Annotated in this window: 125 protein-coding genes, 3 other RNA genes and 3 riboswitches (2 of these 131 only partly in view); of the genes, 18 read left to right on the top strand and 110 right to left on the bottom strand. The window is 35.7% G+C overall.

Annotated features, from left to right (window positions below):
• Window positions 1-918, top strand: partial view of a DUF7507 domain-containing protein gene (locus MKY70_RS08375; protein WP_341074488.1) — the end only. 14,115 nt of this gene lie to the left of the window's left edge; only the last 918 of its 15,033 coding nucleotides appear in the window; its start codon lies beyond the left edge, outside the window; the stop codon is at window positions 916-918.
• A gap of 67 nt (window positions 919-985) precedes the next feature.
• Here the strand turns inward: MKY70_RS08375 and MKY70_RS08370 are convergent, their stop codons facing one another.
• The 6 genes from MKY70_RS08370 to MKY70_RS08345 all read right to left on the bottom strand — a co-directional run bounded on the left by MKY70_RS08370 (window position 986) and on the right by MKY70_RS08345 (window position 5,845).
• Window positions 986-1,126, bottom strand: coding sequence for an FbpB family small basic protein (locus MKY70_RS08370; protein ID WP_001228051.1), 141 nt, complete (start codon window positions 1,124-1,126; stop codon window positions 986-988).
• A 337-nt stretch (window positions 1,127-1,463) separates the two neighbouring features.
• Entirely contained in the window at window positions 1,464-2,330 is an 867-nt protein-coding gene (locus MKY70_RS08365; RefSeq protein ID WP_002135339.1) for a 5'-3' exonuclease, read from the bottom strand.
• Window positions 2,331-2,462: 132 nt separating this feature from the next.
• A complete protein-coding gene (locus MKY70_RS08360; RefSeq protein WP_002189031.1) occupies window positions 2,463-3,188 on the bottom strand; it encodes a P-type ATPase in 726 nt (241 codons plus the stop codon).
• A 354-nt stretch (window positions 3,189-3,542) separates the two neighbouring features.
• Window positions 3,543-3,708: riboswitch (M-box (ykoK) riboswitch) on the bottom strand.
• A 203-nt stretch (window positions 3,709-3,911) separates the two neighbouring features.
• A complete protein-coding gene (locus MKY70_RS08355) occupies window positions 3,912-4,298 on the bottom strand; it encodes a DUF350 domain-containing protein (RefSeq protein ID WP_002086561.1) in 387 nt (128 codons plus the stop codon).
• Window positions 4,295-5,530, bottom strand: a complete 1,236-nt coding sequence (locus tag MKY70_RS08350; RefSeq protein ID WP_088030905.1) for a glutathionylspermidine synthase family protein — start codon at window positions 5,528-5,530, stop codon at window positions 4,295-4,297. The genes MKY70_RS08355 and MKY70_RS08350 overlap by 4 nt, the downstream gene beginning before the upstream one ends.
• A gap of 3 nt (window positions 5,531-5,533) precedes the next feature.
• Window positions 5,534-5,845, bottom strand: coding sequence for a hypothetical protein (locus MKY70_RS08345; protein WP_002126505.1), 312 nt, complete (start codon window positions 5,843-5,845; stop codon window positions 5,534-5,536).
• Between the two features lie 83 nt (window positions 5,846-5,928).
• On the opposite strand from MKY70_RS08345, the gene MKY70_RS08340 reads away from it, so the two are divergent.
• On the top strand, window positions 5,929-6,378 hold the full coding sequence (locus MKY70_RS08340; protein WP_088030904.1) for a hypothetical protein: 450 nt from the start codon (window positions 5,929-5,931) through the stop codon (window positions 6,376-6,378).
• 55 nt (window positions 6,379-6,433) lie between these two features.
• Here MKY70_RS08340 and ssrS (MKY70_RS08335) read toward each other — a convergent pair.
• The 5 genes from ssrS (MKY70_RS08335) to MKY70_RS08315 form a co-directional block, all read right to left on the bottom strand.
• Window positions 6,434-6,617, bottom strand: a non-coding RNA gene (gene ssrS / locus MKY70_RS08335) — 6S RNA.
• 21 nt (window positions 6,618-6,638) lie between these two features.
• A non-coding RNA gene (gene ssrS / locus MKY70_RS08330) (6S RNA) lies at window positions 6,639-6,821 on the bottom strand.
• 116 nt (window positions 6,822-6,937) lie between these two features.
• Window positions 6,938-7,771 carry a sulfurtransferase gene (locus MKY70_RS08325; RefSeq protein ID WP_088030903.1) on the bottom strand — a complete coding sequence of 278 codons (834 nt, stop codon included), beginning with the start codon at window positions 7,769-7,771 and terminating at the stop codon, window positions 6,938-6,940.
• 2 nt (window positions 7,772-7,773) lie between these two features.
• On the bottom strand, window positions 7,774-8,046 hold the full coding sequence (locus tag MKY70_RS08320; RefSeq protein WP_002030845.1) for a YpbS family protein: 273 nt from the start codon (window positions 8,044-8,046) through the stop codon (window positions 7,774-7,776).
• Window positions 8,047-8,067: 21 nt separating this feature from the next.
• Entirely contained in the window at window positions 8,068-8,535 is a 468-nt protein-coding gene (locus MKY70_RS08315) for a GNAT family N-acetyltransferase (RefSeq protein WP_002189027.1), read from the bottom strand.
• Window positions 8,536-8,606: 71 nt separating this feature from the next.
• Between MKY70_RS08315 and MKY70_RS08310 the strand changes: the two genes are divergently transcribed.
• A complete protein-coding gene (locus MKY70_RS08310; protein WP_000369740.1) occupies window positions 8,607-8,861 on the top strand; it encodes a DUF3931 domain-containing protein in 255 nt (84 codons plus the stop codon).
• Between the two features lie 3 nt (window positions 8,862-8,864).
• Here the strand turns inward: MKY70_RS08310 and MKY70_RS08305 are convergent, their stop codons facing one another.
• A complete protein-coding gene (locus MKY70_RS08305) occupies window positions 8,865-12,524 on the bottom strand; it encodes a dynamin family protein (protein WP_341023916.1) in 3,660 nt (1,219 codons plus the stop codon).
• Window positions 12,525-12,742: 218 nt separating this feature from the next.
• The gene (locus tag MKY70_RS08300) at window positions 12,743-12,898 is read right to left on the bottom strand and encodes a hypothetical protein (protein WP_002011935.1); all 156 of its coding nucleotides are present in this window, start codon (window positions 12,896-12,898) and stop codon (window positions 12,743-12,745) included.
• A gap of 354 nt (window positions 12,899-13,252) precedes the next feature.
• On the opposite strand from MKY70_RS08300, the gene MKY70_RS08295 reads away from it, so the two are divergent.
• The gene (locus MKY70_RS08295; protein WP_341023914.1) at window positions 13,253-14,416 is read left to right on the top strand and encodes a DUF418 domain-containing protein; all 1,164 of its coding nucleotides are present in this window, start codon (window positions 13,253-13,255) and stop codon (window positions 14,414-14,416) included.
• Window positions 14,417-14,431: 15 nt separating this feature from the next.
• Here the strand turns inward: MKY70_RS08295 and pbuX are convergent, their stop codons facing one another.
• The 13 genes from pbuX to MKY70_RS08230 all read right to left on the bottom strand — a co-directional run bounded on the left by pbuX (window position 14,432) and on the right by MKY70_RS08230 (window position 26,068).
• Window positions 14,432-15,748 (bottom strand): xanthine permease PbuX, encoded by a 1,317-nt coding sequence (gene pbuX, locus MKY70_RS08290; RefSeq protein WP_002168774.1) that lies wholly within the window; start codon window positions 15,746-15,748, stop codon window positions 14,432-14,434.
• A gap of 2 nt (window positions 15,749-15,750) precedes the next feature.
• Window positions 15,751-16,344: a xanthine phosphoribosyltransferase gene (locus tag MKY70_RS08285; RefSeq protein WP_063217943.1), complete on the bottom strand. Its 594-nt coding sequence runs from the start codon at window positions 16,342-16,344 to the stop codon at window positions 15,751-15,753.
• Between the two features lie 106 nt (window positions 16,345-16,450).
• Window positions 16,451-16,552: riboswitch (purine riboswitch) on the bottom strand.
• 104 nt (window positions 16,553-16,656) lie between these two features.
• Window positions 16,657-17,415: a type I methionyl aminopeptidase gene (locus MKY70_RS08280; RefSeq protein ID WP_341023912.1), complete on the bottom strand. Its 759-nt coding sequence runs from the start codon at window positions 17,413-17,415 to the stop codon at window positions 16,657-16,659.
• Window positions 17,416-17,575: 160 nt separating this feature from the next.
• The gene (locus MKY70_RS08275) at window positions 17,576-18,049 is read right to left on the bottom strand and encodes a GNAT family N-acetyltransferase (RefSeq protein ID WP_002166059.1); all 474 of its coding nucleotides are present in this window, start codon (window positions 18,047-18,049) and stop codon (window positions 17,576-17,578) included.
• 48 nt (window positions 18,050-18,097) lie between these two features.
• The gene (ypwA, locus tag MKY70_RS08270) at window positions 18,098-19,615 is read right to left on the bottom strand and encodes a carboxypeptidase (RefSeq protein WP_341023911.1); all 1,518 of its coding nucleotides are present in this window, start codon (window positions 19,613-19,615) and stop codon (window positions 18,098-18,100) included.
• Window positions 19,616-19,732: 117 nt separating this feature from the next.
• Entirely contained in the window at window positions 19,733-21,670 is a 1,938-nt protein-coding gene (locus MKY70_RS08265; protein ID WP_002011942.1) for an ATP-dependent DNA helicase, read from the bottom strand.
• Window positions 21,671-21,808: 138 nt separating this feature from the next.
• Window positions 21,809-21,991, bottom strand: a complete 183-nt coding sequence (locus MKY70_RS08260) for a DUF3921 domain-containing protein (RefSeq protein ID WP_002126488.1) — start codon at window positions 21,989-21,991, stop codon at window positions 21,809-21,811.
• A gap of 61 nt (window positions 21,992-22,052) precedes the next feature.
• On the bottom strand, window positions 22,053-23,192 hold the full coding sequence (locus MKY70_RS08255) for a THUMP domain-containing class I SAM-dependent RNA methyltransferase (RefSeq protein ID WP_002011868.1): 1,140 nt from the start codon (window positions 23,190-23,192) through the stop codon (window positions 22,053-22,055).
• Between the two features lie 180 nt (window positions 23,193-23,372).
• An RNA gene (gene rnpB, locus MKY70_RS08250) (RNase P RNA component class B) lies at window positions 23,373-23,764 on the bottom strand.
• An 87-nt stretch (window positions 23,765-23,851) separates the two neighbouring features.
• Complete coding sequence (gpsB, locus tag MKY70_RS08245; protein ID WP_000622426.1) at window positions 23,852-24,187, bottom strand: cell division regulator GpsB; 336 nt, start codon at window positions 24,185-24,187, stop codon at window positions 23,852-23,854.
• 97 nt (window positions 24,188-24,284) lie between these two features.
• A complete protein-coding gene (locus MKY70_RS08240) occupies window positions 24,285-24,839 on the bottom strand; it encodes a DUF1273 domain-containing protein (RefSeq protein WP_002030808.1) in 555 nt (184 codons plus the stop codon).
• A gap of 56 nt (window positions 24,840-24,895) precedes the next feature.
• Window positions 24,896-25,321 carry a CotD family spore coat protein gene (locus tag MKY70_RS08235; protein ID WP_341023907.1) on the bottom strand — a complete coding sequence of 142 codons (426 nt, stop codon included), beginning with the start codon at window positions 25,319-25,321 and terminating at the stop codon, window positions 24,896-24,898.
• Between the two features lie 156 nt (window positions 25,322-25,477).
• A complete protein-coding gene (locus tag MKY70_RS08230) occupies window positions 25,478-26,068 on the bottom strand; it encodes a YppG family protein (protein ID WP_088030895.1) in 591 nt (196 codons plus the stop codon).
• Window positions 26,069-26,245: 177 nt separating this feature from the next.
• Between MKY70_RS08230 and MKY70_RS08225 the strand changes: the two genes are divergently transcribed.
• Window positions 26,246-26,437: a YppF family protein gene (locus MKY70_RS08225; protein WP_002030817.1), complete on the top strand. Its 192-nt coding sequence runs from the start codon at window positions 26,246-26,248 to the stop codon at window positions 26,435-26,437.
• Window positions 26,438-26,615: 178 nt separating this feature from the next.
• Here MKY70_RS08225 and MKY70_RS08220 read toward each other — a convergent pair whose 3' ends face one another.
• Both MKY70_RS08220 and MKY70_RS08215 read right to left on the bottom strand, forming a co-directional pair.
• A complete protein-coding gene (locus MKY70_RS08220; protein WP_002011864.1) occupies window positions 26,616-26,960 on the bottom strand; it encodes a YppE family protein in 345 nt (114 codons plus the stop codon).
• A 15-nt stretch (window positions 26,961-26,975) separates the two neighbouring features.
• Window positions 26,976-27,218 (bottom strand): hypothetical protein, encoded by a 243-nt coding sequence (locus MKY70_RS08215; RefSeq protein ID WP_002011865.1) that lies wholly within the window; start codon window positions 27,216-27,218, stop codon window positions 26,976-26,978.
• A gap of 118 nt (window positions 27,219-27,336) precedes the next feature.
• Between MKY70_RS08215 and MKY70_RS08210 the strand changes: the two genes are divergently transcribed.
• A complete protein-coding gene (locus MKY70_RS08210; protein WP_307838389.1) occupies window positions 27,337-27,483 on the top strand; it encodes a phage portal protein in 147 nt (48 codons plus the stop codon).
• 343 nt (window positions 27,484-27,826) lie between these two features.
• On the opposite strand, the gene MKY70_RS08205 is transcribed toward MKY70_RS08210, so the two are convergent.
• On the bottom strand, window positions 27,827-28,852 hold the full coding sequence (locus tag MKY70_RS08205; protein ID WP_088030894.1) for a DUF2515 domain-containing protein: 1,026 nt from the start codon (window positions 28,850-28,852) through the stop codon (window positions 27,827-27,829).
• A 103-nt stretch (window positions 28,853-28,955) separates the two neighbouring features.
• On the opposite strand from MKY70_RS08205, the gene recU reads away from it, so the two are divergent.
• Together recU and MKY70_RS08195 are read left to right on the top strand one after the other, a co-directional pair.
• The gene (gene recU, locus MKY70_RS08200) at window positions 28,956-29,558 is read left to right on the top strand and encodes a Holliday junction resolvase RecU (protein WP_000155584.1); all 603 of its coding nucleotides are present in this window, start codon (window positions 28,956-28,958) and stop codon (window positions 29,556-29,558) included.
• Between the two features lie 66 nt (window positions 29,559-29,624).
• Window positions 29,625-32,369, top strand: coding sequence for a PBP1A family penicillin-binding protein (locus tag MKY70_RS08195; protein WP_341074486.1), 2,745 nt, complete (start codon window positions 29,625-29,627; stop codon window positions 32,367-32,369).
• A 23-nt stretch (window positions 32,370-32,392) separates the two neighbouring features.
• Here the strand turns inward: MKY70_RS08195 and MKY70_RS08190 are convergent, their stop codons facing one another.
• The 17 genes from MKY70_RS08190 to MKY70_RS08110 form a co-directional block, all read right to left on the bottom strand.
• Complete coding sequence (locus tag MKY70_RS08190) at window positions 32,393-32,911, bottom strand: YpoC family protein (RefSeq protein ID WP_341023900.1); 519 nt, start codon at window positions 32,909-32,911, stop codon at window positions 32,393-32,395.
• A gap of 3 nt (window positions 32,912-32,914) precedes the next feature.
• Window positions 32,915-33,562: an endonuclease III gene (nth, locus tag MKY70_RS08185; RefSeq protein WP_088030891.1), complete on the bottom strand. Its 648-nt coding sequence runs from the start codon at window positions 33,560-33,562 to the stop codon at window positions 32,915-32,917.
• A gap of 15 nt (window positions 33,563-33,577) precedes the next feature.
• Complete coding sequence (dnaD, locus tag MKY70_RS08180) at window positions 33,578-34,285, bottom strand: DNA replication protein DnaD (RefSeq protein WP_000728546.1); 708 nt, start codon at window positions 34,283-34,285, stop codon at window positions 33,578-33,580.
• A 121-nt stretch (window positions 34,286-34,406) separates the two neighbouring features.
• Window positions 34,407-35,594, bottom strand: a complete 1,188-nt coding sequence (aspB, locus tag MKY70_RS08175; RefSeq protein ID WP_002011860.1) for an aspartate transaminase AspB — start codon at window positions 35,592-35,594, stop codon at window positions 34,407-34,409.
• An 18-nt stretch (window positions 35,595-35,612) separates the two neighbouring features.
• Window positions 35,613-36,116, bottom strand: coding sequence for a cell wall elongation regulator TseB-like domain-containing protein (locus MKY70_RS08170; RefSeq protein WP_002086588.1), 504 nt, complete (start codon window positions 36,114-36,116; stop codon window positions 35,613-35,615).
• Window positions 36,117-36,123: 7 nt separating this feature from the next.
• Window positions 36,124-36,294 carry a YpmA family protein gene (locus MKY70_RS08165; RefSeq protein WP_002086589.1) on the bottom strand — a complete coding sequence of 57 codons (171 nt, stop codon included), beginning with the start codon at window positions 36,292-36,294 and terminating at the stop codon, window positions 36,124-36,126.
• Between the two features lie 250 nt (window positions 36,295-36,544).
• Window positions 36,545-39,349, bottom strand: coding sequence for an ATP-dependent DNA helicase DinG (gene dinG / locus MKY70_RS08160; RefSeq protein ID WP_341023894.1), 2,805 nt, complete (start codon window positions 39,347-39,349; stop codon window positions 36,545-36,547).
• A 130-nt stretch (window positions 39,350-39,479) separates the two neighbouring features.
• Window positions 39,480-39,863 (bottom strand): aspartate 1-decarboxylase, encoded by a 384-nt coding sequence (gene panD / locus MKY70_RS08155; RefSeq protein WP_000490176.1) that lies wholly within the window; start codon window positions 39,861-39,863, stop codon window positions 39,480-39,482.
• A gap of 12 nt (window positions 39,864-39,875) precedes the next feature.
• Window positions 39,876-40,724 carry a pantoate--beta-alanine ligase gene (gene panC, locus MKY70_RS08150; protein WP_002086591.1) on the bottom strand — a complete coding sequence of 283 codons (849 nt, stop codon included), beginning with the start codon at window positions 40,722-40,724 and terminating at the stop codon, window positions 39,876-39,878.
• Entirely contained in the window at window positions 40,724-41,560 is an 837-nt protein-coding gene (gene panB, locus MKY70_RS08145; RefSeq protein ID WP_002011854.1) for a 3-methyl-2-oxobutanoate hydroxymethyltransferase, read from the bottom strand. Before panB ends, panC begins: the two co-directional genes overlap by 1 nt.
• Window positions 41,561-41,902: 342 nt before the next feature.
• On the bottom strand, window positions 41,903-42,883 hold the full coding sequence (locus tag MKY70_RS08140; RefSeq protein ID WP_002086594.1) for a biotin--[acetyl-CoA-carboxylase] ligase: 981 nt from the start codon (window positions 42,881-42,883) through the stop codon (window positions 41,903-41,905).
• Window positions 42,868-44,061 carry a CCA tRNA nucleotidyltransferase gene (locus MKY70_RS08135; RefSeq protein ID WP_002086595.1) on the bottom strand — a complete coding sequence of 398 codons (1,194 nt, stop codon included), beginning with the start codon at window positions 44,059-44,061 and terminating at the stop codon, window positions 42,868-42,870. The genes MKY70_RS08140 and MKY70_RS08135 overlap by 16 nt, the downstream gene beginning before the upstream one ends.
• Window positions 44,048-45,193, bottom strand: a complete 1,146-nt coding sequence (bshA, locus tag MKY70_RS08130; RefSeq protein WP_002086596.1) for an N-acetyl-alpha-D-glucosaminyl L-malate synthase BshA — start codon at window positions 45,191-45,193, stop codon at window positions 44,048-44,050. The genes MKY70_RS08135 and bshA overlap by 14 nt, the downstream gene beginning before the upstream one ends.
• Window positions 45,190-45,894, bottom strand: coding sequence for a bacillithiol biosynthesis deacetylase BshB1 (bshB1, locus tag MKY70_RS08125; protein ID WP_002011848.1), 705 nt, complete (start codon window positions 45,892-45,894; stop codon window positions 45,190-45,192). The genes bshA and bshB1 overlap by 4 nt, the downstream gene beginning before the upstream one ends.
• 11 nt (window positions 45,895-45,905) lie before the next feature.
• Entirely contained in the window at window positions 45,906-46,301 is a 396-nt protein-coding gene (gene mgsA / locus MKY70_RS08120) for a methylglyoxal synthase (protein WP_000684753.1), read from the bottom strand.
• A gap of 15 nt (window positions 46,302-46,316) precedes the next feature.
• Entirely contained in the window at window positions 46,317-47,117 is an 801-nt protein-coding gene (gene dapB / locus MKY70_RS08115; RefSeq protein WP_002126457.1) for a dihydrodipicolinate reductase, read from the bottom strand.
• Window positions 47,114-47,458, bottom strand: coding sequence for a nucleotide pyrophosphohydrolase (locus tag MKY70_RS08110; protein WP_341023889.1), 345 nt, complete (start codon window positions 47,456-47,458; stop codon window positions 47,114-47,116). The genes dapB and MKY70_RS08110 overlap by 4 nt, the downstream gene beginning before the upstream one ends.
• Before the next feature lie 391 nt (window positions 47,459-47,849).
• On the opposite strand from MKY70_RS08110, the gene MKY70_RS08105 reads away from it, so the two are divergent.
• Complete coding sequence (locus MKY70_RS08105; protein WP_002011845.1) at window positions 47,850-48,731, top strand: YitT family protein; 882 nt, start codon at window positions 47,850-47,852, stop codon at window positions 48,729-48,731.
• Window positions 48,732-48,759: 28 nt separating this feature from the next.
• Here MKY70_RS08105 and MKY70_RS08100 read toward each other — a convergent pair whose 3' ends face one another.
• The 30 genes from MKY70_RS08100 to MKY70_RS07955 form a co-directional block, all read right to left on the bottom strand.
• Window positions 48,760-49,410 carry a uracil-DNA glycosylase gene (locus MKY70_RS08100; protein WP_341023886.1) on the bottom strand — a complete coding sequence of 217 codons (651 nt, stop codon included), beginning with the start codon at window positions 49,408-49,410 and terminating at the stop codon, window positions 48,760-48,762.
• A gap of 133 nt (window positions 49,411-49,543) precedes the next feature.
• Window positions 49,544-50,224, bottom strand: a complete 681-nt coding sequence (locus MKY70_RS08095; protein ID WP_002086606.1) for a zinc metallopeptidase — start codon at window positions 50,222-50,224, stop codon at window positions 49,544-49,546.
• 105 nt (window positions 50,225-50,329) lie between these two features.
• Window positions 50,330-51,115 (bottom strand): sporulation protein YpjB, encoded by a 786-nt coding sequence (gene ypjB / locus MKY70_RS08090; RefSeq protein ID WP_341023883.1) that lies wholly within the window; start codon window positions 51,113-51,115, stop codon window positions 50,330-50,332.
• 107 nt (window positions 51,116-51,222) lie between these two features.
• A complete protein-coding gene (gene lit, locus MKY70_RS08085; RefSeq protein WP_002064533.1) occupies window positions 51,223-51,909 on the bottom strand; it encodes a lipoprotein intramolecular transacylase Lit in 687 nt (228 codons plus the stop codon).
• 25 nt (window positions 51,910-51,934) lie between these two features.
• Complete coding sequence (locus MKY70_RS08080) at window positions 51,935-52,525, bottom strand: DUF1405 domain-containing protein (protein WP_002086612.1); 591 nt, start codon at window positions 52,523-52,525, stop codon at window positions 51,935-51,937.
• Between the two features lie 510 nt (window positions 52,526-53,035).
• Entirely contained in the window at window positions 53,036-53,803 is a 768-nt protein-coding gene (gene qcrC, locus MKY70_RS08075) for a menaquinol-cytochrome c reductase cytochrome b/c subunit (protein ID WP_002011836.1), read from the bottom strand.
• Window positions 53,804-53,846: 43 nt separating this feature from the next.
• Window positions 53,847-54,521 (bottom strand): menaquinol-cytochrome c reductase cytochrome b subunit, encoded by a 675-nt coding sequence (gene qcrB, locus MKY70_RS08070; RefSeq protein WP_000932700.1) that lies wholly within the window; start codon window positions 54,519-54,521, stop codon window positions 53,847-53,849.
• Entirely contained in the window at window positions 54,522-55,034 is a 513-nt protein-coding gene (gene qcrA, locus MKY70_RS08065; protein ID WP_002011835.1) for a menaquinol-cytochrome c reductase iron-sulfur subunit, read from the bottom strand. It abuts the gene before it with no gap.
• Between the two features lie 144 nt (window positions 55,035-55,178).
• Window positions 55,179-55,634: a YpiF family protein gene (locus tag MKY70_RS08060; RefSeq protein ID WP_060751479.1), complete on the bottom strand. Its 456-nt coding sequence runs from the start codon at window positions 55,632-55,634 to the stop codon at window positions 55,179-55,181.
• Window positions 55,635-55,787: 153 nt separating this feature from the next.
• Window positions 55,788-56,324 (bottom strand): ReoY family proteolytic degradation factor, encoded by a 537-nt coding sequence (locus MKY70_RS08055; protein WP_002086615.1) that lies wholly within the window; start codon window positions 56,322-56,324, stop codon window positions 55,788-55,790.
• Window positions 56,325-56,397: 73 nt separating this feature from the next.
• Window positions 56,398-57,660, bottom strand: coding sequence for a tetratricopeptide repeat protein (locus tag MKY70_RS08050; protein WP_002086616.1), 1,263 nt, complete (start codon window positions 57,658-57,660; stop codon window positions 56,398-56,400).
• Window positions 57,661-57,767: 107 nt separating this feature from the next.
• Window positions 57,768-59,042, bottom strand: coding sequence for a 3-phosphoshikimate 1-carboxyvinyltransferase (gene aroA / locus MKY70_RS08045; protein WP_002086617.1), 1,275 nt, complete (start codon window positions 59,040-59,042; stop codon window positions 57,768-57,770).
• Window positions 59,043-59,199: 157 nt separating this feature from the next.
• Window positions 59,200-60,312 carry a histidinol-phosphate transaminase gene (hisC, locus tag MKY70_RS08040; RefSeq protein ID WP_002086618.1) on the bottom strand — a complete coding sequence of 371 codons (1,113 nt, stop codon included), beginning with the start codon at window positions 60,310-60,312 and terminating at the stop codon, window positions 59,200-59,202.
• Between the two features lie 117 nt (window positions 60,313-60,429).
• Window positions 60,430-61,515: a 3-dehydroquinate synthase gene (aroB, locus tag MKY70_RS08035; protein ID WP_002011826.1), complete on the bottom strand. Its 1,086-nt coding sequence runs from the start codon at window positions 61,513-61,515 to the stop codon at window positions 60,430-60,432.
• Window positions 61,515-62,687 (bottom strand): chorismate synthase, encoded by a 1,173-nt coding sequence (gene aroC, locus MKY70_RS08030; RefSeq protein WP_341023878.1) that lies wholly within the window; start codon window positions 62,685-62,687, stop codon window positions 61,515-61,517. Before aroC ends, aroB begins: the two co-directional genes overlap by 1 nt.
• A gap of 300 nt (window positions 62,688-62,987) precedes the next feature.
• Window positions 62,988-63,434 (bottom strand): nucleoside-diphosphate kinase, encoded by a 447-nt coding sequence (gene ndk, locus MKY70_RS08025; protein ID WP_000415879.1) that lies wholly within the window; start codon window positions 63,432-63,434, stop codon window positions 62,988-62,990.
• Window positions 63,435-63,558: 124 nt separating this feature from the next.
• Window positions 63,559-64,521, bottom strand: coding sequence for a heptaprenyl diphosphate synthase component II (gene hepT, locus MKY70_RS08020; protein ID WP_002011823.1), 963 nt, complete (start codon window positions 64,519-64,521; stop codon window positions 63,559-63,561).
• Between the two features lie 38 nt (window positions 64,522-64,559).
• Window positions 64,560-65,273: a 2-heptaprenyl-1,4-naphthoquinone methyltransferase gene (gene menG, locus MKY70_RS08015; protein ID WP_002086620.1), complete on the bottom strand. Its 714-nt coding sequence runs from the start codon at window positions 65,271-65,273 to the stop codon at window positions 64,560-64,562.
• A gap of 29 nt (window positions 65,274-65,302) precedes the next feature.
• Complete coding sequence (locus MKY70_RS08010; RefSeq protein WP_060751482.1) at window positions 65,303-66,055, bottom strand: heptaprenyl diphosphate synthase component 1; 753 nt, start codon at window positions 66,053-66,055, stop codon at window positions 65,303-65,305.
• A 271-nt stretch (window positions 66,056-66,326) separates the two neighbouring features.
• Window positions 66,327-66,896, bottom strand: a complete 570-nt coding sequence (gene folE, locus MKY70_RS08005; RefSeq protein WP_002011819.1) for a GTP cyclohydrolase I FolE — start codon at window positions 66,894-66,896, stop codon at window positions 66,327-66,329.
• 121 nt (window positions 66,897-67,017) lie between these two features.
• The gene (locus MKY70_RS08000; RefSeq protein ID WP_001043860.1) at window positions 67,018-67,290 is read right to left on the bottom strand and encodes an HU family DNA-binding protein; all 273 of its coding nucleotides are present in this window, start codon (window positions 67,288-67,290) and stop codon (window positions 67,018-67,020) included.
• 298 nt (window positions 67,291-67,588) lie between these two features.
• Window positions 67,589-69,067 (bottom strand): stage IV sporulation protein A, encoded by a 1,479-nt coding sequence (spoIVA, locus tag MKY70_RS07995; protein ID WP_000416521.1) that lies wholly within the window; start codon window positions 69,065-69,067, stop codon window positions 67,589-67,591.
• 242 nt (window positions 69,068-69,309) lie between these two features.
• Window positions 69,310-70,023 carry a hypothetical protein gene (locus MKY70_RS07990; protein WP_002126422.1) on the bottom strand — a complete coding sequence of 238 codons (714 nt, stop codon included), beginning with the start codon at window positions 70,021-70,023 and terminating at the stop codon, window positions 69,310-69,312.
• 65 nt (window positions 70,024-70,088) lie between these two features.
• Window positions 70,089-70,292 carry a DUF2768 domain-containing protein gene (locus MKY70_RS07985; RefSeq protein WP_002011815.1) on the bottom strand — a complete coding sequence of 68 codons (204 nt, stop codon included), beginning with the start codon at window positions 70,290-70,292 and terminating at the stop codon, window positions 70,089-70,091.
• 227 nt (window positions 70,293-70,519) lie between these two features.
• Window positions 70,520-70,771: a stage VI sporulation protein F gene (locus MKY70_RS07980; protein WP_000369753.1), complete on the bottom strand. Its 252-nt coding sequence runs from the start codon at window positions 70,769-70,771 to the stop codon at window positions 70,520-70,522.
• A gap of 116 nt (window positions 70,772-70,887) precedes the next feature.
• On the bottom strand, window positions 70,888-71,910 hold the full coding sequence (locus MKY70_RS07975) for an NAD(P)H-dependent glycerol-3-phosphate dehydrogenase (protein WP_002011813.1): 1,023 nt from the start codon (window positions 71,908-71,910) through the stop codon (window positions 70,888-70,890).
• Window positions 71,911-71,928: 18 nt separating this feature from the next.
• On the bottom strand, window positions 71,929-73,239 hold the full coding sequence (gene der, locus MKY70_RS07970) for a ribosome biogenesis GTPase Der (RefSeq protein WP_002011811.1): 1,311 nt from the start codon (window positions 73,237-73,239) through the stop codon (window positions 71,929-71,931).
• 124 nt (window positions 73,240-73,363) lie between these two features.
• The gene (locus MKY70_RS07965) at window positions 73,364-73,549 is read right to left on the bottom strand and encodes a capping complex subunit for YIEGIA (protein ID WP_002086624.1); all 186 of its coding nucleotides are present in this window, start codon (window positions 73,547-73,549) and stop codon (window positions 73,364-73,366) included.
• Window positions 73,546-74,439 (bottom strand): YIEGIA family protein, encoded by an 894-nt coding sequence (locus tag MKY70_RS07960; protein WP_341023873.1) that lies wholly within the window; start codon window positions 74,437-74,439, stop codon window positions 73,546-73,548. Before MKY70_RS07960 ends, MKY70_RS07965 begins: the two co-directional genes overlap by 4 nt.
• On the bottom strand, window positions 74,432-75,043 hold the full coding sequence (locus MKY70_RS07955; protein ID WP_002086626.1) for a YphA family membrane protein: 612 nt from the start codon (window positions 75,041-75,043) through the stop codon (window positions 74,432-74,434). Before MKY70_RS07955 ends, MKY70_RS07960 begins: the two co-directional genes overlap by 8 nt.
• Before the next feature lie 117 nt (window positions 75,044-75,160).
• On the opposite strand from MKY70_RS07955, the gene MKY70_RS07950 reads away from it, so the two are divergent.
• Complete coding sequence (locus MKY70_RS07950; protein WP_000513901.1) at window positions 75,161-75,295, top strand: YpzI family protein; 135 nt, start codon at window positions 75,161-75,163, stop codon at window positions 75,293-75,295.
• 143 nt (window positions 75,296-75,438) lie between these two features.
• Here the strand turns inward: MKY70_RS07950 and MKY70_RS07945 are convergent, their stop codons facing one another.
• The 5 genes from MKY70_RS07945 to MKY70_RS07925 form a co-directional block, all read right to left on the bottom strand.
• Entirely contained in the window at window positions 75,439-76,227 is a 789-nt protein-coding gene (locus MKY70_RS07945; RefSeq protein ID WP_088030915.1) for a hypothetical protein, read from the bottom strand.
• Between the two features lie 151 nt (window positions 76,228-76,378).
• A complete protein-coding gene (fni, locus tag MKY70_RS07940; protein ID WP_002030759.1) occupies window positions 76,379-77,428 on the bottom strand; it encodes a type 2 isopentenyl-diphosphate Delta-isomerase in 1,050 nt (349 codons plus the stop codon).
• Between the two features lie 12 nt (window positions 77,429-77,440).
• Window positions 77,441-78,589: a 30S ribosomal protein S1 gene (rpsA, locus tag MKY70_RS07935; RefSeq protein ID WP_002030757.1), complete on the bottom strand. Its 1,149-nt coding sequence runs from the start codon at window positions 78,587-78,589 to the stop codon at window positions 77,441-77,443.
• 328 nt (window positions 78,590-78,917) lie between these two features.
• Entirely contained in the window at window positions 78,918-79,595 is a 678-nt protein-coding gene (cmk, locus tag MKY70_RS07930) for a (d)CMP kinase (protein WP_002011798.1), read from the bottom strand.
• Window positions 79,596-79,725: 130 nt separating this feature from the next.
• Window positions 79,726-79,899, bottom strand: a complete 174-nt coding sequence (locus MKY70_RS07925) for a DUF5359 family protein (RefSeq protein WP_002135263.1) — start codon at window positions 79,897-79,899, stop codon at window positions 79,726-79,728.
• A gap of 213 nt (window positions 79,900-80,112) precedes the next feature.
• Between MKY70_RS07925 and ansA the strand changes: the two genes are divergently transcribed.
• Window positions 80,113-81,087, top strand: a complete 975-nt coding sequence (gene ansA / locus MKY70_RS07920; protein ID WP_088030883.1) for an asparaginase — start codon at window positions 80,113-80,115, stop codon at window positions 81,085-81,087.
• Window positions 81,088-81,121: 34 nt separating this feature from the next.
• On the opposite strand, the gene MKY70_RS07915 is transcribed toward ansA, so the two are convergent.
• From MKY70_RS07915 to MKY70_RS07860, 12 genes are all read right to left on the bottom strand, one after another.
• Window positions 81,122-82,102: a YpdA family putative bacillithiol disulfide reductase gene (locus tag MKY70_RS07915; protein WP_088030882.1), complete on the bottom strand. Its 981-nt coding sequence runs from the start codon at window positions 82,100-82,102 to the stop codon at window positions 81,122-81,124.
• 109 nt (window positions 82,103-82,211) lie between these two features.
• Entirely contained in the window at window positions 82,212-82,742 is a 531-nt protein-coding gene (locus MKY70_RS07910; RefSeq protein WP_002011791.1) for a peptidoglycan recognition protein family protein, read from the bottom strand.
• 79 nt (window positions 82,743-82,821) lie between these two features.
• Window positions 82,822-83,058 (bottom strand): DUF3961 domain-containing protein, encoded by a 237-nt coding sequence (locus MKY70_RS07905; RefSeq protein ID WP_002011789.1) that lies wholly within the window; start codon window positions 83,056-83,058, stop codon window positions 82,822-82,824.
• Between the two features lie 94 nt (window positions 83,059-83,152).
• Complete coding sequence (locus tag MKY70_RS07900) at window positions 83,153-83,362, bottom strand: hypothetical protein (protein WP_002126403.1); 210 nt, start codon at window positions 83,360-83,362, stop codon at window positions 83,153-83,155.
• An 80-nt stretch (window positions 83,363-83,442) separates the two neighbouring features.
• The gene (gudB, locus tag MKY70_RS07895; protein WP_000225168.1) at window positions 83,443-84,729 is read right to left on the bottom strand and encodes an NAD-specific glutamate dehydrogenase; all 1,287 of its coding nucleotides are present in this window, start codon (window positions 84,727-84,729) and stop codon (window positions 83,443-83,445) included.
• 348 nt (window positions 84,730-85,077) lie between these two features.
• Window positions 85,078-85,686 (bottom strand): genetic competence negative regulator, encoded by a 609-nt coding sequence (locus MKY70_RS07890; RefSeq protein WP_002011786.1) that lies wholly within the window; start codon window positions 85,684-85,686, stop codon window positions 85,078-85,080.
• Between the two features lie 77 nt (window positions 85,687-85,763).
• Window positions 85,764-86,639: a MerR family transcriptional regulator gene (locus MKY70_RS07885; protein ID WP_002011784.1), complete on the bottom strand. Its 876-nt coding sequence runs from the start codon at window positions 86,637-86,639 to the stop codon at window positions 85,764-85,766.
• Window positions 86,639-87,415, bottom strand: coding sequence for a metallophosphoesterase (locus MKY70_RS07880; RefSeq protein WP_088030881.1), 777 nt, complete (start codon window positions 87,413-87,415; stop codon window positions 86,639-86,641). Before MKY70_RS07880 ends, MKY70_RS07885 begins: the two co-directional genes overlap by 1 nt.
• Window positions 87,416-87,486: 71 nt before the next feature.
• The gene (locus MKY70_RS07875) at window positions 87,487-87,966 is read right to left on the bottom strand and encodes a LysM peptidoglycan-binding domain-containing protein (protein ID WP_002030746.1); all 480 of its coding nucleotides are present in this window, start codon (window positions 87,964-87,966) and stop codon (window positions 87,487-87,489) included.
• A gap of 22 nt (window positions 87,967-87,988) precedes the next feature.
• The gene (locus MKY70_RS07870; protein ID WP_002064506.1) at window positions 87,989-88,552 is read right to left on the bottom strand and encodes a CPBP family intramembrane glutamic endopeptidase; all 564 of its coding nucleotides are present in this window, start codon (window positions 88,550-88,552) and stop codon (window positions 87,989-87,991) included.
• Entirely contained in the window at window positions 88,552-90,081 is a 1,530-nt protein-coding gene (locus MKY70_RS07865) for a RecQ family ATP-dependent DNA helicase (RefSeq protein ID WP_341023865.1), read from the bottom strand. Before MKY70_RS07865 ends, MKY70_RS07870 begins: the two co-directional genes overlap by 1 nt.
• On the bottom strand, window positions 90,071-91,132 hold the full coding sequence (locus MKY70_RS07860) for a helix-turn-helix domain-containing protein (protein WP_002086645.1): 1,062 nt from the start codon (window positions 91,130-91,132) through the stop codon (window positions 90,071-90,073). The genes MKY70_RS07865 and MKY70_RS07860 overlap by 11 nt, the downstream gene beginning before the upstream one ends.
• A gap of 297 nt (window positions 91,133-91,429) precedes the next feature.
• Here MKY70_RS07860 and MKY70_RS07855 point away from each other — a divergent pair, with 297 nt between their 5' ends.
• A complete protein-coding gene (locus MKY70_RS07855) occupies window positions 91,430-91,678 on the top strand; it encodes a ferredoxin (RefSeq protein WP_001151994.1) in 249 nt (82 codons plus the stop codon).
• A gap of 117 nt (window positions 91,679-91,795) precedes the next feature.
• Here the strand turns inward: MKY70_RS07855 and MKY70_RS07850 are convergent, their stop codons facing one another.
• Window positions 91,796-92,374 carry an ECF transporter S component gene (locus tag MKY70_RS07850; protein WP_002011769.1) on the bottom strand — a complete coding sequence of 193 codons (579 nt, stop codon included), beginning with the start codon at window positions 92,372-92,374 and terminating at the stop codon, window positions 91,796-91,798.
• A 163-nt stretch (window positions 92,375-92,537) separates the two neighbouring features.
• A riboswitch (FMN riboswitch) is annotated at window positions 92,538-92,677 on the bottom strand.
• Between the two features lie 248 nt (window positions 92,678-92,925).
• Between MKY70_RS07850 and MKY70_RS07845 the strand changes: the two genes are divergently transcribed.
• Complete coding sequence (locus tag MKY70_RS07845) at window positions 92,926-93,612, top strand: hypothetical protein (protein ID WP_002030740.1); 687 nt, start codon at window positions 92,926-92,928, stop codon at window positions 93,610-93,612.
• Between the two features lie 205 nt (window positions 93,613-93,817).
• Here the strand turns inward: MKY70_RS07845 and MKY70_RS07840 are convergent, their stop codons facing one another.
• The 14 genes from MKY70_RS07840 to MKY70_RS07775 form a co-directional block, all read right to left on the bottom strand.
• Entirely contained in the window at window positions 93,818-94,432 is a 615-nt protein-coding gene (locus MKY70_RS07840) for a peptidoglycan DD-metalloendopeptidase family protein (protein WP_002141020.1), read from the bottom strand.
• An 85-nt stretch (window positions 94,433-94,517) separates the two neighbouring features.
• Window positions 94,518-95,099 carry a cob(I)yrinic acid a,c-diamide adenosyltransferase gene (locus tag MKY70_RS07835; protein ID WP_002011763.1) on the bottom strand — a complete coding sequence of 194 codons (582 nt, stop codon included), beginning with the start codon at window positions 95,097-95,099 and terminating at the stop codon, window positions 94,518-94,520.
• A 142-nt stretch (window positions 95,100-95,241) separates the two neighbouring features.
• Window positions 95,242-97,017 (bottom strand): sensor histidine kinase ResE, encoded by a 1,776-nt coding sequence (resE, locus tag MKY70_RS07830; protein WP_002011760.1) that lies wholly within the window; start codon window positions 97,015-97,017, stop codon window positions 95,242-95,244.
• A complete protein-coding gene (resD, locus tag MKY70_RS07825) occupies window positions 97,017-97,733 on the bottom strand; it encodes a DNA-binding response regulator ResD (RefSeq protein WP_002011758.1) in 717 nt (238 codons plus the stop codon). The genes resE and resD overlap by 1 nt, the downstream gene beginning before the upstream one ends.
• 301 nt (window positions 97,734-98,034) lie before the next feature.
• A complete protein-coding gene (gene resC, locus MKY70_RS07820) occupies window positions 98,035-99,192 on the bottom strand; it encodes a cytochrome c biogenesis protein ResC (RefSeq protein ID WP_088030880.1) in 1,158 nt (385 codons plus the stop codon).
• Window positions 99,193-99,206: 14 nt separating this feature from the next.
• On the bottom strand, window positions 99,207-100,829 hold the full coding sequence (gene resB, locus MKY70_RS07815; RefSeq protein ID WP_341023864.1) for a cytochrome c biogenesis protein ResB: 1,623 nt from the start codon (window positions 100,827-100,829) through the stop codon (window positions 99,207-99,209).
• Between the two features lie 124 nt (window positions 100,830-100,953).
• Window positions 100,954-101,475: a thiol-disulfide oxidoreductase ResA gene (gene resA / locus MKY70_RS07810; protein WP_341023863.1), complete on the bottom strand. Its 522-nt coding sequence runs from the start codon at window positions 101,473-101,475 to the stop codon at window positions 100,954-100,956.
• A gap of 94 nt (window positions 101,476-101,569) precedes the next feature.
• The gene (gene rluB, locus MKY70_RS07805; protein ID WP_044438007.1) at window positions 101,570-102,298 is read right to left on the bottom strand and encodes a 23S rRNA pseudouridine(2605) synthase RluB; all 729 of its coding nucleotides are present in this window, start codon (window positions 102,296-102,298) and stop codon (window positions 101,570-101,572) included.
• Between the two features lie 288 nt (window positions 102,299-102,586).
• On the bottom strand, window positions 102,587-103,117 hold the full coding sequence (gene spmB, locus MKY70_RS07800) for a spore maturation protein SpmB (protein WP_002086660.1): 531 nt from the start codon (window positions 103,115-103,117) through the stop codon (window positions 102,587-102,589).
• A complete protein-coding gene (gene spmA, locus MKY70_RS07795; RefSeq protein ID WP_002086662.1) occupies window positions 103,114-103,710 on the bottom strand; it encodes a spore maturation protein SpmA in 597 nt (198 codons plus the stop codon). The genes spmB and spmA overlap by 4 nt, the downstream gene beginning before the upstream one ends.
• A complete protein-coding gene (locus MKY70_RS07790; RefSeq protein WP_088030877.1) occupies window positions 103,703-104,827 on the bottom strand; it encodes a D-alanyl-D-alanine carboxypeptidase family protein in 1,125 nt (374 codons plus the stop codon). Before MKY70_RS07790 ends, spmA begins: the two co-directional genes overlap by 8 nt.
• A gap of 113 nt (window positions 104,828-104,940) precedes the next feature.
• Window positions 104,941-105,855 (bottom strand): superoxide dismutase, encoded by a 915-nt coding sequence (locus tag MKY70_RS07785; protein ID WP_002030730.1) that lies wholly within the window; start codon window positions 105,853-105,855, stop codon window positions 104,941-104,943.
• Window positions 105,856-105,961: 106 nt separating this feature from the next.
• On the bottom strand, window positions 105,962-106,453 hold the full coding sequence (locus tag MKY70_RS07780; RefSeq protein WP_002086668.1) for a YpuI family protein: 492 nt from the start codon (window positions 106,451-106,453) through the stop codon (window positions 105,962-105,964).
• A gap of 22 nt (window positions 106,454-106,475) precedes the next feature.
• Window positions 106,476-106,865, bottom strand: a complete 390-nt coding sequence (locus MKY70_RS07775) for a hypothetical protein (RefSeq protein WP_002030727.1) — start codon at window positions 106,863-106,865, stop codon at window positions 106,476-106,478.
• A 186-nt stretch (window positions 106,866-107,051) separates the two neighbouring features.
• On the opposite strand from MKY70_RS07775, the gene mprF reads away from it, so the two are divergent.
• Entirely contained in the window at window positions 107,052-109,637 is a 2,586-nt protein-coding gene (gene mprF / locus MKY70_RS07770; RefSeq protein ID WP_002030726.1) for a bifunctional lysylphosphatidylglycerol flippase/synthetase MprF, read from the top strand.
• Between the two features lie 4 nt (window positions 109,638-109,641).
• Here the strand turns inward: mprF and MKY70_RS07765 are convergent, their stop codons facing one another.
• Window positions 109,642-110,436 (bottom strand): hypothetical protein, encoded by a 795-nt coding sequence (locus MKY70_RS07765; RefSeq protein ID WP_088030876.1) that lies wholly within the window; start codon window positions 110,434-110,436, stop codon window positions 109,642-109,644.
• A gap of 173 nt (window positions 110,437-110,609) precedes the next feature.
• On the opposite strand from MKY70_RS07765, the gene deoD reads away from it, so the two are divergent.
• The 4 genes from deoD to MKY70_RS07745 all read left to right on the top strand — a co-directional run bounded on the left by deoD (window position 110,610) and on the right by MKY70_RS07745 (window position 114,319).
• Complete coding sequence (deoD, locus tag MKY70_RS07760) at window positions 110,610-111,317, top strand: purine-nucleoside phosphorylase (RefSeq protein WP_000110704.1); 708 nt, start codon at window positions 110,610-110,612, stop codon at window positions 111,315-111,317.
• Window positions 111,318-111,518: 201 nt separating this feature from the next.
• Window positions 111,519-113,330, top strand: coding sequence for a sensor histidine kinase (locus MKY70_RS07755; RefSeq protein WP_088030875.1), 1,812 nt, complete (start codon window positions 111,519-111,521; stop codon window positions 113,328-113,330).
• A 107-nt stretch (window positions 113,331-113,437) separates the two neighbouring features.
• On the top strand, window positions 113,438-113,968 hold the full coding sequence (locus tag MKY70_RS07750; RefSeq protein ID WP_000806230.1) for a tyrosine-type recombinase/integrase: 531 nt from the start codon (window positions 113,438-113,440) through the stop codon (window positions 113,966-113,968).
• Window positions 113,969-114,103: 135 nt separating this feature from the next.
• Complete coding sequence (locus MKY70_RS07745; protein WP_088030874.1) at window positions 114,104-114,319, top strand: DUF3924 family protein; 216 nt, start codon at window positions 114,104-114,106, stop codon at window positions 114,317-114,319.
• 14 nt (window positions 114,320-114,333) lie between these two features.
• Here the strand turns inward: MKY70_RS07745 and MKY70_RS07740 are convergent.
• Window positions 114,334-115,343 (bottom strand): IS3 family transposase gene (locus tag MKY70_RS07740; RefSeq protein ID WP_341074485.1). Its coding sequence is split into 2 segments (ribosomal slippage): window positions 114,334-115,235 and window positions 115,235-115,343, totalling 1,356 coding nucleotides (it continues 345 nt past the right edge of the window); the frame shifts between segments, so codons are not numbered across the junction.

Here is a 115,343-nt window from a genome sequence, read left to right as displayed (position 1 = left end):
GTGGATCCAATGGTTGGTATTGCAAAAATCGCTAACAAATCTATTACTATTACAGGAGATATCATTACATTCACACTAGACGTATTTAATCATTCTCCGATTCCGACTATAAGTACTTCCATTTTAGATACGATTCCAGCGGGTACAACATTTATTGAAAATAGTGTAACAATTAATGGAATACTATTTCCAAATATTCGACCAGACACTGGTATTAACATTGGTTCCTTATCGGCAGATGGAGTAGCAACTATAACATTTAAAGTTCTCGTAACTTCTATCCCTTCAAACAGTACAATTATCAATTCCGCAACAGTTACAGCTGCTTTCCAATTGACACCACAGGATCCGATTATTACTTTCATCGTTAATTCGAATATTGTTCGTATACCAGTTCAATTTATAACTGCAACTGTGCTTAAAAACGCTTCCGTTAGCTCAGCTTATTTAAACCAATATTTTGATTATACGGTGCATATTACGAATACTTCGGAATTTTCAATTACAAATATTTCATTACAAGACACCATTCCAGCAGGTTTACAATTTATGAACGGTACGGTCTTCATTAATGGGGAACGCTCTCCACTAGCGAATCCGAATATCGGTTTCCTAGTCGCTACTAATTTGGAACCGAACGAAACAATTATCGTGTTATTCACAGTACAAGTGATAAGTCCACCTATTAATAATGAATTTAAAAACACGGCAAACGTTTCTTTACAACTTCAAGTCTCTCCTACCGATCCACCAATCACAGTAACCATTACAAGTAACGAAAACATCGTCACCTTTATTCCAGAAAATCCAGATGAAACACTTCCAAATTTAAATTGTTTCTTTGACGGTGAACATTTCATACGCATTACTCCTCGAAATATACGAAATTACTTTTGGACTTGGATTTGGTGGCGTTAATCAAAAAAGAAAAAGCTTGTAGTTCGGATAATATCCAAACTACAAGCTTTTTTCATAAACAAAATTATCAATTGCTAGCAGCACTATATGCTACATGTCGTTTCTCAATCCGTTCTTCAATTTCTTTCATATTCTCTTTATTAGTTAGTAGGGATTGTTTATTTTCTATTAATAATTGTTTAAAGGATTTTCTCACTTTTTTTCGCATGTTTATTTTCCTCCTTGGGGGATGGTTTATATAAAAGATAACTTGAAACTTTAATCAATGAGAGGATTTACCCTCACTAATTATTAGCCTACATCAATCGGGCTTTTACAGGGAGTTACTCTTCCATCATCACTCTTTATTCAGCTATAATACTGAGATAGAAGTCCTATCTCCCGTTAATGCGGGATAAGGATTTATCTGTGTGTCCTTATAATAATTGATTGTTGTGAATTCCATTTGAACTTCAGATGAAAATTCCGTTTATTTTCTGACAACTTTGTGAACAAAAAAAAGAAAGGTTAATCAAAAATATATTTGATCAACCTTTCCATGCTCTTTAAAGCATATTAATTAATATTTCAGGTCTTCCCCAATTCATTTCGTTACAAACAAAGCGTAGTTTTTCTTCGTCCATTGTGTGTAATCCTTCTTCTAATAAGCATGAAATTGGAACTTCACAATGAATTTGCGCTAATTGTAAAGAGATATTTAAATTCTCTAAATCACTTTCAATTTTTGTGCGCTGCGCTTTCGTTAATGATGCTATATTTTCTAGCACTGCCGATACTGTCCCGTATTCTTGAATCAGCTTATACGCTGTTTTTTCACCAATACCTTTTACACCCGGATAATTATCACTTGTATCTCCCATGAAAGCTTTCGCATGAACAATTTGCCAAGGTTCTACACCTTTCTCTTCCATGATTTTTTCCGGTGTGTAATACTCGTAATTTCCAATTCCTTTACGAAGAAGCATAACTGTAACATTCGTATCAACAAGTTGAAGTAAATCTGTATCACCTGTCAAAATATAAACTTCCGCTTCATTGCAATATTGTTTTGCAAGCGTACCGATACAATCATCCGCTTCATAACCTTTCATACCGATTACAGGCATAGATAATTTCGCAGTCATTTCTTGCACTAAATCAAATTGCGGAATTAATTCTTCCGGCGGTGCTGCACGATTTGCTTTATAATTCGAGAAAGATTCCGTTCTAAATGTCGTACTTCCCATATCCCAGCACGTTACAATGTGCGTTGGTTCGATTGCTTGTGTTGCTGTTAATAAATGCTTCATATAACCATGAATCCCATTCGTCGGGGTACCATCTTGTCGTTTCATAAATTGTCCATATACACTTGTTGCGTAAAAAGCACGAAATAATAGTGCCATACCATCAACTAATAATACTTTTTTCATAATTCCTCTCCTACTAACAAAAAATAATAACCTCACGTTATCACGTAAGGTTATATATAGATTACCATTCTACGTTTTTGTTCAACTTTGTCTATTATACATTGTTTTTGTATATTTAGCATCATTAACACATTAAGACATTCTACCGTAGCAAGTATGAAGTATTCCTGAATACGTATTTTTACCTGTCGAAACAACTACAGCCTTTGCATTTCCGTCAACAATATACGTACCTTTGAAACATACATTTTCAAGTTCAAGTGGATTATAGTCTTTCATCCGTTTTAATGGAATAAATCGTTTACGTTCAAGATGATAGCAACTTTCAAATTTCTCAATACTAGCATCGTTTCCTGTCAGCATAGATTCATTTACTAATAAATCATTTGCATAAATAATACGTACATCTGCTGGCACTGTATCGCCCTCTGCAAGAAAAATCATATCTCCAGGTACAAGCTCTTGTACTGGTAATTTCATCATTTTTAGTTCACTGTTTAGCCCTGTTACGCTACAGCCAGCTACTCTAGAAACAGTAACTGTTTCACATTGTAATTCATCACCCATATTTTGTTTTGAAAGACCTGGGATCATTCCACTTAGCTTCATCATTACTTCCGCAATACGCGCTCTTTTTGAAGTTAATTCATTTCGTCCGTATACTTGAATACGCTTTTGTGCCTCTTTCATAGATAGTCCGTCTCTTGTTGTTTTAAAATACGCAAATACAGATTTTACATCTCTTGTTGCGATTTCAATTAATAAATCTTTATTTTTTTGAAGCATTGTTTGTTCTTTCATTGCTTTTTTACTTAATTTATACGAAGTGTTACCCACACTTTTATTTACATATAACATATTATCGTCTCCTCCTTTACAACATAGGAAGAAACGCTTTGTTTCTCAATTTATCCACTTTACTGTGAAAGTGTCTAGCGCTTAAATACTCGAATAAACGCTACATTATGATAAATATAGAGGGAGGAACAAGTCGTTTCCTGCCTACATCATATATTTTTGATTTGAAGTATATGGGTAACGGAACCGAGTCAGAATTTGACATGCTCCTCACCTCCTCTTTAATTTTTTAGTTATAATCTATACTATGAAATTACTCATAGCTTGCTAACAAAAAAGACCCTTACTCATAAGAGAGCAAAGGTCATTGCATACACAAATAAGCGATTCCTAATATAATACAATTAGAAATCTATGGACCTCTCCCTCGCCGAGTTTTAGCACTGTATAGCATAGGTTCATTACCAGCTACGTTAAGAAAAACCTTAATTCGATCATTCCTGTTGACCCATTGGCGTCTCTCGACATTTTTGGGCAGTAGCATTTCTCTATACAGGAGCCTCACCTAACAGAGACTTATTATAATTACATAGAAAATGTTACTCTTATTTAAAATAGATGTCAACACTTTGTATGGAAACTTTTCCTTATTACAATAACTATCTCGAGTTTAGTACACTAATACGCATCCTGCTCAGCGTTCGGCTACATAAATTAATTGAACACATATTGCAAAAAATTAGCAAATGAAAAATAAAACCCTTACGTTAAAATGTAAGGGTTTTAATACGTTACACAACCAGCAATTACAATTCCGATGGAAAGTGATAAAAACATAAGGAAAAGACCAACTGCTTGATTATCTTCTTCAAGACTTTTATTAATATTAAAACGTGGTGTAAGCCATTCCGCTAAATAAAAGACAATAATTTGAGCTAAGATCCCAACAGCTCCCCATGAAACCATATCAAGAATTGAAATAGAATTAGCAGCCGTTGAATATAAAACGATAGCAAGACCAAGTAGTCTTCCTCCAAGTACATAGCTTACCGCTTTATTCCCTTGAGCCATTAACTTAAATTCCTTAACTTTCGTTGTCACTTCCATAAGAAAAAGACCGATACACAAAAGTACAAGTGATACTGCTAAATATAGTAAAAAATTAATCATTTATTTTCCTCCTTCTTAATACCTACCGGTAAATAATACGATTCATTTCCCGTAATTTTTTCTCCGGCACGTATACCGATGCTGCTCGCTTTTCCAGCAATTAAAAAAGCCCCAAACACGTACGACAGCTTCTCAATTCCTTTTTCAGTTTCCAAAAATACAACTGGAAGCTCTGTATATTTCTGAAATATAGGCAGTGACGATTTATACGTTTCATGTGCATTTCGAATCATAATATTTGTATCCTTATCACGAATCGTAATCGTGTCACCTTCCCTACCGAAAGAAGGTTTTTGAACGAACGGACTTTTCCCAAAAAATAAATCTGGCTCTAAATATGTAGGAAGCATATATTCTTTAATCCACTTTTGTTCCTCACTTGTGTAAAAAGCACCTTCTTCTGCTAATCCCCAAATAAGACATTGAATTGATTTCGGCTGAAGTAAAAAGGCCGACAAAGGATTTATAATAAAAAGCTTTCCTTCTTTTACAAGTTGCAAAAGTTCTACTCCCACCAAATCCCCCGTTTCGGGATCTTGATCTTCAATTAAGTCTTCAATTGGATATGTTTGGCGATACAAAACATCAATTGGTACACCATCTCTATCTACTAAAGCATCATCTGTAATTCTAAGTTCTGTCATTGGCATTACTTTATTTTCAACATGACATAGCCTACTCAAATACATAGTCGTATTCCAATCTTCTATATGTTCAGGATGAGCTGTGAAAACAACATTTGGATCTTCCATTCCTTTTGTAAACTCCATTACGGCTTTTGTAATACCAGAAGAAAGTAAGCGCTCTTGATTTGCATTTGGATCATCATAGTCAAGTTCTTCACAAACTTTTCCATTCATTTGAAAGCATTCCACAATAAAAGTTGGAGTATCACTATTAAACTCAAGCATTTTAATACAATTATCCTCTGTTAAAGCAAAATCAAATCGTGAAATAACAGATTCAGGATACATCCCTTTCAGTCTAATAAAAGGCAAGCTTGCAGTTGGAAAACCGAGTTCAAGAAGCTGTTCATTAGATAAATTCCGAAGAATTCTAGCAGTCTTAAAAAATATTTTCCCCATTCGTTCAGTTGCTACTTGTAATTGTTTCATCGTTTGCTCTGTTATCGGGAAAACATGAAACAAACTATACTCACATTCATATAAATCCGACCAAAAATTCGGATATTTCGAATAAAACTCTTTTCGATCCCTTATATATTGCGACATATGTTAGCCCCCAAATCCTCCCTTTGAACCGCTTCCAATTCCACCCTTAAATTCGGCCGAAGATTGATAAGTTTTAAACTCTGATGAATTTTTGAAGGTGGATTTATTTTGATAGTATGTACCACCATAAAAGTAATGTCCACGATAACCTGAACTACTATCATCACACTGCCAAACACCAAGCTCATCATCCCAATCCCAATCAGAACAACTATTATCATTCGGTTCGGGGGGAATATCTTGCGCGCAGCCAAATAAAGTGCCCGTCATTAAAGATGTTAGGACACCACCTACTAGCCATTTCGTTTTTGTCACCTTTGCACTCCCCTTTTTAAATTATATTTCTATTATATAAGATGTCATGATAAAGTAGAAGAAAAAGGAAGAAGAGGGATAAAATGCGATTGGAATATCGGCTCAATGATGAAACAAACGGGTATCCAGCTTTATGGAACTACGCAAATATTTCTAATTCTGAAATTGTCGCGCGCATGACTTGTGAATATTTTACAAAAGATGGAAATACATATATCGTTACTGCAACTTCAGTAGATCCAGACGGAACAGCAGTGTTATATATACAAAAAGAAGTTTTTTCCAACGACCCTTCAGATCCTACATACTCGCACATAGGTTTTGAAATTAGAGAACTAAAGGAAACCTGCTCAATTATGATAGAAAGTAAAGATATTTGGAATTACGAGGATATATTACCCTCTCTCCATTCAGATATTATATATATTCAACGGGATGGAATACATTTGGAATTCACCCTCGATTCAAGAGAAATTGATGAAGACCGTAAGTGCTATATTTATTATGGGAACTTTACAGGTAAATCGAGATAACATGAGTATATTTATTCAACAAAAAAACCTTACGTATAAAACGTAAGGTTTTTTATATAGTCCCACATATGCCGTTATCTATAGATGTCCATAAACCTGCTCTCACAGGTGGATGTTCTCACAAATGTTTGTAACTTCCTTCTTAAAAAGATGGCCTGCTATCTACATTTAAATATTGAACTTCCGCATTATACTTATTGGTTTAAGACATACACAAGCTACGTACACCGTAGGAATTTTATATACTATTAGTTGAAATAAGACCCCCGCAAGTGCCGTCTCTCGTAAATGTCCAAAAACCCGCTACTCGCAGGTGGATGCCCTCACAGTTACCGTATATCTTCCTCCACAAGGAAGGCTTGATAATGGTCACTAAATATTGAGCTTCCGTAAAACTAACATCGGTTTTAGACATAAATAAGTTACGCACACCGCAGGATGTATTATTTACTTGTCGTTATATTATCACATTGTTTCCAATGTGTAAAATATAATTTTTTTGAAGCAATCTCTTGCTTGTGACCTTATTTTAATACAAATTATTTTTGCATGCAAGTGATTAATCTTCTTCTTTTACAATTTGATTTTCTGGATAAGAAATCCAATCACTCCAGCTACCTGTATACAATTTAACATTTTGAAAACCAGCTAATTTTAATGCAACTATGTTCGGACACGCTGTAACACCAGAACCACAATATACGATTGTTTCCTTCTCTTTATCAAGATTTTGGAAACGCCCTTGCTGTTCCTCTTCGTTTTTAAAGTGTCCCGATTCTAAAATCCCATCTTTCCAAAAATAGTTTACTGCCGTCGGAATATGCCCTGCCTTCGAATCAACGAGCTCTTCCGCACCAGCATAACGTTTTGATTCCCTAGAATCAATTAATGTCATATTTGCACCTGCACGAATTTTCCCTCTCACATCTTCCATCGTTACAAGCATATTTTCTTGTATTTCCGGTATAAAAGGTTTTCGTGCAATAACTGGGATATTCGGCGTTGTGTGTAATCCATTCTCTTTCCAAGCTGGAAATCCACCATCTAATATATACACTTTCTCATGTCCTACATAGTTTAATAACCACCATAAACGAGAAGCCATTGCACCAGCTTGACTGTCATACGCAATCACTGTCGTATGTTCATCAATCCCGGCCTGTGAAAGCTTGTCTGCAAACTCCTCAATATTCGGCAATGGATGGCGGCCACCATGTTCTGCTACAGGACTTGATAAATCTAAATTTAAATCAAAATATAACGCATGAGGAATATGTTCTTCCTCATACTTCTCTCTACCCCAATTAGGATTCGCTAAATCAAATCGACAATCGATTATACGGACATTCTCATCTTCTATATGCTCACGTAACCATTCGACTGTAACAACCATCTTTAACGACCTTCTTTCTCTTGCAAACGACCTACATACTCCATAACCATATCTTTTGTAACAAGTTTACGCTGCAGTGTAACACCATTTTTTGCAAGATCATTAATTTGCTTTGTTACAACATTAATGATATCAACCGAAAATTCTTTCCCCTTTGACGCAAGAGATACGGCTGCTTCAATAGCTGCTTCACGCTGCGCATCTAATTGTAAACATGCTTTTACACTTTCATTTTGTTTACGAGAATGTGCTGTAATTGCTTTATGTACTTCCATCTTCTCTTCCCCCTAAATAAGTTATACGTTCTTATTCAATTCCATTGCAAGCCGAATCATATCACGACATACAATCCCATTTTCAATAATCTCTTCTTCATAATGCTTTGAAAAGTAATCAAAATCAATAGAAAAAATACGAAATCCACATTTTTGATATAAAGCAAGTTGTGAAACACTAGAATTGCCTGTACCAACTTCAAGTTTTGACATACCATATCCTTTAGCAGTTTCTACGGCATGACTTAATAGCTGCTTTCCAATCCCTTTTCCTTGCAAATGCTCTACAACCGCAATATTCATAATTTCCATTGTCCTTGGTCTTGTTTCCAAAAGCACATATACACCGATGATTCTTTCTTCTTGTTTAGCTATATACGTAAACCCACTCTGTACATATGCATCAATTTGGCTTTCACTTGGATCAGCAAGGAGTAATAAAGATTTCGGTATAGCTTCTTTCGAAATACGCTCTATGACAACGGACATAAAAATTCGCCCTCCTCTATTGTTCTAAACCCCCCTTGTCTACCATAGATAATAGAAAGGAGGGATTCACCATGGACAACAATGAGAAAAAATGCAACGTCATCTCTATTGATGGAAAGAAAAAGAAGAGCGACACATATTCCTATCCAAAATTAGTAGTAGAAAACAAAACGTATGAGTTTTCTTCATTCGTCTTATGCGGTGAAACACCAGACGGCAGACGCTTAGTTCTTACCCATATGATTTCTACTGATGAGTTTGCAGGGTTTGTAAAATCTTTAGATACTGTACTACAAAAGAAAATTGAACGAATCTTTTTTTCATAACAGCTATTTAATATAAATTTCTTTTTCAATTTCTACTAACTGCTTTTGTAGCTCTTCTTTACTTTGTTCGTATAGTGATACATCAATTGTTTCAGCTAAAGCGAATAATATACTTTCATAATAATTCTCAACATCTTGCTGCATCACCTTTTGGAATAGGTTCCATTTTGCATCCCACTCTTGCTTATAATGATGAACGAATAAATCTTCTTCATCAACTACATAGTTTGATACGAAAGGTTCTAACACTCCTTTAGCGTCTTCTTGCATAAAAGCTTTATCATTTTTTTCAAAAAAGCTTTTCTCATTTTTAAAATGTGCTAGTGCCTTTTTAAAATCTTTTATTTCTATTGAAGGAAACGGCTCTTTATGTGTAATAATTTTATATTCATAATCCACTGTTCCACCCATAGAAATCGATTCATTTTCCACTTTGCAATTCACAACAATTTCATCCTTTGCACGCTTCATCGCTTCATCTATCCATTTTTCAAGACGTAATGATGTCGCACGCATTTCTTGTAATAAATCATGTTGAATAAATGAAACTAATTCCATTACACATTGCTGCAACTGCATTTTCACATTCCCATCTGTTCGTAACGACGCCGGATTAATAAATTCAGTAAACACATCGTTATAGCGTAAAAATAGACGTTGGTGTACATAATAAAGCAATTCTTTCACTTCATTTTGCATTGCTTGCTCTTCAGCAAGTACACTATATGATGAAATAATATGAAGTAGCTGATTACGCTCTGCTTCATATTTTTTTGTTTGCCTCTCTTTCTCATCATTTCCCTGCTTTGCGCCATTTATCATATTTACAAGAAGCTGATTCGCTCCTTGTAATGCACCATATAAAGCATGCACAGATACAAGCATTAAATCCCTCATCATAAAGGACGTAAATGATTCTTCAAACTTAGTAATCCCGGAGTTTTGTAAAATACCATACTTTTCTTTATCAATACTTTTCCCTTGCTTTTCTTCAAGCGCACATAAACTTGAAATTGCAAATAAACGTGGATTTCTAATACCGTATTGCAGGAGCTGATCCGCAATATAACCTTTTACCATTTCAAGTTCTTCTTCAGATTGCGCTAAATCGGCAGCATTTATTAAGAAGAACATTTTATCAAGTGCAAATGTATCCTTTACACGACCGAGCTGAATTAAAAACTCACGATCTGCACGAGAGAAAACATGATTATAGTATGTTACGAATAAAATAGCATCTGCGTTTTTAATATACTGGAATGCAACATCCGTATGACGCGCGTTAATAGAATCCGCCCCTGGTGTATCTACAAGAGCTACTCCTTGCCTTGTTAAAGCACAATCATAATAAAGCTCCATATACTCAACAAAGCATGATTTTTCTTCATTAGCTACATAATCAGAGAACTCCTCTAACGTAACTTGTAATTGTTCCCCTAAATGATTAGCAACTGCGTCATATCCTTTTTGTACCGCTCGCAAAAAGCTAAATGTTGTTTTTTGCTTCCCGCTTGGTGAAGGGTATTTCATAATTTGATCAATTTTCGTTAACGCTTCTTCCAATGTAGCAATTTCATAGTGAAACATTTTATAAACAGCTTTCATATCTTCTAACAGCGCTTGCTCTGACTTAAACTGGACAATTACCGTTCCATGTTGTTTATCTTCTGTAACTGGCAAAATTTGATTTATTGTTGCTGTCGTTGGGTTTGGCGATACAGGAAGTACCTTTTCACCGAGCAATGCGTTAGCAAATGATGATTTCCCAGCACTAAAAGCTCCAAATAACGCTACTGTAAATTGCTTCGTTTCTACACGCTGTCTTTTTCCAACTACTTCTTGCTGTAGATGTTTCAGTGTAGGCAATGGATCTAATATCGTTTCAGCTTTCTTCACTTTTTCTAATATACGCTGAATATTTAAAGCTTTCGTTCCTTTAATCTCTTCTTCACTAGCCGCTACGTTATCATTTACAATTTCTTGCTCTTGTAGTTTAAACTTCTCACTAACAACTTGTTTTTTACTTTGTAATATTTCGTCTATTTGCAATCCATCTGGTATAGAAACATTTTCATTCCAAATATCTCCTAAATAGCTCTCATATTCCTCATACGTCTTAATGTATTGTAATTTTGTTTCTTTTGCTGTTTGTAACATCGTGTATTTTTCAATTTCTTCTTCAATACGAGCAATCTCTATCTTCACTTTCTTCTGCAATATACCCGTACTTTTTCCAAAGATTTGCTGAGATTTCATAAAGTATCTTTTCTTTAACTCATTTGCAACGTCAGCAGTATAAAGAAGTAAGTAATCACCGGTAAATCCAGCCCCCTGTTTAATTGTTTCAGCCAACACTTCCGGTCCGAAAGCAATTTCTAACGCATATATGTCTTTCCCTATTTCCTCTGTAAATAACCCTTCTTCTTTTAAGAAGGCTACAATAAATTCTTTCACATGAAAATCAAGTTGCGTTTCAACAGTCTTTTGAAGAGCAGAATAAAAAGCATCTACACGTCTCTGTTTTTCTTGCTCCGTCTTTCCTTTCGCAAATAACAAGCCAACTTTAAACTTCGTTAATTTCGTTTCTAAATATTTATTTGCCAATTCTCTCATTTCAAATGGCATTAAATACGCGTTATCTAATATGGCTTGTAAACCTTTTATAAATTCATTTCTCACATCAGATTCTTTACTAGCCACCCGATTTTTATTTTCAGTTAACTCTTCCTTTTTTTCAACTATCTCTGAAAGTGACAGTGGTGATGTTAATTCTTCTTCATATTTCATGAGATGTTTTTCATTTTCAGAAAGAATAAACGAACAATGTTCTTGCAGTAAATATTCTGTTTCTCGCTCCATTCCCTTTCTTACATACTGCTCTTTTTCTTTCATAATAGAAAAGATTAATGCTTCTAAACTTTGAATTTCATTGTATGGATGATTCATCATTCGCAATGATGTATAGAAAATACCGTCCACTTCAATATCCCAGTTAGAAAAAGACTGTTTTACACTATCTCTATACGCTTCAAACGATAACTCATTTGCTTTATGTTTATCTATTTGGTTTACAACGAGATAAACCGTTTTATTACGTTGTTTCAATTCTTTAACAAACTGTAAGTTAACCTCTGATTGGACATGGTTATAATCCATCATATAGAAAATAACATCTGCTAGATGCAGTGTTGATTCCGTCGCTAATTGGTGGGCATCATCCGTAGAATCAATTCCGGGCGTATCAACTAACATAACCCCATCAGGAATTGGCGCATCATTTCGATAAATATGAACACCAATTACTTCATCACCGTCTTTACATATTTGTTTTAATTCTTCTGCTGAATATGCGCCGTCATATTCATACTGTTCTCCAGACTTAATCGTTACAACAACACGATCAGATCCTCTTTCAATTTTAACAACGTTAGCACTCGTTGGAATCGGACTTGTCGGTAATAATTGCGCTTTATATAGGTGATTCATCATTGTCGATTTCCCCGCAGAAAAATGACCACAAAAAGCTAGCATAAGCTGCTCTTGTTTATACTTTTGAATCACTTCAAACAACTTCAAACTATTCTCTACATCGCCGTTTTTTTGCCACTCTTCATAAAAACAAACAAGTTTTTTCATACCGTTTGTCTGTACTATGTTTGTCATCCCCTTGTTCCCCTTTATCCAAGATGTATATACTTTATCCCGCTATTTGTGGGCAGTAAAAACCCGTTTCGTGCGGGCTAGTAATCAGTGAGGGATAGACCTCCCCGCTGATTAAAGTTTCACTTTATTATCATACTAAATTTTCAGCATATTCACATCAAAAATAAAAAATCCCTTTCATTCTTTTTACAAATGAAAGGGATTTTATGTAGTAGTATTCATTTTGTTGTTCCTACTCCATTTAAAACATACTTTGTAACACCAACATATATAGCAATCGTTCCTGCAACAAGTGCATACACCATATTAACACACCAACCTTTTTTGATAATGATTATCACTTTTGAATACATTTTATCATTAAAGAGAATCATTATCAACAAATTTCTAAAAAAAGAAAGCTCCTTCGGGAAAAGGAGCTTTACTGCCTGTTTTAAAGAAGTTTAAAACTTGCTGTGCACTCTTATTATATCTCATAATGCACATCTTAGCAGTTTTAAAAATTGGAAATTACCTATATACCCTCCTCCTTACATTTTGTATAATAGAGTGAAACTGTAATTAGTGGGGATATTTCCCATCCCCACTAATTATTAGTTGAACCAATCGGGCTTTTACAAGCAGTTGATCTCCCACCTAACTTCCTCGTATTCACTGAATTTTGAGGTGGGAGTCTTACTGCTTGTTAATGCGGGATAAAAGGGAATTACTTAACAAGGAGGAAAATAATGACACAAAATATTTCACAAGGCGAGAGGATACATTCCATCGATATTATTAGAGGAATAGCTGTACTAGGTATTTTTCTTGTTAACTGGCCAGTTATCGCTGGTGTTGATTCTCGAGACATTTCCGGCGTTTATGATGGATTAGACAGCTATATTCGCTTATTTTATGACATGTTTATTCAAACGAAGTTTTATACTATTTTTTCATTTTTATTCGGATTAGGTTTTTATATCTTTATGAATCGTGCTGAGGCGAAAACAGATCGTCCGAAAACTTTATTTGTTCGCCGCTTGCTTATTTTATTATTATTTGGGTTCTTGCATTACGTTCTTTTATGGGACGGGGACATCTTACATAGTTATGCAATCGCTGGATTTTTCTTATTGTTATTTTATAAGAGAGAACCTCGTACTATTTTGATTTGGGCATTAGTTTTACTAAGCATTTTTCAATTTTTAATGCTAATTACTAGCATTGGAATTGCCTTAATGCCAAGAGATGAGCTAGGACTCTCCTTACCAATCATGCCATTAGAAGACTGGATGTTACAAATACAAAATCGTTTCCATGCGTTTTATTCTGAAACAATTGGGCTAAGTGCATTCATGCTTCCAGAAACAGTTGGATTATTTTTGCTTGGTTTATATGCTGGTAAAAAAGATATTTTCCGCCGCTCAAAAGAATTAGATCCAAAACTAAAAAAATGGCAAATCATTATGTTCGTTTTAACATTACCAATGTGGTTCTTTATGGTTCGTTATTTCTTGTCAAAACAACCTTATGATCCGATTTATATGAGTGCCTTTACAATGTTTAGTGGAAAAACATTATTCATATTCTACATTTTCACGCTCATGCGTTTATTGCAAAAAGAAAGATGGCAAACATTATTACGTCCGTTCCAATATGTCGGACGAATGGCGTTAACAAATTACATCACGCATACGATTATTACGTTACTTGTATTCGGCCTATTTTTCAAAAATTATTATCCCGCTCCATTATGGGTAGGACCACTATTTTGCATCGGTTTCTACACGTTGCAAATCTTTATTAGCCGCTGGTGGCTGTCACGTTATCAATATGGGCCACTTGAGTACATTTGGCGTCTTGGTACGTACGGGAAAATGATGCCACTTAAAAAGAAAAGCAAGGTCTCATAATGAGACCTTGCTTTTTTACGCTTCTCTTACTGCACTTTGCATAGACACTGGCTCTTCTTTTACTTTACGCTGTGGCACCATATTAAATACGATATTTAATAGTACTGCTGACGCACTTCCAAGTACAATTCCGTTATCTGTTAAAATACGGATGTTTTCCGGAAGCTGTGAGAATAACGTTGGAACGACTGTAACTCCAAGTCCGATTCCGACAGAACATGCAACAATTAATAAATTTTCTTGTTTTCCAAAATCAACACTGCTTAACATTTTAATGCCATACGCCATTACCATGCCGAACATTGCTAGCATTGCACCGCCAAGTACTGATTTCGGAATAATTGTTGTAATGGCTGCGATTTTAGGAATAAACCCAAGAGCAATTAACATACCACCACAAGTATAGATAATGACGCGATTTCTTACTCCAGTTAATTGAACAAGTCCTACGTTTTGAGAATATGTTGTGTATGGAAATGCGTTAAAAATACCACCTAGAACCATCGCTAATCCTTCTGCGCGATAGCCTTTTGTTAATTCTTTTTCACCGATCTTTTTATTGCAAATATCAGATAATGCGAAATATACACCTGTTGCTTCTACAATCCCTACGCAAGCAACTAAAATCATCGTAATAATTGGCGTTAATTCAAATGTTGGTGTACCGAAGTAAAATGGCTGAATACCGTGGAACCAATCCGCTTCTCCAACCGCTTGCAAACTTACTTTCCCCATAAATGCTGCAACGATTGTACCGAACAATAGACCTAGTAATATAGAGATTGAACGGATAAATCCATCAAAGAAACGATACATAATAATGATAAATAATAAAACACCAAATGCTAACGCTAAATTTTCTAGACTTCCGAAATCTTTACTTCCAACTCCTCCAGCCATATCATTAATAGCTGCTGGAACAAGTGTAACCCCAATAACTGTAACGACAGATCCTGTTACAACAGGAGGAAACAGTTTTACAAGCTTCCCAAATAATTTCGCGAAAATAACAACAAATAATCCCGCAGCAATAATTGCTCCATATATAGAAGACACCCCGTATTGTTTTCCGATTGCAATCATCGGTCCAACCGCTGTAAATGTACAACCAAGTACAACCGGAAGCCCAATACCGAAAAAGCGATTTGATAATGCTTGTAAAATCGTTGCTACGCCGCACATTAATAAGTCAATCGATACTAAATACGTTAATTCTTGTTGATTTAAACCAAGTCCCCCGCCGACAATAAGAGGAACAATAATTGCGCCAGCGTACATGGCAAGCATGTGCTGAATACCAAGCGATGCGATTTTAAATGGGTGCTGCTTCATCGTTAGTTCACCTCCGCAGTTTCTTGCTGTACAAATGTAACTGTGCCGTTATCAAGTGATGCAATTTCTGCTAGTGATTCAACACGAACACCCTGTTCACGCAGCTTCTTTCCTCCATCTTGAAATGCTTTTTCAATAACAATACCAATTCCGGCAATACTTGCTCCAGATTGCTCTACTAAACTCATTAAACCTAAAGCAGCCTGACCGTTTGCTAAAAAGTCATCGATAATTAAAACGCGATCATTTTCATCAATATGATTTCGAGATAATGAAATCTCGTTCGTTTCTTGTTTTGTAAATGAATATACGTTTGCAACGTACATATTATCTTGTAACGTTAACGATTTACGCTTTCTTGCAAAGATTACTTTTACACCAAGCTCTAATGCAGCCATAACTGCTGGTGCAATGCCTGAAGATTCAATCGTCACGATTTTTGTAATGTTCTCTTCTTTAAAACGTTTAGCAAATTCTTTTCCGATCTCTTGCATAAGTACTGGGTCAATTTGATGATTTAAAAATGCATCTACCTTTAATACGTCACCAGATAAAACCTTTCCTTCGTTCAAAATCTTTTCTTGTAATACTTTCATGTTTGTTCCCCCTCTTATGCAATAAAAAACTCCAAAAGCCGCCACCACTCGTTACAAGTGAGAGACGCGCTTTTGGAGTTTCGCAAAAAAGAATGCTAAACAAGCAAATATATTCGTCCTCACTCATAGTCAAAGTATTTACGGTACTTCGGTAGAAACTTGCAGGCCATATCCCCGCGATTATATGAGTGTAGCTAACTATTTATTTTATAGAAGGATTATAACGCACTTTTTAAATTTTGGAAAGCATTTATTAAAAAAACACGTACGAATTTTATGAAAACACTATTTTCGTTCGAGTTTTGCAAACTCTTACATTTCATATTTAAGCGTCGTTAAAATGATTGGACCATCTTTTGTAATCGCAATTGTATGCTCATATTGAGCTGATAATTTGCCGTCCATCGTTCTTGCAGTCCACCCATTTAAATCTACTTTAGAATATCGCATACCTACATTTACTATGGGCTCAATTGTAATTACCATTCCTTCTTGTAACTTAGGCCCTTGTCCTTGTTTACCAAAATGAAAAATCGCTGGTTCTTCATGAATCTCTTTACCGATCCCGTGTCCCGTAAAGTCTCTTGCGACAGAAAAACCTTCATTTGCTACATAACTTTCAATTGCATAGCCAATGTCTCCTACATGATTACCGATTACCGCCTGATCAATCCCTTTATACAAAGCATTCTCAGCTACTAACAATAACCTTTTTGCTTCATCAGAAATATCTCCAACTATATACGTCCATGCAGAATCCGAGAGCGCATCATTTAAGTTTACTACCATGTCAATTGTCACAATATCTCCTTTCTGTAAAGGTACATCACTAGGGAAACCGTGACACATTTCATCGTTTACAGATGCACATATCGCATATGGATACCCGTTGTAACCTTTCTGTTCAGATATTGCACCATGCTTTTCTAAATATGCTTCAACAAACGTATCAATTTCTTGTGTAGTGATACCTGGTTTCATCATTTTTGCAATTTCTCTATGACAAAAAGCTAGTAACTTCCCCGATTCATGCATCAAATCTATTTCATTTTTCGTTTTAATTGTAATCATACTACCTCTACCTCTCCTTACTAAACTTGCTATTTGCTACTAAACTTCAATCATACACATCCTCTTCCAAAATTTCAAAACTTCTAATTACAACAAGTACAAAAACAAACATCATTTATTTCTACATCAAAATAAAAAAACAGAAGTTCTCCTCTGTTTTTTAATCATTTTTACATATATAATTCATTTTCAAAAACTCAAAACAACTACCATTTGTTTTCTGTATAAACGTTCCAACAGCTTCGAATCCTGCTCTTTTATACACTTTAATCGCTCTTTCATTAAATGTCGCTACTGATAGTGTTATATAATTGCATCCGTATTTTTCTTTACTAAAAGCTAGTCCAGCTTTTACGAACTGTAGACCAAATCCATTCCCAGTTATATCAGGTCTCATTCCAAGACCTATATCAACCGTTTGATTATTTATGTTACTAAAACTAAAGAAACCAATGAGAGTACCATTTTCCTTCACAGAAAATGTATGATTCCCTCTACTCTCATCCTCTAAAAACTCAGCTAAATCTTCTTCATCTGCCTCTATATCATAAAAGGAATACTCCCCTTCATAATGCCAGTTATATGCAATTTCTTCTGCTTCCGCTTGCGACATTACTGTAAACATATAGCCCATTTCTCTCACTCCCTCATAAAAAAAAGCTGCAATTAAGCAGCTCCTGTTTTATAACTCATAAATCTCTTTATATTTAGCTTCTAAATAATCAGCTAAGTAGTTTGCATTTAAACCTTCACCTGTCACATCTTTTAAAATTTCAAGTGGTTTTTTCGTTTTGCCATATTGGTGAATATTCTCTGTTAACCATTCACGAATTGGTGTCACGTTTCCTTCTTCTAATAATGCATCAAAGTTTGGAATATCCTTTAGCATCCTATGTTTAAATTGCGCTGCATACATATAACCAAGCGCATAAGATGGGAAGTATCCAAATGAACCACCAGCCCAGTGAACATCTTGCAATACACCTTGTGCATCGTTTTCCGGACGAATTCCTAAATATGCTTCCATCTTATCATTCCAAGCCGCTGGCAAATCCTTCACTTGTAATGTACCATCAAATAATTCTTTCTCAAGTTCATAACGAACCATGACGTGAAGCGGATATGTAAGCTCATCTGCTTCTATACGAATAAACGATGGCTTCGATTCGTTAATCGCATCATAAAACTCATCTACTGATATATCATTGAATTGACCATCGCTATACTCTTTTAATAAATCATAATTTTTCTTCCAGAATGATTTATTACGACCGATAAAGTTCTCAAAGAATAATGATTGTGACTCATGAATACCCATAGAAGTTCCACTACATAGCGGTGTACCTTCAAATTCCTCTGCAATATTTTGTTCATATACAGCATGACCACATTCATGAATCGTGCCGAAAACAGCCATACGGAAGTCTTTCTCATCGTAACGAGTCGTAATACGAACATCCCCTCTATTTAATGTAATTTCAAAAGGATGTACCGTTTCATCAAGACGACCCGCTTCAAAGTTATAGTTCAATTGTTTTAATAACTCTAAAGTAAAATTCTTTTGTTTTTCTCTTGAAAAATGTTCAGCTAAAGCATTTGTTTTTAATTCTTTTTTAGACTCAGAAATTTCTTTCACAAGCGGAACGATACGTTCACGTAGTTGACCAAATACATGATCTAACACTTCTACTGTGATTCCCGGCTCATACATGTCTAATAGCGTGTTATATTTGTACGTTTCGTAACCCCAATATGTAATAAACTTCTTTTTGAATTCAACAATTTTTTCTAAATACGGGCGGAACATTTCGAAGTCAGATTTTTCGCGAGCTTCTTCCCATACACTTTCCGCTTTCGCTTCTAATTTCACATACGCTTCATATTCCGCTTGTGGAATTTTCTTATTTCTATCATATTCTTTACGACACTCTTCAACCATTTTCTTTGTCGTTTCAGAAAGTTTATTTTCAACAATTAAAGATTCTAGTTCAGTTAAATAGTTCCCCATCTCATCTGAAGTCGACATCACAAACACTTCGGATGAAAGCATTCCAATTACTTCTGAACGCTGGTCTACTCCTTGCTTTGGTGCACCTGTTCTTAAATCCCAAAACATTAAGCTTAATGCCTCTCCGTAATTCTCTATCTTCTTCACATATGTTAAAAATTGTTTTTCCACTTCATATGTAGCAACTGTCATAGTATAAAAAACCTCCTTTTTCTACCTCAAACTTATTTCGACACTGAAACATAAATTCCTTTTCTAATAGAAAAAAGCTTGGCAAATGCCAAACTTTTCCCTACAACATTTTTTCGCTTAAAGTACTTTTCCTTCTACCGGAAGTACTTTCTTCACTGCTTCTATCACTTTTTCATCTTCATTATCTGATAAGAATAATGATATAGCACCTTTATCTTCACTTGTACGAATTAAACGTCCAATTCCTTGGCGAAGACGTAAAATCATATAAGGCACATCTACATCCCAGAATGGATCATTCACATGTTTACGCTTCGCCTCAAACACAGGATCGTTTGGAGGGAATGGTAATGACCAAATAATAACATGTGATAATGATGAACCTGGAATGTCTAAACCTTCCCATAAATGAACGGCACAAAGTACAGTCTCTTCTTCATTTTGGAAACGAGAAACGAGCTGACTAATTTCTTGATCTCCTTCATATAGGAACGGAACTGACATTTGCTCTTTACTTACATATTCTTTAAACGCTGCAAGTTCTTGCGTTGTACGGAATAATACAAGTGTACGTCCATTTGTTTTTTGTATATTTTCAAGTGTATATTGACACTTTCTTTCCCATTCATTTTCTTTCGTATACGGAAGTAAGTTTACTGTCATTTGCTCTTCATAATCAAACGGCGAAGCAACTGAGAATGATAAGTAATCTTTTACCCCTAGACTATTTGCAGTAAATGCGAACGAATCATTGTCAGATAATGTCGCAGAAGAGAAAATATATGGAATCTTCTTCGAGAATACTTTTTCTTGTAACACTTCTTCAACTGCACGCGGCATAATAACTAACGTGAAAGCACCATCGCCTTCTTCACCCCACGTAATTACATTTTTCTCGTGCATGAAAAGACGAAGTGAATGCTCTAACACATCTAAATGCTCATCAACAATATTTAAATCGTATGTGTTTACTGTATGCATTTCACTTTCAAATACTAATGCATCACCGACTTCACCGATTTTCGCATAAAGTCTTTTCGCTTCTGCAGTTACCTTTTCTGTCACAGTAATTTCTAAACGATCAGAACCTTCAATTTCCTTTTTATTCTCTTGTAGTACCCCAAAGAATTGTTCAGTTTGCCAAATTGTTTCTTCTACTAAATGTGCGAACTCTTCACGAATATCATTTTGTAATAATCTCGTTAAAAGTTGTTCCATCATCGTTTGTTTTAAACGGTACGTTAAAGCTTTTTGAGCTGCATATTCTACAAGATGCCCTTCATCGAATACAACGCAGCTACTTTCTGGTAATAACGGAATTTGTCCTTCACGTTTGCGAGCTTCGTACGTCCAAATATGATCCATATAGAAATCTTGAGAACAAATGATTAAATCTGCCGCTTTACGATAATGCTCGCGCGAAAGAGTTTGACCACAACGATGACGAGAATCACAAGTGAAGCAATCTTGGAAGTAATCCCAGTTTACCTTTGACCATTCCTCGTCATTTAACAGCGGAAATTCTTTTCGATCACCATAGTGAGTAAAGTTCTGCATCGTACCATGATCGAATACGAACTGAGGTAATTCGTAATATACATCTTCAATTACTTCTGGAGCTCGTCCACTCATAACATCTTCAAGTTTACGTAAACATAAATAATTATCCATTGACTTCGCAAGTCTAACATCAACAGATAGCCCTAATGCTTCAGATAACTTAGCAATGTCTCCTTCTTCTTTCACAAGCTGCTCAATTAACGTTTCATCTGCACAAGCGATAATAGCCGGCTTCCCTGTATAACGTGCATAACAAATTGCATATAGAAGATATACAATTGTTTTCCCTGTTCCTACACCCGCTTCTGCAAACATAACTTTCTTCTCTTGGAAAGCGCGCTCTAACTGAAACGCCATAAAAATCTGTTCATCACGCTCTTCAAAGCCCTTTTCCGGAAGAATGTCGTAAAACACATCTCCAATCCACTCATTCAACTTATCATAAAAATTATCTTGTTTTCCTACTTCAAATGGTAACCTATTCTCAGTAAACATCCTTAGCCTCCAACCAAACAGTTTTTCTATAAAAAGATATAGCAACTGCTACTCACATGTGCGCAGCCACTTTCCCCTGTTACAATACATAGAAATACACGAAAAAAAATTTTCCTTTCGAAAAAGGAAAATTTTTTTCTATATTAATGACCTTAAATAACGTTTATCAATCGCTGTTTCATGTGAAAGAGCTGACAAATATTCTTCCTGCGCTTTTTGTATTCCATCTACAATTGCACCTTGACTATCCACTTCTTTTCCGAGCTCATCATACGTACGGTGAATAGCTTTTTGAATCATCGATAATTGGAAACTATCCATATCACTTCCTCCTTTACGCATTACATAATAGCCAGTATATGCGTGCTGGAGGAGTTTTATACTATGAATTACGCGGTGGACGCTTTCCAAAGTATTGATAGTAATCTGTACGGATAAATCCGTTAAACAGTTTACGCTTTTTCGATGCATCTTTCCCATAACATTTCTCAAATGCTTCATAACTTGTTAATAAATACATTGACCACGTATCTAATGGGCGGAATACCTCTCCCATTTCTTTATATAATTTTTCAACAAGCGCTCTTTCACTTAAACGTTCTCCGTATGGAGGATTCGTTACAACATAGCCATATTCCTCTTTTGTCGTGAAATCTTTTACTTGCATTTGTTTAAATGATATAAGATCCCCTAATCCAACTTCTTCTGCGTTATCTTGGGCAACTCTTATCATACGGTGATCGATATCTGATCCAATGATTTGCAATGGTTGATTATAATTAGCTAAATCTTCAGCTTCTTGACGAGCTTCGCGCCAATTTTGTTTACCAACCCAGCCCCATTCATCCGATGCAAAGCCTCGGTTAAATCCTGGTGCGATATTTTGTCCAATTAATGCAGCTTCAATTGGAATTGTACCAGATCCACAGAAAGGATCAACGAAAGGACGATCCGCCTTCCAGTTTGTTAACTTAATTAAAGACGCAGCTAATGTTTCTTTTAAAGGCGCTTCACCTTGCTCAAGACGGTATCCACGTTTATGAAGACCTACACCACTCGCATCGATTGTTAACGTCGCAATATCCTTGAGCATTGCAATTTCAATACGGAATAACGGTCCATCTTCTTCAAACCAAGTTGTGCGTCTATACGTTGTTTTTAATTTCTCAACAACAGCCTTTTTAACGATACGTTGGCAGTCTGAAACGCTAAATAATGTTGATTTCAAAGATTTCCCAATAACAGGGAATTCTCCATTCTCTGGAATATAATCTCCCCAGTTTAACGCTTTGGTTTTTTCAAATAACTCATCGAATGTTGTTGCTTTAAATTCGCCGACTTTAATTTTCACACGGTCTGCAGTACGTAACCATAAATTCGTACGACAAATCGCTTTTTCATCCGCTTCAAACGTTACCTTTCCGTTTTCCACTTCACATTCATAACCAAGATCGCGAACTTCTCGGGCAACTAACGCTTCAATACCCATTGCCGCTGTTGCAATTAAAGTAACTTTTCCCATTTGCATTCACCTCTTATGTATAATCAAACAATAATTAATAACATGTTGTCCTATTAATTATCACATATTACGAAGAATATTCTCACTTACCATTTTAACTCACAACTTATAACTTCATACAAATAAAAAGCCCTCCTCTAACAAAGGAGAGCTGAGTTATTTCATAGTTGGTTCATAACGTTCTGTAAGCCATGTTCTGTTCCTTTGTACTGCAAACGGCCCACGCCTCGTACTCCGGTGGTAATCATCTATCTACAGGTTACGAAAACCTGTCCTTTTCCGTCGTTCATTTCCTTGGAAAAGATTCCCCTACCATTATTTGGGTTTCTCGCTCGTGGGGTTTACCTCGTTCCACTCCTATCATTTCTTCAAGGACTTCGTCACTGTGGCACTTTAAAGGTAGTCAAACCATATCCGAAAGGACTTAGGTTTTTTCCCTGCCGTTAAACCAGCCTTGCAGCCAGAATACCCTAGCTTATGACTTGGCTAGGCACGAACACTACAGCCATCTCAGGCCGTGCGAGCATGGACTTTCCTCTACAACGTTGGCGTTGCAGCGATTACCCAAACGTTATGACAAACATTAGTATAGTGGAAACAAAAAGATTTTGCAATGTTTTTTTCTATGTAAAATGCTTTAACCTTTTTGTTACCTTAATTTATTCGTATAACTTACTTCCAAATACAGCTTTTTCTAAATTAGATAGACGTTTTAAAATATCCGTATTCGTATTGTTATACACTGGTTGTGCAACTGGTGTTTGTACCGGTTGTTGCGGAACTTGTGTTGCCGCTACTTTTTGTTCTTCTAATTCACGTTTCAAACGAGCATTTTGTTGTTTTAATTGATCAAATTCCTTATGAAAAGCTTCATAATCTTTAATAATCATATCAAGAAACTTATCTACTTCTTCTTGTTGATAACCTCTCATACCTGTTTTAAATTCTTTTTCTAAAATATCTTTCGCTGTTAATTTAATTTTATCCGAAATCATTTTCTTCACCTCAAATTTTTGCCAAAGCTTTCATTAACTAAATTTTTTCAGAAACAACGCCTTTTGTCAATCAAATATACGAGTACTATATTACATATTACTCTGCATTATTCCACTGTTCCTCTTCCATTATATCTTGTAAATCAGAAAAAAGAATGAAATAACTGTGATAATTTTCTATTTCTCCTTTTTTCTTAGCTGCTTCTACAATATATTTAGGGCTCCCAGACTTTTCTTCATCATATACAGCTAAAAGTGCATCGCTTTTTTCAATAAAAAATTGATTCTTTAATTTAAATTGCTCTGGGCTTTCGTACTTCCGTTTCGTAATACTATCAATATGATCTGCTTGTGAAAGAATAAATTCGTAATATTCACGGTTATCTTCCTTCCAATTTTCCTCTTGTTCTAAAAAAGGAGTAAATACAGCTAATTTTAAATTTGGATATTCTACTTGAATTTCAAAAACAACTTCAGCAGCCCATAGCTCTACTCCTAACTGACCACTTATAATAACCCACTCCAAACCTTCTTCTACAAAAACAGTTAATTTACGACGCAGCGCCTTTTTTATACACTCTACTCCTGGATGATCATTTTTAAATATTCCAAGTTCAAACGGCTTATATCCTGTTACAGCAACAACCTTCATATCAACACTCCAATTACAAAAAAAGAACTAGCATTTCGCTAGTTCTAACATATCATTTACTTTTTAAACATTCCACCAACGTTTGGTCCGATATTTGGTCCAAATGGTGATACATTCGGTCCTGGTCCATATGGTGATACGTTCGGTCCTGGTCCAAATGGTGATACATTCGGTCCTGGTCCATATGGTGATATTTGATGCCCATGGTGATGATGGCCATGACCGCATGGTCCACATCCTCCGCCGAATCCTGGATCACCAGGATCTACAACGTTTACGTTCGAGTTTGTTTGTGGGAAGAAGTTTTGATTTTTAATTTGTTGATGATGAACATGCGTTGTATGAGTTGGAAAAATGTGTGGCACCACCGTTGTTGAAAAAGAATGTGTTACACATTGTTTTGCCGGATGAATGACAGGAGCTGTCGTACAAATAGGTCCTACAGGCTTATGCCCTCCAAAGCAAGGATGACAATGATGCATAGTTTTTTCTCTCCTCTCTCATTAAAAAAATCTGACTACACTTTACAATATGAGCGAGGGGCTAAAGCCGCTTGTTATATATACCCATTTATTTCATGGAAATTTGTCTAGTATCCAATTTCATACGTAATACCTATTATAGACAACCCCCTACTATTATTTACCAAAAAAGCCCCCGACTTGCTTAACGATCCCTGTTACTTGATTCATCGCGTTCATCATTTGTCCAGCCGTGTTCATCATTTTATTTACATCGTAGTTACCATCTGATGATTTAAATTGTGAAACAAAACTAGAAAACTGACTTGGTTGCTGTTGCTGTTGCTTTTGTTTATTCATCGTTGGATATGGTTGTTTTGGTGGATAAAACATAGCTTGTTGATTTACATATTGAGCTGGCGACATGTAGTTTTGTGAATTCATATACGCTTGCTGTGGTTGATTCGTATACATTTGCTGCGGCTGACTCATATGCGGTTGTTGTGGTTGATTCATTTGTGGTTGTTGCGACTGATCCATGTGCGGTTGCTGTGGTTGATTCGTATACGCTTGTTGCGACTGATTCGTATACGCTTGTTGCGGTTGATTCCCAAACGACACTTCAAATGGTTGATAATAATTTTGGTTTCCATAATGAGGCTCGAAAGGATACATATTATATCGTAAATATGTATCCTCATTATATTGGTACATATTTTGCTGTGCATATGGATTTGCTTGCTGATATACATTAGGTTGTTGAAACATGCATTCTCTCCTCCTTCGCATAAGTTTCTACATATAGAATATGTACCTATAAAATAAAATGTGTAACGGAGTACCTGTCTTTTTTTGTCGGAAGTTTAAATTTTTAAAAAAATTAGAAAGTAAACCCTTCCATGCTATGATAATAAGGAAGAAGATTCTCATGGGGGAGGAATCAACATGGTATTAGGGGATTTAAAACAAGCGTTTTCTCAAAAAAAGGGGTATTACACAGAAAATTCGAATGAACTGTTAGACTTTGCAAGACATTGTTATCTTGAAGGAAAAGTATGCATATCAGATTACCGAACATTAATACGAGAGTTAGAAATAAACGGTGCAACAAAACCTACAACAGTGACAGAGGCATAAAGTGAAACTTTAATCAGTGGGGGTTTTGTTCATCCCCCACTGATTATTAGCCTTCACCAATCGGGCTTTTACGGGCAGTTGATCTCCCACCTAACTTCATTGTTTCAGCCGAGTTTTGAGGTGGGAGTCTTACTGCCCGTTAACGCGGGATAAAAAAACAAGAGGGTTTTCCCTCTTGTTATTTACATTGATCTACGATATTTTGCAAAGTATACGAAATAGCTTGATGAGTTTCAAAGAAACGTTTGCCTTTTCCCTTATTAACAAAACATTGTAGCACATTAGTTTGTAAATTATCATACACTTGATCAATTTGTTGTACATGTATATACTTAGGTCGCTCTTCCTTTATCCACCTATAAGCTAATTCTTTCCACATCTCTAACTCCGCATCTACAATATCAACAAATGGCTTCATATCCTTATAAAAATCGTATTCAGCCATCTCTCTTTTTTTCACATTCGCTTCATCATTATACTGCATTAACTTCTCCGAAGACTGGATTAATGCTTCATGTCCCATTTTGTTCCCACCTTATTATGCACTCACTACGACGTTTTGAAATGTCTTTACCCAGCTCCCTTTTTCTTCGTGATGCACTAATTTATTTTCCATATGTTCTATATGCATTTCTGTTATTTCTATCTTATTGCATATTTTTTCACCTTTATCCTTCAATGCATGATTCATTCTAATCCCAATCTTCATTTCCAGCAAATCGAGAGAACTTAACATTTGATCCATTTTTTTCATAACATCTTCCTTCTGAACCATCGCCATATTTAAAACGCCCCCTTCTTTGCCTTTCCTTTGTCATGTAATTTCGCCGATTGATTACTTACTCCTTCTCACATGACAAAACTAGTTGATATTCGTCAAAGAAATCATTTAGTATGCCATTTTTAGAAATGGTAACAATACAAAAAGGAGGTGTATTACGATGACAAAAAATAAAAACGAAAAAAAGAAAAAGCAAAACAAACAACAAAACAAACCTGAGACTGGTAATCCAAAGCTTGATGGTCCAAATTTCCCCGCTACATAAAGTGAAACTTTAATCAGTGGGGTTTTGTTCATCCCCCACTGATTATTAGCCCGCACCAATCGGGTGTTTACGGACAGCAGGGCTTCCACCTACATTCTTTGCTCCAGCCAAATTTTGAGGTGGGAGTTTTACTGTCCGCAAATAGCGGGATAAAAAGACACTTTAACCAAAGTGGCTTTTACAAACAACTATTTTCTAGTCTACCTTACCTCTTCGCTTTCGATAAGTGTTGAAGTTAAAGTCGTACTGCTGGCAAATAGCCGATTAGAAAGTAACTTGTTGTAGAGCATATTACTTTTAATAAAGAAGTCCCGCCGTCATTTAAGAAGGCGGGACTTCTTTATTATATCATGAACTCATCTATTCTTTTAACAAAACTACTTAATATAGAAAGAGTATGTATTTGCTCCCTCTTCTTTCTATACCATTCTGTTATATTAATTTCCCCCTTAGGTTTTTCAAGTAAAAATAATGAATCTATTTCCAACCCTTCACTAAACCAATCTTTTTCAATTAATTTTTCATGAGTGACAATAGAATACACTTCCCGAAGAGCCGGCGTACATGATTTTCTAATTCCCCTTATATTACATTCATAATCCATTCTTGACCCTGTATGCCTAGTTTGCACTGCAAATTTATAAAAAGAAGACTTATACTTTGAATGAAATAGTAACCAAGCTAATTGCTTCCCCAGTTCTATACGTTTTTGCAACGTTTCAAATTGATAAACTGAAAATCCATACATTCCCCCTTCCACCGTTGGAAAAATAACTGCACTAACATGAAATATTTCTTGAAATTTGAACAGTGCAGTATCAAATACGTGTTTTTGAAAGTATGCATTCTCAATTACTGGTTTTTGAATTTTATTTTGTTCATTAATAATAAGTGCCGTCATAAGCCTATTTATATCTTTTTTCTCCCAAAACGCGACCCATTCTTTTTCCATAAAAATTGATATGTTGAAAAATTGTAACAAATGGAAGAGCGGCGCACATCTCTTTTTACTTTCCTCATACAGTAATAGTTGAGGAAATGCATCTAAGAAAATGAGCCAATTGGCTTTCTCATACAAAAGAAATAATCGTCTCTTAACTGTTTGAGATAAAAGATTAGAATAATATTCTCCTTCTAAATCTGTCATGTTCCATCCCCCATTCCTTGAAACCATACTCGCTAAAAAAGACCATCTAATTTCTCTATTTCTCAAATAATATTCTTGGTAAGATTGTGTACGTGAAATATTATCTACGTTAGCTACATCCGTGCTCTCCTTAATATTAAGAACTATAGCTTTTTCCTCTTCTGTACAAAAAATATCATTACGGGTCTGTTTAATTTTTTCGTAATCATTCCATCGAAACATGAATAAGTCACCATACCTTTCTTGAAAAAGGTCACATCTTTTTTCATTTTTTGATATAATCACCTTTGTAAGTAATTCTTATCAAGTTGGGAGTGGACAAAATATGACCATTCGTTACCCAAATGGAAAAAGGTACGATCAAGCTTCACAACCTCATAAAACACCAATAAAAAAACATACTTACAGTAATAGAGGTATGTCCCTTGAAGAGGAATTGAATGAAACCAATCAATATTACTTAACCCATAATATTGCGTGCGTACATAAAAAACCTACACCTCTTCAAATTGTAAAAGTAGATTACCCCGCTCGAAGTGCTGCAGTGGTAAAAGAAGCGTATTTCAAACAACCTTCTACAACAGATTACAACGGTGTATACAAAGGGAAATACATCGATTTTGAAGCGAAAGAAACTAAAAATAAAACCAGTTTTCCACTTCAAAACTTCCACCTTCATCAAATTGAACATATGAAGCAAGTAGTCGCTCATAATGGAATTGCATTTGTTATTATTAAATTTACACTTTTTGATGAATTTTATTTATTAGATGCAAAACATATTATTGCATTTTGGAATCGTCAAAATACTGGTGGACGTAAATCGATTACAAAACAAGAAATAGAAGAGCATGGGTCTTTATTATCATGCGGTTATCACCCTCGAATTGATTATATCCGCGTACTAGACACGGTTTATTTTTCGTGATAGAGTCATCACTAAGGCTCTTTTTTCGACTTTTGGGGGAGAGAATGAAAGGTAGGAGAAAGTATAATGTCAGATAATTATCGTTCTCGTACAGAACGAAATCATGTAAAAAATCAAACGAAAGAAACAAATAATAAAGAAGAAAAACCAAAGAAAAAAGGTTCCTTTTTCAAGAGATTTCTTATAGGTTGTCTACTTCTTGGTATCGTCGGTCTCGTAGCTGGCGTTTCGGCCTTCTTTGTTATGGTAAAGGACGCTCCAAAACTAGACAAATCAAAGCTAGTCAATCCTTTATCAACAAAATTCCTTGATAAAAACGGGAATTTCTTCTATGAATACGGTGCTGAAAAACGAACCCATGTTACATACGATCAAATTCCAAAAGTAATTGAAAGTGCATTCCTTGCGACTGAGGATGCTCGTTTCTACGATCATAATGGAATTGATTTTAGACGTACTGGAATGGCAGTCATGGAAAATGTCACTGGTGGTTTTGGATCACAAGGTGGTAGTACGATTACACAGCAAGTAGTTAAAAACTATTTTCTAACGATGGACAAAACTGCAAAAAGAAAAGTGCAGGAATGGTACTTATCTTATAAGTTAGAGCAACAGTACTCAAAACATGAAATTTTAGAAATGTACTTAAATAAGATTAACCTTGGTAATCGCTCTTACGGTATTTCAACAGCAGCAAAAAAATATTACGGCAAAGATTTAAAAGACATACAACTACACGAAGCTGCAATGCTCGCTGGTTTACCCCAAGGTCCTAACATTTATGATCCAACAAAACCAGATAACGTTGATAGAGCAACGAAACGTCGTAATATCGTATTAACATTAATGAACCGACACGGGTATATAACTAAACAAGAAATGAATGATGCAATGCAAATCCCTGTAACACAAGGACTTCTTCCATCTTCAGAAGTGACTGAAATGAAGTATCAGGCATTTATAGATGCTGTTGTAAAGGAAGTTGAAAAAGAATACCCTGATATAAATATCGGTTCAGACGGTTTAACGATTCATACAACACTTGATCAAGATGCTCAGGATTACGCTGAAAAAATTATGGATGGGAATCTCATCAAGTATCCAAACGATCAATTCCAAGGATCATTCGTATTTATGGATACTCAGTCTGGAGAAGTTCGAGCAATCGGCGCTGGTCGTAAAGAAAGTAAGTCTACTTTCAAAGGTCATAATATGGCAGTTGATTTAAAACGCCAAGTTGGTTCAACAATGAAACCAATTTTCGACTATGGTCCTGCAATTGAAAACCTTCAATGGTCTACTTATCATCAATTAAATGACTCTGAATATACTTACTCTGATGGCACAAAGATTAAAAATGCTACAGGTAATTTTAAAGGTGACGTTTCACTTCGTGAAGCATTGAAGAAGTCATTAAACATCCCGGCTTTAAAAACAGCTCAAGCAGTCGGTATTCCTAAGGCACAAGAGTTTGCTGAAGGTTTAGGAATGACGTTTAAAGATGGGAAAGCATATGAATCTACTGCAATCGGTAGTAATGAAGGCTCTCCGTTAGATGTCGCTGGAGCTTATGCAGCATTTGGAAATGACGGTGTTTATAATAAACCTCACTTCGTAAAAGAAGTCATCTTCCCAGACGGGAAAAAGAAAAGCTTTAAACCGAAAGAACAACGTGCAATGCACGACCATACAGCTTACATGGTTACTGATGTTCTTCGTGACGTAGTAAAACCTGGTTCTGGCGGTACAGGGCCAACAGCATATGTTTCTGGATTCGACGTTGCTGGTAAAACAGGAACACAAAACTTTGATGCAAAAGATATAAAAAAATATGGCATCCCAGCTGATGCGAACAGAGATAGCTGGTTCGCTGGATATACACCACAATATACGATGGCTGTGTGGACTGGTTACGAAAAGAATGGTCCAGAAAATTACATTAGCGATCGTTATACTAAAATTGCACAACAAATGTTCCAAGTAATGATGAGCAAATTCGCTACAGATAAATCTCGTTTCGAACGTCCTTCTTCTGTTCAAGAAATAAACGGAGAATTGTACGTAAAAGGTGCGAAAAAAGATGCAGTTAAACAAATTAAAGTAGATCCACCTAGTGGCCTTAATGTCGCTTTCGATGGCGCTAGCACAGTGACACTGAACTGGTCTGGACCATCATCAGATGTTGATGCATACGCAGCAAGCTATAAAGCTACTGACGGTTCTAGTGGTAGCTTATCAGTAAGCGGTACGACAGCTACTCTTGGTGGTATTAAACCAGGTGTTACTTACAGTTTCTCTGTAGTAGCGAAAAAGGGTACTGGAACAAGCCCTGCAGTTGGTGCATCCTTCACTGCCCCTGGCGGAACTCCAGATGCTAAAAAAGCTGACGAAGAGGCCCTGAAAAAGGCCAATGAAGATAAACTAAAACAAGAAGAAGCTACAAAAAAAGCTGAAGAAGATCAGCGTAAGCAACAACAGCAACAACAGCAACAACAGCAGCAACAGCAACAACAGCAACAACAACAGCAACAACAACAGCAACAACAACAGCAACAACAACAACAACAACAACAACAACAACAACAACAACAAGAACAACAACGTAAACAGCAAGAAGAAGCTCAAAAGAAAGCTGCTGAAGAAGAGGCTAAGAAGAAGGCTGAAGAAGAAGCTAAGAAAAAAGCTGAAGAAGAAGCTAAGAAAAAAGCTGAAGAAGAAGCTAGAAAAAAAGCTGAAGAAGAGCAGCACCAACAGAATACCGGAGGAGATACACCTCACGCAGACGGAGATGTTGTTACAGCAGAGTCTTAATAACAAAAAAGAAGTCCTTACTCTTAACGAGAAAAGGACTTCTTTTTTGTTATCATTTTCTTAACATGTAGCTTTTCTATTTCAATATACAACTGTGCTAATTGAATATACGAATGATAATTACTCGGTTTCTTTATAATAAATGAGTATCGTTCTATAAAATTAACAGGTTGTGCTTCCAATTTATTCGTATTTACTTGTATCTCATACAAACTATGAACAGGCTTCTCATTTAGCCAATATACAATCGATAGCAAGTGTGCTGCAAAAAGAATCATCGGACCCTCAGCTTCTTGTTTTTTTCGGTTTCGAAATAGTGTAGCAATTTCTTCATGCCTGCTTTTCCATATATTTAACACCGCTGGAATACTTGTTTCAATTTCATTCCATGGCTCATATTTTCTTTCAATATCAAATATAAAGTAAGTATTTTGTATTATCTCTTCAAAAGATTGGTCTGTGTGATACGTAATCGAATTTGCACTCTCTTTAAAAAATGGTACGCACCGAAACTCTTTCGGTATTTCTATAACTCGCTCCATCCTTTATTTCCCCTTCATTCGTTTCTTTCCTTCGCGACATATTTCTAGTAATCGACACTCTTCACATTGTGGTCGCTGCGCCTTACAGTAATAACGTCCGAAGAAAATCATACGGTGGTGTGTAACTCCCCACTCATCCATTGGAATTTTCTTCATCAATGTCTTTTCCACTTCTAACACAGAATCTTTCCATCTACAAATTGCTAACCGTTTACTCACTCTCTCTACATGCGTATCAACAGCAATCGCTGGAATCCCAAACGCTACCGAAACAACTACATTCGCTGTCTTTCTCCCTACTCCTGGTAATTTCGTCAGCTCATCACGGTCTTCTGGAACTTTCCCGTTATAATCATCTAGTAACATCCGGCACAATTTTTGAATATTTTTCGCCTTATTTCTAAACAATCCAATAGAACGTATATCTTGTTGTAATTCTTCTAAAGACACACTTAAATAATCTTCTGGTATTTTATATTTTTGAAATAAGTTTTTCGTCACTTTATTCACAAGTGCATCTGTGCATTGTGCAGATAATGCCACTGCGATTACAAGTTCAAATGGATTATCATGAATTAATTCACAATGCGCTTCTGGATACATATCCGCCATTGTATCTAAACAATAACGAATTTGCGTTTTGTTCAACATATCTTTCCTCCTACACTACTGCTCCAACCAATTATAAAAAGGCACTTTCCCAGTAAATTTCGTCTCTTGTTTTGTCGTTTGTTGTGTGCGTTGTTGATTCGCTCTAAATTTCTGGCCTTGATTTTGCGCTTGATCTACCGTTTTAATTCCGTTCTTTTTCCACTCAAACAAAATACGATCAATATACCGGAAATTAAGTTTACCACTCATAACAGCTTCACGAAGAGCCGCTTGAATTAAATTCGGATGGTGTTGATCTTGATCTTCCCACATCCCTAATGTTTCACATTCAAATGGCGAAAGTGGTCTTCCGAATTCTTTTTCAAATACTGTATATAAATTTACTTGAATTTGTTTTTGTTCTTTTTGCTCTTCCTCTATAGATTCATTCATTAAAAAGTGCAATATTTTTTCCCACAGTGGTTGTAAAGAATAACTTTCACACATCATCGCTTCAGATCTTCGTCCACCTTCTAGTGCTAAAAAACCTTTTTGGATTAAAGTCTGAATCACTTCCATGCATTTCATTTCTGTTATCGTCATCCGTTCTGAAATCTCTGAAGGAGTCGGGAACGAATTACCTGATTCTAAAAATGTGTGTACATGAAGTACTACCATAAATTCCGTCTCATTTAAACCTAGCTTTTTATAATGCATCATAAGCAATTTAGGAATCGCTATGCTTCCCTGTTCAAACCATTGTAACATCATTTTCTTTTTCATCACCAAACACCTCGTTCTCTAGTATAACACACCTTTAGCCATTTCTTTTTGCCACAATTCGTCAAAAAAACCTCCCTATATATAGGGAGGTTTTTTGCCATTTACTACAAGAAACAGACGATTAAGCCTGTACTTTACTTTTCATGAACGTATGAATTCGTTCTAATGCTTTCTCAACTTGCTCAAGAGATGTCGCATACGATAATCGAACGTTATTTGGTGCACCAAATCCTGTACCTGGAACAAGAGCCACCTTTTCTTCTTCTAATAATGCTTTTGCCCACTCATCAACTGTATCATACCCAGCTAACGCTACGGCTTCTTTTACATTTGGGAATAAGTAAAAAGCACCTTGTGGCTTAATGCAAGTGAAACCAGGAATTTGAATTAATTTATCATAAATAATGTTCAATCTTTCTTCAAACGCTTGACGCATTGTTTCTACAGGTTCTTGTGAGCCTGCATACGCAGCAATTGCACCGTATTGAGCAATTGAAGTAGGGTTTGACGTACTATGACTCGCTAAGTTCGTCATCGCTTTAATAAGCTGCTTATTTCCTGCTGCATATCCAATACGCCAACCTGTCATAGAATGTGATTTAGATACACCATTAATAATAAGTGTTTGTTCTTTTAATACATTAGAAAGCTGGGCAATTGAAGTATATTCCGCATCACCATAAATTAATTTTTCATAAATCTCATCTGAAACGATTAAGATATCATGCTCTAAACATACTTCTCCAAGCTGTTGTAATTCTTCTTTGCTGTAAATCATCCCTGTTGGATTGCTCGGTGAATTAATAATAACAGCTTTCGTTTTCTCTGTAATTGCCTCACGCAGCTGCTTTGCTGTAATTTTGTACTCATTGCCTTCTAGACCTTCTACATAAACTGGCTTACCACCAGCAAGCTTTACTTGCTCAGGATAACTTACCCAATAAGGAGTTGGGATGATAACTTCATCTCCTTCATCAAGTAACACTTGGAATAATGTATATAATGCATGCTTGGCACCATTACATACAATAATTTCAGATGGATCATACGCAATTCCTTGATCACGAGTAAACTTCTTCACAATTTCTTGTTTTAACGCTTGTAATCCACCTGTTGGTGTATATTTCGTATGTCCTTCTAACATCGCTTTATGCGCAGCATCCATAATATGTTTTGGCGTATTAAAGTCAGGTTCTCCTGCTCCTAATCCAATTACATCATGACCTTCTGCTTTTAATGCTTGTGCCTTTGCTGTAATTTCTAAAGTTGCAGATGGTGTTAAAGCAGCTACTCGCTTTGCTAATTTCATTTGTAGTTCCCCCTACATCTATTTTTCAATGCTGTAGTGTCCAGCATAAACCCCATTTTGAAACTCTAAATAGTAATACGTATAACGATCTTCCTGATCAATATATGTAATTTCCCACAATGGAATATCGTTTTGAGCACCTAATTTTACTTTTATAATTTCTTTTGGTTTCGGCTTCGGCTCAGCACCTTCTCCTGTAGCTTGTTCAGCCAATTTTTGCAAAGCTTCTTTTTTAGAAATACCTTCGCTCTTTTTCTTCACAAGGACATTTCCTTTTTTATCAGGCACCCAAACGATAAGTTGTTCTCCTTTTTCATCTGTACCTTGTACGACTGTATATGAAGATTTTCCGTTATAATAATCAACGGTATTTACCTTTGTAAGCTTTGCCTTTTCTTTCGCAATTTCTACAGACTTTGACTCTTTTGGAATTTTCTTTTCCATCGCTTTATTATAAACATATGCCCCATATATTCCGCTAGCAACGATAACGATAATGATTGTAAAGATCCACTTTTTCATTGTATCACTACGTTCTGTAAATCGTAAATACAGCTGTTTCTTTATCTTTTTCGTCTAATGCTAATCCGAACATGAGGTCCTGCTCTTTTAACGTACGATTCAAACCATCAACAATTTTATACAAGTCAGACGAATATTTAATACGCGTCGTTGATAGGACTTCGATTTTCTTATCCATGAAAAAACTCCTCCGTTACACAAAAATTTCTAATTATAGAAGAACGCAATGCGGTTACAATAAGAGTACATTCTTTACAACCCCTGCTTCATCACCCATCTATTATAGCAGGACATGTACAGCAAAAAAAGGTTTCAAATCGAAAAGCAATATATTTTGTATACAAGAAGTAAGAAAAATAAAATTCCTCCTACCCACATTTTTTACGCCTGAAGTTTAAATGTACTTCAGGCGTATTTTTCTTCCAATTTTATTCATTTGACGATTCTTCTAACTGTACTAACAATTCTTCTAACGGTCCTTCATAGAGCGGTACAGTTGGGATTGATTGTAAAAATCGTTTTCCATAGGAAGAACTTGTCAAACGACGATCTAATACAAATACAGTTCCCGTATCTGTATTTGTTCTAATAAGACGACCAAACCCTTGTTTGAAACGCAAGATTGCTTGCGGGAGCGCCAACTTATCGAATACGTCTTCTCCTTGATTTTTTAACCACTCTCCTTTTGCTTCCATCATCGGCTGATGAGGAGGGGTAAAAGGCAGACGGACAATGACAAGACAGCTTAGGGCATCTCCAGGTATATCTATCCCTTCCCAAAAACTACTTGTTCCTAACAAAATCGATTTGTCGAACTCCTGGAATTTGCGGATTAGACGACTTCGGCTCTTATTATTCACACTTTGCGTTAATAATAAATATCCTTCTAATGTCTCATCATTTTTCAAATTCGTATACGCTTCTTTCAACATTTCATACGAAGTGAATAAAACGAGCATTCTACCTTTTGTAGCTTTCGCTATTTTCGCAATATGTGCCGATATAGACTCAATATATTCTTCATTACTTGCTTTCTTAATAAAAGGTACATCCGTTGAAACCATTAATTTCATTTGCTCTTCAAAACGGAATGGTGATGGAACCTTTAATGTATTGGGAGCAAAATCATGTAAACCTAGCTCCTCTTTTATATAGTCGAATGAATCATTAACTGTTAACGTTGCTGATGTGAAAATAACACTCTTTTTCTGGGTTAAAAATTCATCAGCAAATCTTTCACCAATATGAACAGGCTGCGCATATAGAACTGTTGAATGAATCGTTCCCTTCGTTTCAGTCTCCATCCATGTCACGTATGAATTTTTTTCTAAAATGAGTAATTGTAAAGATTGTGCCATCTTTCTCAACAACTCAATTAAATGCATAAATTCACCTGTAACGACATGCATCTCCCATTCTAATTTACTTTGCAATATTTCAGCTTGCTTCTCAAGTGTAGTCAATAACTTTCTTACATCATACACAAATCGATTTGTTAACTCGGTAATGCTATCCCATAACTTACCTTTCTCTACTTCCGTGTTATATCGATAAATGAGTGGCATATTGCTCATCCCTTGTTCCTGCTTTGTTTGTTTAAATACGAAAGTCCGTAACATTTGAAATAGTTCATCCGCATCAAATTTCAATTCCTTCAAACTATGACTCACCATACGGAAAGTCGAACGCGATGCTTGCTCTGATTTTTTCATCATTTTATATACTTTAGAAAGTACATCATCTGTTTCTAGCGTACCAAGACGAGATAAAGCTAATTGAAAATACATGCATGAGAACTGTTCACCTAATGTTCTACTCGCCGCTTCCTCGATATGATGAGCTTCATCAAAAATAATATGTTCACATGAAGCAAATAGTGGTTCTTCACTTGAAAAATCTTGAAATAATAACGCATGATTTGTAATAACGATATCTGCAAATAATGCTTTATTCTTTGCTCTTTGATAAAAACAACGACTATACCAGTTGCTTTGCATCCCGCCTGGACTATGTACATCACTACAAATACGGTTCCAAAGTAACTTGCCGCCCTCAGGAATATTCAATTCATCACGATCGCCAGTTTCCGTTTGCAATAACCACACTAAAATTTTTGCCTTTGTGAGTGCCATATCATAATTTTTCTCTTCCTCTTGCAAAGCATATTCAAATTTGTGTAGACAAAGGTAATGCTTTCTTCCTTTCAGAAGAGCTACTTCAAATGAAAATGGCATTATTTTCTTTAATAAAGGAATTTCTTTTTCTAGTATTTGTTGTTGCAATTGTACAGTTTGTGTACTTATAATGACAGGTTCTTCTTTTTTCTTTGCGAAATAAATACTTGGAAGTAAATATGCAAGCGTCTTCCCCGTACCTGTTCCTGCTTCAATCAGTGAAAACCTAGAATCTCTTAGCGCTGTATATATTTCCTTCATCATAATTTGTTGGCTTTCTCTTTTTTCAAACTTTGGCATATTCAATTCAAGTTTATCGATTGTCTTATGTAAGAAAGCATCAAATTTAGATGAGTATGTTTCACTGAGGCTTAAAGAATAATTCCGCTTTCGAAGCGCAATATTTCGATACACCTCACACTCCTCTGCCTCTTCTTTACCATGCATCATTTTCTTTAAAATATTTTCAGAAAGTACATCAGCTATATCACTTTGGAAAACATCACTTAATTCATAAAGCGATTGTAATGTGACAAGTGGTAACTTTTCAATTTCACTTAAAAATTGTAAAAACAACTCCGCTGTTGCAAGAGCATCACTATCCGCACGATGTGGTTGATCGTGCTCTAGTTCATGCTGCTTAGCTAAATCACGTAATTTATAACTATCAGCTGTTGGCAAAAGAATTTGCGCCAATTCAACTGTATCAATTTTAGGACAATGTACTTCTGTATATCCAGCCTGCCTTAATTCTTCATTTAAAAAATTCCAATCAAAGTGAACGTTATGTGCAACAAAAGCCGCACCTTGTAATAGCTCAACAATCATCGGGGCTACATCTCGAAATAACGGGGCTTGTTTTACAAGATTTTCATCAATCCCAGTTAATTCTGTAATAAATAGGGGAATCTCTCTCTTCGGATTAATAAAAGATGAAAAAATCTCTAATACCTCTCCATCTTCCACTACCACAGCTGCAATTTGGGTGATTTTATCCTTCCCATCCTTCCAGGAGTTCCCTGTCGTCTCTAAATCAACAACGACATAACGCTTACTCATATATGTAACACCTCAATTTCTTACCTATCAAACACAAAAATTATATAATGTTACTATACCACGTTTTACCTCATCTTAATGAAAAGATGCACAAAAAAGCTATCTCCTTAATTAGAGATAGCCTTCCTACTTATAATATCGTGCCAGCTTTTTCAGCACCTAACATTTCAATAATTTGATTATCATCGTCTAATACTGCAATTTTCGGCTCTTGTTTATGAATATTTTCTTCTGCAACTAAACCATAGCAAATAATAATAACTTTATCACCCGGTTGTACAAGCCTTGCAGCTGCACCATTTAAACACACAACACCGCTACCGCGCTCTCCTTTAATAACATATGTCTCTAAGCGAGCTCCATTGTTGTTATTTACAATTTGTACTTTTTCATTTTCTACAATATTTACCGCATCCATTAAATCTTCATCAATTGTAATACTACCTACATAATTTAAATTTGCTTCTGTTACAGTTGCACGATGTAACTTCGCTCTCATCATTGTGCGAAACATAGATGCTCCCCCTTATTTCCCCATTAATGTTATATTGTCAATTAATCGTACATTTTCAAACTTAACCGCAATCGCTAAAATGATTCTTCCTTCAATTTTATTTATTGCTTTTAATGAAGGATATGCATATAAATCAGCATAATCTACAGTGCCTTTCGTATACTTCTCAATATGCTCTTTCACAAGATTCATAATGATTTCCGGATTACGTTCGCCTGCCTCAATTCGTTCTTTCGCTATACATAGACTGCCGTATAAATGAGGAGCCTCTTCACGTTCTTCTAGTGATAAATACACATTACGAGAACTTTTCGCTAATCCATCTTCTTCCCTTACAATATCAACTGGTACGATCGTAACGGGAATATTAAAATCAGTTACGAATCCTTCAATTACAGCTACTTGCTGTGCATCTTTCATACCGAAATAAGCACGCGTTGGCAATGTAATATTAAATAGTTTCATTAGTACAGTCGCCACACCAGCGAAATGACCAGGTCTTTGTTTGCCACATAATACGTCGGTACGCTTCACAACTTCTACTGTTGTCGTTTGTTCTGCGGGATACATCTCTTCTACACTCGGATAAAATAAATAATCAACACCATTTTCTTTTGCTACATTTTCATCTCTATCAATATCACGTGGGTATCGATCTAAATCTTCATTTGGTCCAAATTGTAGTGGATTTACAAATACACTTAAAACTACAATTTCATTTTCTTCCCTTGCCTTACGTAGTAACGTAGCATGCCCTTCGTGTAAATACCCCATCGTTGGAACAAAACCGATACTTTTTCCACTTGCATGCAGTTCGTTTGTAATTTGCTGCATCTCTTGCACTGTAGTTATGATTTTCATTATTGTTTTCCTCCGTATAACGCTAAGCACTCTTCCTCTTTCATTGTGAATGAATGTTTTTCTTCAGGAAATTGCCCTGTCTTTACTTCAGTAACGTATTGCGAAATCCCTCGCACAATCTCCTCTTGAACAGACGTATATTGCTTCACAAATTTCGGAACACGATTTACGCCGTACGAGATAAGATCGTGGTATACAAGAACTTGCCCATCTACTTTTTGTCCTGCTCCAATTCCGATTGTAGGAATTGTTAACTGCTCTGAAATAAGTTCTGCTAATTGCATTGGCACACATTCTAGCACAAGTGCTATCGCACCAGCTTCCTCACATTTCTTTGCATCTTCTATTAATTTTTTTGCACTTTCAGCATCTTTCCCTTGTACTTTATACCCACCTAGCACTCCTACAGATTGAGGAGTTAAACCTAAATGCGCCACAACGGGAATTCCCGCATTCGTTAAGTAGTGAATAGTTGATATAACTTCTCCAGCACCTTCTACCTTTAATGCATGTGCCCCGCTCTCTTGAACAATGCGACGTGCATTAATCATCGTATCTTGTAATGAGACATGATAAGACATAAATGGCATATCAGTTACAATAAACGTCTCTTTCGCTCCGCGGCGTACAGCTTTCGTATGATGAATCATATCCTCTACTGTTACTGGAACTGTTGAATCATACCCAAGTACAACCATTCCTAGAGAATCACCCACTAAAATCATATCGACTTTAGCTTCTTCTGCTAATTTAGCAGATGGATAATCATACGCCGTTAGCATTGTAATCGGCTCACCTTGCTCTTTCATTTTCAAAAAATCTGTTTTTGTTTTCAAAAACTACTCCTCCTTTATGCAGGAGAGAGGAGATGGCCGAAATCATATAAAAAACCCCTCTGGCCATAAAAGGGCAGAAGGGTTGTGTGTTAGTCGGCATTATTCATCCCTCTGTCCCAGTCCATTATTGGATCAAGGCAGAATCCAAATTATTATTTTTTCATACTGCGTAAAATAATGGTGCAGTTCGCTTTGATACTGCCCATATTCGAACTAATTATAGCAAACTCTGAAAAGGAATTGCTACATTTTTTCGAAAAAATAATTTTTTATCCCTATTACGGTATGTGAAATTTATTAGTATCTAAATGACAAAAAGAAGCTCCAAAATAGGAACTTCTTTTACTTAATTTCTATATCAGCAGAATGAATGTGGTGCACTTGTCCTTGATGATCCTCAAGTAACAATACACCATCCTCCGTAATTCCTTTTGCTAGCCCATTAATAGTTTCCTTCATCGTTCGAGCTGTAATTTCTTTTCCGATACTTACTGCGTAACTTTCCCAAAGAATTTTAATAACAGAGAAGCCATTTTTTAAATACTCTTCATACAATTTCTCTAGTTGCAAGAAAATTTGTTGCATAAGTTCCGCACGAACAATCGGCTTACCCGATTCAATTGCTAATGAAGTTGCAATTTGCTGAATTTCCTCATCAAAATGTTCTTGTTTCTGATTTGCATTAATGCCAATTCCCATAATAACAGCATTAATTTTATCTGGATCAGCTTGCATCTCCGTTAATATACCGACAGCTTTTTTACCTTGAATTAAAATATCATTCGGCCATTTAATCCCTACGTTTACACCGGTACATTTTTCAATTGCTTGCGCTACGCTAACAGCTGCTAATAAAGTAAGCTGTGGTGCATGATGAACTGGAATCGAGGGACGCAAAATAATACTCATCCAAATTCCTGTTCCTTTTGGGGAATACCATTTTCTACTTAAACGTCCTCTACCTGCTGTTTGTTCTTCAGCAACGACAATTGTTCCCTCTTCTGCGCCTTCATAAGCAAGTCTCGCTGCAATATGCTGAGTAGACTCAACCGATTCTTCAAAATAAACCGTTCTACCGATACGCTCTGTTTGTAATCCTAATTGAATCTCATTCGCAGTTACTTTATCTGGTTTACTAGCAATTCGGTACCCTAAGCGGCGTACAGCTTCTAGTTCATACCCTTCATTACGAAGGTCCTCCATATGCTTCCATACAGCGGTTCTCGAACAACCAAGTTTGTCACTAAGTATTTGACCAGATACAAATGCACCATCTGCTTCAGAAAAAACTTGTAATAACTGCTTTCTTATAGTAGATTGCATCTTTGTAGCCACTCCCTTATATCCTCTTTCTTATTAACTAAATCTCCTTGTACGATTGCTTCTTCAATATTTTGAAGCATTTCGGCAACCCACGGACCTGGCTTTTTATCTGTCCAGCTTAATAAATCATTACCAGTCACATTCATTTCTTGACGATTTTTTATCGGCAATGCATGAAATAATGATTGTACTTGCTTAACAGACGCACTATTATAACTTTCTATTATCGCTTCATATACTCTTTCCGCCATCTCAGCGATGCGAATCCCAGTTTTATAAAGAAGGATTGTATCCCACTCCTTCTCCTTTCTAGAACGAATTGCTAATAAAACCGCTACGATATCTTTAATCTTTTTATTCGAGAACTTCCATTGACGCAAAAAGACAGATGGATGCTCTTCTCCGATACAATATAAGAAAAATGCCCACGCCTCAACGTCTGTTTCGAAAGAATCCCATTTATACTGCGTAGCTTTCAAGAGTCTTTCTTCTGACATTTGCAAATATGGCAGATGAGAAAATAGCTTAGTTTCTACTAACTCTTGAAGACCATTCACACAATATGTACCGGTCAACAATTTTTCAAATTCAACTGTAATTCTTTCAATCGCTATATGTTCGAGCAAATGCCCATACGTTTCAATTGCTTGTTTCGTCTTTATTTCCAAAGAGAAACCTAACGTACTTACGAACCGAATACCACGCATCATTCGCAGTGCATCTTCTTGAAAACGGTCTGCAGCATCTCCAACCGTTGTAATTTCCTTCAGACGAATCGCTTCTTTCCCAGCAAATAAATCAACCATTTCGCCTTCCTCTGTCATTGCAATTGCATTCATCGTGAAATCACGTCGTTTTAAATCCTCTTCTAATGAACGGACAAATTGAACACTACTAGGTCTTCGAAAATCTTCATATTCGCTTTCTGTTCGAAAAGTAGTTACCTCATACGGTTCACCATTTTCTACAACAATTACAGTTCCATGCTCAAGACCAACCGGAACATGTCTTGGGAAAATAGCCATTACTTCTTCTGGTAAAGCAGATGTTGCGATATCGATATCTCCAATCGGTCTATCGATAATAAGATCGCGTACACTTCCACCAACGAAGTAAGCCTCATGTCCGTGCTGTTTTAACATCTCAATAATTGAACTAGCTTTTTTAAATCTTTCCATTCTTGTCATCCCTTAGTATGTCATAATAAATCGCCTCATACTGTGAAACGATTTTTTCCGAACGAAACTGCTCATATACAGATTTCATCGCTCGCTCTCCCATATTACGGTGAAGTTCTTCATTTTCTAGTAGCTGAATTGCTTGCTTAGCTATTCCGTCTGTATCTCCAACTTCACATATATATCCTGTTTCACCATGTTGAATGACCTCTGGAATGCCCCCAACCCTCGTTCCGATACTAGGCACACCACACGCCATCGCTTCTAATATAACAAGACCAAAACTTTCCTTTTCTGATAAAAGTAGCATTAAATCACTCATCGCAAGAAGCTCTGCAACATTATCTTGCTTTCCTAGGAATAAGACACGTTCCTCAATATGTAAACTTTTCACCAATTGTAAAATAGTACAGAACTCTGGTCCATCACCAACAAGAAGCAATTTCGCATCTACTTCCTTTACAATTTTGGCAAATGACTGCACAACATCCTGTACACGCTTAACCTTTCGGAAATTTGAAATATGAATCAACACTTTTTCATTTTCTCGTATACCATATTCTTTTTTTAATTGAGACATATCACGTTTGAAATAAACACGTTCATCTACAAAATTGTATACCGTCTCAATTTCTTTATCTGGTTTTACAAGTTCATTTGTTTCTTCAATTAACGAATGTGACACAGCTGTAACAACATCAGATTGTTCAATACCAAAGCGAATTAAATTATTTAACGAAGGGTCGGAACCTAACACAGTAATATCCGTTCCATGTAAGGTCGTAACAATTTTAATACGCTCCCCAATCATTTGTTTTGCTAAATATGCACAAATAGCATGAGGGATTGCATAATGCACATGTAAAATATCAAGGTTTTCTCTTTGAGCAACCTCTGCCATTTTACTCGCTAATGCTAAATCGTAAGGTGGATATTGAAAAACAGAATATTGATTTACTGTTACTTCGTGAAAATAAATGTTCGGGTACACTTTATTCAACCGAAATGGTACACCCGATGTAATAAAATGAATTTCATGCCCGCGTTCCGCCAATTGCTTTCCTAACTCTGTCCCAACAACCCCAGAACCACCTACAGAAGGATAACATGTAATACCTATTTTCAATTTCATTTACATCCCCCTATTAAATCAGCATGTAATAAAACCGGTTTCTTACTCATAAATCCTTCGGCATACAGCACTCCAACTTCTTTCCCAAACATCTTCTCCCGAGCGATTACAGTTTCAACGTATCCTTCGGTTAATGGCGTCTTAACACCATCACTCCCTGTTGAAAACTGACTTTCATACGCTTCTAACGCTTCCACCTTTTTAGAAAGGTATTCACTAATATCTATACAAAAATTCGGTTTATGAAAACCATTAATCATATAATTATAAAAAGACTCTACACGGTGCGGCGGAAGTTCAGGCATATATTTACGAATTCCCGCTGAAAAGATAGCTTCTTCCACAAGTTTCGCGCAATTAGCATGGTCTGGATGACGATCTTCGTAATATGGTGCGAAAATTAGTGTTGGTTTATATGTACGAATAATCTTTACAATTTCACGTATATATTCTTCTTTCATATACAAACCACGGTCTGGCATTGCTAAATTAATTCTCGTTTTTACTCCCATAATACGAGCTGCAGCCTTTGCTTCTTCTTTTCTTAGTTCTACCGTTCCATTTGAAGAAAGATCAGCTTCTGTTAAATCGCAAATGCCTACTTCATATCCTTGCTTCGTATACTTTGCAATGGTACCTGCCATGCCGATTTCAACATCATCGGCATGAGCACCAAACGCTAATATATGTAATCCACTCATAATTGTTCCCCTCATTTTCTTAACTTTCGGTAATCTAAATCTCCCCGCTCTAATGCATGCATTAGCATTTCAGCACTTGCCATATTTGTTGCTAATGGGATGGCGTATACATCACATAAACGAAGTAACGCATTAACATCTGGTTCATGCGGCTGGGCTGTTAGTGGATCCCGGAAAAAAATCACCATATCCATCTCATTTTTTGCAATCATTGCACCAATTTCTTGATCTCCACCAAGAGGACCGGATTGATATCTTGTTACAACTAAACCAGTTGCCTCCATAATACGAAGTCCTGTCGTTCCTGTTGCAAAAAGTTCATGTTTTTCAAAAATTGGTTTATATGCGTATGCGAACGAAACCATATCATCTTTCTTTTTGTCATGTGCGATTAAGGCAATTTTCATCCGTTGTCTCCCCCTTTAGTCGATAATATTTTCTAAACCGTACACAAGATGATCAAGGTTCATTACTGTTTCAATTGATAGTTTTACACCTGACATAAATGATGCACGGTTGAATGAATCATGACGAACTGTTAACATTTGTCCATCTCCGCCGAACATTACTTCTTGGTGTGCAATAAGCCCTGGTAGACGTACGCTATGAATGTGAATACCGTCTACATTTGCACCACGTGCCCCTTCTAATTGTTCCGTTTCATTAGGGTGCCCTTGCTCTTTTGGCACACGATTTTGACGGATTAATTCTACTGTTTTTACAGCTGTACCAGATGGTGCGTCTAATTTTTGATCATGGTGTAATTCAATTACTTCAACATCTTGGAAGTACTTCGCTGCCATTTGAGAGAACTTCATCATAAGAACTGCACCAATCGCAAAGTTTGGAGCAATGATTGTTCCTACTTCTTTTTCTTTTGCATTTTCTGTTAATTGCTTTAGTTCTTCTTCAGTAAATCCAGTTGTACCAATAACTGATCGAAGTCCACGTTCAACTGCAAGTGTCACATGTTTCTTTCCAATTTCTGGTGTTGTTAAATCTAACAATACATCTGCTTCTACTTCATCTAAACAAGTATGTAAATCCGCGTAAATAGGTGCATCTAGCGCTGGCATTCCCGGTAAATCAGAAATTTTTTCTCCGCCATGCTTATAATCAATTGCTGCTACTAAATTGAAATGCGCTGTTCTTTCCATAAGAAGGACTGCTTCATATCCCATGCGTCCTCGTGGTCCAGCAATAATTACTTTAATTTCTTTCATGCGTCTTTCTCTCCCTCATCAATACGTGTCCAACGATCTTTATCACGTGTATTAAATTTATTCATTACAATGTTATGCGCTGTTTCTAAATCAATATTTAAACTATTTGCCATACAAATCATAACAAATAAAACATCTCCAAGCTCTTCCTCAACACTTCGTTCTTTCTCAGTCGTTTTCTTTGGTTTCTCACCATAATAATGATTAACCTCTCTTGCAAGCTCTCCCATTTCTTCAGTTAAACGAGCGATCATTGCAAGCGGACTAAAATAACCTTCTTTAAATTGACCGATATATGCATCTACTTCTTTCTGCATATCTTTCATCGTTTTTGCTTCCATACTAGTCACCTCTTATTCCTTCCTCTTTCATGTTAGCCAATTCATCGCGATTTGACAAATATTATTCCCTCATATCACTATTTACGACTCTTTTTAGGATAGACTATAATAAAGTGAAACTTCTTTTGCGTGATTTTTACAAAAGATCAGCCTGAACCAATCGGGTCCCTACAGCTGGTTCGCCCTTTTCTTCTTCGCTTTTCCCTCTACCAGCCGTTGGGACGGGATAAAGTGAAACTTTCTTTTGCAGTTTTTCCGCACAATATCAGGCTGAACTAATTAAGCTCTTATACCATTCTCTATTTTTACTATCAACTAGAAATAACTTATTATTATGTTCTATCGTTTAAGAGGAGCAATGCAATCATTACATAATTAGGGGGATTTCTAAATGACATCAAATTTGAAGATTCGAAATATCATTTTTATTTTAATCGGTTCCGCTATTTTTTCTTTCGGTATTGTGAATATCAATATTGAAAATCATCTTGCAGAGGGTGGATTTACCGGCATTACGCTATTATTATATTTTAAATTTTCACTTGATCCTTCCTATACAAACTTAATTTTAAACGTCCCTCTATTTTTCATTGGCTGGAAATTACTCGGCCGAACAACATTTTTATACACATTAATCGGTACATTTAGCGTCTCTTTATTCCTTTGGGTGTTTCAGCGCTACGAGGTTCTCAACTTACATTTAAACTTGCAAAATGATATGACACTGGCTGCTTTATTCGCTGGGGCATTTATCGGCATAGGACTTGGAATTATATTCAAATACGGCGGGACTACTGGCGGTGTTGATATTATCGCAAGGCTAGCTCACAAATATGTTGGCTGGAGTATGGGAAAAACGATGTTTATGTTTGATGCGGTCGTTATCATTATCTCTATTCTTACATATTTATCATATCGCGAGGGCATGTATACGTTAGTTGCTGTTTTTATCGGGGCCAAGGTTATTGATTTCATGCAAGAAGGTGCTTATGCAGCAAAAGGAGCAACTATTATTTCTGATAAAAACGATGAAATTGCTTCAAAAATTTTATCAGAAATGGAGCGCGGAGCAACCTTTTTAAAAGCAGTTGGATCCTATACAAAAATAGAACGTAATGTACTATATTGTGTTGTTGCTAAAAATGAAATCGTAAAATTAAAAAATATTATTATTTCAGTAGATCCACATGCCTTTGTCGCTGTAAGTGATGTACACGATGTTGTTGGTGAAGGATTTACATTAGATGAAAATAAAAAACCGTTACATAATTAAATTCAGCTAGAAAAGCTCTGTAGCTTTTCTAGTTTTTTATTATAAATCTTTTAAGTTTCTCCAAATCCTCATAAATAAGCTCCAACAAACTCCGATTATAGAAAATAGAAGCTGGATGAAAGGTCGGAAAAATATGATATTCTTTTTCTGACCAAATAAATTCTGTACTGCTGCTATCTTTCAATCGCTGCACAGGTTGCTTTAACAATTCTCCATGAACATCCGTAATTTTATTATTTTTACCAACTAAACGCTGTAATGCAATATTACCAAGTGTGACAATAACCGGCTGCTGTATAAATTCCAGTTCATAATCTAGCAAAGGTGCATGGGCAAGTATCTCACCTTGATTCGGTGTTCTATTGTACTTCTTCTGTATTATTTCGCCATTTCGTTCCCTTTTCTCTCTCCATTTATAAGGTCTACTCCGGACCGCACTCGTAATATATACTTCTTCCCTTGTAACGTGAATACGTTCTAAAAATTCCATTAAATGTTTTCCCGCTCTCCCACTAAATGGAATCCCATTATGAATTTCTGTTTCACCAGGCGCTTCTCCAACGAGCATAAATTTTGGATTTTCAGGACCTTGACCACTTAAAAAACCTTCTAATTGATATGTAGCACTACGCTCCTTCACTTGTTGAACTAAATAATATGGATATTCTATGTCCGTCACCTTCTTTCATCATTCCATGCTTATCTTTATTTTAACTAGTTCTATACCCCATATTCTCTCTATTATTTCCATTTGTAACATATTATAAGATTCAATCCACAAAACAAAAAAAGACTATCAAAATTGATAGTCTTTAATCGTCGCTACGCTGCATACCAGTATAAATTAATACGAGACGTAATAATTCAAATACTGCTACAGCAGCTGCTGCTACATATGTTAATGCTGCCGCATTTAATACTTTACGAGCTTGACCGTATTCATCTGTTGATACGATACCAAGTGCTTCAATTTGTTGCATTGCGCGTTTTGATGCATCAAACTCAACTGGTAATGTAACAAGTTGGAAAATAACACCTGCTGCCATTAAAATAATTCCTAGTAACAACAAACCAGACATTTGTGCAAATACACCAATTAGGACAAAAACCCATGACATGTTTGAACCAAAATTAGCAACTGGCACTAACGAATGGCGTACACGCATAAAGTTATAATCTTTCGCATCTTGAATTGCGTGTCCTACTTCATGTGCTGCTACAGCTGTACCAGCAACTGAATGACCATAATAGTTATCTGTCGATAATCTAACCGTCTTTACACGTGGGTCATAATGATCTGACAAATGACCTGGTGTTTCTTCTACGGCTACATTGTACAATCCATTTTCATCTAAAATTTTTCGAGCCACTTCCGCTCCTGTCATACCTGATGTTGAATAAACTTGTGAATACTTGCTATAGGCACTACGTACTTTTGACTGTGCATACAACGGTATGATCAAAATGATCGCGAAGTAAATTAAATAAAACATCATAAACCTCCATTGAAGTTTTAATTATAGTACTTCTCATTCTATTTTTTTCTTCCACCGTTGTCAATAAATAAACCTTACAATCCGTATCTTTATTTATGCGTATTATCTATCTTTAGAATGCAAGCTGCTTCTCCGCTTCTCTCTCTCCCCTTTATACTTTCTCCATCCAACATACGTTAAAGTGAACAAAATAAGTCCTCCAGTAATTGTCATAAACCAAATGAGAGAGGGAGCAATCTCATCTTTTTTTACTGTATGAAATATTTTTTGCAAATCACCTTTAATAATCCCTAGTTGCATTTGTCCACCTTTCGTTTTTAACATAACGTTACGAAATTCATCCAAATAAGATAAATGTGCATTTACACGCTGCGCTTCGTTTTCTGGCAGAGCAATCATTAAACTAGGATAAATAATATTAAATTCATTTAAAAATGTATTTAGCGTCTGTTGGAACTGTCCATCATCTTCTTTTTCCATCGCCTTTTCTACTTGAGAAAAAGCATTCATTATCTTTCTTTCTCTTTCCATCCAAAGTGGCTGATATTTAGATACTTGTGCATCAACAGCAAGTTGTAACGCTAACATATTATCCACTTTAACTTGCCTATCTGAATCTTCCGCGAGAGATTGTTTCGCCTTATCGTATGCTAAAGAAACGACTCTAATTTGTCCCGGAGTTACTTTTGAATTATTTTCATTCTCCTTTGATAGAAATTGCTCTGAGAAATGGTACAGTACTTGTATTGCCTTTTCATCTTCTTTTTTCTTCACTAACTGCAAAGAGTCATCTAGCAATCCAGTTAGTTCACTCCACTCTTCAGCATATATACGTACTGGAAACATTATAATTAGAAATGCTATCAGTCCAATTAATGTTCTCTTCATCCCGGTCCCCCCTATAACTACTAGTACAAAATATGTGGAATTGGACAAGAATAGAACAGAACAAAACCAAAAAATATATTATCTCTATGAAAACAAAAAAATTCTCTTTAAACAGAGAATTTTTTCTTTGAAACCCTTTTCTTTTTCACTAAATATTTATACACACCGTAACAAAGCATGCTACCACCTAAAATCAATAATAAAATAATACATGCAGCATGCATAAAGAATTCTTCCGGTAACATTAAAATAACCGGATCTGTTTCAATATCAAACATCCAATAATCATTGCTAAATAAAAGCTTATGAAATAATACGAAACTCTTTTCAAAATTAATAGCAATTGGTAACGTAAGAGCTATTGGAAAAATAATTGTAAGAATCGCTCCGTGAAGTAAAAACTTTTCTTTTTTCTTTTTTAATAAATACGCTCCTCCTAATACAGCAATTACAATCGTTCCATACATTATATATTGAATCTTTACTAAAATATTTTTAACATCTACAAAATGAATGCGTCCATTTGTGGACATATCTAATGTCGGCAATTGTAATGCACCTTCATAAAACGGCGATAAATATGTAATAAGCACATCATAGTTTCTCTTAATTTCATCTTTCGTCATATCCGCTAAATCTGGAATATTTAAAAAATCAATTTCAAAATAATACAACCATTTTCCATATACAACTACCGTTGTCGCGAGAGCGAAAACAGAAAATGCTATGCTATAGGAAACTACTAAAGTGATCAATCGATCCAATATGTTTATACCGCTCTTATTTTTCTTCATTTTCTCCCCCTAAATGTCCTCACCATCATAAAGAAAACTGTTTTCGGTTCTCACGTAAGCAATAATAATATGTAATACACAGTACAGCAATACTTAACCAAAACGTAAAATAACCAATTTTCTCTACAAATAAATGCATAATCCCATATCTCGGCATTTGCCAAAATAAATAATCAATTGCATCATTATGTAATGTCCATATGCCAGCTACAGTGAAGTGCCATTTTTTTATCCGATAAAACGGAGCATATAACATTCCCTGCACTGCCATCGCAAAATGAGATAACATTAACATATATCCCATAAGGCCAATAGGGCCTTTTACATAAATCATAATTGCATTTACAACAACAGCCCAAACACCATATTTTATTAAAGTAACTATCGCTAGCGCTTCTATTAACCCCCAGTTCTTCTTCATCAAAAAAGCAATTAAAACAAAGACAAAAAAGAGAGTCGCCATAGGGCTATCTGGTACAAACGGCCAAAATATAGGTGAGGTTTCTTTTAATTGATTTCCATACCATATGAATCCGTAAATTGTACCTAATATGTTAACAACCAATAAAAATAATAGTACCGAACGTTGCCTTAACATTGCATACAAGTAAGCCAATCTGTATGTCCAACACCTTTCAAACAAAGTAATTCTTTCATCGAACTCTACTCTATTATATAGCAAACTTTCCGTCATCGTAGAGTAGAAAACTGAAACAGATTAAATTTTCTTTAGGGATGGCTTTGCTATCCCTTTTCTGTTTCAGCTTCCCCTCATCAAACCGTACGTGAGGTTTTCCCTCATACGGCTTTCCGATGCTCTTCCTTCTTTAGCTTTCAGTTTGTTCTAGCTTCCTACTTTCACGAGTGTGTATGTTATTTTCTTCATCAAGTCCTTGATACGACCATGTTTCTTTCGAACATTTCTTTTCTTATCCAGAAAAGGTTAAGCCGTTCTAAGACGTACCAATCTATTTTACCGAGCCACTTCTGTCCAATTGAAGATAGGCTATAATAATTTTGAATCCTTGTAGAATTCTATTTAAACCTTTCACCATCAAACAGTGCCCAGCTTCGCTGGGCACGCAAAATAAAAAGCTGACCACAGATTTTGTAGTCAGCTTTTCTATTATTTTTTATTATACTTTGCAACGAATTCCGAAAGCTTTTTCAGTTCCTCATCTGTACCTTTAAATACACCTTTAGGCATTGAACCTTTTCCATCTTTCGCAATTTTAGCGATTTCTTCTGGTTTTAAAGTTAAGTTTTGCAAAGCCGGTGCTGCCGCTCCGCCCTGTAAATTGTCACCATGACATGTTAAACAAGTATTTTTTTGCATCAACTTGTAGCCGTCATCATTTTTATCAACTGGTGCTGTTTTTACAATTGCTCCTTGTTTTTTTGCAGCTTCCCAATCGTGGTGTGCTACAGATTCCCAAGTTAAAAAAATAATCGATGCAATTGCTAAAAGCATAAACCCCGTTGCTACAGGACGCTTCAATGGTGCTCTTTCTGGGCCTCGATCTAGAAACGGAGCTAATAGTAACGCTCCAAACGCAATCCCCGGCATAATAAACGCACCAATTACAGTAAATGAGCCTGAAGCATACGAATACTTTAATAACTGATACAAGAATAAGAAATACCAATCTGGAAGTGGTATATATCCTGCATCTGTAGGATCCGCCATTCTCTCAAGCGGTGACGGATGCGCCACTGTTAAACATAAATAACCGACTAAAAAAACTGCACCAACCATCCATTCTTTTAACAAGAAATTCGGCCAAAACGCTTCTGTTTTCCCTGGATATTCAGAATAATCTTTTGGAATATTTGGTTTCCGGGCTACTGGTACCCGAGAATCTCCTACAAACTTCATCCCTTTGCCGCGATGCATAATCTCCCTCCTTTTGTTCTTTCCCCTTTAATTTAGCAATCTCTTATAGCGGACCGGAAATACCTTGTTTGCGAATCATGATGAAGTGGAAGGCCATTAAACCTAGAAGTGCTGCTGGTAAGAAGAAGACGTGAATAGCAAAGAAGCGAGTTAATGTTTGAGCGCCAACGATTTCGGAATGACCAGCGAGTAATGTTTTAATATAAGGACCAATGAGCGGCGTTTGCTCTGCAATTTGAATCCCTACTTTCGTAGCAAATAACGCTTTCATATCCCACGGTAATAAATATCCGGTAAAACCAAGACCTAACATAACAAAGAAAATAAGAACACCAACAATCCAGTTTAACTCACGAGGCTTTTTATACGCACCTTGGAAGAAAACTCTGAGTGTATGTAAAAACATCATTACAATTACGAGACTAGCACCCCAGTGATGCATACCACGAACAATTTGCCCGTAAGCTACTTCATTTTGTAAATAATAAACCGACTCCCAAGCATTTTTAATATCCGGCACATAATACATCGTCAAAAACATTCCGGACAAAATTTGAATTACTGTAACGAAAAAGGTAAGTCCTCCAAAGCAATAGACGAATGCAGAAAAGTGATGTGCCGGGTTAACATGCTCAGGTACTTCATGATCAGCGATATCACGCCATATCGGTGTAATATCTAAACGTTCGTCCACCCAATCATAAATTTTATTTAGCATCTACTTTGCACCCCCTCTTGGCTTCGCTTTTCCTAAATACAGCGTTCCATCTTTCACTTTAGACTCGTACACATCAAGCGGAGCAAGAGGCGGTGTGCCTTTAATGTTCATCCCATCTTTTGTGTAACGTCCCCCGTGACACGGGCAAAAGAATTGATTAGGATGTGCTTTGTCCGAATTCCAGTTCACTGTGCAACCTAAATGTTTACATACTGGCGAAAACGCAACAATTTCTCCACTTTCATCTTTATGCACCCAAGCAGATTTTGGCTCTTCAGACTTGTACCACCCGTCAACCTGCTTCACCTTAAAATCGAAGCGCTTCGGCTCTGTTGTAATATCCTTTACTTGTCCAACAGCAACCATATCTGTTCCCGCTTCTTTTCTTAACACCGGATCAAGCGCAAACCTCGTCATCGGCATTAAAATACCCGCCGCCATAAAGCCTCCTACCCCTGTAAGTGTGTAATTTAAAAACTGTCTTCTTGACACACGATGTTCTTTCTCGCTCACGAAAATTTCCCCCCTCTATCAGAAATTGTCCCCTCGTGAAAAAATTATATAAAAAATAAAAACTAGGACACTATCATGATATAATACCCTCTTGTATAGGTCAATATCATACTACTCATAATAATAAGAACTTTCTGTTTATTATTATTTTATCCATCTTTCTTCCAACATTTCCATAATATTTTTTATGTGTGCACGAATAACTTCCCTTTTCGCTTGGTCACTAAATTGCTCTAATGATAACGATGGAAACCAAAATAAATCACCCTGCACATCTCTCATATCTTCTTTCCATGAAAAGTCACTTGTCACATAGGCAATATGCTTAAAACCTTGCCTTTGCAAATGATCTGTCCATTCTTGCAAACGGTCTTTTTCATTCTTTTGGCTCTCTACCAAATACGTAAATGCGGGCAGTAAAAGCACTCTTCCTTTATACTCCCTTTCCAACTCCATACTCAAAGCCTCAATAAATTCACCTTGCTCTACAACCATTTTCATTTCTTTTGCTGCCGAAATAGACAAAAGGGGTATAATCCCTGTATCTACATACTCCCTCGCTTGCTCAAACTGTTCTACATCTTTTACAATCCATTTCACCTTTTCTCCCCTCCTCCATTCCAAATAACAGAACTTTCACTTTATATATATTAAACCATACTAAAAGAGGTAAAAAAAGAAAAACTACCTATTATTAAGTAGTTTTTCTTAAAAAGTCTGAATTTCGTAAAGATTACATAATCAAAATGAATTCTATAAAATTTTTAACTCTGCTGTTAACCTATGAAATGCTTCCTTATCTTGCTTATCCAAAGCTTCATCAATTTGTTTCAAAAGACGTTCTCTTCTAAATGAGAATACACTTTCTTCTAAAAATCGTTCTGCAAGCAATCGATCTTTTTCATTCACTTCAATATGCTTTGGCAAATATGGGTTTTCTTCTAATACAGCTACATAGTTTGCATTTTGGAACGATGATTTAAAATTAAGCTGAATATAAATATCCTCATCTCGATTCAAACGAATATCATGAAACGATTTTTCTGCATCTGTTGTCATTACATTTTGTTTGAAAAAGTGAAACGGTGTGTCTTTCACACAATTTGCTGACATTACTAAGCCACGCGGACAATATTTTGCATGTTCTACGAAGTGGACTTTATGCATTAATTGATCGTGACTCATTAAATAATTCAAAATCCATACACATTCACGCTGTTTCAGTTGGTAATTATTCAAAAACCATTTTACAAAATCCTTCTTCTCGTTTACAGAAACAGGGGTATTCATAGCGATTAAGTCCCTCCTCTGTCTTTCTCTTTTCTTTTTAGATTCAAGAAGCGGCATTCAGTTTCCTTCCAACTTATGAAAAATCCTCTAAATTATATAACAATTCTTCAATATGAATTTGTGTCGGGTCTAGTTGTATTAACTGCGTAAATACTTCTTTCGCCTCTTTTCGCATTCCTTCTTCTAATAAGAAATAACCGTACTCTTCCAAGAAATCTGGATGATTCTTAAAAGAAGTATATGCACTTTCATAGTGTTTTAATGCATCCGAATACATTTCTAATTGTTTTTTTGCAAATGCAAGATCCCAAAGTAGTTGTGTATCTGGTTCTCCACTGTCAATTGCACGCTCTACAACTGCAATTAGCTCTTCGTATTTCTCTTGTTCTTTTAAAATATACGCATATTTTAATATCGCACCTAAATGTCCCGGATCTAGCTCCAGCGCTTTTTGAAGCACTTCTTCTGCCTCCGCTATTTTACCTAATTTCGCCGCAATATTCGCTAATTCTACATAGAAAGGAACAGACAGCTCATCTACTTTAATTCCTTCTTGAAGTGTTTCATAGCTTTCTTGAAGCATGCCTTCTTTTTCATAGCTTTTCGCTAAATACATGTATAACGATGCGTATTCAGGATCTAATTCTTTTAATTCTTGCCAAGCACCAATTGCTCTTTGATATTCTTCTCCTTGGTATAATGTGAAGGCATATCCAAATAATGAGTGAATATCTTTTTGCTCTTCTAACCCCGCTTCATAGTAAGAGATTGCCTCTTCCCAGTTTCCAATAGCACTTAAAGTTTCTGCTAGACGAAGCGCAATGACAACACCACCCATAACTTTATGTTCTGCTAGTAACGATTCATAATAAGTGATCGCCTTTTGCTCTTCACCTTTACTACTATATAATTCTGCTAACCCAAACGTAATAACAGGTTCGTCTGGCATCATTTCTTTCGCCTTTAATAGTTTTTGTTCTGCTACATCATCAAAACCTTGCATTTGGAATAAATCCGCTACAAGTAATAACGATTGAACATATAAATCATCGTTTTCCGGAATATCATGAAGCACTTCAATCGCTTCATCTTCTTTATCTAAATCAATATATAATTCTGCTAAAAATACCGTAAATTCACTTTCTTCCGGATATAGCAAGCGTAAGTCTTCAGTAATTGCTAACGCCTCATCCATAAACCCAAGTGTATGATAGTAACGAGCGATATCATACTTCTCTTCATCATTAGCAACTCGTAGTTGTTCTTTTAATAATTGTAATCCTTTTTCTGCTTCACCGTTTTCAATATAAGAAACAGCCTGTTCAAACTTTTGCATAAACGTCTCCTTTAATTCAAAAAATATTCTCTTCTGTTCATTTATCATAAGCAACTAGGTGTAAGAACGCAACCTTTTGAGTGAGCTACCTCTTCCTATACTTTCTCTCATAGCGCAGCTAATTGTTCGAAAAATTCCGGATACGACACAGCGACCGCATCACTATTCTCTATTTTCACTTCTCCATCTATAATACACGATGCGATTGCAAGCATCATCCCAATACGATGATCGCCGTGACTATTAACAGTATTTCCTTTTAAACTTTGTTTACCATATATAATCATGCCATCTGGTGTAGCTTCAATCTTCGCACCTAATTTGCCTAATTCATCTACAACCGTATCGATACGATTTGTTTCTTTTACTTTTAACTCCTCAGCGTTTTTAATAACAGTAATTCCTTCTGCCTGCGTTGCTAATAAAGCAATTACAGGAATTTCATCAATTAATCTTGGAATAAGAGTTCCACCAATTTCTATTCCTTTTAGTTTAGATGTTTCAATCGTAATATCCCCGCACGGTTCAAACTCTTCATTTCTAATATGATCGATAGAAATAAGTGCACCCATCTTTGTTAATACATCTAAAACCCCTGTTCTCGTCGGATTTAAACCAACGTTTTCCAATACAAGCTTACTATTTTGGACAATTGCACCAGCTACTAAGAAAAATGCCGCCGAAGAAATATCTCCTGGAACTTCTATGTCTGCACCTTTAAGTTGTTGTCCACCTTGTAATGAAACAGTCCGTCCATTAACATCTACGGTACAACCGAATGCACGCAACATTCTTTCCGTATGATCACGAGATTGCATAGGCTCTGTTACCGTAGTGATCCCTTCCCCTTGCAAACCCGCAAGTAAAACTGCTGACTTCACTTGTGCGCTTGCTACTGGTGAATGGTAATGCATACCTTTTACCTTACCACCGCGAATAGATAAAGGTGTATATTGTCCGTTTTCTCTACCATCAATTTGAGCATTCATCTTACTAAGCGGGTCTGTAACACGTTTCATAGGACGTTTTCCAATTGATGCATCACCAATTATCGTACTATGGAACGGCGTATTTGCTAAAATCCCAAGCATAAGACGAATAGTCGTCCCTGAATTCCCCACATCTAATACTTCTTTCGGTTCTTGTAAATTATGTAATCCTTTACCGTAAATCGTGACATCGTTACCAAACTGTTCAATCTGGACACCTAGTTTTTGAAAACATGCAATTGTACTTAAACAATCTTCTCCTAATAAAAAATTTGATACTTTCGTCGTCCCTTCCGCTATCGCTCCAAACATAACAGAGCGATGCGAAATAGATTTATCTCCTGGAACAACAATTTTCCCATTCAAACTATTTTTTCGTCCTACTAGTTTCAAACTGTATCCTCCTCACATTTTAAATAAGTTATATGTACAATAGTTCTTCTTATACGTCTACTTCTATTGTAACGTTTTCTTTCTTGAACGTGCAAACAACTCCCCTTATTGCAGTTCAAATGAAAAAGGCTCCTGTAACAGGAGCCTCCACCATTTCTTAAGAATACGTTTCTTCTTTCTTCACTTGTTCTTTTACAAGTTCCGTAAGTAATTCAATAATCTCATCATTTTCTTCTTTTAATCCAACAGTAATACGAATACCATCATGCATACCAAATGCTGCACCAGAACGAACGATATATCCTTTTTTCATTAATCGTTCGAAAGCTTCATTACCAGGTATACCAAGTTTCAAGAAAATGAAATTCGTTTGAGATGGATAGTAGAATACGTTATATTCCTTACAAAATGCATAATATTGATTTAATCCTCCTGCATTTTTCTTCACACACTCTTGTAAAAACTGTTGATCCTCTATTGCCGCTAATGCTACCGCTTGGGCGATAGTTGATGTGTTAAATGGTAGTCTTGCTACCTCTAGCTGCCCAATAAGCTTTGCATCACCAATCGCATATCCAATACGAAAAGCAGCTAATCCATATGCTTTTGAGAATGTGCGTAGCACCATAAGATTTTCGTACTTTTCAAGAAGAGGTAATGTTTGCGGATAATCTTCTGCCCCAGCATATTCATAATATGCTTCATCCATAATAACGAGCGCTGACTTTGGAACTGATTCTAAAAATGAAAGTAATTTTTGTTTTTCTACATATGTACCTGTCGGATTATTCGGATTACAAATCCATACAATCTTCGTTTTCTCATCTACTTGTTGTAACATTGCATCTAAATCGTGAATGCCATCTTTAAGTGGTACTTCACGAACTTCTGCTCCTTCAATAACAGCATGGTGATGGTATTGCGAGAACGTAGGGTTCGCCATTACAACATTTGTTCCATTATGTAGCAAAGCACGACTAATCATTTGAATGACTTCATCTAGCCCACTACCAAATAAAAGTTGTTCCGCTTTTACACCTAAATGCTCTGCTACTTTCTCACGAAGCTCAAATGCCGCCCCGTCCGGATAGAGTGCATATTGATTAGCTAACGAAGTTAATGCTTCTGTCACACGCGCAGAGCAGCCAAACGGATTTTCATTCGATGCTAGTTTTACAATTTTTGACAATCCGTATTCTCTTTTTACTTCCTCAATATTTTTCCCAGGTACATATGCTCTCAAAGTTAACAATTGCTCTTTTACTCTCACTTTTCTTCCCCCAGTCATTGATATGATTTATAATGTCTTACTGTCATCTTTAATCATAACCGTCACCATTACGAGAATACCTTTAAATATGCATTTCATACCTGTTCTACAACTTTTTCACACCATATCCTTTTGAAATGCTTCTAACGCAATATGAACAGTCTCATCTGAAATAGATACGACATTCACTCCCCCATATTCCTGCATAAGCACCATATGAATTGTTCCAGCATTTGCTTTTTTATCTTGTTTCATCAACTGAACGAGACGTTCTACATTCAAGTCACTTGGCATTTTTGGATAACCGTATTTCAAGAACCACTGCTTCATTTCTTCATAAGAAAGATCAACTTTGTACACTTGCTCACTTAAAAACATAGCAAATAGCATGCCAACCGCTACTCCATCACCGTGAGTAATATTCCCATATCCTAACTCTTTTTCAAGAGCATGTCCTAACGTATGCCCAAAATTCAAATGGGCACGTACACCTTTTTCTGTTTCGTCTTGCGACACAATATTCGCTTTCACAGGAATCGCCTTCGTTAATATATGAATTAACTTTTCATCACGAAGATCCGTTAACGTTTGCACTTCTTCTTTTAACCAATGATATAGCTCTACATCACCAATAAGAGCATGCTTTATCACTTCTGCATAACCTGATCGCCACTCTTTTTCAGGAAGTGAATGTAAAAATGGCGTATGATATACAACAGCTTCTGGCTGATGAAACGCTCCAATCATATTTTTTCCTAGTGGATGGTTAATTGCTACTTTCCCGCCTACTGCGCTATCGTGAGCTAATAAAGTCGTTGGAACTTGGACAAAGCGAATACCACGCATAAACGACGCGGCAACAAATCCAGCCAAATCTCCAATCATTCCGCCTCCAAGTGCGATGATTAAAGAATTTCTATCTAATTTATTTTCAAGAGCCGAAGTGTGAGCCTCATAGAAATTTTCAAAAGACTTCTCTTTTTCGCCACTCGGTACAACAAACGAAAATACTTTTTGCTCTACTTGCAATGCATCAACAACTGTCTGTAAATGCAGTGATGCAACAGCTTCATCAGAAATGATCATTATGTTAGATACTGCAGGATTCATTTTTTGAATAAGCGTTGTTAAGTGTGACAACGCCTCCCTTCCAACATGTACATCATATTCTTTTGATTTCGTTTGAATATGTATGTTCTCCATTAAAATCCCCTCGCATATTCATTATGTTTCTTAATATTTTCACGTATAAGATCGATACGATCTAATCCAAATTGTTCAATTAAAGCTGTTGCGAGCTCCCAAGCCACAACAGCTTCAGCCACAACGCTAGCTGCTGGCACTGCACAACTATCTGAACGTTCAATACTCGCTGTAAAAGGTTCTTTCGTATCAATATCAACACTTTGAAGCGGTTTATATAATGTCGGTATCGGTTTCATAACACCGCGCACAACAACCGGCATACCAGTTGTCATGCCACCTTCTAATCCACCTGCATTGTTCGTTTTTCTTCTGTACCCTTGCACTTCATCCCAAAGGATTTCATCATGCACTTCACTTCCAGGTCTATGTGCTGCTTCAAAACCAATTCCAATTTCAACACCTTTAAAAGCGTTAATACTCATAATTGCCGCTGCTAATTTTGCATCTAATTTTCTATCATAATGTACATAGCTACCTACTCCAATTGGCATTCCTTCTACAACTACTTCAACAATACCACCGATAGAATCACCATTTGCCTTCGCATCATCAATTGCTTGCATCATCTTTTTACCGGCCTCTTCATCTAAGCAACGTACAGGAGATGCTTCTGTAGTACTTTGTAATTCCACAATAGAGTTATATTTAATATTTGCTGCCTGTACACCACCAATCTCGATAACATGTCCCGCTACTTGTATACCTAATTCCGCTAATATTTTTTTTGCAACTGCACCAGCTGCAACACGAACTGTCGTTTCACGTGCTGAAGAACGCTCTAATACATTCCTCATATCTCTATGACCATATTTAATCGCACCATTTAAATCTGCGTGTCCAGGTCTAGGTTTCGTAACTTGCCTTTTCATTTCTTTCTCTTCCTGCTCAGTTAACGGCTCTGCACCCATAACCTTTGTCCAATGTGTAAAATCACGATTTTCAACAACAAGTGCAATCGGTGACCCCATCGTCTTCCCATGCCTAACACCACTTACAATTTGTACTTGGTCTTTCTCAATTTGCATGCGTCTACCGCGTCCATATCCTTTTTGTCTTCTAGCTAATTCTTCATTTATATCATTCGCTACTAAAGATAACCCTGCCGGAACACCTTCTAAAATTGTCGTAAGTTGCGGACCGTGGGATTCACCAGCTGTAATATATCGCATACGTTATTCCTCTTTTCGCATATGTATTTATCCCGCTACATAAAGCAGCTATATTACCTTCCATCACTCTTTAAAATACAAAGAAATTATATAGTAAATCGAATGTTTGCTTTCCCTACTTGTAATTGTTCGATTATTTTCATAATATTAGACCTTTTACTTTACATACCAATATATCATAACAGTCCTAACTTCGTAACTGATTGAAATAAAAAAAGTGCAAGAAGAATACCCCTATTCTTCTCGCACTTTTTACTATTATCACAGTTATTAAAGCGTTTACAAATTATTTCAAAATAATTAGTAAATCCATTGATTCATTAATTTTGAGTAGTCTACTAATTCTTCTTCCTTAAAGAAAATAGCAATCTCGCGTTCTGCACTTTCTAAAGAATCCGAACCGTGGATAATGTTTTTCGCAACAGTTACACCGAAATCTCCACGAATTGTTCCAGGAGCAGCTTCATGTGGTCGTGTTTTACCCATCATATTGCGTGCTGTATCTACTACACCTTCACCTTGCCATACCATTGCGAATACAGGACCAGATGTAATAAAGTCTACTAATTCACCAAAGAAAGGTCTTTCTTTATGCTCACCGTAGTGTTGTTCAGCAATTTCCGGAGTAACTTGCATTAATTTTGCACCAACTAATTGAAAGCCCTTTTTCTCAAAACGAGCTACAATTTCCCCAATGAAGGCACGTTGTACACCGTCTGGTTTTACCATTAGAAATGTTTTTTCCATAAAAAATCTCTCCACTTCTGAATTATGTATGTAATTGTATATCCCCACACACATATTAACACCCTTATCACAATTGCGCAATAGTTTTGAAATAGAGAGATTATTTTATTTTTTAGACAAAACACTAAAATTTTCGTTTTCCAATATACTTTGCGACATTTTGCAACGCATACTTCGCCTGTCCACGAGGGAGTGGTTTTATTATTTCTAATGCTTTATGTAAATAACGTTCACTAAACGAAAATGCTTTATCAATAGCTTCGCTCGCTTTAATATCATCAATAATTTCTTTCATTTCACTTGCTGTTGTATTTTCATGCACAGATGTAATTTTTTGACGAAGAACTGGATCTTCCATGGCATACAAAACAGGTAATGTAATGTTACCTTGTAATAAATCACCACCAGCAGGCTTTCCAAGCTTCTCTTCTGTCGATACGAAATCTAAAATATCATCAATAATTTGATAAGACATACCAACAAAATATCCGTACCAAAATAGACGATTTACAGTATCGCGATTAGCACCAGCAGCAATCGCTCCCAACTGACAACTTGCGGCGATTAACAATGCTGTTTTTCGTTTTATCCTTCTTAAATACGTTCTTAAATTTTGATCATAGTTATACTTATCTTTAATTTGTTCGATTTCACCTTTACAAACTTCTAAAATTGTATGAGACAACGCTTGATGTGCATCTGGAATTTCTATATTTGTTATACATTCAAGAGACTTCGCAAACAAGTAGTCTCCTGTATACATTGCAATACGATCTCCCCATTTCGCATTCACTGTTGCGCTACCGCGTCGTAAAAACGCAGCATCAATGACATCATCGTGAACAAGCGAAGCCATATGAATTAGTTCTAATGCAACCGCAACATGCTTAATTGCATCTAACTTATAATCCCCAAATTTCCCTGCAAGCAAAACAAAAACAGGGCGAATCCGCTTCCCACCTGCTTCAATAAGCTGTAATGCCGCTTCTTCTACTAACGGCTGCTCAGAAGCAACTGTCTTCTTCAATTCTTTTTCTATAACATTAATATCCGATCGTAAAAAAGAGTACATAAGTTGTAACTTCATATTGTTCACCTTAACCTAAAACGTCTTTTTTCTATTTTCTATTTTGATTCTGGTTTAATACCTAAATGCATAGCTGCTACACCAAAAGTAAATGGTTTCACTTGCACATTCTTAAGCCCAGCTTCTTCAAACATACGTGCTAACTCTTTCATCCCTGGGAATGTACTAGCAGATTCCTGAAGCCATGAATATTCTTTATAACTTTTCGCAAACATCTTTCCAAATAACGGCATGATATATTTAAAGTATAAGACATATCCTTGACGAAAACCTATCATCGTTGGTTGAGATGTTTCCAGGCAAATTACTTTTCCACCAGGCTTTACTACACGCGTCATTTCTTTTAATACTTGCATGTAATCCGGAACGTTACGTAACCCAAAACCAATCGTTACATAATCAAACGTATTATCTTCATAAGGAAGTTCCATTGCATTTCCATGCATAAGTTCTACTTGCTTTAATTCTAAAGCTTCTACCTTTTGTTTACCGACAGCTAGCATATTTTCGCTAAAGTCTAAACCGTAAACCTTCCCATCTTCACCTACAGCTCCCGCTAGTGCAATTGTCCAATCTGCCGTCCCGCAGCATACATCAAGTGCCTTACTCCCGGGTTTCACATCCATAATTCGCATCGTTTCTTTGCGCCATGCCTTATGCCTTTGAAAACTAATTACAGAATTCATCACATCGTATTTATCAGAAATTTTCTCAAATACGTCATGTACTCTTTCTTCTTTTGATTGTTGCATGCTCGTACCTTCTTCCAATGTAAAGTTGCTTATGTCCTTGATTTATCTCTTAACATAGAAATTATCTCATTAACTTCTGTATGATTCTCTAAAATTTTTTCTTCTTGCTTTCTCATTTCCATAAGCCATTCATTAATAACTGTTTCCAAATTTTTATCATCATCCAATGAGATTTTTTGGACTGCTTGAAAAACAGGTGAATTTTGTTTATCAGCATACAATTGACACTCTTTTTGAAGACGATTTTTTCCTAACACATAAGTTATATATGGTTTCCAATTAGATAACTGAAAATGATCACATGTTTTTTGCAAAAGCGCAGATTCAATTATTACTACACTTTCCATTATGTCTTGAATCGTCACATGTGCTTTTTGATACAGCATAATTTTATGTTCATTAATCTCCTTAATTCCTTCAGCAAGTGCACGAATTAAGATAATATCACAATTCATTGACAATAAGTAATAGTATAGACCACTATAATAATCCCCTGCAAGAACTGTCAATTGACGACGCTTATGGAATCCACTCGTCTCTTCGTTTGCTTTATTTGATACTTTTTCATGTGTATCAAGAGCAATTTGTACAAGCATAATCGTTACGACATAATGATCAATTTGTTCTTTATGTATATTTGCACTTTTTAATGCACCGTATAACAGCGCTATTTTTTCTTCATCAATAAATGGTTCTTCAATATAGTTTATAAAATAAGGATGGCGTAATTTCTCCATCAATTTCTCTTTAATACCCGCATACCCTCCGTAGATGTCACACACAAAAAATCACCCTTGTTTTCTAATTCATAAAATTTATTATAACACATACATTCTATTTTCTATAATCAAAACTTGGCTACTTCTGCCAAACTGCCACCGAATAAAGCCTCAACTTTTATTCATACAAGTTATCTTCGTCTCTAACAACTACAAACATTCATTTACACAAAAGGCAGAAGTAATTTTCAACCTTTATATTCTTGCTCTTTAACATTAAAACTATATCATTTTTTTGTATATAAAAAAAAGAAAAGCAGTTTCCCGCTCTTCTTTAATTCGTCTTAATAAACGATAAAATTTCACTACGTGCTGCTGCATCATTTTCTAACACGCCGCGCACTGCAGTCGTTACTGTTTTCGCACCAGGCTTTTTCACACCACGCATCGTCATACACATATGCTCTGCTTCTACTACTACCATTACACCATGCGGCTCTAGTACTTCCATAATAGAGTTAGCTACTGTTGATGTAATACGTTCTTGTAGTTGCGGACGACGCGCAATTGTGTCTACAGTACGAGCTAATTTACTTAGTCCCGTTACTTTTCCACCTTGCGGAATATATGCAACGTGAGCAACTCCATAAAACGGAACAAGATGATGCTCACACATCGAATAGAATGGTATATCTTTTACTAGCACAAGCTCTTCGTGGTCTTCTCCGAATACTTTGTGTAAATGCTCTTTCGGATCCTCATGCATTCCTGAGAATACTTCTGCGTACATTTTCGCAACACGTTTCGGTGTATCAAGTACTCCCTCGCGATTTGGGTCATCTCCGATTGCCTCTAAAATAAGACGTACTGCATGTTCAATTTGTTCTAAATTAACTTTTGCCATCCGCTAGCCCTCCCGAAAAACCTAAAAGTGATACGAACACATTCTAGCATATTTATGTTTTTAAAAGCAAAAAGAAGAGTTTCCAAAAAGGAAACTCTTCTTCCCTGTTAATATGTAAGGATTATTTAACCGCATCTTTTAACGCTTTACCAGGTTTGAATGCAGGTACTTTACTTGCAGCGATTTCAATCTCCTCACCTGTTTGTGGGTTACGACCTTTACGAGCCGCACGCTCACGAACTTCGAAGTTACCGAATCCGATTAGTTGTACTTTATCACCTTGTTTTAAAGCTTCTAAGATAGAATCAAAAACAGCGTCCACTGCTTTTGTTGCGTCCTTTTTAGAAAGGGAACTTGCTTCTGCAACAGCATTGATTAAATCTGTCTTGTTCATGCCATTCACCTCCTCCCAAAGATAAGACTGTATAATGATCATAAAATGAGTCTTACTTTCATTTGTAGGCAATTTTTACAAATTCTATACTACAAAGATGTAGATAAATCATTATCAACGCCTATATTATACGATTCTCCTTTATAATTCAATATTTTTAAGGAAATTGTTACTCTAAAAATGTGAAATTCTGATGAAACTTGACAATTTACAACAAAATATTAGATAATGACTGTTTATTTTTCTATTACGTACTCAAAAAGAAAAAAATCCCTCTACAATTAGAGGGATTTTTTTCTTATAATATAATCGCAATTAATCCGCCAGATCCTTCATTAATAATTCTTTCTAGCGTTTCTTTTAATTTATAACGAGCGTTTTCTGGCATTAGAGATAACTTCGCTTGAATTCCTTCTCTAACAATAGAGCTAAGAGAGCGCCCAAATATATCAGAATTCCAAATTGATAGCGGGTCATCTTCAAAATCTTGCATCAAGTAACGAACTAGTTCTTCACTTTGTTTTTCAGTACCGATAATTGGTTCAAATGTTGATTCTACATCCACTTTAATCATATGAATAGACGGCGCAACCGCTTTTAATTTAACACCGAACCTTGAGCCGTGACGAATAATTTCCGGTTCATCTAAGCTCATATCAGCTAATGCAGGCGCTGCTACTCCATATCCGGTTTGTTTTACCATCCGCAGGGCATCCGCCACTTGGTCATACTCTGTTTTCGCATGAGATAAATCGAGCATAAGCTTTAATAAATGATCTTTCCCTCGAATCTCTACTCCTACTACTTCTTTTAAAATTTGATCATACAATTCATCTGGCGCATATAAATCAATCTCTGCCACACCTTGCCCCATATCGATGCCAGCTAGACTCGCTCGATCAATAAATTCATATTGACTAAACTGCCAAACGACACGGTCCACATCACGAAGACGTTTTATATCCTTTACAGTCTCTTGAACCGCTTCCTGATAACTTTGGCGTAACCAATGCCCTTCATTTAGTACCATTACCCAGCTCGGAAGGTTTACATTCACTTCTAAAACCGGGAACTCGAATAATGCTTCTCGCAGTACGTTATACACATCTGTTTCTCTTAAACTCTCTACACTCATCGCAATTACTGGGATATCATATTCTTCTGATAAACTTTGACGTAACTGCTCCGTATCTGGATGGTATGGCTGTACAGTATTGATAATCATAATGAAAGGCTTTCCTACTTCTTTTAACTCATTTACAACGCGTTCTTCTGCCTCTATATAATCTCTTCTTGGAATTTCACCAATTGTTCCATCTGTTGTAATAACGACACCAATTGTTGAATGCTCTTGAATTACTTTACGTGTTCCGATTTCTGCAGCTTCATGGAATGGAATAGGCTCTTCATACCAAGGAGTATTAATCATGCGCGGACCATTCTCATCTTCATAGCCTTTTGCTCCTGGAACCGTATATCCAACACAATCTACTAATCGAATATTCACTTCAAGACCTTCATCTACTTCGATAGAAACCGCTTGGTTTGGAACAAACTTCGGTTCCGTCGTCATTATTGTACGACCAGCAGCACTTTGAGGCAGTTCATCCTGCGCTCTTTGACGGTCTGACTCATTTTCAATATTGGGAATAACAACAAGTTCCATAAATTTTTTAATAAATGTTGATTTCCCTGTTCGAACAGCTCCTACAACTCCAAAATAAATATCACCGCCTGTGCGTTCCGCAATATCTTTAAAAATATCTACCTTTTCCAAGTGATTCCCTCCCTCAATATTTTTGGGAATAATTCCACGTTTATAGTCAACTAATACCTTCTCTAATGTTGCCTATAATATCTGATATAATATAATGGTATTCTAGAAGTTCGGACAATATATCATATAATTTTGTCCAATTTCATATGACTATTTAAAAATACCTTTTGTTTGCATCGCAAGTTGTATAACATAAAAAACCTTTCTTCTAGAACTTATTCACTAAAAGAAAGGTTCATGACTTATGATTTTAAAAAAATTGGTTCTCCATTTTTTACTGTGTACGGCAAAGAATATGCAGGAACAAACGGGGAATCCTTCGATAGTATACTCCGGATATCTTCACCTTCTTTAAATTGTCCTTCATTTTTTTTCAACGCTTCATATAAGTCGATTCTATAATCAACAAACAATTCTCCTTTTTCATTAATTACAAGAGGGAGACCTTTTCCTGAGTACGGACTTGTCACTTGTGGTACATCTTTATATCCTAGTTTTTTGAAGTCTAATTCATAAACACCATCTGTGATCACTTTTTTAAAAGGTGGATATTGATGTTCATCACGATACATTCTTAGCTTCAATGCCACTTCTTGAATTTGTTCCGCCATTCTCACATCAATTAACTTTACTGTCGGATTTTTTTCAACATCTATTAATACATATTGATATACTCCACCACTTTCATACGCATTCCCTGGTGCCTCTTGTATGTACCTTGGAGCAATTTTTTGAAAATCAATTGGATACTTCTGATAAATCGGCGTACTCATATCACGCGTCTTAATTGGTAATAAACCATCCGTTTGCTCCTTATATGTATTAATGGCTTTTTGTACAACTTGCAACTGGTCTTCATAAGGAATAGCACTTTGTTTCATATTTTCTCTTGGATACATACACCCTGTTAAAATGCTCATGCAACAAAATATTAAAATAATATGGATTTTTTTCACTGACAATCACCTTTTCATGCTAGTATGGACTGTTGCTTTTGTAACATTTACCGACTACACATCCTTTATTGCTCAATAGGGCCACTAAATACAACAAGGAAAATAACAATTCCCGATACAATCATGAGGGTGTACGCTACTAAAGCTGTAATCCCTTTCAAAAATTTATTCTTCATTTTATGCCTACTCAATAAAATAAAACTTACTGCAAGAAACATAAATCCAATTGCCCCTAAAGCAAACCACATTTTCATAAGCCCTTCCGACATATATACACCCCTTTACTTTCAATCTATTTTTATACTATTTTAACAAATTAAAATCTTTAAACAAATAAAAATCATCATTTTTCCGTGAATTGATGATTTTTATTTAAAATAATAAAACCGAAGCACGAAATAATGCGCTTCGGTTGACCAAATATGCCCTTAACAGCTCTATTCCCATTCTTTCATAACTATCATATGCATTCTCTAAACTCTTTGTTTCTCATAATTTATTTTTTAAACATTTTACTTAACGAACCAAAATCCGCCGGCATATTATTGTTAATAATCGCTTTTACAATTTGATCCTCTTGCTCTTTCGGCACTTCGCGTCCTGCCATTAGAGCAACTTGATGAATCAATTGGCGAAGCACTGTCTCATCACGTAAGTTCGCATTTTGAACAGACGACGCTAATTTAAAAATATCTTCTTTGTTCACTTTCGCTTCTTTTTCAATGTTATTAAAAATGTTGTTATCCATTCTTTTCACCCTCTCCTCAAGTTACTCTTCATCCTATGCAGAGATGAAAAATTGGTGAAAAGACCCATAAAAAATAAAAAACGGTAGAAGTACGAAATGTACTTCTACCGCTTTCTTTATAACAAATCAGGTATCGCTTCAACTTCATGTTTTCGAACACGTCCCATCAATGAGCCTACTGCATCTTTCACATTATTCCCATTGAACAGCACGTCATATAAAGCAGCTGTAATCGGCATTTCAACTTCCATTTTCTCTGCCAATTCATGAGCAGCTTTCGTTGTTCTTACACCTTCTACAACCATACCCATACTTTCTAGCACTTCTTCTAAAGAGTGCCCTTTTCCAAGCATATTTCCAGCGCGCCAATTTCGGCTATGCACACTTGTACAAGTTACAATTAAGTCTCCCATACCAGTTAGACCAGCAAACGTTAACGGATTTCCGCCCATTTTTCTTCCTAAACGAGCAATCTCTGTTAAACCACGTGTCATTAATGCCGCTTTCGCATTATCACCTAATCCAAGCCCGTCAGATATCCCCGCAGCTAGTGCAATAATATTTTTTAAAGCACCACCAAGTTCAACTCCAACGATATCTGGGTTTGTATATACACGGAAATAGCTATTCATAAACAAATCTTGTACTCCCTCAGCCGCTTCCATACGCTTTGCTGCAGACGTAACAGTTGTCGCTTGACGCAATCCAACTTCTTCAGCGTGACTCGGCCCAGATAGTACAACAACATCCTTAATCAAGCTCTCTGGAATTTCTTCCTCAATCACTTCCGAAATACGTTTTGACGTACCTGGTTCGATTCCTTTACTTGCATGAATCCAAGTAATTGGCTCTGTAACAATTTCTTTCATCTCTTGCAATACGTCTCGGTACGCTTTCGTCGGTACTACTAGCAGTACTGTATTTACATCTACTAATGCTTCTTCTAAAGAAGAATAGGCTACGATTGTGCTTGGCAATGTAATCCCTGGAAGATATCTACTGTTCTCACGCTTCGTATTAATTTCATTCATGAGTTCAGGACGGTTTCCCCAAATACGTACATCATGCCCATTGTCAGCTAATACCATTGCTAACGCTGTTCCCCAGCTACCTGCTCCTATTACTGTGATTTTTGTCATAAAATCACATCCTCTCCATTAGTCTCTTGCTCTAGCGATAATGTGAATCGGCGTTCCTACAAAACCGAACGCTTCACGTAAACGGTTCTTTAAGAAGCGCTCATATGAAAAGTGCATTAATTCTGTATCGTTTACAAATATAACAAATGTTGGTGGTTTTACCGCAACCTGTGTCGCATAGAAGATTTTCAGACGGCTACCATTATGTGTCGGCGTTGGATTCATCGCTACCGCATCCATAATTACATCATTTAATACATTCGTTTGTACACGGATGCTATGGCTTTCATTTACCTCATTGATAACCGGTAATAACGTTTGTGTACGCTTTTTCGTTTTCGCAGATAAGAATACAATCGGTGCATACTCTAAAAATTGGAAATGAGCACGGATGTTTTCTTCAAATGCTTTCATTGTTTTTTCATCTTTTTTCACTGCATCCCATTTGTTTACAACGATAATAACAGCTCGTCCTGAATCATGAGCATATCCAGCGATTTTTTTATCTTGCTCAATAATTCCTTCTTCTCCGTCTAAAACGACTAAAACAACGTCAGAACGTTCAATCGCTCTAAGTGCACGAAGTACACTATACTTTTCTGTACTTTCGTATACTTTCCCTTTTTTACGCATACCAGCTGTATCGATGATTACATAATCTTGATCATCTTTACTATATGGTGTATCAACAGCATCACGTGTCGTTCCCGCTATATTACTTACAATTACACGTTCTTGACCAAGAAGTGCATTTACAAGTGATGATTTCCCTACGTTTGGACGTCCAATTAAAGAGAAACGGATTGTTTCATCGTCATACGCTTCTTCTTCAATCTTTGGAAAATGATTTGCAGCTTCATCTAACAAATCACCAAGTCCTAAACCGTGTGTACCTGAAATCGGGAATGGCTCGCCAAATCCTAATGCATAAAAATCATAAATATCACTACGCATGTCTGGATTATCAACCTTATTTACCGCAAGTACAATTGGTTTTTTAGAACGGTATAAAATTTTAGCAACTTCTTCATCTGCTGCAGTTACACCATCGCGACCATTCGTCATAAAAATGATAACATCTGCTTCATCAATCGCTACTTCCGCCTGTTGACGAATTTGTGTCAAGAACGGCTCGTCTCCAATATCAATTCCACCTGTATCAATAATGTTAAACTCATGATTTAACCATTCTCCCGCACTATAAATACGGTCTCGCGTTATACCTGGTATATCTTCTACGATTGAAACTCTTTCTCCAACAATTCTATTGAAAATAGTAGATTTCCCTACGTTCGGGCGGCCTACTATCGCTATTACTGGTTTCGGCATATACTTTCATCCTTTCAACTTGCTTCTGTTTATTATGTAAAAAACCCTTCTTTGTGCAAGAAGGGATTTGCATTCCAGAATATTTCTCAACGTATCAAAACACCTCACATTATACCACACGTTACTAATGTTTCACAATAATATATACATTATCTTGTAAGCGATGTGCAATACCATCTAAAATAGCCTCTAAATTATTTGCAACAAATTCCAGTTCCTCTGTCGACTCGCAAATAAATAAAGGGGCACCACCTGCAAATTTCTCTGGCGTTGTTGTAATGACTGCGAGAATAACACTTTCTAACATCATCTCTTATCTCCCCTTCCTTTCGGAGCTTCTGATGACATATGAACAGCACTCTCTAATGTTGGTACATTTCCGATTACCCCTATCGCTTTTTCTGCATCTTGATCTTGCGGCAGAACAAAAATCCCAACTCTCCCATCCTCTAAATCACGCTTCGCTAACGGTACAAGTGCCGGCGTTCCAGAATCTCTATATATTCCTAAAGCAACCGAAACATCATGTAAAATAGCTTGCCGTTGTCCTAAGTTTGAGATTGTAACCATCGCATCTATCGATTTCGGTTTTAAAATAAATCCCATTCCATATTTCATAATTTCTTCTTGCCTTGCTGGCAATCCAATATTCATAATGTAAATATTATCAACATAAAGTCCCGCTCCTTCAAAACGAAGTGGAACGTGCTCTATTTCTACAAGGTCATGAAGTCTTTTACCTGACATTAATTTTTTCGCAATGAAAAAACTTACTATACCAGTAATTACCCCGGCAATCCATGAATCGAATCCTATATACGCAAACGTTGTTACAAACGACGTTAACATCGCCAAGTAGTTACGACTTTCAAATACTAATGCAATTCCTTCAATGTATGTATTACCACGTGGTACGAGCTCATATCCATCTAATTGTTGAAGCGTATTTCTTTCCATATTGCGCACATCACGAAATTGCGTCGCTGCTAACGTAAGAAATGTAATTGCAGAGAAATCTTTTTTCAAAACAGACGGAATCGCAATTGCTCCTAAGGCAGCCGCAATTAATCCCATCGCGATATGAATAATTTTCCCGTGAAGCCTCGTCGGATATTGCCTCGTATCGGTACGAAGCATTAACAACCTAGTTATTGTACCTGCAATTACGCCACATAAAATAGCTGGTGTATATTCAGTCATGTATTACCCTCGCCTTTCTTTTACGTGTTTTCCTCTTAAATTGTTCCATATATACCGATGCCTTTGTAATCCAAAGTAAAATCGCCATAAATAAAGTGGAAACAGCAGCAACATCTAAAAAAGCTAAACTGCCGTATTCATAAGGAAAATGTAATTTACGAAAAATCAGCGTCACCAATAATTCTCCTTGTAACATCCCTATATATAAGGAGCATAATCGTAATATGCGATCCCCGTGCAATAAAACCGATGCATACACAAGTGCACCACTTAACAGCAACAACCTATCAACCACAATCCAAATTGGATCATATACTTCTAACAAATGAAAGCTTGTATATAACATTGCAATAATAAGTGCCGAAAGTAAGGTATATAATTTTTTCCAAATAGAATATAACGCGATACCTACAAAAGAAATAATACAAAGCAAAAGGGCATTTACCGATATCGTGAAAGAAGCAATCGTCACATTTAACGGAGAACAAATAATAAAAATTAATATACAAGCACTTATCTTCCAACGAATAGATTCCTTTTTCATAAAAAAGGTCACGACAATCCACCCTATCCAAGCAACAAAATAAAAAGTACTCCCATCCATCATTTCACCTCCTATGATTTCCATTATGGGAACTTTTTATGAAAGTTAATCCTCCTTTTCTTTGTGCATAGTTTTTCTCATAACAGCAAAACTTTTAATAAGGAGGTGTAACTCACAATGGGTAAAGATCGCCAAGAACGAAAGCTAAGAGAATCACGCCGCGTTGAATCTGATCGCGACCAATCACTTCAATATCCCGGTGCAACAAGTCTTGATACACCGGAGCAAGCTCGAAAGCAGAATCAGCATTAAATAAAGTGAAACCTCAGTGGGGGGGTATCCATCCCCACTGATTATTAGCTCACACCAATCAAGTTGCCCTCAAATAGGCAATACAAAAAGACGGTTTCGATATTGTACGAAACCGTCTTTTTACACAATTATTTTATTTATTTCTACTCGTAATATAATTCTTTTGTTTTCGCATTATAAACCCTATCACTCAACGAGGCATCAATCGTAACTACACCTGTTGGTTTTTTAGAATATGTAATAACATAATACGTATGTAGAGAAGGATTTTTACTCTTTACCTCTACACGTACATAATCTGTCTCTCCTATCTCATTTAACTTTCGCTCAACCTCTTTTTTCGCACCTACAATATCTTCTTTTTCTCCTTTAATTTCCCTACTCACAATGGTATATCCTTGATCAGAAAGTAATACTACTTCAGCATTACTTAAACTCACTTCATTTTGTATATTAAAATAATAAATTGCATACGAATCTTCCGATGGATTTTTGTCTTCTCCTAATTCCCTTGGCAAAATTAGTGCTTCTATTCCACTTCCTGCATTCACCGTTGGATTCCTATACAATTTATTCCCGACTGCGATTGCAATATTCGCCGTTTTAATTGCTGATTGTGCTGTTGTTGAACTAGAATCTCCTTCTCTTACATTTGAAGTTAATGAAATTTCAACCTTTTTATTATATCCAGAAACCGCTGTATCTTCTCTTATATTTCGTGCATGGATGTTAACATCTTCACTATTATATGTAATGCGTCCTATTGTATTTTTACTATTTGAAGATACATTATCTCCTTTTTTATTAACATCCTCATCCCCTAAATTATCGTAAATTTCCCCTTGTTTCTTTTGACTCTTAAATAGCAATCTCTTATCTTGTTTTATCGCTAACCAGCTATATAGAGAAGAATACTTTCTTACTTTTACCATGTTTTTCCGCACGATATTTATATATACTTTTATTATAATGTAAATTCTCTCTTTTTTCCATTTATAGAATTATATAGAACGATAACTTCTCGCCCTCCCTCTTCATTTTACGAAAATAAAACGCAAAAAAATCAACCGGATGGTTGATTTTTTATCGCCTACTATAATGTGCAGTGTCAATCCCTCGCTGCGCTAACCAATGGTACGTTTCACCTTTTACAACAAGAGGTACAGATTGTAACTCTTCTATCGTCTTCACGCCAAGAGCTGTCATAATAAATTTTAAATCTGTATGTAAAAGATCAATTTCATCCACTAAATTCTCAACACCATCTTGCATTAAAATACGTAAAAAGTATCCAGCAAACGCAGTTGTATTCGCCCCTAATGCGATTGCCTTCGCCACGTCAAGTGCTGTTTGGATACCCCCAGATGCAATAAAAGAGAGGTTATTATTTGTAGAGGTTGCTTCAATAATCGAGGTAGCTGTTTGTATACCCCAGTTATTAAAATAAGAAAGCATTCGCTGTCTTCTTTCATTTTCAACAGCAGCAAAATTCGTACCACCTTGTCCGCCAATATCAATTGCTGTTATACCTATATTCGCTAACTGTTGTACTGTTTCCTTACTCATTCCAAAACCGACTTCTTTTACGATGACAGGTACTTTACTTTTTAAAACTATTTTCTCAATCCGCTGAAGTACACCAGTAAAATCACGGTCTCCTTCTGGCATCGTTAACTCCTGTATGACATTTAAATGAATTTGCAGTGCATTCGCCTCAATCATATCAACGGCACGCTCTGCCTGTTCGACAGTTGCCTCACTTCCTAAGTTTGCGAAAAAAATCCCATTCGGATTTACTTTCCTAACAACTTTATACGAAGCCGATTCACTTTCATCTTTTAAAGCTGCCATTTGCGAACCTACAGCCATAGCAAGGTTATGATGTTTCGCTACATATGCTAATTGCTCATTAATATGTAATGTTTGCTCTCCTCCACCACCAGTCATCGCATTGATAAAAATCGGCGAACTTAGTGAAAGTTCGCCGATTTTTGTTTCACATGTTATAGTGTCATAACTTGAATTTGGCAAGCTTTGATGCACAAAATCAATATCATGAAAGCCATGCGTACGAGACTGACCAGTAGAAAGAGCATATTCAATATGATCTAATTTACGTTTTGCCCTTACCACTTGTACCCCTCTTTATTTCTTTAATTTTTTCAGTTGTTCACCAATAATATCACTTAACTGGAAAGTAGCCGAATCAGCATTTGGCTCATATTGGCTATAATCTTCTGTTACATTATTTTCTTCAAGCGTTTCTTTTATGCTTAAAGAAATACGTTTTTCTGCTACATGGACTTCAAGTACTTTCACTTTTACTTCTTGTCCCATTTCCAATACTTCATTTGGATTTTTCACGTGACGATTTGCAATTTGAGATACATGTACAAGCCCTTCAACACCAGGTAAAATTTCAACAAACGCACCGAATGTAACAAGGCGTTTTACTACTCCCTCACGAATATCTCCAGCTTTTATTTCGCCAGCAACATTTTCCCAAGGTCCTGGCTGAGCTGCTTTAATTGATAAAGAAATACGTTGCGTATCAGCATCAACAGATAACACTTTTACCTTTACCTTTTGACCTTGCTCTAATACCTCAGAAGGTTGCTCTACACGTTCGTGTGAAATTTGTGAAATGTGAACTAAACCGTCCACACCACCAACGTTAACGAAAGCACCAAAATCCGTTAATCGTTGTACTGTTCCTTCAACAATATCCCCTTCTTTTAACGAAGAGATTGCTTCTTTTTTCTTAGAATCCAGTTCTAGTTCTACTACCGCTTTATGTGAAAGAATAACACGATTTTTTTCACGGTCTAATTCAACAATTTTCACCGCTAATGTTTTTCCTTTATAGTCAGCAAAGTCTTCTACATAATGTACTTCTACAAGTGAAGCTGGGATAAAACCACGAACACCAAGGTCCACAACTAACCCACCATTCACGATATCTTTTACAGTAACATCAAATACATGACCAGAATTAAATTTTTCTTGTAATTCTACCCACGCTTTTTCTGCGTCAACAGCTCTCTTAGATAAAACAAGATCATCATCTTCTAATTTAATAATTTTCAATTCAAGTGTTTGATCTAATTCTACAACATCGCTTGCTTTTTCAATATGAACGTTAGCTAATTCACTAATCGGAATTACGCCATCTGTTTTGTATCCAACATTTACAAGAACTTGTTTCTCTTCAACTTTCGTTACAGAACCTGTAACAACGTCACCAACTTGTAATTCTTTTGAATTCATAACTTCTTCATTCATTTTCTCTACCATGGAAATACCTCCCTACAGAATTGACAAAGCATTTTTATGTATATACGAAATGAAAACAAATGTTTTCATTTGCATGTTTAAGAATTTATCATCACATATTCTGTTTCAATACAGTTCACAAGAAACTATATTAAATCTATATAAATAGTATACAGCAAAATCATCTTGAAGAAAGTATGATTTGAAATATAATAGCGAATATATTCTGACAGTTTTTTTCCTCTGTAACTAACTTCTTACAAATTAGCCCATTTGTCAAGAAAAGAGACTTATAATTCACTTATCCTTTACAATTCAAAAAAAAAAGAAAGAGGATAGTCCTCTTTCTTTATTTCGCAAATACTCCTGAAACAATACCCATAATTTTTTGGACAACTTCTTCAATTGATAAAGAAGTTGTATCTAATTCCAATGCATCATCAGCTTTTTTCAAAGGAGAAACTTCGCGTTCTGAATCTAATTTATCACGCCTAGCAATTTCTTCTCTTAACTGCTCTAAATTAGAATCGAAACCTTTATTCATATTTTCTAAATGTCTTCTTTCCGCTCTTTCTTCTACAGAAGCAAGCATAAAGATTTTCACTTCAGCATCTGGTAGTACATGTGTACCAATATCACGGCCATCCATTACTACGCCGCCTTTTTTAGCTAATCCTTGTTGACGACGTACCATTTCTTCACGAACAAGACGATGCTTTGCTACAATAGATACACGATTCGTCACATCTGGCGTACGAATCACTTCAGAAACATCTTGTCCATTTAAAAATACAAGTTGTGTATTTTCCCCTTGCTGAAATTCAATATTTACATTTTTTACAACTTCCATTAACTTTTCTTCATTTTCAATATCCACTTTTTGTTCAAGGGCTGCATATGTAATAGTACGGTACATTGCGCCTGTATCAATGTAAACATATGAAAGTTTTTTTGCAACAACTTTTGCCACTGTACTTTTCCCAGCAGCCGCTGGACCATCTATAGCAATCGAAATTCGTTTATCCATTGTAACACCTCATTTTTCACTTATAAAACAAAACGAAAAGCAGGTATTTTCCCCCTGCTTCTTCTCATTTGCCTCACGTCATTAAATCCTCAATAATTGTAGCATAATCCATCATAGAAGAAAATGAAAACTACTTATTCACCTGTAAGATTTCCGCCTTATTTTTCGTGACGACACCTTCGTAATAAACAATTTTCGATAAATATTTCACTGAAGATTTATGTATAAAAAGCAGTTGGACGACAGAAAGAAAAATAAATTGAATCAGTAATATACGAATTATAATTTTCTCCACTTTTTTCAAAAAAACTCACTCCTTCCCTCTCTACACTTACACATCTACTCTCATAAATTTCCATAAACAAAACCTAACCTAATAACCACTTACCGGAGCACACTTAAAGTAATTTATTTTATTGTCATTTTCTAAGCATACTTTTATACATTTTCATTGTCGAATTTACTCAAAACATGTTATGTTCTAAATGTATTTTTCAACTTGAAAGGGGTATAAGCATTGAAAAGAATCCTAGTTTTACACACAGGTGGAACAATTGCAATGGAGGAAGATAAAGAAACTGGGGTCGTACAACCAGGTAAAAAAAATCCTCTTTTAAAATTTATTCCTGATTTAGAAGGCGATGTTGATTTAATTGTCGAAGATGTGTTCCATCTTCCATCTCCTCACATGACTCCTAGCGAAATGCTACAATTGCAAGTCATCATTGACGAAAGAGTAAAACAAGACGATATTCATGGCGTAGTCATCACGCATGGTACCGATACATTAGAAGAGACAGCTTATTTTCTTGATTTAACAGTTCAAGCAACTATCCCAATCGTTGTGACAGGGGCAATGCGTTCTAGCAATGAATTAGGTGCCGATGGTCTATATAATTTCTTATCAGCTGTAAAAGTTGCTAGTAGTAATGAAGCTGCTGAAAAAGGCGTTCTAGTCGTATTAAATGACGAAATACATTGTGCTACAAATGTAACAAAAACGCACACAAGTAATGTCGCGACATTCCAAAGTCCACAGTACGGACCAATTGGCATGGTAACAAAACGTGGTGTTGTTTTCCATCATGCTTTAGTGCATCACGAAACATGCACAGTACGACAGATTTCTAAAAACGTTGTCGTTCTAAAAGCATACGCAGGTATGGATGATACATTATTATCAGCAATCGAAACGCTACCAGTAGACGGAATTGTTATTGAAGCACTTGGACAAGGTAATTTACCTCCAAGAACACTTCCTAGTCTAAGGCGATTAATAGAAAAAGGCATTCCAATTGTATTAGTTTCACGCTGCTTTAACGGTATTGTTCAAGACGTATACTCTTATGAAGGTGGCGGAAAACAATTAAAAGATATGGGCATTGTTTTCACCTACGGTTTAAACGCTCAAAAGGCGCGAATTAAATTACTAGTCGCACTAGAAAACACAAACTCTCACGAAACAATCCAACATATGTTTATGCACGATTAAAAAAGAAGCTGTCGAAGATTTCGACAGCTTCTTTTTATTCTTCTCTTGATGCAATGGTTTGCGCAATCGCATCTCCATGGAATCTACCGTTCTCGATAAATATTTCATTTGCGTTATTCCCCGCAGCAATTACACCTGCAATAAAAATATTTTCAGCGTTTGTTTCCATACTACCCTCTATATAAATCGGGCGCCCTGTTTCTTCATCAATCCGAACTCCCATTTTTGTTAAGAAGCTGTGGTCTGGATGGTAACCCGTCATAGCAAATACAAAATCGTTTTGAATTGTATTTGCCTCACCATCTACTGTATACGTCAACGTATGCTCAGTAATTCCTTTTACATGCGCATGGAAATGCATTTGAATTGTCCCATTTCGTACTAACGCCTCAAATTCCGGCAAAATCCACGGCTTAATACTTGGCGAGTATTCCCCACCACGGTATAGAACTGTTACACGTGCACCCGATTTAACAAGCTCTAACGCTGCATCTATACTTGAATTTTTACCACCTATTACAATGACATCTCGATCAAAATAAGGGTGTCCTTCTTTGAAGTAATGAGCTACTTTCTCAAGTTTCTCACCAGGTACATTCATATAATTCGGATTATCATAATATCCAGTTGCGACAACAATGTATTTCGCAACATATATTTCTTTGTTTCCGTCACGCTTCGTCGTTTCAACTTTAAAAACATCACCATCTTTTTGAACTTGTTCCACTCGTTCAAATGCATTTACACGTATAGATTTACGCTTTACTACTTCACGATAATACGCAAGCGCCTGATTACGAAATGGCTTACGATTTTCTGTAATAAAAGCAACTTCACCAATTTCTAATTTTTCACTAGAGGAGAAAAATGTTTGATGAGTTGGATAATTATAAATTGCATTTACAATGTTTCCTTTTTCGATTACTAACGGATTTAACCCCACTTTTTGCAACGAAATCGCCGCTGCTAATCCGCATGGACCGCCTCCGATAATAATAACTGTTTCTTTTTGCATACTTAGTTCACTCCTAGTCTTCTACCTCTGCTCTATTTATATAAACAAGAAAAAACCTACTTACAGCAGTAGGCATCTATCTTTATTGTATTCATTTTTCATATATTTGTCATCTAAACGAAACATACATCCGATAGACATCTGCTAAAAACTGCTGAAATTTAATTCCTTGTTGCCCTAATACATTCTCAGGATCGATTTTCCGAGTAGGATCCAACGTTTTGTGTGACACAATAGCCTTTTTAGGATTTAAACCGAAATTTTGACATAAATAAGCGTGATACCACGTAAAACGAGTATACGCCTCCCAAAAGTTTACGTCGCCACCATAGCAAAGTTCAACCCCAATTGCAGCCTTATTCGCATCATAACCGAATAACTCATTATCCGTTGGCACATTGTATCGAACATGGTACGCAACTTCATTTATAGGGACAATTTCTAATATTGTTTTATCATCAATAAATGTATGCGCTGAAGCTTTCGGTTGTATTTCATTAAAGTAATCCCGATTTCCTATCGCATTGCTACCAGGGTTCCCCGTGTCATGACTTACAATAAATCTTACTTTTGAAAGAGGAATTCCTGGTCGTGAATTTCCATACCCAATATAGTTACGCTCTATAGGGAACATCGCCATTACTACCAACTCCCGCTCTAAAAAATTACCTTACTTCCTTATATATGTATTCGGTGGCAATGTCCTTATGGCATATTTCTTATGCGAAGAGAACATCGAAAATATTTGATGTGAATACCATAAATAATACAATACTTACAGCCACTCCGTAAAAACCGTAAAACCAAATACAATCTTCTTTCGTATCTAAACCGAAAAATTTATTTACCGATTGTAATAATGTGCCACGCTTGCTTTGTTTGTTTCGTAATACTTCCACTCGTTCTACAACATCTGCTGGCATCATAAATCTTTGGTCTACTGTCATTTTCATCATTTATCTCTCCTTAAAATCATTTCCGTTTTGCTTATCTAAGGAAAGTATAGCACGTTTGTTCGTGTAGAACAAGCGTTCTTTTTTATTTTTTATTCTATTTTTCACCAAACCAAGTAATAATTGTGAATATAAACGCGATAATTGGTCCAACTACAACTGCACCAAATATTAAAAATAATAATCCTTCGCCGAACACCCGAACGACACTTGTTTTTCGGGCTCTCTTAGCTCTTGCAAGTTCACCCTCTAACACCTTAACCTTTTCTTCTAATTGGTCTACTCGTTCCATTATTTCATTCCCCATATACAACACCTCATTTATTACTTCAACAAAAAAACGCGATTCCCTCGAAAGGAAATCACGTTTTCTCAAAACATTATATATTATACCCAACCTCTGAAGCGACTAGCCTCAGCCATTTTACGAACACCAATCATGTATGCAGCTAAGCGCATGTTCACTTTACGAACTTGTGATGTTTCATAAATTGAATCGAATGATTTTACCATTACTTTTTCTAAACGTTGTTCTACTTCTTCCTCAGTCCAGTAGTAACCTTGGTTATTTTGTACCCACTCAAAGTAAGATACCGTAACGCCACCAGCACTTGCTAATACGTCTGGAACAAGTAAGATACCACGATCTGTTAAGATTTTTGTTGCTTCTAATGTAGTTGGACCATTTGCAGCTTCAACCACAATTTTCGCTTTAATCTTATCAGCATTTTCTTCTGTAATTTGGTTCTCAATTGCAGCAGGAACTAAAATGTCGCAATCAAGTTCTAACAGTTCTGTATTTGAAATTGTATTATTAAATAGTTTTGTTACAGTACCGAAGCTATCGCGACGATCTAGTAAGTAGTCAATATCTAATCCATTCGGATCATGTAATGCACCGTAAGCATCTGAAATTGCAATTACTTTCGCGCCTGCATCATGCATAAATTTAGCTAAGAAGCTACCCGCATTACCAAATCCTTGAACAACAACGCGTGCACCTTTAATATCAATGTCACGTTTTTTCGCAGCTTCACGAATACAAATTGTTACACCTTTTGCAGTCGCTGTTTCACGTCCGTGTGATCCACCTAATACAAGTGGTTTACCTGTAATAAATCCTGGTGAATTAAATTCATCGATACGGCTATACTCATCCATCATCCATGCCATAATTTGTGAGTTTGTAAATACATCTGGAGCCGGAATATCTTTTGTCGGACCAACAATTTGGCTAATTGCTCGTACATAACCGCGGCTTAATCTTTCTAATTCACGGAAAGACATCTCACGTGGGTCACAAATGATTCCACCTTTACCTCCACCATATGGTAAATCAACAATACCACATTTTAAACTCATCCAAATAGAAAGTGCTTTCACTTCATTTTCTGTTACGTTTGGATGGAAGCGAATTCCACCTTTCGTTGGACCAACAGCATCATTATGTTGTGCACGATATCCTGTAAATATTTTAACAGTCCCGTCATCCATACGAACTGGAATTTTCACTGTCATCATACGAATTGGTTCTTTCAATAATTCATATACTTCGTTTGGATAACCCAATTTTTCTAATGCTTCATTAATTACAATTTGTGTTGAATTTAACAATTCAAAATGTTGTTCCCCTTGTTGTTGTGTTTTCGTTTGAGTTCCCTTTTCGGCTACCATAGTAAGTAAACCCCCTGTAATTTCACTTGTTTAGTAAACCTTCATTGCCTAGTATACACCGTTAAATTTGGAATGCAATAGAAAACGCTAACAAATATATACAAACTATTTTGTATTGCAAGCGTTTTCACTATTATTATAGTCCTTTTATTGCTTTTAGAAAAGTAAAATACTTAAATATTTAAATATTTTTTATTTTCATCAAAATACATTCGATAAAACCATTATTTCATCAAGAAATACTGATTACATTTTAACATACAGATCGGCTAGTCTTGTTACCTACACTTCGTTTTATAGATTTTAGATTTTCAGCTGAATAAAAATAAAACCTCAAGCTACGTTACATTAGCTGAGGTTTTGTTTTTTCACAAAGTAATTGTATATTTGTTCAATCGCTTGAGAATCCATTAATTCTTTACCATATTCCATTACGCGGTAAATTGTTGCTGTTGACGGATTACCGTACTCCGCTAAAATAGCTATAAAATCCGCCTTCAATAATTGAAATTGCTCTTCTTCTTCTATCCAAAGATAAAAACGATCATCCCACGTATACAACTTCCCATCAGTTACACCAAGGTTATATAAGCGATTTGACAAATTGATTACATCATCTAATGTAGCAAACTCGTAAAGTATATGTTCACTTTCATCAAGAGTCACTTGCATTTCAATAAACTCGTCACGGAACTCATCTTCTGTGTCCACTTCGTGATTTTCTTTTGTTACAATTACAACCATACCTTGAGCTTGTAGAGAAAATACTTCAACAGCAATCGGTCCATCCGCTTCAAACCCTAATTCTGTATTTGCTTCTTGCATCATATCACGGAATAGTTGCTGTACTTTCGGTGCATTTCTCCACAAATCTTCTTTCGTTAATCCTCGTTCAGATAAATCATCAAATGTTAGGAAAATTTTAATCTTATTATAATTTAAACGTTCCAGTCTCATCTCATACCCTCCCTACGTAACCATTGCATCTAATTTTTATTATATGAAATAGAAAATAGATGGTTCTTTTCGAACGACTATTCCGGCATCTTTAACCATCCATCCCATTCTTCTTTCGTGTTACCAATTAGGATATTTTGAAGATTTAATTGATCTCCAATGCCTTTTCTTCCTATAAAACCACCAGAGATGTTTTCATTTTTTTCTTGCAACAAGTCAATAAATTCTACTGCCTCTTCAAGTTCTCGTTCATCATCAAAAGATATAAACAAATATTTAGGTTGTAATTGTTCAATAGCTAGTAAAATACCTTCTTCATCTAAACTTGTCCCCATATACATTGTTTGATATCCTTTTAGTCGTAAATACGTCGCGAAAATAAATCCTTTTAATATATTATTTTCTAAAACGAAAACTTTGTTAACGGAAGAATACACCGACGCATTATGATAGATCATTCCTAAACGTGTTTGTAAGAATGATACAACATATTTGAATTGCGACATTGTAATCTCATTATTACTTTTTAAAGTTAACAACTTGTTTGCCACTTGAAGAATGATGCTTGCAACAACCTTTTCCGTTGAATATATACTAAAAACCTCGTTTAATAATGCAGAAATTGTAATTTCATCAAATTCTAACAAAGCTTGTAGTATATCGTCCACTAAAACAACTTCTGTATCAGTAATTTTTTCTTTTTGAACGTTGTTCTGCAACCGATTCCCTTCTAATAACTGAACTGCTTGTCCAATCATCATCCCCTCAGAAACTTTGTTCATTAACCATTTCAAAATATGAATATGCTCTTCTGTATATAAACGATGCCCCGCACGATTTCTCTTTGGGGCAATAATATGATAGCGTCTTTCCCATGCGCGAAGTGTACTCGGTTGAATTCCGAGTATATTTGAGACAGCTTTTATATTATATTTTCCATTTGAATTCGGCATTATTTCCCTCCGCATAACGTAATGATATGTGTTTGGGAAGGTGCCCGAAAACGAAGAGGGAACAATGTTGTTCCATACCCATTACTAACAAAGAGAGTCGTATTAGAATGCTTATATACGCCACCCTTTAAATACTTTTCAGATGGAAACAACCGAATCTGGCCTCCATGTGTATGTCCACTTAATACGAGCGAAATTTGTTCATTACCAGACATTTTCTTTATTATATCTGGGTTGTGACTAATTAAAATGCGAAAACCTTCTTCTTTACAATCAGACAACGCTAAATCTAAACGATCTCGTTCTAATCCAACATCATCGATACCGAGTAAGCAAATTTTCTCTCCTAATTCAGATTCAAATACAACTCTTGTATTATCTAATACCTTCACATTATTTTCTATTAATAAAGCATCTAATTCGTGATATTCAATTTCATAGTCATTATTTCCCCATACAAAATATACAGGGGCTATTTCTCTTAACTTTTGAATATTTAAAGAGATTTGCGATAAAGGTACTCCTTTTTCAGCTAAATCACCGCCAATAATTACGATATCTGCTTTTCCTTTCACTCGTTCAATTAGCGAGTTAGAAATGATCCTTCTATGAATATCCGAAATAAAAAAAACTTTAACTTTTTGAAAACTTTCCGGAAATTCTTCGAATACTAAAGTATGTTCCAACACTGTATTACGCATCGCTTCTTTATACATTCCAAGAAGACATACAAAACCAATGCATATGAGAGTACATAATAATATAATCCATGACATATATTTTTTACTCTCCCTCCTCGTAAAGTATAGTCCTTAATTTTATGTGGAGCTATATATCACTCATTTAGCTAGCTCTCATACTTCGTGGACTTATCTTTTATAGGAATTTTCAATTCTTGTCCTACCTTCACTTCGTCTTCTTGTAAATCATTATACTTTTTTATTATTTCTATCCCATCTTCATCTGAGAAATATTGCTTCGCTATACTTTCTAAAGTTTCTCCATCTTTCACAACATGAGTTGCTACTTTCTCAGACTGCTTCTTTGATTCAGTCTTAGCGGAATCAAAGAAAATTACTTCAAACGCACTTTTCTCAGCATTATTACTATCACTTTTTACCTGTATATACTTATCCGTATACCATAGGATACTAATAGGTAACAATATGAACAAAAATGTTAACACTCGGACGAAAATGTGATTCATTTTAAACTTTGGTTTGTTCTCTTTATTTCTATGAATTTCACTACGCGGCGGTAAACTTTCATCTTCTTCCACTTGCTCAACTTCTAACTCCTCTTCAAAATCAGGAATTCGTTTTCTCATGTTGTTCACCACCACCTTCCATTTATTTTCTTAATTGGAGCCCCATTATAAAATCAACAAGAAAGTGTGCAAAGATTGTTATAAATAAATTTCCTGTCCACTCGAATACATAACCAAAAACAAAACTAATAAAGCAGACGAAACAAAACAAAAAAGGCTTCGTTATATACCGAATATGTAACACAGCAAAAATTAAACTCGCTATTACAATTCCGAAATGAGTCTGCACTACACCTCTAAATAAAAACTCTTCCGCAAAGCCAATAATAAACGTGATAACGAGTAAATGCATGACAGAAATCCCTTGAAACATTCTATCGTTAATGCCACCATCATCAAACCAAGATTCTGGAAACACTCGCATTGCAACATAATCTAATAACACAATACAAATCGCTAACAAGCTACCTATTAAAAGTATAGAAACCGGTTCCCATTTCCATAAACTATAAACTTCTCTTTTATCTTGAAATAATATATATGCTAGTAAACAACCGATACCAATAATGATTAGTTGTGTTATGTAGAGATTCAGTCTTATTTCTCTCGGACTCATATCTTCAACATTATGCCTTTGAATGTTCATCATTCCTCCATCTTTCCTAGGCCGAAAAGCTTTTGTAACTCTGTTTCCCAATTATAGTCGAAAACTAACTGTTGCGCTCGTCTTTTTTTATAATCCGTTTTTGTAATACCACAGTAATCACAACAGTTTTCTATCTCTTTTTCTTTTCTATAACCGAATTGTTGTAATAAATATTCACGTCTACATCCTTGAACTTGTATCCATGACTTCATATTTTCTAGCTCACTATATTTATTACGCATTCTCACTTCCACTTCCGCTATTAATCTGTGCATTATTTCATCTGACAAGCTCTCTAGCATGAGATTTCGCTGTTGTATGATTCCAAGATGTTCGAGATGATAACGTGTAAAGCGCCAATACTGTTCATTAAATCTTGCTGCATTATAACAAATTTCTTCTACATCTTCTAATGGTAATACTTTCGTTTGAAACATTCTTTCTTGTAGTAACGAAAATAAAAATTGTATTTGCGATTTACTTGGTAATTCATCTTCAATGATTGAAATTGGCAAATCGTGATCCAATGGACTACATAATAAAATGGCTATACTCAATTCTCCATCTCTTCCCGCTCTTCCAATTTCTTGTAAATAGGAAGCTACATTTGTCGGATATTGAAAATGAATAATATATCTTGTATTCGCCTTATTTACCCCCATCCCAAAAGCACTTGTACATATTACAATTTGCAACTGGTCATTCATAAACTGTTGTTGAATTAACATACGCTCTTCATGTTCCATACCACCATGATAAAAAGCTACACCTGTAATTCCTTTTCCTCTTAAATACTCGGTTAAACGCTCTGTCCAGGCCCTACTTGAACAATAAACAATACCAGGCCCTTGCAAATACATTACATGCTCAAAAAGCGCCTCTTTTTTTTCTTCTATTGTTTCCACAAATTGCACTTCCATCGCAATATTTGGACGATCAATTGAGTACACATGCTCAGCAATATTTTTTAGATTTAAACTTTCCGCTATATCTCGCAATACATCCTTTGTCGCAGTTGCTGTTAATGCTAGTACTGTCGGAGATCCGATACTCTCAATTACTTTATCTAATTTTTTATAATCTGGCCGAAAATCATAGCCCCATTGTGAAATACAATGCGCTTCATCTACGACAAATAATGAAATATGAATTTTTTTCAATTCTCTTATTAGAAGTTCCGACTGCAACATCTCTGGCGATACGAAAACAAATTTATAAAAAGATAGCTTTTTCATTGCTTCTCTTTTTTCAATTAACGTCCGAAAACTATTCAATGCAATAATTCGATTTTTCACGACATACTTTAATTGCGTAACTTGGTCTTCCATTAAAGATAATAATGGTGATACAACAAGCACCGTACCCTCTTGCAGAAGCCCCGGAAGTTGATAACACATTGACTTTCCCCTTCCAGTCGGAAGCATTGCTACAACATCTTTTCCTTCCAATAAGTCCGTAATAACTCCTTTTTGCCCCGGACGAAATTCAGAATATCCAAACCACTTATATAAATATTCCTCAAGCTTCATTTATACCCTCCATCCGTGCCAATACAAGACGTACTTCAAAATAAGAGATTTCCTCTCCAACCGCTTGCTTCAACACACGCAATTTACGTGTTTGTAATGCTTCAATTACTTTTGTTACTTTTTCCATTTTTTCTTTTTCCATAAACATTTCAATAGAAAATTCTTTTTCTCGTAAAGCAATTTCTACAAAATGGTCTTCTATCGTGGCAACCTTCAAATTCCGAATTGTTGCTATTTCTTCTAAAGAGCGTCCTTGTCTCCAAAGATTATATGTTTTTTTCGTTGATAAACTAAATAAATCAGCTTTCTCATTTGGATAAGATATAATTTCAGCTAATAATGGAAACTCATTTTCTTTATTGCGAACTTCTTGAATAAGGAAATGAATTGTACCCCAAAATAAAAAATACACTCGAAATATATCTTGTTTCGTAATTTCCGCTAATTGTTGTAAAGTACACCCAATACGTTTATACCCAGTTAACCGATATATTACGATTGTCGCCTCTACCGGATTATTTTTTTGTAAAAGAGTATGCATTTCCTTCCATAATCTTTTAGCCAATTCACTTCTCATATACGGTATTCCAGTGAGAAAACGTTTCACCCACATCATTATTTCTGTATCCTGTTGAATTGGAATAAATTTCGTATTCGCCTGTTGTAAATTCGAAATGGTTTGAACGATCAATGATAATCTCTTCCAAAACGTTTCACCTATTTCACCATAGTGTAAACCATTTAAATATGTCGGAAAGGCAAAGTCACCTTCCCATTTGTTTAATTGCACGTTACCAGCAGTCGTTAACACATATGTATTATCATGTATACCTTGAACTAAATCCGTTTGTAACAACTTTGCAACTTCTTGATCATAATCAGCTCTATTTAATGACTTATAAATCCCAAACAAAAAAGAAATTTGAAACATATTCCCATCTTGTAATGTTTGCGACGATCTCTTTCCTTTTAATAAATAATAAATCGAAGAAACGGTTCTTTCACCATTCAATTGTTTTAAACAATATAATAAAGTATATTGTAGCTGCATTACCGCTTCCACCTCTCAGTCTAACTTCATTCCTTTTTCAATACGATTGCACATTAACTGCTATTCATTTAACTTATCATATTCACACTACATGCTTGTATATATTCTATTGTATCAAACGAAATAACATTTAAGTATTTTGAAAATCTTATGAAATAATTCAAAAATAAGTTGACACTCTAATTGATAAGGATTATCATTATAATTTTATGTTGAAAAGTTTTTAAAACCGTTTTACAATAAGATTATAATTTTTTGGCGAACTTTTCACATACATATTATCAGGAGGGAAAAAATATGGCAAAATATACAATCGTTGACAAAGATACTTGTATTGCATGCGGTGCTTGTGGTGCTGCTGCACCAGACATTTATGACTATGATGATGAAGGCATTGCATTTGTAACATTAGACGATAACCAAGGTATCGTTGAAATTCCAGATGTATTAATTGAAGATATGATGGATGCATTCGAAGGTTGTCCAACTGACTCAATTAAAGTTGCTGACGAATCATTTGATGGCGACTCTTTAAAATTCGAATAGTCTTTTATTAACTTCAAAAAATCCCCCTCATACTTATGAGGGGGATTTTTTGCACTCTTTTTCATTCTCACTAACAAAAAAACCATTAGCAGTTACGCTGCCAATGGTTTAATATTTTTAAGCATTTTTCATTTTTGCAAATACCCATACTTTCAAGCGTGAAAATAATGCTACAAATACAATTGTTACAACAATTCCTTTAATTACATTAAACGGTAATATCGCCGTTACAATAGTTTGTCGCATAATATCACTAGACATAGCTGGTGAATTTAAAAACCAAGTGTACGCTGGTAAAATAATAAAGTAGTTTAACACACTCATAATAACTGTCATAGTAATTGTACCTAGCATTAATCCTGTCGTTAAACTTTTTACTGTGCGATACTTTCGGAATAAGAATGCTGCTGGACCAATAAATAAACATCCCGCTATAAAGTTTGCTACTTCTCCTACTGGTACTCCCGTTAAACTTCCTTGAATTCCGTAATGCAAAATATTTTTTATCGCTTCTACAATTACACCTGCAATTGGACTAAAAATTATCGCCGCAATTAAAGCTGGCACATCACTAAAATCAATTTTTAAAAATGGCGGAAGCCCTGGGAATGGAAAATCCAACATCATTAGTAAATACGCAATACTACTTAGCATCGCTACACTCACCATCTGCACTACACTGTTTTTTTGTTTCATCTTTCTCTCTCCTTTTCCATCGATCTTCTCATGGAAAGTGGAAAGGTTCTGCTATGCCTATTTTTTCATAGAACGAAAAAACCCTTTGTGATTTACACAAAGGGAGAATTTTAAGGCACATCAAACAGACGTTCAAATACTTATCTTTTTTGAACGCTTGAACCTCCATCTTCTCCCATCCAGACTGTACTGTCGGCTTTGGAATCACACCAAATCCTGCCTTAACGGCTCGCGGGCTTAGAACGAAATTATTAAATGTTCATCACCGCCGGTCGGGATTTTCACCCTGCCCCGAAGATAGACCGATATTCTATTTTCCACTTCATTATACAACAACATGATCGTATTGTGAACAAAAAAAGTGTAACTTACTAAAAATAAGTTGTTGATTTTATATAATTAAAGAAACAATCACTATATTTTACAATACAACCCATATTTTTTATAATTCGGTATTTCTCTTATGAATCCCCCTAGTCATATGTCGTCAAAAGTGATAAGATGTTGAATTGTTAAGATAAGAACATTTTCTGAGTTATGGAGGAAATGTCATGAAGAAAGATAAAAGACACTCTATTCGAGAAGCAATGAAAAAGAACTTAAGAAAAGAATACTTTTATTTGAAAAAAGAATTACTTTTCTACTGTCCAATTGATCTAGGCACATTCTCAAGAGAGACATACTACGCTACTTTTGACCAAGATGGCATAAGTATTTATCAGTATGATAAAAAAACAGAAAGTAAATTAAAATTGTGTGAGCGTCATCCATGGAAAAGTTGGAATAAGGTAAAAGTTGATCACTATTTAACAACTTCTCAATTTATTTTCCAAGGTGAGCGAAATTGGATTTTATCCCTTTTCCAAAAAGGAAAAGAAGCTCAAAAAATAATTGAAGAACATACATCTTTACAAACGGAAGTTGTTTCCCGTCCGTTTTCCAAGAAACTTCCTGGTTTCCGTTCTGATACACCATTGAATAAATACATCGGTTGCATTTGTTACACTGCACTTATTGCATTTTTATTAAAATGGATGATTCCATTTCAAGCACCACAAATCGCCCTGTATTCTCTTTCAATTGGCTTTATGCTTCTTGGTTTACTTTGTCTTACAATTGGTCTAATCGAACCAACTATCGTACTATTTCGGACAAAAGAAAAAACAAGAACAAAAGTCTTTTACTTATATAGCTACTTAGCTATTACTGGATTTATATGTGTCTTTATTTTTTGGTAAAAGAAGCCGTCCCAAAAGATCTTTTTGGGACGGTTTTTCGTTAGGAATAGGTTGCTCTTATTGTCGTATTTTATTGTTAGTCGATATTTCTTGTCGAAATGTCAATATAATAAGAGCTATGTTCGATATAATTTCATTTACTATCGCAATCTTAAATAAGAAGAAAATAAATTTATTCAAAAGTTATGCTTTTGGGACGTTGCCTTTACTTGACGTATAGTTGTTGGTTCGGATAGATTTGCTCTTGTCGCAATCCATTCCTCACTTTAATTTCCTCAACTGTCATACTAAATTTCCGGGCAATACCAACTAAAGTATCACCTTTTTGTACAATATATAGTGATGATGACACAACTTGATTTTTTTGTTCATTTAAAACAAGCAACGGATTCATCGCATTCCTTTTCTCCATCGTCCATCTCCCTTGATGCACTTCTAAATGTAAATGCGCTCCTCGCGATTCTCCTGTATTCCCTACCTCTCCAATTAGCTCTCCTTTTGAAATGTTATCACCTTGAACTACATATCTCTTATTTAAATGCGCATAAACAGCCTCATATTCTCCATGTTTAATAAACACAACATTTCCATAACTACTTGAAAAATAAGACTTTGTCACCTTACCATTTTGAATAGCTGCAACAGGCGTTCCAATAGGCGCAGCTATATCAATACCATAGTGTTTCCCATGTCTTGTCCCAAAATAATCACTTATCTGCCCATCAACAGGCCATATCCACTGATTCCCTTCAGCGTAAACATGTAATTGAGATAAAAATAATACACTCAATATCACCACGCCACATTTTAACGCTTTCATATACATCCTCCGTTTTCTAATAGCCGTCATACCTTCTCTATTGTGGGATATTACAGAAAAAAGTATACAAAAAAAAGAAAGTGTATTACTCCACTTCCTTCTCTTCTTTATTACGAAAAACAAGTGCACTGCGGTTATACTCCACATCTTTCACTTGTAAACGCGCATTTATTACTCTAGCAAGCGCAAATAAATAATCAGATAACCTATTTACATACTTTAGAACAATTTCATTGGTTTCTCCTTCTTTTTGCAATGACACTATACAACGTTCTGCTCTTCTTATAACTGTACGTGCAATGTGTAGTGCAGCCGATATCTCGCTACCGCCTGGTAAAATAAAACGCTCTAAAGGCGGCGCTTCTTCTGTATACGAATCAATTCGTCTCTCTAAATACTCGACCATCTCTATCGTTACTTTATAAGGGATTTTCTTCTCTACTATTGCTAAATCCCCTCCACAATCAAATAGTTCATGTTGAATATTTTCAAGTTCGTTATAAATGTTACGAAAACATTCCTCTTGTAATTTAGACATGGCATATCCGATATGAGAATTCGCCTCATCAATTGTTCCATAAGCTTCTACACGTATATGATCTTTATCCACTCGGCCACCTATGACACTCGTTTCCCCTTTATCACCTGTTTTTGTATAAAGTTTCATTTCATTATGACACCTCTCTTTTTATTTTCATTCTGATTATTACAGAAAAAAACTCTACCATTCTTTATTTAATTGCACTTACAAAAAAATAAAAAAACAGTAAAGCTTTTATTCATGATCAACTTTCAAAAAACATATATATCTAAATTATACGATTTGGTAAATATACAGAGAATGTAGTTCCTTCTCCAACGACACTTGATACAAAAATCTTCCCGTCATGACCTTGAACAATATTTTTAGCAATCGCAAGCCCGAGTCCTGTTCCAATTTTTTTCCCGCGAGTTCTCGCTTTATCAGCTTTATAGAATCGATCGAACAAGAACGGAATATCTTCTTCTGGAATACCAGCACCTGAATCTTGCACTTCGAAAGTAAGGCCACTATTTTTCGTATTAATTACAAGTGTAACATGTCCACCTGCATTTGTATGACGGATTGCATTATCAATTAAATTCGTCAGTACCTGTTCCATACGGTCTGCATCAAACGGATATTGTTCAATTGGACTTTGGAAATCCACTGTTAATTGGACTTCTTTATCCTTTGCAATCCCCTGGAATTTACGGCCAATTTTTTCGACAAATGGATGAATATCTACTTCCCCTATATGTAACTCTACATGTCCACTTTCCATACGGGCTAAATCTAATAACTCATTTACAAGTTTACCTAAACGAACAGATTCATCATAAATAATTTGAACAAACTCATTAATTTCTTCTTTCGTTTGCACAATATCATCTAAAATTGCTTCACTATATCCTTGAAGCATTACCATCGGTGTACGAAGTTCATGTGATACATTCGCAATAAAGTCTTGACGCATTTTCTCAAGACGACGCTCCTCCGTCATATCTCGCAATACTGCTACAGCTCCACGAATTTTTGTTTGATTGTAAAGCGGTGTCATAAGAACTACGTAGTTACCTTTTTGCAAATTAATTTCAACAACTTGTTGTTGCTCACTTTCTACAACGAGATGGAATAGTTCAACAAGTTCAGAAGGCAGTTTTTTAATTAACTCTACTTCTTTTTCTTCTTGCCAAACTTGTAAGAAGTGTTCTGCCGGTGGGTTGATAACAACGACTTCACCTTCTTGATTTAACGTAACAACACCATCTGCCATACTACTCAAAATGCTAGCTAACTGCTCTTTTTCTTGCTGCAGGGCATTCATATTAAACTTCAACTGTTTTCCCATTTGATTTAAAGCAGTTGCAAGCTCACCAATTTCGTCCTGCGACACCATAGGGGCTTTCGTATCAAATTTCCCGCGCGCTACCTCAAATGCAACCTCACGCATTTTACGAAGTGGTGCCGTAATTCGAGTAGATAAGAAAAATGCAAAGAAAGTCGTTAAAATAATCGCAATCCCGGCTGATAAGAAAATAAAATCAGTCGTTCTCTCCATACCTTGTATTGGAACTTGCAATGATTCATATACAAACACTGCACTTTGATTTTTTGACTGTACTGGCTTCCCGACGATCATAATATCATTTTCAGTATTTTTATTCTTCCTACTATTAGAAGCTTTTCTAATATTATTCTTAATATCCTTTTTATCTGTAAAAACAGCTGCTAATTCTTTATCATTTTTCAAATCATCTATTGTAAGAGTAACTAATCCTTCTTGTTTCGGCGAAGAAGAAATTTCCTTACCGTCTTCTACAATGATAATCCTTGAAAGTGGATCAGAAAATTTGTAAGCAATATCCTCAATCGTTTTTACATCGGCACCTTCTTCAATTAATTCCGTGACACTTGTTGCAACTTTCTGAAGCCTAGCTTCACTCATATCAACATAATACGTTCTAAAAAACTGTGAAAGTAAAATAGCAACAAATCCAAGAACAAACGAAACGAGAAGTAATATGGTCATCCATAACTTCCCTACTACACTTCTCCAAAGCATCAGTCGTTCACAACCTCAAACTTGTAACCTACGCCCCAAACGGTAACAATCATTTTCGCTGCATCTGGTGATTGTTTACTTAACTTTTCACGTAAACGCTTTACATGCGTATCAACTGTACGTAAATCTCCGAAGAACTCATATTGCCATACTTCTTTTAACAATTGCTCACGGTCAAAAACTTTATCCGGGGATTTCGCTAAGAATAATAGTAATTCATATTCTTTCGGTGTTAAGTTTACTTCATTACCATCCGCTGTAACGCGGTGCGCATCATTATCAATTGTTAAATGAGGGAAAACAGTAACATCTTTCGTCGTTGTATCTTGTGTAAAGAATGTCGTTGGTACAGCGCGGCGTAATACCGCTTTCACACGAAGTACTACTTCACGCGGGCTAAACGGCTTTACAATATAATCATCAGTTCCAACTTCAAACCCTTGTACCCTATTTACTTCTTCACCTTTTGCTGTCAGCATAATAATTGGCGTCGCTTTCTTCTCACGAATCCCTTTACACACTTCGATACCATCTTTACCAGGCATCATAATATCCAGTAGGATTAAATCATAATCATTTTGTAACGCCATTTCTAAAGCTGTATCACCATTATCCGCTTCTTCAATTGTGTATTGCTCTCTTTCTAAATACATCTTTAATAAACGACGAATACGATCCTCATCGTCTACAATTAAAATTCTTGATTCATTTTCCATTTCTACCCGCTGCGTACTTTTACCACAACGGTTTACACCTACCCTTCTACAATATAATGTTGCACCTATCCTCGTTTAATTAAGCATTTTTTAACGTTCCACTTCCCATATTATGCTTCACAAGAATAATAAAGTTTGTTCATTTTTTTTCCAAAACTATGTATTTTTTTTGAACAGTATATTTGGTCCTCGACATCATTTTACAGAATCAACCGCTACTTTGTCATGTTTTTCTCAAAAAAGAAGAAAATTTGACAAAAATAAAATAGGAAAGTGACATACACTCTCCTATTTTATTTCTCTATGCATATGAATGTAAACCCGCAATAATTAAGTTTACTACAATAAAGTTAAACATAATGATTGCAAAACCAATCACTGCAAGCCAGGCGGATTTTTCTCCATGCCATCCTTTAGATAAACGTAAATGTAATACCGCAGCATAAAAGAGCCAAGTAATAAGCGCCCAAACTTCTTTTGGATCCCAACCCCAAAAGCGCGTCCAAGCGATTTGAGCCCAAATCATGGCGAAAATTAATGCACCTAATGTGAAAACTGGGAATCCAATTGCAATAGAGCGATATCCAATTTCATCTAACAAATCACTATTCGTATTTTTCACTAACGGCTGAAGCGCCGCTGATACTCGTTTACGTAATGTAAGCCTTAATACGACATATAGCAATGTTCCGACTAACACAGACCAAATTACTGTATTTAATTTTTTCGCATTTACAATCGCCGGAACTTCAACTGTCGGCTCTAATTTATTTTCTGACAATAACTTTCCTTCGTGCGGTCCCACTAAAGCCGGAAGATTGTACTTCATTTCCACTTGTTGTTCATTTTTATCAACCCATTGAAACTTCGCTTCATATTTCATACTAGAAAATACCGTTGTCACTCCAATAAAACCAACTGTACAAACAAGTGTGAACACTACCGTTTCTAACCAAAATGTACGTTTGCTTCTCGTTGATTGATCTACATTCTTCAATAAATACATAACGCCCGTAATAAAACTAATTGCTAAAATTGCTTGTCCTGCTGCTGCAGTCGTCACGTGAATATGTAACCAATTACTTTTTAAAGATGGAATAAGCGGAGATATTTCCCTCGGAAACATACTCGCATATGCAATTAATAAAAGCGCAACTGGTAATGCAAAGAGTCCAATTATACTTACGCGGTACATAAAATACATGACAATAAATGCTCCAACAAGCATCATGCCGAAAAACGTACCGAATTCAAAAAAGTTACTAACTGGTGCATGTCCTGATGCAATCCATCTTGTAACAAAATATACTGTTTGTGCAATAAACCCTAAAATTGTAATCGTTATTCCTATATTTGCCCATTTATGACCTTTTTCTTTAATTGCTCCCCCAAAAAATAGAGTTGCAATTAAATATAAAATAAATGCGGTAAAGAGAAAGTTACTACTTATTTGCACCATATCGTTTCCCCACCTTAACTAATTTTTTTATCCACTACTTTATCGCTTGGCTGCGGAATTGCTGTACCTTCTAGTACTCTTTCAATATCTTTCTTTAAACCGAACCAATTTTTATTCGTATGTCCTGCAATCCACCATTCATCATTAACGCGTTGTATCCAAATACGGCGATGGTTCCAATACATACCTTGAATCACACCAACCATAAATATAAATCCTCCAATACCGAGAATCCAAAGCGTCAAATCTTTTCTTACTGTAAGAGCTGTTGCATTTTGCATTTCCACACCTGCAAATGACATTTTATATTTATTATTCCCGTCAGGCTCTATGTTTTGCTGAATACCGACGAAACTAACTTCACCATCTGGTGTTTCCGGGGTAAACATTTTAAAGACGAATGCAGGATTATTCGGTAATTTTGTTTTCGTATTCGGCCTTCCATTCTCATCAAAATAAAAATCAGGAAAATAGCTTAATAGTTCTAGAGAATACCCATTTCCTAAATCATATTTTTCTGTAGGATTCGCTAAATCTACTTTAATCGGTCCCAACTTTTGATTATTTTCTTTGTTTTGCAAATGGAAAGACATGCTTTTAAATTCACTTTCTTTGTAATCCACTTGATAAACAGCAAATTGATCAAATTTCAGTGGCTCATTCACTCGAATTTCAGCTTCTTTTACCTTTTCTAATTTTGGTTTTTGACCCGCTATATTTTCTCCTACCGCTTTATATAATACAGCATTTGTTTGGAAGTTTTTCGCAATCATTTTATCACCAACACGATCAATTGCTTCATCAAAAACTTCTTTATCCTTACTCTTATCATAAACTTCCTTTATAAACTTTTCGTTTTTCAAATAGTATTGACCATTTGTTCCTGGTATTTCTTTCGTTTCACCGTCACGTAACCAAAGTGCTTCATCTACATACATACTCGGTAAAAAACGTAGCATTGCACCGAATAGAAAGATAATAAGACCAATATGGTTTACATATGGACCCCAACGTGAAAAACGTCCCTTTTCCGCTAAAACGTTCCCGTCTTCCACTTTTACATTATAATTACGTTTCTTTAAATTAATTTGAACTCGTTCTAAGTCACCTTCATGCGGCGTACCAGTCCCGTGCACTCTCTGTCTTTTCAAAAAACTTGGGTGTCTTTTCACCCCTTGTTTTTTTAAAGCTTTATAAAGAGGAATGACACGGTCTAAACTACATATAACAAGTGAAATACCAATGGAAGCAATTAAAATCATGTACCACCATGATCCATATAAATTATTAAATCCTAATTGATAGTATAATTGTCCTAAAAATCCATACTCGGTCTTATAATATTCAGCTGGTTCGATTCCTGGAGTTATGTACATTTCTTGGGGAAAGATAGTTCCTATTGCCGATGAAGCTAAAGTTATTACGATTAACCATACACCTACTTTTACAGAAGAGAAAAAACTCCAAATTTTATCGACTATCGTTTTTGTATGTGTGAGAGATCTCCGAGCACTCCCCTCATATCTCATATCCAATAATTTTATATTTTCATTACTTTCAAATGGTTTCCCACATGCTTCACAAAAAATGGTTCCTATCGGATTAACATGTCCACATTCACACTTAATTTCTTTCAAAGCTCTCACCGCCCTTTTATCTATATGTACTATTGTATATTCCAGCCTAGAGTTACCGCAATACTCAGAATTTTTAAAGCGAAGGCGCTATACGTAAGCACCTCTTATGTAAAGGCTTTCTTAATTATGGAGTGATTTTCTTTAAGTACTCTTCCAATTGTTCCTTCGTTTGCTCACCTATAATTTGTTCGACTACTATTCCATCTTTATCAATCAAAAAGCTTGTCGGTAATGGTCCTACCCCATATGTGCTTATGATTTTTGTTCCTTTATCAATAGCAACTGGGAATTTCAAATCATATTGTTTCACAAAGTTCTTAACAGCAATATCTGTTTCATCTGCATCTAACGCAATAATTTCAACGCCTTTTTCTTTATACTTTGGATATAATTCATTCATATAAGGCATTTCTTTTTCACAAGGTTTACACCAAGTTCCCCAAAAATTTAAAAATACACCTTTTCCCTTTAAATCTTTTAATTCAATATTCTTTCCTTCTAAATCAGTTACAACAAAGTTAGGTGCTTCTTTTCCAATTTGCATTTTCTCTTTATCAGTAAAAAACCCTTGATATAGCGTAAACCCTACCGCACCGCTTAAAATGAGCAAAATGATAACACGAAATAATAAGCGATTTTTTTTCATGTTGTCTCCCCTCTCTTCGACGAGTGATAAATATATGTATTTTTTAATAAATCACCAGCGGAGCATTCCACTGGTGAAAGTTTCACAATATAGATTAGCGAGGCTTTGTAGAAGCCAATGCACGTAATTGTTTCACCTCATGTGGTGTCAATTCTCTTGCATCGCCAGGACGCAAGCTACCCACTTCTAAAAAGGCATACCGTTCACGTTTTAATTTCATTACTTTACAATCTAACGCTTCAAACATGCGGCGTACTTGACGGTTACGTCCTTCATGAATCGTTAATTGTATAATTGCCATCTCTTTACGCTTGTCCCAAGAAATAATTTTCGCTTGTGCTGGTGCTGTTTTCCCATCTTCTAATGCAACACCTCGTTCTAACATGCGAATTTTCTCACCTGTTAATGGCCCTTTAATTTTCGCAACATACGTTTTTTCAACTTTATATCTCGGATGCATTAATACATTTGCAAATTCACCATCATTTGTCATCAATAATACGCCAGACGTATCATAATCTAAGCGTCCGATTGGGAATAAACGTTGTCTAATTTCAGGGAAAAAGTCTGTTACAACATTTCTTCCTTTATCATCTGATACACTTGAAATTACACCAGTTGGTTTATATAGTAAAAAATAAACAGGTTCTTCTTTTTCAAGAGGGATGTTATTTACTTCCACTTTATCTTGAGGAGTTACTTTTGTTCCTAACTCCTTTACTATTTTCCCATTAACTTTCACTTTCCCTTGCTGAATTAATTCCTCAGCCTTTCTTCTCGATGCAATACCTGCTTGCGCAATCACTTTTTGTAATCGTTCCATTTCTTTTTTTCACCTCAAATTTATCTTACCTTACATTAGAAAGACTTGGCAACCGCCTAAGCTTTATGCCATTTACTTCGCCTATCTTTAACAACATAGCAATGATGATAAACGTCTAAAGGCATATCACGTTTTCACCCTTTATTATTGTTTACACTTTTTCATGTTGTCCACGATAAAAGTTCATCATTTTGTCAAAAACACCGCATAAAAAAACCACTATTAAACTACACGTTAATAGTGGTCGTATACGTATTATAAGCTAAATAGCGCAAAAAATGAATAGCATTACCGAAACAATAGGGAAACAAACACAATTGAACAAATAATTCCGATTAAATCTGCAAAAAGTCCTACCTTTAATGCATCTCCCATTTTTCTAATACCGACAGCCCCAAAGTATACTGTTAATATATAAAAAGTCGTATCTGTGCTACCTTGCATCGTTGAAGCTAACCTACCAATAAACGAGTCTGGCCCATATGTAGCGATTAAGTCGGTCGTAATACTTAAACCAGCAGATCCCGAAATCGGACGTATAAGTGCAAGTGGAACGATTTCGGCTGGTACATGAATAAAGTCTAACATCGGCTTCATTACCGATATCATCGCATCTAAAGCACCTGATGCCCGAAAAATAGAAATAGATACAAGCATTCCAACCATAAACGGCAAAATGGAAACCGCAATTTGAATCCCTTCTTTTCCGCCCTCAACGAACGATTCGTACGTTGGAACTTTCTTTATCGTGCCATACAAAAGGATAAAACCAATTACACAAGGAATTACCCATAATGAAATTGTATTTACAATACTCATTTTTTCCGCCCCTTTCTACTCCTTCTCCGGTAAAAATAGCGGTCAATCCAAATCGCTCCAATCATCGATAACACTTGTGCTATAAATGTTACGCCAACGATTTCAGTAGGGTTTGCTGATTCATAAGTCATTCGAATCGAAATGACAGTAGTCGGAATTAATGTAATCGCTGAAGTATTTAATGCTAGAAACGTCACCATAGAACGACTTGCTGAATCCTTTCCACCATTTAACTCTTTCAGTTGTTCCATTGCTTTAATACCTAAAGGTGTTGCTGCATTACCTAACCCAAAAAAGTTCGCCATCATATTTGATAAAATGAATCCCATTGACGGGTGATCCTTCGGTATTTCTGGAAATAATCTTTTTACTATCGGCATAAAAAGTGATACTAACTTCTTTAACAATCCAGCTTCCTCAGCAATTTTCATTAAACCGAGCCAAAATACTAAAACACTAATAAGTCCAATACAAATCGTTACAGCATCTTTTGACCCTTCAAACACTGCTTTGGTCACTTCTTCCATCGTTCCATTTATCATGGCATACACAATCCCTATAACTGCCATCGCTGCCCATACGAGATTAACCATCTATCCCAACACCTATCATGTAAGAGAAGATTTCTTTTACGTTATTCCAATACATTCCTGTTGTAGCTACTAACTTTCGTTTACTGTAAAACAAATTTCGTTCTCCAACTTTCTCGTTCCCTACATAAATTTCTGTCTTCCCAATCTTTACTCCATCCGTAAGTTTTGCACTTTTATCGAGCTCAACTTTCAATAACACGCTCTTTCTTTCCTCTTCAGTTAAAGGTACAGAAAAACTATTTTTCGTATAAACATGATTGGCATATTTCTTTTCATTTATTTCAGCGAGTGCGCCTTGTCCTAAAACTTTCGCTTGCTTATAGCGTTCAAATCCTTTATCAAACAAATTCATATGATCATCCCAGTCACTAGAAGCACTCAAAGTTACGACAATTAAATCTAATCCATCTTTTGAAGCTGTTGTGACAAGCGTCCGTCCTGCTTTCTTCGTAAAACCTGTCTTTCCCCCTGTTGCAAATTCATAATAAGATGTCACAAGCTTATGTTTATTTTTCCACGGATAATCCCAAGAATCTGATTTATACGTTTTTGTTCCAAAAATTTTCTTAAAGGTCTCGTTCCCCATTGCATATTTCGTTAATAATGCCATGTCATAAGCCGACGAATAATGCGATCCATCCCCATCCAAGCCATGCGGGTTTGAGAAATGCGTATCTTTCATTCCGATTTCTTTCGCCTTTTCATTCATTAAATATACAAATCCTTCTATACTCCCTCCCACATTTTCAGCAATTACTTGTGCTGCATCATTACCAGATCTAAGCATTAATCCGTAAACTAAATCTTCTAACTTAACTTTTTGTCCAGGTTTTAAATAAATTGCCGATCCTTCTACTCGTACCGCTTCATTACTAACCGATACTAACTCTTTCATTTTTCCTGATTCAGCAGCTAACAATGCTGTCATAATTTTTGTTATACTAGCAATTTTTTGTGGCCCATGTTCTAATTTCCCATATAGCACACGACCGGATTGTTGTTCCATTAAGACTGCGTTACGAGCACTGACACCACCGTTCATTTTTGCATATGCAGGAATTGGCATAACGCTTGCGTACATTATAATTAGCGTAATTATTATACAAATTCGTCTCATATTTCCCCCCCACGTCCTTTTGGCACTTTTTGTACAAGTGTATGCTTGGCCTTTTAAAATATGAACGAAATCTTCCTTCCACCTCCACTAAAAAAGACGCATGAGATATGCGTCTAATACGGTGTCCATTCAATTTGCTTCGCACTTTCAAATCTCTTTTCTACATCTGGCCAATTTACAACATTCCACCAATTTTTAATATATTCATCTTTTCGATTTTGATATTGTAAATAATACGCATGTTCCCATACATCCAGTACAAGGAGTGGTATCGTATCCCACTGTGTAAACAATTGATGAAGCGTGCTTTGCAAAATTTCTAACCTTCCTGAACGGGGTACCCATACAAGAATTGCCCATCCTGAACCTTCCACTTTAGAAGCGGCTTCCGTGAAATGCTTTTGAAAACGTAAAAAACTTCCGAAATCTTGCTCAATTTGTTGTGAAAAAGCCCCTCTCGGACTTCCACCACCATCTTTTTTCATGTTATTCCAAAATATCGTGTGTAAGTAATGACCTGATCCATGAAAAGCCGCTTCTCTTTCCCAATGCTTAATTAAATCAAATTGATTTGTTTTTCTCGCTTCTTCCATCATCTTCTCTGCTTTATTTAATCCTTCCACGTAACTACGATGGTGTTTATCATGGTGTAACATCATAATTTCTCGTGAAATGTACGGTTCTAGCGCATTATATGGATAAGGTAATGGCGGAAGGGTATGCCCCCCAATCGGAACAGCTCGTTCGCTATCCCCTCTTTCACATAGTTCATATTCCTCTCCTTCTTGCATAAATACTTCCTGTAAATGGTGTTGAATATGTTCTACATCATCACTTATTTCATACATAAACTCAGCATCTGTGTCGTATTCATGCTCTTTCATACGCTCTAATAACGTTTGAATTTTATAAGCAAGCATATGGACATCATACACTTCCATTGCACGGCTATCTAATACTTGAAGAACACTTTCACACCAGCTTTCTACTTCATGAAAGTAATCTGTAAATACACCTTGCTGACTCATGTCACACCTCCTTGATGCTATCCACTTTAACTATATTCAATTAAAATCCCTTATATAACTGGACAAAAGGAAAAGAAGCTAAGTATCCTTAGCTTCTTTTCCTTAATTAATATTTGTGCAACATTTTTGTTTGGTAATCTGTCTCATAATATTCTAGTTCTTCACGCATCAATTGAAATTTCCCTTCTAAATCCTTCATCATTCGTTCTATAGATCCAGGGGGGATTTGCTGAAAAACAATAGAATTTTTCCCTGTATAAGCAGAACGACTATTTTCATACCAATGATCATTCTTTGGCGAAAAAAACTCTGCAATTACTTGATGGTAAATCTTATATAAAACTGTTTCAGCTGCGGTCTTTCGAAATGGTTGGCTATTCAACAAAACAAAACATGCATCAAGTCCTTCTTCACAAAAAACAAGAAGTCTTCTTATTGATGCTAATATCCCTTTATAGTATTGCTCGTTTCCTGTTGGTGTCTCCTCCAATAAAGAAGGTAACGTATGATAATTTACATAATTAGTTATCAAGGAAATTACATCTTCTAAAAATATAGAAACTTGTTCTGTTTGATTTTCAACCATCAAATTAGACATGGCTTCTCTCTCCTTTGCCGTTTTACGCTATTTCTACTCTTTTATTTTTATGTAATTCAGCTAATATTTCTTGTACTTTCACCACTGTTCCCTCATCAAAGTATCGTTGAAAGTCTGTTACTTCATTGAGATACAAGCGCTTCTGCGCGCGTAGCTCTTTATCCTTCACTAAACAAGCGATCGCTACAATATCTCGTAAATATACGTCTTGTTCTTCTACTTTATAAACTGGATTTCCTTCAAAAGGGATGATTTCTTGTAAAATTTCTTCAAAATATCGAACATATAAGACAGAAAAGGTTTTCTCTTGATTATTTAATATATATGTTACTTCAGATCTATTAAAAAAATCTTCTGATGTATTCGGTTTTGCTTTTTCTAACTCATATCCTGCATAACCTATTATAATCATCTACTTCCCCTCTCTTCCTTCTTTCACCTTATCTTAACTCAATTTTCTAATAAACGAAATATTCTTTTAAATATAACCTATATAAAAAATAGCTTCCCTATACAGGAATTTACCTTTTTATTTTTCTTGAAGTTTGTCATAATAATATTATTGTCTCAGTTTTCTTACACAAGGAGAGTTGTATTTATGTCGTTTTCATGGAAACGTTTCTTACAAATCGGGAAAATAATCTTCCCATTTGTTGTCTTAACAATTGTTTTCTTTCAAGCTAAAAAAGAATTAGCAGGCATTTCTTTTTTAGAAGCAATTGAAACAATTAAAAACATTCCAACTGGTGGGGTATTTTTAGCGATTACACTCGGTGCATTTGCCGTTTCAACAATGTTCTTTTATGACTTTGTTATGCTTCGTTACTTAAAAGCAGATATACCTGTACAAAAGATCTTCCGCATCTCATGGATTGCCAACACTTTAAATGGATTTATCGGTTTTGGTGGTCTTGTTGGTGCCGGTGTACGTACAATGCTATATCGTCCGCATATAAAAGATAATGGAAAACTTATTAAAAGTATTGCTTGGATGACAACCGCTTTTATTAACGGATTAGCCATTCTGTCATTCCTCGGCCTTATTGGAATATTAGACACTAGTTTTATTCTGCACGAAAAACCGTGGTTATGGCCTGTTCTTATCTTCTTTGCTCTTTTCGTTCCTATATATATTGGGTTTTCTAAAATTAAAAATAGAAAAACAAAACAGCTAGACGGACAAGAGGAAGAAGAAGAAGAGAAAAATCCAACTGTTTTATATTCATTAGTTTCATTAGTCGAGTGGGTATCTGCCGGTATCGTTATGTACGTCATTTTAATATTGTTTGGAATTGATATCGAATTTCAAAAGTTTTTAGGTGTTTACGTAATTGCTGCTTTAGCTGGTGTCGTAAGTCTTGTTCCTGGTGGCCTTGGTTCATTTGACCTTGTTTTCTTAACTGGACTAGGACAATACGGCGTTGATACAGGCGTATTACTACCTGCTATGTTATTATACCGACTTGTCTATTACATCTTACCATTCTGCCTAGGTCTCATTTTTGCAGCCTTTGAAATGACAGGAGCTGCCATAAAAAAAATTGAAGATAAACCATTTATTGCACCTGCGTTAGAAACAACTGGTGTAATTTGGACTTTACAACGTGATTTTTTAGGGAAATTAGGTTCATGGGCATCCGCCGCTTTAACAGTATTCGCTGGCTTAATGGTTATTCTATCAACAATTTTACCGACTAGTATAAATCGAGCTCACGCCTTACATATTTTAGCTCCAAAGCACCTTATTCAATTTTCTTTTAGCTTATCATTAACATTCGGTATTCTCCTCCTGATTCTTTCGCGAGGCATATATTATGGAACAAAGCGTTCTTACTATATGACGATTGTTTCTTTAATTGGAGCAGCAATCTTTAATACCCTAAAAGGAATTGACATTGAAGAAACCTTTATTTTATTAATCGTACTTGCTGTGTTGTATATGCTTCGTAAAAGATTTATACGCGAGAAAATGGAAGTCTCACTTTCTGATATCGTAAAAGTATTTATCTTCTTATTACTTACGCTATATTTATATAAAAACTTAGGTATTTTATTTGCGGGTGCAAAAGAAGCGTTCCAACCTGATTTTGTCGTTCGAAATATTACGCAAGTTAAACGAAGTGCATTAGCAGCAGCCTTTTTCGTTCCTACTTTTTTACTTATCGGCTCACTAATTGCCAATCGTTACCGTAGTCAATTTCCCGGGCAACCAGCTAATGATAAAAGGTTAGAAAACTTCTTAGATGAACATGGCGGGAATGTACTTAGTCATTTAGGTTTTTTAGGAGATAAGCAGTTCTTCTTCAGTAGTGACGGAAAAGCACTTCTTCTCTTTTCAATTACTGGAAAACGTCTTGTTGTACTAGGTGATCCAATTGGTGATCCATCCTCCTATCGCACTGTGTTGCAAGAATTTTTAACTGAAGCTGATCGATTTGGGTATATTTGCGTATTCTATCAAATTGAAAGCAAATGGATGAGCTTATACCACGATTTTGGCTACAACTTCTTTAAACTTGGTGAAGAGGCTGTCGTTGATTTAAATACGTTTACAATAACAGGAAAGAAACGTGCTGGTATGCGAGCCACTTTCAACCGTTTTGAACGAGAAGGTTATACATTCTCTATTCATCAGCCACCATTCTCAGACGAATTATACGAGGAATTAAAGAAAGTTTCTGATGCTTGGCTCGGCGGAAAAAAAGAGAAAGGATTTTCACTTGGGTACTTCGATCGTGAGTATATTAGTCGTGCCCCTATCGCTACATTATCTGATGCAGAAGGAAAAATCATTGCATTCACAACCTTTATGCCAGTATATCAAAGTGGCATATTATCTGTTGATTTAATGCGTTATTATCCAGATGCCCCTAGCGGAATTATGGATGCAATTTTTATCCACTTATTCCACTGGGCAAAAGAAAATGAATACCATTCCTTTAATATTGGTATGGCACCACTCTCAAATGTCGGTTTATCAACGCAATCGTTCTGGTCTGAACGAGTTGCTGCTGCAATATTTAATAACGTTCGTTACACATATAGCTTCAGCGGTTTACGACATTTTAAAGAAAAATACAAACCTGCATGGAGTGGAAAGTATTTAGCATTTCGAAAGAATCATTCTTTACCAATTACAATGCTCTCTGTAACAAAATTAATAGGAAAACGAAAAAACAGCTAAGTACTTAGCTGTTTTTTCGTTTTTGCACTTGTATACTAAACTCCTTTTCATACTTCTTACCATTTATATAGAAATCCCCCCATATTTTATATGTTCCTTCCTCTGGAAATGTAATACGATATTGTAATTGCTCATCCGTATCAACAGGAATGGCATATAAAAAATGTCCCCTCGTTTCATCAACGATATACAGCGCGTTGACTTCACCTCTCCCTGAATTTAATTTCAGTTTTTCTCCCTTTTTCGCTTGAAACTGAAATGTTAATGTCGTTGCCTCATTCGGATGTAATGCACCAAATAAAAGAGACACTTGATGCTCTCCTATATTTTTTGTAAGTACAGTATCGACAGGTAGTTTCTTTTTATTCTTGTCCTTGTTTTTCTCCTTTTTTTCTTCACCAAAATCTTGCTTAGAAAATGATTCCACGGACTTGTTTTCATCTTCATACAAAAATATCGTGTGCTCTTCACCTTTTGCTACATCTGAAGATAGCTTATACGATCCATTTCCAGCAAATATAGGCTTCGTTTGTTGTATGTTTTTCAAATTCCCATCCACTATCACTGCTCGAATTTGATCGTTCACACCACGAACTTCATTATTCATTTTATTTAGCAATTGAAACGAAATATCGACTTTTGCATTTCCTTCTTTATTCTTCACATCCCATTTCACTTCTTGAACATCTCCGGTCGTTTCTACAGTTTCTTGATATTTTTTTATGTAAAATCCTCCTGCCACAATAAGTACTAGTGCAATAAGCCCAATGACAAGATTTTTCAAAATATCACCTACCATTTTTATTTTCTTTATCCATGCAAAACCTCTTAAATATATATTCTAGATTATGATTTATGAAATCCTCCTCTTTTGCACATATTACAAATAAAAAAGATTTTAATTGAAAGGAGTCGTAGTGTATAATGCAAATGATATTGATTTCTATCAATACATTATAAGGAGGATTTTTCATGAGTGTACATATTGAAGCAAAACAAGGCGAAATTGCTGAATCTATTCTATTACCTGGTGATCCATTACGTGCAAAATATATTGCTGAAACATTTTTAGAGGATGTTACTTGTTATAATAACGTGCGTGGCATGTTAGGTTTCACTGGAACTTACAAAGGAAAGCGTGTATCTGTTCAAGGTACAGGCATGGGTGTTCCTTCTATTTCTATTTATGTAAACGAATTAATTCAAAGCTACGGAGTGAAAAATTTAATTCGTGTTGGGACATGTGGTGCAATTCAAAAAGATGTTAAGGTACGTGACGTTATTATTGCGATGACGGCTTGTACAGATTCTAATATGAATCGCTTAACATTCCCGGGTTTTGATTTTGCTCCTGCTGCAAACTTTGATCTTTTAAAGAAAGCCTACGATGCTGGAACAGAAAAAGGATTACACGTTCGTGTTGGTAACGTATTAACAGCAGATGTATTTTATCGTGAGAGCATGGACATGGTTAAAAAACTTGCAGATTACGGTGTATTAGCAGTAGAGATGGAGACGACTGCTCTTTACACATTAGCAGCTAAATATGGTGTAAATGCATTATCTGTATTAACAGTAAGCGACCATATCTTCACTGGTGAAGAAACTACATCTGAAGAGCGTCAAACTACATTTAACGAAATGATTGAAATCGCTTTAGATGCAGCAATTCAGCAATAGTACACTAAAGAACTCGTCATACGTCTGGCGAGTTCTTTTTTATGCTAAAATACTTCTATAGTCACTGCACCTTCTCTTTATGTGACTTTCTATAAAAAACTACTTTAGAGAGAGACAGATTTATCTCCTCTACTTTTTTGTAACCTTTGTTATAATTAAGAAATCATTTGTATTACAGTATTTTTCATACGAGGTGAAACAGTGAAGAACAGAAGCATCGTCTTTAAACTATTTTTATTAACATCAACTTTATTTACAATCATATTTCTCCTTTTTTTCCTTGGACAATCTCTATTTTTAGAGAAGTTTTATATTAATAAAAAAATAAAAACCGTTCAAACGGCTTTTGAAAAATTCGTAGATAATTATGAAAAAAGCGACAAAAGTTTTGAGGAAATCAGAAAGCTAAAACAAGAATTTCACGATAAAACGAATGCTGAAATGCAATTTTTAGATTCTAACGGCATTATTAAAAGTGAAAACAATTACTACATTGAGGTAATTAACCCTAATAACAATAAAACCTATTCCATCCCACTTAATAATCTTTTAACACCCGAAGAATATAATAAATTCGAAAATTTAGGCTTAAAAAAAGAGGGCATGATTCACGTAGAGGGATTTTTACAAGATAATATAATAACGCCACTAGAACTGACGACTAATTATAATCGATGGCGAAATGAAAATAGCAATTCGGATTTTCAATCAATTAGTGGTAACCCCTCTAAAAATAGACTCACAAATCGATATAAAACTACGTCTCAGATCAGTTTTACCGGTGTGATATCTAAATTACATATCCCTTCCAAATCTGAGGTTCGCCTTGCAAATGATTTTGAAACATTACAAGCTGTTGAATATTTTGCAAGTACTATTAGACAAGGTACTTCTAATTCAAATCAATTAAACACGTATATTTTAGATAGTGGGGAAAATATAAAAAACAGTGTCTTTGTAAAGCCTATTATGGAAAACGGAAAAATTAAGGATTACGCTTTTGTGATAGCATCTTTACAACCTGTTAATGAAGCGATGCTCGTTTTAAAAGATTATTATGTCTATGCCTTAATTATCGTGTTTCTCGTTATTATTTTGTTATCCTTCTACTACTCAAAAATCATTGTTAAACCATTAATTAAGATAAATCGTGTTACAAAAAAAATGGCCAACTTTGATTTTAGCGAGAAGTTACCTGTTACGGCAGACGATGAAATTGGCGGGTTATCAAGTGGTATTAATACACTCTCTGTAAATTTAAAAGATCGAATCGACCGATTAAATGTTGCCAATACAAAATTACAACAAGATATTGAACGCGAACGTCAATTGGAAAAAACGAGAAAAGAATTCATTTCTGGTGTATCTCATGAATTAAAAACACCACTTAGTGTTATTCGTAGCTTCGCTGAAGGTATTCAAGATGGCGTAAGTAAAGATACGACATATTATACAAATGTTATTTTGGAAGAGACAGATAATATGAACAGGCTCATTGTTGAAATGTTAGAATTAGCAAAACTAGAATCAGGTACGTACAAACTAGAAATGTCGACATTCTCGATCGGTGAATTAATTCAACAAGTCTATACAAAATTATTATTTAGCATGGAGGAAAAACATTTACAAGTAGACATCCATGCTGACTCTTCTCTATTTGTTAAAGCAAATCGTAGCCGTATTGAGCAAGTCGTTGTAAACTTACTTAGCAATGCAATTCGATATACTCCAGATGGTGAAAAAATACACGTCTCTGTTATAGAAACGGAAGATACAGTGAAAATCAAAATTGAAAACACAGGTAATCCTATTCCAGAAGAAAGCCTTGAAAAAATTTGGGATCGCTTCTACCGTTTAGACGCTTCTCGTAGCCGTCATACTGGGGGTACTGGCCTTGGGTTATCCATTGTGAAAAACATTTTAGATCTCCATCACGCTGAATACGGCGTGTATAATACCACTAATAGCGTTGTATTTTATTTTAATTTACAAAAAGTAAAAGAAGTCAAATAATTTGTCTTAATTTCACTAGGAGTTCACATGAAATTCACACTCTCCCTTTATAGTAAGAAACAAGTTAATCCTTTCCTTTACACATATAAAAGAGGAGAGTGCGTGAAATGAAACAAGCAGGACAACCTATTCAAAATGAAAAACAATTAGAAACTATCAAAAATATACTTTTACAATCTTCGAAACGTGATGGCTTATTATTCGTATTAGCTGTAAATTCTGGCTTAAAAGTAAGTGAAATCTTACAATTAAAAGTTAGTGATGTAATCGATGAAGACGAAAATGTTCGCCATTCCATTTTATTTTACAATGAAAAAGTAAAGAAACATAAATGGTTTGCTGTAAATGAAGACTTACAGCACGCAATCGAAGACTACATGAAAGAACGTAAAACTTGGAAACGTAATGAACCATTATTAAAGTCTCAAAAAGGAACAAAGTCTATTACGAGACAACATGCATGGTACATTTTAAACAAAGCTGCAAAAGAAGTTGGATTAGAAGGGATTAGCTCACATACACTTCGAAAAACTTGGGGCTATTGTGCATACAAATCAGGTGTTGATATTGCATTTTTACAACACTTCTTTGATCACAGTACTCCATCCAAAACTTTAAAGTATATCGGTATTGCTTAATAACTCTTATACATAAAAAGGTTACCATTTGTAAATTTGGTAACCTTTTTTATGTTTCATATTCTCTTTTCTTTTCTTGTCTTGTCTTGTCTCTCCTATACTGTAGTGGTACTCTAATAGTAAGGGGGAGAAATTATGAACACATTAACAATTGAATTACCGAAAGAAACGGCTGAAAAACTTGATTTATTAAAGAAATCTTATGAAAAGAAAACAGGTGCTACAATTTCTGAAAGCACTCTCGTTCAAACACTTATCTCAAAGGAATTTATCCAAGCGATAACTCCTTTTGATTTACAACAAATCATCAATGGAAAAGAACAGCAGTATGAAGTGACCCCTAAAAGTTAGACACGGTTATTTCATTAGGCAACTTGATCCAAATGAGTCCGGTATTGTACCGGGCTCATTTTTAATTTTGCCTTAATCCGTTTCGTATTATAATAATCTATATATTTTTCTAATTCTATTTTAAAATGCTCAATACATTCAAATTCTTTTATATAGAGGAACTCCGACTTCATAATCCCAAAGAAATTCTCTATTACTGCGTTGTCGTAACAGTTTCCTTTTCGAGACATACTCTGTACGATAGCTCTTGATTCAAGTGTACGGACGTACTGTCTCATTTGATAATGCCATCCTTGATCCGAATGCATCAGTAGCTGGTGGTTTTCAGGTAAACGTTCTAATGCTTTCTCTAACATCTCTGAAACAAGCGAATACGTCGGTCTAGAACCAATTGTATAGGTAATAATTTCACCATTATACAAATCTAATACAGGTGATACATACAGTTTTTCTCCAAACAATTTAAACTCTGTGATGTCTGTTACCCATTTTTGATTCGGTGCGTCTGCATAAAAATTACGCTCTAAAATATTGGGTGCAATTTTACCGACTTTCCCCTTATAAGATTTATATTTCTTCATGCGCACAACGCACTTTAAGCCAAGCTCTTTCATAATGCGTTGCACCTTCTTTTGATTCACTTTCTGACCACGATTCGTTAATTCATCACGAATGCGACGGTAACCATAACGACCTTCATTCTCCTCATAAATCGCTTTAATCTCAGCTTTCAAATCGGCATCTACATCTGGGCGATTCATTTTTTTTACTAAATCATAATACGTGCTTCGTGGAATACCAGCTAGCTCCACGAGTGCCTTCACCAAATATTTATGCCTTAATTCATAGACTACTTGCGCTTTATCTTGTTTTGTGATTTTTCCTTGTTTTGAACTAAGGCATTCAACTTTTTTAAGTACTCATTTTCCATTTCAAGCTGTTTAATACGTGCTTCAAGTGCTTCGACTGACCCTTCAGCTAAAGCTTGTTTTAATTGTTTATTTGAATCTTTTTTCATGGATGA

The sequence above is a fragment of the Bacillus sp. FSL R9-9492 genome, from assembly GCF_038007365.1.
Taxonomy (GTDB): domain Bacteria; phylum Bacillota; class Bacilli; order Bacillales; family Bacillaceae_G; genus Bacillus_A; species Bacillus_A mycoides.
Note: the sequence above shows the minus strand (reverse complement) of the source record. Positions and strands in the feature narration are given on the sequence as shown.

Excerpts from the sequence above, each read along its gene's own strand:
- MKY70_RS07835 (WP_002011763.1), bottom strand. The coding sequence starts at position 95,099 with ATGAAACTTTATACAAAAACAGGTGATAAAGGGGAAACGAGTGTCATA.
- MKY70_RS07860 (WP_002086645.1), bottom strand. The coding sequence starts at position 91,132 with ATGCAGCTACAATATACTTTATTATATTGTTTAAAACAATTGAATGGT.
- MKY70_RS08195 (WP_341074486.1), top strand. The coding sequence starts at position 29,625 with ATGTCAGATAATTATCGTTCTCGTACAGAACGAAATCATGTAAAAAAT.
- MKY70_RS07855 (WP_001151994.1), top strand. The coding sequence starts at position 91,430 with ATGGCAAAATATACAATCGTTGACAAAGATACTTGTATTGCATGCGGT.
- MKY70_RS08285 (WP_063217943.1), bottom strand. The coding sequence starts at position 16,344 with ATGAAAGTATTACAAGAAAAGATTTTGAACGAAGGAAAGGTTTTATCT.
- resC (WP_088030880.1), bottom strand. The coding sequence starts at position 99,192 with ATGGTGCAAATAAGTAGTAACTTTCTCTTTACCGCATTTATTTTATAT.
- menG (WP_002086620.1), bottom strand. The coding sequence starts at position 65,273 with ATGCAACAATCAAAAGAAGAAAGAGTACATGACGTATTTGAGAAAATT.
- MKY70_RS07765 (WP_088030876.1), bottom strand. The coding sequence starts at position 110,436 with ATGGTAGGTGATATTTTGAAAAATCTTGTCATTGGGCTTATTGCACTA.
- MKY70_RS07965 (WP_002086624.1), bottom strand. The coding sequence starts at position 73,549 with ATGATGTTAGAAAGTGTTATTCTCGCAGTCATTACAACAACGCCAGAG.
- MKY70_RS07775 (WP_002030727.1), bottom strand. The coding sequence starts at position 106,865 with ATGATTATAATAGGTTATGCAGGATATGAGTTAGAAAAAGCAAAACCG.
- aspB (WP_002011860.1), bottom strand. The coding sequence starts at position 35,594 with ATGAAATTAGCAAAGCGAGTAGCTGCTTTAACACCATCTGCAACTTTA.
- MKY70_RS07840 (WP_002141020.1), bottom strand. The coding sequence starts at position 94,432 with ATGAAAGCGTTAAAATGTGGCGTGGTGATATTGAGTGTATTATTTTTA.
- recU (WP_000155584.1), top strand. The coding sequence starts at position 28,956 with ATGACCATTCGTTACCCAAATGGAAAAAGGTACGATCAAGCTTCACAA.
- MKY70_RS08325 (WP_088030903.1), bottom strand. The coding sequence starts at position 7,771 with ATGGTTGTTACAGTCGAATGGTTACGTGAGCATATAGAAGATGAGAAT.
- nth (WP_088030891.1), bottom strand. The coding sequence starts at position 33,562 with ATGTTGAACAAAACGCAAATTCGTTATTGTTTAGATACAATGGCGGAT.
- mgsA (WP_000684753.1), bottom strand. The coding sequence starts at position 46,301 with ATGAAAATTGCCTTAATCGCACATGACAAAAAGAAAGATGATATGGTT.
- MKY70_RS08370 (WP_001228051.1), bottom strand. The coding sequence starts at position 1,126 with ATGCGAAAAAAAGTGAGAAAATCCTTTAAACAATTATTAATAGAAAAT.
- dapB (WP_002126457.1), bottom strand. The coding sequence starts at position 47,117 with ATGAAAGAAATTAAAGTAATTATTGCTGGACCACGAGGACGCATGGGA.
- MKY70_RS08170 (WP_002086588.1), bottom strand. The coding sequence starts at position 36,116 with ATGAAAAAGTGGATCTTTACAATCATTATCGTTATCGTTGCTAGCGGA.
- MKY70_RS08225 (WP_002030817.1), top strand. The coding sequence starts at position 26,246 with ATGGTATTAGGGGATTTAAAACAAGCGTTTTCTCAAAAAAAGGGGTAT.
- MKY70_RS08095 (WP_002086606.1), bottom strand. The coding sequence starts at position 50,224 with ATGTTTTATTTAATTTACTTCGCGATCATTTTGATCATACCGTTGTAT.
- MKY70_RS08110 (WP_341023889.1), bottom strand. The coding sequence starts at position 47,458 with ATGGAAGCAAAAACGATGAAAGATATGCAGAAAGAAGTAGATGCATAT.
- MKY70_RS07785 (WP_002030730.1), bottom strand. The coding sequence starts at position 105,855 with ATGAGTCAGCAAGGTGTATTTACAGATTACTTTCATGAAGTAGAAAGC.
- lit (WP_002064533.1), bottom strand. The coding sequence starts at position 51,909 with ATGAAGAAAAATAAGAGCGGTATAAACATATTGGATCGATTGATCACT.
- MKY70_RS08365 (WP_002135339.1), bottom strand. The coding sequence starts at position 2,330 with ATGAAAAAAGTATTATTAGTTGATGGTATGGCACTATTATTTCGTGCT.
- MKY70_RS07980 (WP_000369753.1), bottom strand. The coding sequence starts at position 70,771 with ATGGATAACAACATTTTTAATAACATTGAAAAAGAAGCGAAAGTGAAC.
- MKY70_RS08105 (WP_002011845.1), top strand. The coding sequence starts at position 47,850 with ATGACATCAAATTTGAAGATTCGAAATATCATTTTTATTTTAATCGGT.
- MKY70_RS08340 (WP_088030904.1), top strand. The coding sequence starts at position 5,929 with ATGCGATTGGAATATCGGCTCAATGATGAAACAAACGGGTATCCAGCT.
- gudB (WP_000225168.1), bottom strand. The coding sequence starts at position 84,729 with ATGGTAGCCGAAAAGGGAACTCAAACGAAAACACAACAACAAGGGGAA.
- MKY70_RS08305 (WP_341023916.1), bottom strand. The coding sequence starts at position 12,524 with ATGACAAACATAGTACAGACAAACGGTATGAAAAAACTTGTTTGTTTT.
- cmk (WP_002011798.1), bottom strand. The coding sequence starts at position 79,595 with ATGGATAAACGAATTTCGATTGCTATAGATGGTCCAGCGGCTGCTGGG.
- MKY70_RS08215 (WP_002011865.1), bottom strand. The coding sequence starts at position 27,218 with ATGGCGATGGTTCAGAAGGAAGATGTTATGAAAAAAATGGATCAAATG.
- MKY70_RS08360 (WP_002189031.1), bottom strand. The coding sequence starts at position 3,188 with ATGTTATATGTAAATAAAAGTGTGGGTAACACTTCGTATAAATTAAGT.
- MKY70_RS08260 (WP_002126488.1), bottom strand. The coding sequence starts at position 21,991 with ATGGATAGTTTCCAATTATCGATGATTCAAAAAGCTATTCACCGTACG.
- MKY70_RS08350 (WP_088030905.1), bottom strand. The coding sequence starts at position 5,530 with ATGTCGCAATATATAAGGGATCGAAAAGAGTTTTATTCGAAATATCCG.
- panD (WP_000490176.1), bottom strand. The coding sequence starts at position 39,863 with ATGTTTCGCACAATGATGAGAGCGAAGTTACATCGTGCAACTGTAACA.
- MKY70_RS07960 (WP_341023873.1), bottom strand. The coding sequence starts at position 74,439 with ATGACTGAATATACACCAGCTATTTTATGTGGCGTAATTGCAGGTACA.
- MKY70_RS08050 (WP_002086616.1), bottom strand. The coding sequence starts at position 57,660 with ATGCAAAAGTTTGAACAGGCTGTTTCTTATATTGAAAACGGTGAAGCA.
- deoD (WP_000110704.1), top strand. The coding sequence starts at position 110,610 with ATGAGTGTACATATTGAAGCAAAACAAGGCGAAATTGCTGAATCTATT.
- MKY70_RS08000 (WP_001043860.1), bottom strand. The coding sequence starts at position 67,290 with ATGAACAAGACAGATTTAATCAATGCTGTTGCAGAAGCAAGTTCCCTT.
- MKY70_RS07885 (WP_002011784.1), bottom strand. The coding sequence starts at position 86,639 with ATGCCGAATTCAAATGGAAAATATAATATAAAAGCTGTCTCAAATATA.
- ndk (WP_000415879.1), bottom strand. The coding sequence starts at position 63,434 with ATGGAAAAAACATTTCTAATGGTAAAACCAGACGGTGTACAACGTGCC.
- MKY70_RS08220 (WP_002011864.1), bottom strand. The coding sequence starts at position 26,960 with ATGGGACATGAAGCATTAATCCAGTCTTCGGAGAAGTTAATGCAGTAT.
- MKY70_RS07905 (WP_002011789.1), bottom strand. The coding sequence starts at position 83,058 with ATGATGAAAATGACAGTAGACCAAAGATTTATGATGCCAGCAGATGTT.
- dinG (WP_341023894.1), bottom strand. The coding sequence starts at position 39,349 with ATGAGTAAGCGTTATGTCGTTGTTGATTTAGAGACGACAGGGAACTCC.
- rpsA (WP_002030757.1), bottom strand. The coding sequence starts at position 78,589 with ATGGTAGAGAAAATGAATGAAGAAGTTATGAATTCAAAAGAATTACAA.
- MKY70_RS07910 (WP_002011791.1), bottom strand. The coding sequence starts at position 82,742 with ATGGCGATGTTCCCTATAGAGCGTAACTATATTGGGTATGGAAATTCA.
- MKY70_RS07985 (WP_002011815.1), bottom strand. The coding sequence starts at position 70,292 with ATGTCGGAAGGGCTTATGAAAATGTGGTTTGCTTTAGGGGCAATTGGA.
- MKY70_RS08280 (WP_341023912.1), bottom strand. The coding sequence starts at position 17,415 with ATGATTACAATTAAAACGAAAAATGAAATAGATTTGATGCATGAATCG.
- hepT (WP_002011823.1), bottom strand. The coding sequence starts at position 64,521 with ATGAAGTTACAACTTATGTACTCTTTTTTACGATCGGATATTAATGTT.
- bshA (WP_002086596.1), bottom strand. The coding sequence starts at position 45,193 with ATGAAATTGAAAATAGGTATTACATGTTATCCTTCTGTAGGTGGTTCT.
- MKY70_RS07950 (WP_000513901.1), top strand. The coding sequence starts at position 75,161 with ATGGGTAAAGATCGCCAAGAACGAAAGCTAAGAGAATCACGCCGCGTT.
- aroC (WP_341023878.1), bottom strand. The coding sequence starts at position 62,687 with ATGCGATATATTACAGCTGGTGAATCCCACGGTCCGCAACTTACGACA.
- MKY70_RS07900 (WP_002126403.1), bottom strand. The coding sequence starts at position 83,362 with ATGGGGAATGAAATAATGGAACGAGTAGACCAATTAGAAGAAAAGGTT.
- spmB (WP_002086660.1), bottom strand. The coding sequence starts at position 103,117 with ATGAGTATTGTAAATACAATTTCATTATGGGTAATTCCTTGTGTAATT.
- MKY70_RS07850 (WP_002011769.1), bottom strand. The coding sequence starts at position 92,374 with ATGAAACAAAAAAACAGTGTAGTGCAGATGGTGAGTGTAGCGATGCTA.
- MKY70_RS07750 (WP_000806230.1), top strand. The coding sequence starts at position 113,438 with ATGAAACAAGCAGGACAACCTATTCAAAATGAAAAACAATTAGAAACT.
- MKY70_RS08310 (WP_000369740.1), top strand. The coding sequence starts at position 8,607 with ATGGACAACAATGAGAAAAAATGCAACGTCATCTCTATTGATGGAAAG.
- ypwA (WP_341023911.1), bottom strand. The coding sequence starts at position 19,615 with ATGACAGTTGCTACATATGAAGTGGAAAAACAATTTTTAACATATGTG.
- MKY70_RS08140 (WP_002086594.1), bottom strand. The coding sequence starts at position 42,883 with ATGCAATCTACTATAAGAAAGCAGTTATTACAAGTTTTTTCTGAAGCA.
- MKY70_RS07845 (WP_002030740.1), top strand. The coding sequence starts at position 92,926 with ATGAAGAAAGATAAAAGACACTCTATTCGAGAAGCAATGAAAAAGAAC.
- MKY70_RS08165 (WP_002086589.1), bottom strand. The coding sequence starts at position 36,294 with ATGGATAAGAAAATCGAAGTCCTATCAACGACGCGTATTAAATATTCG.
- MKY70_RS07945 (WP_088030915.1), bottom strand. The coding sequence starts at position 76,227 with ATGGTAAAAGTAAGAAAGTATTCTTCTCTATATAGCTGGTTAGCGATA.
- MKY70_RS07890 (WP_002011786.1), bottom strand. The coding sequence starts at position 85,686 with ATGAGACTGGAACGTTTAAATTATAATAAGATTAAAATTTTCCTAACA.
- rluB (WP_044438007.1), bottom strand. The coding sequence starts at position 102,298 with ATGGAACGATTACAAAAAGTGATTGCGCAAGCAGGTATTGCATCGAGA.
- panC (WP_002086591.1), bottom strand. The coding sequence starts at position 40,724 with ATGAAAATCATAACTACAGTGCAAGAGATGCAGCAAATTACAAACGAA.
- MKY70_RS08235 (WP_341023907.1), bottom strand. The coding sequence starts at position 25,321 with ATGCATCATTGTCATCCTTGCTTTGGAGGGCATAAGCCTGTAGGACCT.
- bshB1 (WP_002011848.1), bottom strand. The coding sequence starts at position 45,894 with ATGAGTGGATTACATATATTAGCGTTTGGTGCTCATGCCGATGATGTT.
- MKY70_RS08230 (WP_088030895.1), bottom strand. The coding sequence starts at position 26,068 with ATGTTTCAACAACCTAATGTATATCAGCAAGCAAATCCATATGCACAG.
- MKY70_RS08275 (WP_002166059.1), bottom strand. The coding sequence starts at position 18,049 with ATGGGCTATATGTTTACAGTAATGTCGCAAGCGGAAGCAGAAGAAATT.
- qcrC (WP_002011836.1), bottom strand. The coding sequence starts at position 53,803 with ATGCATCGCGGCAAAGGGATGAAGTTTGTAGGAGATTCTCGGGTACCA.
- MKY70_RS08265 (WP_002011942.1), bottom strand. The coding sequence starts at position 21,670 with ATGTTTACTGAGAATAGGTTACCATTTGAAGTAGGAAAACAAGATAAT.
- MKY70_RS08320 (WP_002030845.1), bottom strand. The coding sequence starts at position 8,046 with ATGGAAGTACATAAAGCAATTACAGCACATTCTCGTAAACAAAATGAA.
- MKY70_RS08190 (WP_341023900.1), bottom strand. The coding sequence starts at position 32,911 with ATGGAGCGAGTTATAGAAATACCGAAAGAGTTTCGGTGCGTACCATTT.
- qcrB (WP_000932700.1), bottom strand. The coding sequence starts at position 54,521 with ATGCTAAATAAAATTTATGATTGGGTGGACGAACGTTTAGATATTACA.
- MKY70_RS08255 (WP_002011868.1), bottom strand. The coding sequence starts at position 23,192 with ATGGGAAAAGTTACTTTAATTGCAACAGCGGCAATGGGTATTGAAGCG.
- MKY70_RS07780 (WP_002086668.1), bottom strand. The coding sequence starts at position 106,453 with ATGTCTAATTTGATGGTTGAAAATCAAACAGAACAAGTTTCTATATTT.
- MKY70_RS07955 (WP_002086626.1), bottom strand. The coding sequence starts at position 75,043 with ATGGATGGGAGTACTTTTTATTTTGTTGCTTGGATAGGGTGGATTGTC.
- MKY70_RS08205 (WP_088030894.1), bottom strand. The coding sequence starts at position 28,852 with ATGTTTCGATGGAATGATTACGAAAAAATTAAACAGACCCGTAATGAT.
- MKY70_RS07975 (WP_002011813.1), bottom strand. The coding sequence starts at position 71,910 with ATGACAAAAATCACAGTAATAGGAGCAGGTAGCTGGGGAACAGCGTTA.
- MKY70_RS08240 (WP_002030808.1), bottom strand. The coding sequence starts at position 24,839 with ATGAAGGTTGTTGCTGTAACAGGATATAAGCCGTTTGAACTTGGAATA.
- mprF (WP_002030726.1), top strand. The coding sequence starts at position 107,052 with ATGTCGTTTTCATGGAAACGTTTCTTACAAATCGGGAAAATAATCTTC.
- MKY70_RS07875 (WP_002030746.1), bottom strand. The coding sequence starts at position 87,966 with ATGAGAAAACGAATTCCTGATTTTGAAGAGGAGTTAGAAGTTGAGCAA.
- dnaD (WP_000728546.1), bottom strand. The coding sequence starts at position 34,285 with ATGAAAAAGAAAATGATGTTACAATGGTTTGAACAGGGAAGCATAGCG.
- MKY70_RS07745 (WP_088030874.1), top strand. The coding sequence starts at position 114,104 with ATGAACACATTAACAATTGAATTACCGAAAGAAACGGCTGAAAAACTT.
- MKY70_RS07870 (WP_002064506.1), bottom strand. The coding sequence starts at position 88,552 with ATGAACATTCAAAGGCATAATGTTGAAGATATGAGTCCGAGAGAAATA.
- MKY70_RS07880 (WP_088030881.1), bottom strand. The coding sequence starts at position 87,415 with ATGTCATGGATTATATTATTATGTACTCTCATATGCATTGGTTTTGTA.
- resD (WP_002011758.1), bottom strand. The coding sequence starts at position 97,733 with ATGGAAAATGAATCAAGAATTTTAATTGTAGACGATGAGGATCGTATT.
- MKY70_RS08055 (WP_002086615.1), bottom strand. The coding sequence starts at position 56,324 with ATGAATACCCCTGTTTCTGTAAACGAGAAGAAGGATTTTGTAAAATGG.
- MKY70_RS08135 (WP_002086595.1), bottom strand. The coding sequence starts at position 44,061 with ATGGAAAGATTTAAAAAAGCTAGTTCAATTATTGAGATGTTAAAACAG.
- resE (WP_002011760.1), bottom strand. The coding sequence starts at position 97,017 with ATGCTTTGGAGAAGTGTAGTAGGGAAGTTATGGATGACCATATTACTT.
- spmA (WP_002086662.1), bottom strand. The coding sequence starts at position 103,710 with ATGGTTAATCTCGTATGGGCAGCGATGGCAGTTATAGGGATTGTGTAT.
- MKY70_RS08295 (WP_341023914.1), top strand. The coding sequence starts at position 13,253 with ATGACACAAAATATTTCACAAGGCGAGAGGATACATTCCATCGATATT.
- resA (WP_341023863.1), bottom strand. The coding sequence starts at position 101,475 with ATGAAAAAAAATCGCTTATTATTTCGTGTTATCATTTTGCTCATTTTA.
- gpsB (WP_000622426.1), bottom strand. The coding sequence starts at position 24,187 with ATGATTTCGGATAAAATTAAATTAACAGCGAAAGATATTTTAGAAAAA.
- MKY70_RS08355 (WP_002086561.1), bottom strand. The coding sequence starts at position 4,298 with ATGATTAATTTTTTACTATATTTAGCAGTATCACTTGTACTTTTGTGT.
- folE (WP_002011819.1), bottom strand. The coding sequence starts at position 66,896 with ATGGCAAAAGTTAATTTAGAACAAATTGAACATGCAGTACGTCTTATT.
- MKY70_RS07790 (WP_088030877.1), bottom strand. The coding sequence starts at position 104,827 with ATGAGACGAATTTGTATAATAATTACGCTAATTATAATGTACGCAAGC.
- der (WP_002011811.1), bottom strand. The coding sequence starts at position 73,239 with ATGCCGAAACCAGTAATAGCGATAGTAGGCCGCCCGAACGTAGGGAAA.
- MKY70_RS08315 (WP_002189027.1), bottom strand. The coding sequence starts at position 8,535 with ATGTCCGTTGTCATAGAGCGTATTTCGAAAGAAGCTATACCGAAATCT.
- MKY70_RS07865 (WP_341023865.1), bottom strand. The coding sequence starts at position 90,081 with ATGAAGCTTGAGGAATATTTATATAAGTGGTTTGGATATTCTGAATTT.
- ypjB (WP_341023883.1), bottom strand. The coding sequence starts at position 51,115 with ATGAAGAGAACATTAATTGGACTGATAGCATTTCTAATTATAATGTTT.
- MKY70_RS08300 (WP_002011935.1), bottom strand. The coding sequence starts at position 12,898 with ATGATTCTCTTTAATGATAAAATGTATTCAAAAGTGATAATCATTATC.
- pbuX (WP_002168774.1), bottom strand. The coding sequence starts at position 15,748 with ATGAAGCAGCACCCATTTAAAATCGCATCGCTTGGTATTCAGCACATG.
- MKY70_RS07915 (WP_088030882.1), bottom strand. The coding sequence starts at position 82,102 with ATGCAAAAAGAAACAGTTATTATTATCGGAGGCGGTCCATGCGGATTA.
- aroB (WP_002011826.1), bottom strand. The coding sequence starts at position 61,515 with ATGGAGAACATACATATTCAAACGAAATCAAAAGAATATGATGTACAT.